Annotated in this window: 101 protein-coding genes, 1 pseudogene and 1 riboswitch (1 of these 103 cut by a window edge); of the genes and pseudogenes, 41 read left to right on the top strand and 61 right to left on the bottom strand. The window is 34.7% G+C overall.

Translation table 11 applies throughout. The features are described from left to right. The first annotated feature begins 35 nt into the window (after positions 1–35). The 5 genes from AL499_RS09220 (at position 36) to AL499_RS09200 (ending at position 5,333) form a co-directional block, all read left to right on the top strand. A complete protein-coding gene (locus AL499_RS09220; protein ID WP_002460367.1) occupies positions 36–989 on the top strand; it encodes a phosphate/phosphite/phosphonate ABC transporter substrate-binding protein in 954 nt (317 codons plus the stop codon). Positions 990–1,114: 125 nt separating this feature from the next. After that, positions 1,115–1,888, top strand: coding sequence for a phosphonate ABC transporter ATP-binding protein (gene phnC, locus AL499_RS09215; protein WP_002460368.1), 774 nt, complete (start codon positions 1,115–1,117; stop codon positions 1,886–1,888). 1 nt (position 1,889) lies between these two features. Next, complete coding sequence (gene phnE / locus AL499_RS09210) at positions 1,890–2,696, top strand: phosphonate ABC transporter, permease protein PhnE (RefSeq protein WP_002492572.1); 807 nt, start codon at positions 1,890–1,892, stop codon at positions 2,694–2,696. Then, on the top strand, positions 2,693–3,523 hold the full coding sequence (gene phnE, locus AL499_RS09205; RefSeq protein ID WP_002492559.1) for a phosphonate ABC transporter, permease protein PhnE: 831 nt from the start codon (positions 2,693–2,695) through the stop codon (positions 3,521–3,523). Before phnE (AL499_RS09210) ends, phnE (AL499_RS09205) begins: the two co-directional genes overlap by 4 nt. Positions 3,524–4,052: 529 nt before the next feature. After that, entirely contained in the window at positions 4,053–5,333 is a 1,281-nt protein-coding gene (locus tag AL499_RS09200; protein WP_037540450.1) for an O-acetylhomoserine aminocarboxypropyltransferase/cysteine synthase family protein, read from the top strand. A 314-nt stretch (positions 5,334–5,647) separates the two neighbouring features. Here the strand turns inward: AL499_RS09200 and AL499_RS09195 are convergent, their stop codons facing one another. Further along, positions 5,648–6,103, bottom strand: coding sequence for a DUF1307 domain-containing protein (locus tag AL499_RS09195; RefSeq protein ID WP_002478656.1), 456 nt, complete (start codon positions 6,101–6,103; stop codon positions 5,648–5,650). 165 nt (positions 6,104–6,268) lie between these two features. Between AL499_RS09195 and AL499_RS09190 the strand changes: the two genes are divergently transcribed. From AL499_RS09190 to AL499_RS09175, 4 genes are all read left to right on the top strand, one after another. Next, on the top strand, positions 6,269–7,345 hold the full coding sequence (locus AL499_RS09190; RefSeq protein ID WP_002478655.1) for a M42 family metallopeptidase: 1,077 nt from the start codon (positions 6,269–6,271) through the stop codon (positions 7,343–7,345). Positions 7,346–7,580: 235 nt separating this feature from the next. Beyond that, positions 7,581–9,128 (top strand): AbgT family transporter, encoded by a 1,548-nt coding sequence (locus tag AL499_RS09185; protein WP_002492453.1) that lies wholly within the window; start codon positions 7,581–7,583, stop codon positions 9,126–9,128. 309 nt (positions 9,129–9,437) lie between these two features. Then, the gene (gene ppx, locus AL499_RS09180) at positions 9,438–10,976 is read left to right on the top strand and encodes an exopolyphosphatase (protein ID WP_002492475.1); all 1,539 of its coding nucleotides are present in this window, start codon (positions 9,438–9,440) and stop codon (positions 10,974–10,976) included. Between the two features lie 92 nt (positions 10,977–11,068). Further along, on the top strand, positions 11,069–13,234 hold the full coding sequence (locus AL499_RS09175) for an RNA degradosome polyphosphate kinase (protein ID WP_002478653.1): 2,166 nt from the start codon (positions 11,069–11,071) through the stop codon (positions 13,232–13,234). Between the two features lie 440 nt (positions 13,235–13,674). Here AL499_RS09175 and AL499_RS09170 read toward each other — a convergent pair whose 3' ends face one another. Both AL499_RS09170 and AL499_RS09165 read right to left on the bottom strand, forming a co-directional pair. Further along, on the bottom strand, positions 13,675–14,919 hold the full coding sequence (locus AL499_RS09170; RefSeq protein WP_002492410.1) for an acetylornithine deacetylase: 1,245 nt from the start codon (positions 14,917–14,919) through the stop codon (positions 13,675–13,677). A gap of 190 nt (positions 14,920–15,109) precedes the next feature. After that, complete coding sequence (locus AL499_RS09165; RefSeq protein WP_002492382.1) at positions 15,110–15,805, bottom strand: SDR family oxidoreductase; 696 nt, start codon at positions 15,803–15,805, stop codon at positions 15,110–15,112. A gap of 154 nt (positions 15,806–15,959) precedes the next feature. On the opposite strand from AL499_RS09165, the gene AL499_RS09160 reads away from it, so the two are divergent. Then, on the top strand, positions 15,960–16,226 hold the full coding sequence (locus AL499_RS09160) for a DUF1413 domain-containing protein (RefSeq protein WP_002492443.1): 267 nt from the start codon (positions 15,960–15,962) through the stop codon (positions 16,224–16,226). 154 nt (positions 16,227–16,380) lie between these two features. On the opposite strand, the gene AL499_RS09155 is transcribed toward AL499_RS09160, so the two are convergent. From AL499_RS09155 to AL499_RS09145, 3 genes are all read right to left on the bottom strand, one after another. Further along, the gene (locus AL499_RS09155) at positions 16,381–16,572 is read right to left on the bottom strand and encodes a hypothetical protein (RefSeq protein ID WP_002460385.1); all 192 of its coding nucleotides are present in this window, start codon (positions 16,570–16,572) and stop codon (positions 16,381–16,383) included. Between the two features lie 183 nt (positions 16,573–16,755). Further along, the gene (gene lpdA, locus AL499_RS09150; RefSeq protein ID WP_002492495.1) at positions 16,756–18,108 is read right to left on the bottom strand and encodes a dihydrolipoyl dehydrogenase; all 1,353 of its coding nucleotides are present in this window, start codon (positions 18,106–18,108) and stop codon (positions 16,756–16,758) included. A 350-nt stretch (positions 18,109–18,458) separates the two neighbouring features. Further along, positions 18,459–19,952, bottom strand: coding sequence for a glycosyltransferase (locus AL499_RS09145; RefSeq protein WP_002460388.1), 1,494 nt, complete (start codon positions 19,950–19,952; stop codon positions 18,459–18,461). Positions 19,953–20,192: 240 nt separating this feature from the next. Between AL499_RS09145 and AL499_RS09140 the strand changes: the two genes are divergently transcribed. Together AL499_RS09140 and AL499_RS12770 are read left to right on the top strand one after the other, a co-directional pair. Continuing rightward, entirely contained in the window at positions 20,193–21,833 is a 1,641-nt protein-coding gene (locus AL499_RS09140) for a phospho-sugar mutase (protein WP_002492569.1), read from the top strand. A 153-nt stretch (positions 21,834–21,986) separates the two neighbouring features. Beyond that, positions 21,987–22,202, top strand: a complete 216-nt coding sequence (locus AL499_RS12770; RefSeq protein ID WP_371089512.1) for a DUF6007 family protein — start codon at positions 21,987–21,989, stop codon at positions 22,200–22,202. 64 nt (positions 22,203–22,266) lie between these two features. On the opposite strand, the gene AL499_RS12765 is transcribed toward AL499_RS12770, so the two are convergent. The 12 genes from AL499_RS12765 to AL499_RS09080 form a co-directional block, all read right to left on the bottom strand. Continuing rightward, on the bottom strand, positions 22,267–22,545 hold the full coding sequence (locus AL499_RS12765) for a DUF1433 domain-containing protein (protein ID WP_230578662.1): 279 nt from the start codon (positions 22,543–22,545) through the stop codon (positions 22,267–22,269). A 448-nt stretch (positions 22,546–22,993) separates the two neighbouring features. Next, positions 22,994–23,860 (bottom strand): UTP--glucose-1-phosphate uridylyltransferase GalU, encoded by an 867-nt coding sequence (gene galU, locus AL499_RS09130; protein WP_002460395.1) that lies wholly within the window; start codon positions 23,858–23,860, stop codon positions 22,994–22,996. A gap of 117 nt (positions 23,861–23,977) precedes the next feature. Further along, on the bottom strand, positions 23,978–25,336 hold the full coding sequence (locus AL499_RS09125; RefSeq protein ID WP_002478644.1) for a gluconate:H+ symporter: 1,359 nt from the start codon (positions 25,334–25,336) through the stop codon (positions 23,978–23,980). Between the two features lie 26 nt (positions 25,337–25,362). Next, the gene (gene gntK / locus AL499_RS09120) at positions 25,363–26,901 is read right to left on the bottom strand and encodes a gluconokinase (RefSeq protein ID WP_002492573.1); all 1,539 of its coding nucleotides are present in this window, start codon (positions 26,899–26,901) and stop codon (positions 25,363–25,365) included. 24 nt (positions 26,902–26,925) lie between these two features. Continuing rightward, positions 26,926–27,606 carry a GntR family transcriptional regulator gene (locus AL499_RS09115; protein WP_002460400.1) on the bottom strand — a complete coding sequence of 227 codons (681 nt, stop codon included), beginning with the start codon at positions 27,604–27,606 and terminating at the stop codon, positions 26,926–26,928. A gap of 462 nt (positions 27,607–28,068) precedes the next feature. Beyond that, positions 28,069–28,527 (bottom strand): MerR family transcriptional regulator, encoded by a 459-nt coding sequence (locus AL499_RS12760; protein ID WP_002492442.1) that lies wholly within the window; start codon positions 28,525–28,527, stop codon positions 28,069–28,071. Positions 28,528–28,632: 105 nt separating this feature from the next. After that, the gene (locus AL499_RS09105; RefSeq protein WP_002492562.1) at positions 28,633–29,505 is read right to left on the bottom strand and encodes an alpha/beta fold hydrolase; all 873 of its coding nucleotides are present in this window, start codon (positions 29,503–29,505) and stop codon (positions 28,633–28,635) included. A gap of 113 nt (positions 29,506–29,618) precedes the next feature. Then, complete coding sequence (locus tag AL499_RS09100; protein WP_002460404.1) at positions 29,619–30,314, bottom strand: GTP pyrophosphokinase; 696 nt, start codon at positions 30,312–30,314, stop codon at positions 29,619–29,621. A gap of 258 nt (positions 30,315–30,572) precedes the next feature. Continuing rightward, positions 30,573–30,989, bottom strand: a complete 417-nt coding sequence (locus AL499_RS09095) for a DUF2188 domain-containing protein (protein ID WP_002492468.1) — start codon at positions 30,987–30,989, stop codon at positions 30,573–30,575. Between the two features lie 66 nt (positions 30,990–31,055). Then, positions 31,056–32,996 carry an FUSC family protein gene (locus AL499_RS09090; RefSeq protein ID WP_002492533.1) on the bottom strand — a complete coding sequence of 647 codons (1,941 nt, stop codon included), beginning with the start codon at positions 32,994–32,996 and terminating at the stop codon, positions 31,056–31,058. Between the two features lie 267 nt (positions 32,997–33,263). After that, positions 33,264–33,548, bottom strand: coding sequence for a putative quinol monooxygenase (locus AL499_RS09085; protein ID WP_002460409.1), 285 nt, complete (start codon positions 33,546–33,548; stop codon positions 33,264–33,266). 123 nt (positions 33,549–33,671) lie between these two features. After that, positions 33,672–34,946 carry a pyruvate MFS transporter gene (locus tag AL499_RS09080; RefSeq protein ID WP_002460411.1) on the bottom strand — a complete coding sequence of 425 codons (1,275 nt, stop codon included), beginning with the start codon at positions 34,944–34,946 and terminating at the stop codon, positions 33,672–33,674. A gap of 534 nt (positions 34,947–35,480) precedes the next feature. Further along, positions 35,481–35,592: riboswitch (TPP riboswitch) on the top strand. Between the two features lie 62 nt (positions 35,593–35,654). On the opposite strand from AL499_RS09080, the gene AL499_RS09075 reads away from it, so the two are divergent. The 7 genes from AL499_RS09075 (at position 35,655) to AL499_RS09045 (ending at position 42,190) form a co-directional block, all read left to right on the top strand. Next, positions 35,655–36,245, top strand: coding sequence for a thiamine phosphate synthase (locus AL499_RS09075; protein WP_002492555.1), 591 nt, complete (start codon positions 35,655–35,657; stop codon positions 36,243–36,245). After that, complete coding sequence (thiO, locus tag AL499_RS09070) at positions 36,238–37,353, top strand: glycine oxidase ThiO (RefSeq protein ID WP_002492427.1); 1,116 nt, start codon at positions 36,238–36,240, stop codon at positions 37,351–37,353. The genes AL499_RS09075 and thiO overlap by 8 nt, the downstream gene beginning before the upstream one ends. After that, positions 37,337–37,537: a sulfur carrier protein ThiS gene (gene thiS, locus AL499_RS09065; protein WP_002460415.1), complete on the top strand. Its 201-nt coding sequence runs from the start codon at positions 37,337–37,339 to the stop codon at positions 37,535–37,537. Before thiO ends, thiS begins: the two co-directional genes overlap by 17 nt. Before the next feature lies 1 nt (position 37,538). Next, positions 37,539–38,306 (top strand): thiazole synthase, encoded by a 768-nt coding sequence (locus tag AL499_RS09060; protein ID WP_037540454.1) that lies wholly within the window; start codon positions 37,539–37,541, stop codon positions 38,304–38,306. Next, positions 38,306–39,304, top strand: coding sequence for a ThiF family adenylyltransferase (locus tag AL499_RS09055; protein ID WP_002492529.1), 999 nt, complete (start codon positions 38,306–38,308; stop codon positions 39,302–39,304). The genes AL499_RS09060 and AL499_RS09055 overlap by 1 nt, the downstream gene beginning before the upstream one ends. A gap of 141 nt (positions 39,305–39,445) precedes the next feature. Continuing rightward, the gene (gene uptA, locus AL499_RS09050) at positions 39,446–40,060 is read left to right on the top strand and encodes an undecaprenyl phosphate transporter UptA (RefSeq protein WP_002492486.1); all 615 of its coding nucleotides are present in this window, start codon (positions 39,446–39,448) and stop codon (positions 40,058–40,060) included. A 165-nt stretch (positions 40,061–40,225) separates the two neighbouring features. Next, complete coding sequence (locus AL499_RS09045) at positions 40,226–42,190, top strand: fructose-bisphosphatase class III (RefSeq protein ID WP_002492522.1); 1,965 nt, start codon at positions 40,226–40,228, stop codon at positions 42,188–42,190. A 58-nt stretch (positions 42,191–42,248) separates the two neighbouring features. Here AL499_RS09045 and AL499_RS09040 read toward each other — a convergent pair whose 3' ends face one another. Beyond that, a complete protein-coding gene (locus tag AL499_RS09040; protein WP_002478635.1) occupies positions 42,249–44,036 on the bottom strand; it encodes a cation:proton antiporter in 1,788 nt (595 codons plus the stop codon). A gap of 300 nt (positions 44,037–44,336) precedes the next feature. Between AL499_RS09040 and AL499_RS09035 the strand changes: the two genes are divergently transcribed. After that, positions 44,337–45,401: a YkvI family membrane protein gene (locus tag AL499_RS09035; protein WP_002492418.1), complete on the top strand. Its 1,065-nt coding sequence runs from the start codon at positions 44,337–44,339 to the stop codon at positions 45,399–45,401. Positions 45,402–45,454: 53 nt separating this feature from the next. Here AL499_RS09035 and mhqD read toward each other — a convergent pair whose 3' ends face one another. The 6 genes from mhqD to AL499_RS09005 all read right to left on the bottom strand — a co-directional run bounded on the left by mhqD (position 45,455) and on the right by AL499_RS09005 (position 50,603). After that, a complete protein-coding gene (gene mhqD, locus AL499_RS09030) occupies positions 45,455–46,048 on the bottom strand; it encodes a methylhydroquinone degradation carboxylesterase MhqD (RefSeq protein WP_002492578.1) in 594 nt (197 codons plus the stop codon). 19 nt (positions 46,049–46,067) lie between these two features. Further along, complete coding sequence (locus tag AL499_RS09025; protein WP_002492540.1) at positions 46,068–46,973, bottom strand: ring-cleaving dioxygenase; 906 nt, start codon at positions 46,971–46,973, stop codon at positions 46,068–46,070. 11 nt (positions 46,974–46,984) lie between these two features. Next, on the bottom strand, positions 46,985–47,953 hold the full coding sequence (mhqE, locus tag AL499_RS09020) for a ring-cleaving dioxygenase MhqE (protein ID WP_037540455.1): 969 nt from the start codon (positions 47,951–47,953) through the stop codon (positions 46,985–46,987). A 67-nt stretch (positions 47,954–48,020) separates the two neighbouring features. Further along, positions 48,021–48,455, bottom strand: a complete 435-nt coding sequence (mhqR, locus tag AL499_RS09015; protein ID WP_002478630.1) for a MarR family transcriptional regulator MhqR — start codon at positions 48,453–48,455, stop codon at positions 48,021–48,023. 211 nt (positions 48,456–48,666) lie between these two features. Further along, positions 48,667–49,623, bottom strand: a complete 957-nt coding sequence (locus AL499_RS09010) for a hypothetical protein (protein ID WP_002492494.1) — start codon at positions 49,621–49,623, stop codon at positions 48,667–48,669. Between the two features lie 248 nt (positions 49,624–49,871). Continuing rightward, positions 49,872–50,603 carry a M48 family metalloprotease gene (locus tag AL499_RS09005; RefSeq protein WP_002460433.1) on the bottom strand — a complete coding sequence of 244 codons (732 nt, stop codon included), beginning with the start codon at positions 50,601–50,603 and terminating at the stop codon, positions 49,872–49,874. Positions 50,604–50,882: 279 nt separating this feature from the next. Here AL499_RS09005 and AL499_RS09000 point away from each other — a divergent pair, with 279 nt between their 5' ends. After that, on the top strand, positions 50,883–51,164 hold the full coding sequence (locus tag AL499_RS09000) for a GNAT family N-acetyltransferase (RefSeq protein WP_002460436.1): 282 nt from the start codon (positions 50,883–50,885) through the stop codon (positions 51,162–51,164). 329 nt (positions 51,165–51,493) lie between these two features. Continuing rightward, positions 51,494–52,300: a VOC family protein gene (locus tag AL499_RS08995; RefSeq protein WP_037540465.1), complete on the top strand. Its 807-nt coding sequence runs from the start codon at positions 51,494–51,496 to the stop codon at positions 52,298–52,300. Between the two features lie 68 nt (positions 52,301–52,368). On the opposite strand, the gene AL499_RS08990 is transcribed toward AL499_RS08995, so the two are convergent. After that, positions 52,369–53,862, bottom strand: a complete 1,494-nt coding sequence (locus AL499_RS08990; RefSeq protein ID WP_002492505.1) for an aldehyde dehydrogenase family protein — start codon at positions 53,860–53,862, stop codon at positions 52,369–52,371. 399 nt (positions 53,863–54,261) lie between these two features. On the opposite strand from AL499_RS08990, the gene AL499_RS08985 reads away from it, so the two are divergent. Then, positions 54,262–55,095 (top strand): YSIRK-type signal peptide-containing protein, encoded by an 834-nt coding sequence (locus AL499_RS08985; protein WP_002492466.1) that lies wholly within the window; start codon positions 54,262–54,264, stop codon positions 55,093–55,095. Positions 55,096–55,290: 195 nt separating this feature from the next. Here the strand turns inward: AL499_RS08985 and AL499_RS08980 are convergent, their stop codons facing one another. Beyond that, positions 55,291–55,950 carry an NAD(P)H-dependent oxidoreductase gene (locus tag AL499_RS08980; RefSeq protein ID WP_002478623.1) on the bottom strand — a complete coding sequence of 220 codons (660 nt, stop codon included), beginning with the start codon at positions 55,948–55,950 and terminating at the stop codon, positions 55,291–55,293. A 353-nt stretch (positions 55,951–56,303) separates the two neighbouring features. Between AL499_RS08980 and AL499_RS08975 the strand changes: the two genes are divergently transcribed. Continuing rightward, positions 56,304–57,296 (top strand): D-lactate dehydrogenase, encoded by a 993-nt coding sequence (locus AL499_RS08975; RefSeq protein WP_037540460.1) that lies wholly within the window; start codon positions 56,304–56,306, stop codon positions 57,294–57,296. A 66-nt stretch (positions 57,297–57,362) separates the two neighbouring features. Here the strand turns inward: AL499_RS08975 and AL499_RS08970 are convergent, their stop codons facing one another. From AL499_RS08970 to srtA, 3 genes are all read right to left on the bottom strand, one after another. Next, complete coding sequence (locus AL499_RS08970) at positions 57,363–58,160, bottom strand: Cof-type HAD-IIB family hydrolase (protein ID WP_002492550.1); 798 nt, start codon at positions 58,158–58,160, stop codon at positions 57,363–57,365. A gap of 191 nt (positions 58,161–58,351) precedes the next feature. Beyond that, on the bottom strand, positions 58,352–67,318 hold the full coding sequence (locus AL499_RS08965; RefSeq protein ID WP_002492506.1) for a YSIRK-type signal peptide-containing protein: 8,967 nt from the start codon (positions 67,316–67,318) through the stop codon (positions 58,352–58,354). Positions 67,319–67,516: 198 nt separating this feature from the next. After that, complete coding sequence (srtA, locus tag AL499_RS08960; RefSeq protein WP_002492532.1) at positions 67,517–68,122, bottom strand: class A sortase SrtA; 606 nt, start codon at positions 68,120–68,122, stop codon at positions 67,517–67,519. A 150-nt stretch (positions 68,123–68,272) separates the two neighbouring features. Here srtA and AL499_RS08955 point away from each other — a divergent pair, with 150 nt between their 5' ends. Next, positions 68,273–68,767, top strand: a complete 495-nt coding sequence (locus tag AL499_RS08955) for a GNAT family N-acetyltransferase (RefSeq protein WP_002460446.1) — start codon at positions 68,273–68,275, stop codon at positions 68,765–68,767. 130 nt (positions 68,768–68,897) lie between these two features. Here AL499_RS08955 and AL499_RS12755 read toward each other — a convergent pair whose 3' ends face one another. The 10 genes from AL499_RS12755 to pgsB form a co-directional block, all read right to left on the bottom strand. After that, entirely contained in the window at positions 68,898–69,074 is a 177-nt protein-coding gene (locus AL499_RS12755; protein ID WP_014533217.1) for a hypothetical protein, read from the bottom strand. A 196-nt stretch (positions 69,075–69,270) separates the two neighbouring features. After that, positions 69,271–70,167: an L-serine ammonia-lyase, iron-sulfur-dependent, subunit alpha gene (gene sdaAA / locus AL499_RS08950; RefSeq protein WP_002460448.1), complete on the bottom strand. Its 897-nt coding sequence runs from the start codon at positions 70,165–70,167 to the stop codon at positions 69,271–69,273. 13 nt (positions 70,168–70,180) lie between these two features. Further along, on the bottom strand, positions 70,181–70,861 hold the full coding sequence (gene sdaAB / locus AL499_RS08945; protein ID WP_002460450.1) for an L-serine ammonia-lyase, iron-sulfur-dependent subunit beta: 681 nt from the start codon (positions 70,859–70,861) through the stop codon (positions 70,181–70,183). Positions 70,862–70,863: 2 nt separating this feature from the next. Continuing rightward, positions 70,864–71,907, bottom strand: a complete 1,044-nt coding sequence (locus AL499_RS08940) for a PTS sugar transporter subunit IIC (protein WP_002460451.1) — start codon at positions 71,905–71,907, stop codon at positions 70,864–70,866. Between the two features lie 485 nt (positions 71,908–72,392). Next, complete coding sequence (gene xylB / locus AL499_RS08935) at positions 72,393–73,880, bottom strand: xylulokinase (RefSeq protein ID WP_002492579.1); 1,488 nt, start codon at positions 73,878–73,880, stop codon at positions 72,393–72,395. Positions 73,881–74,156: 276 nt separating this feature from the next. Continuing rightward, entirely contained in the window at positions 74,157–75,755 is a 1,599-nt protein-coding gene (locus AL499_RS08930; protein ID WP_002460453.1) for a gamma-glutamyltransferase, read from the bottom strand. A gap of 2 nt (positions 75,756–75,757) precedes the next feature. Beyond that, entirely contained in the window at positions 75,758–75,919 is a 162-nt protein-coding gene (locus AL499_RS12680) for a hypothetical protein (RefSeq protein ID WP_002478612.1), read from the bottom strand. Beyond that, positions 75,912–76,976: a CapA family protein gene (locus AL499_RS08925; protein WP_002460455.1), complete on the bottom strand. Its 1,065-nt coding sequence runs from the start codon at positions 76,974–76,976 to the stop codon at positions 75,912–75,914. Before AL499_RS08925 ends, AL499_RS12680 begins: the two co-directional genes overlap by 8 nt. 23 nt (positions 76,977–76,999) lie before the next feature. Further along, positions 77,000–77,452, bottom strand: a complete 453-nt coding sequence (pgsC, locus tag AL499_RS08920) for a poly-gamma-glutamate biosynthesis protein PgsC (protein ID WP_002460457.1) — start codon at positions 77,450–77,452, stop codon at positions 77,000–77,002. Position 77,453: 1 nt separating this feature from the next. Further along, positions 77,454–78,611, bottom strand: a complete 1,158-nt coding sequence (gene pgsB / locus AL499_RS08915) for a poly-gamma-glutamate synthase PgsB (RefSeq protein ID WP_002478610.1) — start codon at positions 78,609–78,611, stop codon at positions 77,454–77,456. A gap of 506 nt (positions 78,612–79,117) precedes the next feature. Here pgsB and AL499_RS08910 point away from each other — a divergent pair. Then, on the top strand, positions 79,118–79,444 hold the full coding sequence (locus tag AL499_RS08910; RefSeq protein ID WP_002478608.1) for a hypothetical protein: 327 nt from the start codon (positions 79,118–79,120) through the stop codon (positions 79,442–79,444). Positions 79,445–79,473: 29 nt separating this feature from the next. Here AL499_RS08910 and AL499_RS08905 read toward each other — a convergent pair whose 3' ends face one another. Further along, positions 79,474–80,445: an alpha/beta hydrolase fold domain-containing protein gene (locus AL499_RS08905; RefSeq protein ID WP_002492449.1), complete on the bottom strand. Its 972-nt coding sequence runs from the start codon at positions 80,443–80,445 to the stop codon at positions 79,474–79,476. A 298-nt stretch (positions 80,446–80,743) separates the two neighbouring features. On the opposite strand from AL499_RS08905, the gene AL499_RS08900 reads away from it, so the two are divergent. Then, positions 80,744–81,709, top strand: a complete 966-nt coding sequence (locus AL499_RS08900; protein WP_002492388.1) for an L-lactate dehydrogenase — start codon at positions 80,744–80,746, stop codon at positions 81,707–81,709. 354 nt (positions 81,710–82,063) lie between these two features. On the opposite strand, the gene AL499_RS08895 is transcribed toward AL499_RS08900, so the two are convergent. Together AL499_RS08895 and AL499_RS08890 are read right to left on the bottom strand one after the other, a co-directional pair. Next, complete coding sequence (locus AL499_RS08895) at positions 82,064–82,396, bottom strand: thioredoxin family protein (protein ID WP_002492415.1); 333 nt, start codon at positions 82,394–82,396, stop codon at positions 82,064–82,066. A 35-nt stretch (positions 82,397–82,431) separates the two neighbouring features. Further along, positions 82,432–82,836 carry an acyl-CoA thioesterase gene (locus AL499_RS08890; RefSeq protein ID WP_002460464.1) on the bottom strand — a complete coding sequence of 135 codons (405 nt, stop codon included), beginning with the start codon at positions 82,834–82,836 and terminating at the stop codon, positions 82,432–82,434. A 212-nt stretch (positions 82,837–83,048) separates the two neighbouring features. Between AL499_RS08890 and AL499_RS08885 the strand changes: the two genes are divergently transcribed. Then, complete coding sequence (locus AL499_RS08885) at positions 83,049–84,104, top strand: zinc-dependent alcohol dehydrogenase family protein (protein WP_002492542.1); 1,056 nt, start codon at positions 83,049–83,051, stop codon at positions 84,102–84,104. Between the two features lie 176 nt (positions 84,105–84,280). Here AL499_RS08885 and AL499_RS08880 read toward each other — a convergent pair whose 3' ends face one another. The 4 genes from AL499_RS08880 to cidR all read right to left on the bottom strand — a co-directional run bounded on the left by AL499_RS08880 (position 84,281) and on the right by cidR (position 88,246). Then, on the bottom strand, positions 84,281–86,020 hold the full coding sequence (locus tag AL499_RS08880; protein ID WP_002460466.1) for a pyruvate oxidase: 1,740 nt from the start codon (positions 86,018–86,020) through the stop codon (positions 84,281–84,283). Positions 86,021–86,071: 51 nt separating this feature from the next. Further along, positions 86,072–86,764, bottom strand: a complete 693-nt coding sequence (locus AL499_RS08875) for an LrgB family protein (protein ID WP_002460467.1) — start codon at positions 86,762–86,764, stop codon at positions 86,072–86,074. Next, positions 86,761–87,150, bottom strand: coding sequence for a CidA/LrgA family protein (locus tag AL499_RS08870; protein ID WP_002478601.1), 390 nt, complete (start codon positions 87,148–87,150; stop codon positions 86,761–86,763). Before AL499_RS08870 ends, AL499_RS08875 begins: the two co-directional genes overlap by 4 nt. A 217-nt stretch (positions 87,151–87,367) precedes the next feature. Next, complete coding sequence (cidR, locus tag AL499_RS08865) at positions 87,368–88,246, bottom strand: cidABC operon transcriptional activator CidR (RefSeq protein WP_002478600.1); 879 nt, start codon at positions 88,244–88,246, stop codon at positions 87,368–87,370. Positions 88,247–88,417: 171 nt separating this feature from the next. Here cidR and AL499_RS08860 point away from each other — a divergent pair, with 171 nt between their 5' ends. Together AL499_RS08860 and AL499_RS08855 are read left to right on the top strand one after the other, a co-directional pair. Beyond that, positions 88,418–88,633 (top strand): sterile alpha motif-like domain-containing protein, encoded by a 216-nt coding sequence (locus AL499_RS08860; protein ID WP_002478599.1) that lies wholly within the window; start codon positions 88,418–88,420, stop codon positions 88,631–88,633. Between the two features lie 311 nt (positions 88,634–88,944). Beyond that, positions 88,945–89,379: a CHAP domain-containing protein gene (locus AL499_RS08855; RefSeq protein WP_002492390.1), complete on the top strand. Its 435-nt coding sequence runs from the start codon at positions 88,945–88,947 to the stop codon at positions 89,377–89,379. A 131-nt stretch (positions 89,380–89,510) separates the two neighbouring features. Here AL499_RS08855 and AL499_RS08850 read toward each other — a convergent pair whose 3' ends face one another. Together AL499_RS08850 and AL499_RS08845 are read right to left on the bottom strand one after the other, a co-directional pair. Continuing rightward, complete coding sequence (locus tag AL499_RS08850) at positions 89,511–90,800, bottom strand: hydroxymethylglutaryl-CoA reductase, degradative (protein WP_002478598.1); 1,290 nt, start codon at positions 90,798–90,800, stop codon at positions 89,511–89,513. Positions 90,801–90,802: 2 nt separating this feature from the next. Further along, complete coding sequence (locus AL499_RS08845; RefSeq protein ID WP_002492502.1) at positions 90,803–91,957, bottom strand: thiolase family protein; 1,155 nt, start codon at positions 91,955–91,957, stop codon at positions 90,803–90,805. 120 nt (positions 91,958–92,077) lie between these two features. On the opposite strand from AL499_RS08845, the gene AL499_RS08840 reads away from it, so the two are divergent. Beyond that, positions 92,078–93,247 carry a hydroxymethylglutaryl-CoA synthase gene (locus AL499_RS08840; protein WP_002492467.1) on the top strand — a complete coding sequence of 390 codons (1,170 nt, stop codon included), beginning with the start codon at positions 92,078–92,080 and terminating at the stop codon, positions 93,245–93,247. A 206-nt stretch (positions 93,248–93,453) separates the two neighbouring features. Here the strand turns inward: AL499_RS08840 and AL499_RS08835 are convergent. Continuing rightward, a pseudogene (locus tag AL499_RS08835) lies at positions 93,454–94,017 on the bottom strand (TetR/AcrR family transcriptional regulator). Positions 94,018–94,157: 140 nt separating this feature from the next. Between AL499_RS08835 and AL499_RS08830 the strand changes: the two are divergent. From AL499_RS08830 to AL499_RS08810, 5 genes are all read left to right on the top strand, one after another. Further along, a complete protein-coding gene (locus AL499_RS08830) occupies positions 94,158–94,889 on the top strand; it encodes an ABC transporter ATP-binding protein (protein ID WP_002492565.1) in 732 nt (243 codons plus the stop codon). Continuing rightward, complete coding sequence (locus tag AL499_RS08825) at positions 94,886–95,971, top strand: ABC transporter permease (RefSeq protein ID WP_002492381.1); 1,086 nt, start codon at positions 94,886–94,888, stop codon at positions 95,969–95,971. Before AL499_RS08830 ends, AL499_RS08825 begins: the two co-directional genes overlap by 4 nt. A 470-nt stretch (positions 95,972–96,441) precedes the next feature. Beyond that, on the top strand, positions 96,442–96,573 hold the full coding sequence (locus tag AL499_RS08820) for a beta-class phenol-soluble modulin (protein WP_002460483.1): 132 nt from the start codon (positions 96,442–96,444) through the stop codon (positions 96,571–96,573). A 49-nt stretch (positions 96,574–96,622) separates the two neighbouring features. Beyond that, the gene (locus AL499_RS08815) at positions 96,623–96,754 is read left to right on the top strand and encodes a beta-class phenol-soluble modulin (protein ID WP_002478595.1); all 132 of its coding nucleotides are present in this window, start codon (positions 96,623–96,625) and stop codon (positions 96,752–96,754) included. Positions 96,755–96,815: 61 nt separating this feature from the next. Next, the gene (locus tag AL499_RS08810; protein ID WP_002460486.1) at positions 96,816–96,947 is read left to right on the top strand and encodes a beta-class phenol-soluble modulin; all 132 of its coding nucleotides are present in this window, start codon (positions 96,816–96,818) and stop codon (positions 96,945–96,947) included. Between the two features lie 79 nt (positions 96,948–97,026). On the opposite strand, the gene AL499_RS08805 is transcribed toward AL499_RS08810, so the two are convergent. The 4 genes from AL499_RS08805 to AL499_RS08790 all read right to left on the bottom strand — a co-directional run bounded on the left by AL499_RS08805 (position 97,027) and on the right by AL499_RS08790 (position 101,676). After that, complete coding sequence (locus tag AL499_RS08805) at positions 97,027–97,548, bottom strand: methylated-DNA--[protein]-cysteine S-methyltransferase (RefSeq protein WP_002478594.1); 522 nt, start codon at positions 97,546–97,548, stop codon at positions 97,027–97,029. Between the two features lie 32 nt (positions 97,549–97,580). After that, positions 97,581–98,534 carry a CorA metal ion transporter family protein gene (locus AL499_RS08800; protein WP_002492372.1) on the bottom strand — a complete coding sequence of 318 codons (954 nt, stop codon included), beginning with the start codon at positions 98,532–98,534 and terminating at the stop codon, positions 97,581–97,583. Between the two features lie 29 nt (positions 98,535–98,563). Continuing rightward, positions 98,564–99,043, bottom strand: a complete 480-nt coding sequence (locus AL499_RS08795) for a hypothetical protein (RefSeq protein ID WP_002478592.1) — start codon at positions 99,041–99,043, stop codon at positions 98,564–98,566. A 125-nt stretch (positions 99,044–99,168) separates the two neighbouring features. Beyond that, positions 99,169–101,676: an MMPL family transporter gene (locus AL499_RS08790; protein WP_002492396.1), complete on the bottom strand. Its 2,508-nt coding sequence runs from the start codon at positions 101,674–101,676 to the stop codon at positions 99,169–99,171. 150 nt (positions 101,677–101,826) lie between these two features. On the opposite strand from AL499_RS08790, the gene AL499_RS08785 reads away from it, so the two are divergent. Then, positions 101,827–102,378 carry a TetR/AcrR family transcriptional regulator gene (locus AL499_RS08785; protein ID WP_002492496.1) on the top strand — a complete coding sequence of 184 codons (552 nt, stop codon included), beginning with the start codon at positions 101,827–101,829 and terminating at the stop codon, positions 102,376–102,378. Positions 102,379–102,621: 243 nt separating this feature from the next. Here the strand turns inward: AL499_RS08785 and pruA are convergent, their stop codons facing one another. Continuing rightward, positions 102,622–104,166: an L-glutamate gamma-semialdehyde dehydrogenase gene (gene pruA, locus AL499_RS08780; RefSeq protein WP_002492450.1), complete on the bottom strand. Its 1,545-nt coding sequence runs from the start codon at positions 104,164–104,166 to the stop codon at positions 102,622–102,624. A gap of 285 nt (positions 104,167–104,451) precedes the next feature. On the opposite strand from pruA, the gene AL499_RS08775 reads away from it, so the two are divergent. Next, entirely contained in the window at positions 104,452–105,390 is a 939-nt protein-coding gene (locus tag AL499_RS08775) for an NAD-dependent epimerase/dehydratase family protein (protein WP_002492548.1), read from the top strand. A 46-nt stretch (positions 105,391–105,436) separates the two neighbouring features. On the opposite strand, the gene AL499_RS08770 is transcribed toward AL499_RS08775, so the two are convergent. Further along, positions 105,437–107,944, bottom strand: coding sequence for a glycosyltransferase (locus AL499_RS08770; protein WP_037540886.1), 2,508 nt, complete (start codon positions 107,942–107,944; stop codon positions 105,437–105,439). A gap of 269 nt (positions 107,945–108,213) precedes the next feature. Further along, the gene (locus AL499_RS08765; RefSeq protein WP_037540888.1) at positions 108,214–108,792 is read right to left on the bottom strand and encodes a sugar O-acetyltransferase; all 579 of its coding nucleotides are present in this window, start codon (positions 108,790–108,792) and stop codon (positions 108,214–108,216) included. Positions 108,793–109,011: 219 nt separating this feature from the next. On the opposite strand from AL499_RS08765, the gene AL499_RS08760 reads away from it, so the two are divergent. The 3 genes from AL499_RS08760 to copZ all read left to right on the top strand — a co-directional run bounded on the left by AL499_RS08760 (position 109,012) and on the right by copZ (position 112,087). Beyond that, positions 109,012–109,197, top strand: a complete 186-nt coding sequence (locus tag AL499_RS08760; protein ID WP_002460500.1) for a hypothetical protein — start codon at positions 109,012–109,014, stop codon at positions 109,195–109,197. A gap of 221 nt (positions 109,198–109,418) precedes the next feature. Then, positions 109,419–111,806: a heavy metal translocating P-type ATPase gene (locus AL499_RS08755; RefSeq protein WP_002492558.1), complete on the top strand. Its 2,388-nt coding sequence runs from the start codon at positions 109,419–109,421 to the stop codon at positions 111,804–111,806. Between the two features lie 74 nt (positions 111,807–111,880). Next, the gene (gene copZ, locus AL499_RS08750; RefSeq protein ID WP_002478585.1) at positions 111,881–112,087 is read left to right on the top strand and encodes a copper chaperone CopZ; all 207 of its coding nucleotides are present in this window, start codon (positions 111,881–111,883) and stop codon (positions 112,085–112,087) included. A 90-nt stretch (positions 112,088–112,177) separates the two neighbouring features. On the opposite strand, the gene AL499_RS12800 is transcribed toward copZ, so the two are convergent. From AL499_RS12800 to AL499_RS08735, 4 genes are all read right to left on the bottom strand, one after another. Next, entirely contained in the window at positions 112,178–112,303 is a 126-nt protein-coding gene (locus AL499_RS12800) for a hypothetical protein (RefSeq protein ID WP_002492535.1), read from the bottom strand. Between the two features lie 155 nt (positions 112,304–112,458). Then, a complete protein-coding gene (locus AL499_RS08745) occupies positions 112,459–113,457 on the bottom strand; it encodes a D-lactate dehydrogenase (RefSeq protein ID WP_002492369.1) in 999 nt (332 codons plus the stop codon). A gap of 16 nt (positions 113,458–113,473) precedes the next feature. Continuing rightward, positions 113,474–114,637: an aminotransferase class I/II-fold pyridoxal phosphate-dependent enzyme gene (locus AL499_RS08740; RefSeq protein WP_172412350.1), complete on the bottom strand. Its 1,164-nt coding sequence runs from the start codon at positions 114,635–114,637 to the stop codon at positions 113,474–113,476. A 642-nt stretch (positions 114,638–115,279) separates the two neighbouring features. After that, on the bottom strand, positions 115,280–115,343 hold the 3' portion of the coding sequence (locus AL499_RS08735; protein ID WP_037540890.1) for an acyltransferase family protein. It continues 1,745 nt past the right edge of the window; the window shows 64 of its 1,809 coding nt (coding positions 1,746–1,809); its start codon lies beyond the right edge, outside the window — the gene reads right to left on this strand; its stop codon occupies positions 115,280–115,282.

Here is a 115,343-nt window from a genome sequence, read left to right as displayed (position 1 = left end):
TATTGCAAAATAGTGAATGGGGGCAATGTTATTATATGAAACACGTTAAATATCTTCTACTACTCGTGTTATCGGTGGTTATCTTTGCAGCTGCTTGTGGAGGTAACAGTTCTTTAGATAACAATTCCAAAAGTTCCAACTCAGAATCAGGCAAAGGTAACTACAAACCAAAAGAATTAACGGTCCAATTTGTACCATCTCAAAATGCGGATAAATTAGAAGCAAAAGCAAAACCACTTGAAAAGCTACTATCCAAAGAATTAGACATTCCAGTAAAAGTATCCGTATCTACAAACTACAACACGATTGTTGAAGCGATGAAATCGAAAAAAGTCGATGTTGGTTTCTTACCACCAACCGCATACACATTAGCACATGATCAGAAAGCTGCTGACTTGTTATTACAAGCACAACGCTTTGGTGTGAACAAAGATGGATCACCTACGAAAAAGCTTGTTAAGGACTACAAATCAGAAATCTTAGTTAAAAAAGATTCAGGCATTAAAAGCTTAAAAGACTTAAAAGGGAAAAAAATTGCATTACAAGACGTCACATCTACAGCTGGTTATACTTTCCCAATTGCTACATTGAAAGAAAAAGCTGGTATTGACGCAACAAAAGATATGAAAATCGTCAATATGAAAGGTCATGACCAATCGATTATTTCATTATTAAATGGCGATGTGGATGCTGCAGCAGTATTCCAAGATGCACGTAATGTCGTTAAAAAAGACCAACCAAATGTATTCAAAGATACAAAGATTTTAGAATTAACAAAACCAATTCCAAACGATACAATTTCAGTTAGACCAGATATGGATAAAGATTTCCAAAAAAAATTGAAAAAAGCATTTAAAGATATCTCAAAAACTAAAGAAGGTCATAAAATCATCAGTGAAGTATATTCACATGAAGGATATACAGATGCGAAAGATTCTGACTTCGATATTGTTAGAGAATACGAGAAAAAAGTAAAAGATATGCAATAATTGGTTGTTATTTTCTACTGAATCATAGATAAAGAACGTCAATTGAAAAGCTAAGCCAAATTTTGGCATAGCTTTTCTTTATAACTTTATACAAAGTGAACCTTATTAGAGAAAGGTGTTATAACATGAGTCAAATAGAGTTTAAAGATGTGAGCAAAGTCTATCCGAATGGACATGTCGGCTTGAAAGATATTAATTTAAATATCGAAAAAGGAGATTTTGCAGTCATCGTTGGATTATCAGGCGCAGGTAAATCTACACTACTACGTTCTGTCAATCGCCTACATGATGTCACATCAGGGGATATTACAATTGAAGGAAAATCAATTACACAAGCAAAAGGAAAATCACTACTGTTGATGCGTCGTAATATCGGCATGATATTTCAACATTTTAACTTAGTAAAGCGCTCTACCGTATTGCGTAACGTCTTAAGTGGCCGAGTTGGTTATCATCCTACCTGGAAAATGATTTTAGGCCTATTTCCTAAAGAAGATAAAATAAAAGCAATGGATGCATTAGAACGCGTCAATATTTTGGATAAATTTGATCAACGCTCGGATGAACTATCAGGTGGTCAACAACAACGTATTTCGATTGCGCGCGCGCTCGCCCAAGAACCTTCTATCATTCTAGCGGATGAACCAGTTGCTTCACTTGACCCACTAACAACAAAGCAAGTAATGGATGATTTAAAGAAAATCAATGAAGAATTAGGTATTACAATTTTAATTAATCTTCACTTTGTCGATTTAGCGCTAGAATATGGTACGAGAATTATAGGGTTGCGCGATGGTGAACTCGTATATGATGGTCCCGCTGAAGAAGCCACTGAAGAAGTATTTAATGAAATCTATGGTCGTCAATTAAAAGCCGACGAAAAGCTAGGAGTGAATTAAAATGACATCTCCAGCTACATCTACAAATAAATATGATAAATATTTAAATAAAAAACTATCATTAAAGACAAGCTTTTCTATACTAATCGTTGCCATCTTAGTCATTTGGAGTTTCGTGTATACGGGCTTTAGCTTCTCGGATTTAATGGTGGGTGTGCCTCAAATCGGAGACTTTTTCAAACAAATGTTTCCTCCTGAATGGAGTTATTTAAAAGCAATTTGGCAACCAATGTTAGATACGATTCGCATGGCAATCGTTGGGACATTTTTAGGTGCTATCGTTTCTGTTCCTATCGCATTAATTTGTGCCAGTAATATTATCCGTACAAAATGGATTACCATTCCTGCACGATTTATTTTGAACATTGTTCGAACAATACCTGATTTATTATTAGCTGCTATCTTTGTTGCTGTATTTGGTATTGGTCAAATTCCAGGGGTACTTGCCCTATTCATCTTAACAATTTGTGTTATAGCCAAGTTATTATACGAAGCAATTGAAACCATTGAACCTGGCCCAATGGAAGCCATGACTGCAGTTGGCGCAAATAAAACTAAATGGATTGTTTTTGGCGTCGTGCCACAAATTATTTCTACATATTTTTCATATGTATTATTTGCATTTGAAATTAATATTCGTGCTTCTGCTGTATTAGGACTGGTTGGCGCAGGTGGTATTGGCTTGTTCTATGACTCAACACTCGGCTTATTCCAGTACCCTCGTACAGCTATGATTATTTTATTCACTTTAGTCATTGTTGTTATTATTGACTATGTGAGTTCGAAAGTGAGGGAACAACTCGCATGACACACGAGCCACAAACTTTTCAATCACCTAAATATAATTTAAGCACTAAGAGACAAAAGCAACGTGTGATTAAACGCTGGGTTATCGCCATCGTGGTTGCCCTCATTGTGATATGGGGATTTGCTGGTATGCCAGCCCTTGAATTGAAAAGCAAATCTGTAGAAATCTTAAAAGCAATTTTTTCAGGATTATTCCATCCAGATTTAGGATATATTTATATACCTGAAGGAGAAGATTTATTACGCGGTCTGCTAGAAACCTTTGCCATTGCTGTCATTGGTACTTTTATTGCAGCAATTATTTGTATTCCATTCGCATTTTTAGGAGCCAATAACTTAGTCAAACTACGACCAGTGACAGGCACAATGAAATTTATTTTAAGTGTTATTCGTGTCTTCCCTGAAATTGTCATGGCACTCATCTTTATTAAAGCTGTAGGGCCTGGCTCCTTCTCTGGGGTTCTTGCTTTAGGTATTCACTCAGTTGGAATGCTAGGAAAACTCTTTGTAGAAGACATTGAAAGCTTAGATTTCACTTCTGTGGAGTCATTAAAGGCAAGCGGTGCTAATAAGACAAAGACATTAGTATTTGCTGTTATACCACAAATATTACCGTCATTTTTATCATTAATTCTGTATCGTTTTGAGCTTAATTTGCGTTCAGCATCAATTTTAGGATTAATTGGTGCAGGCGGTATTGGTACACCATTAATCTTTGCTTTACAAACACGATCTTGGGATCGTGTTGGAATCATTTTAATTGGCTTAGTGATAATGGTTGCGATTGTTGATTTAATCTCCGGCGCAATCCGTAAACGAATTGTATAACTTAAAACATTGATCATATCAAGCTGGAACATAATTTCCAAGGTAATAGCACAAAGATGGTTTAAAATTAAAAATCATCTTTGTGCTTTCTTTATATTTAATACTCCTTATTTTTAGGCTCTACGTCAAAATTGTTGGCTCACCTTCTTAGGGGACAGCTTCAGCTTGTCCTGTTCCCACAGGAGTCTCGCCAAAATACGTCATATTTATATGTAATTTTATATCAACATACTTTTAAAAAATAAGGCATTTTCGTATAATTTAATAAATACCACTAAGCGAAATGAACGAAGACCCTTATGAATGATTCTAATAGGACGCAACATATACTATTAATAAAAACTCAATTTGAATACATTCAAATGATATATGTATTTTGATGTTTCTTTTTTGTCCGAAACATTTTTCTTTCTAATCTATACTTAAGTTTTAAATTCTTACAAAATAAGTTGGAATTAGTATAAGTGTGCGTTATAATAATGATGTTCTTAATTATCTGAATATTCTAATAATAAATGGAGGTCCTTCTATGACAAACCAAAATTGGCATTTTGAAACTCAAACGATACATGCCGGACAAGAGATTGACGATTTTTCAAAATCACGTGCAGTACCTATTTATCAAACATCTAGTTATGTCTTTGATAATACACAACATGCCCAAGATTTATTCGCATTAGCACAACCTGGCAATATTTACACACGTATTATGAACCCAACCCAAAATGTATTCGAAGAACGCGTTGCAGCGCTTGAGGGTGGTATTGGCGCACTGGCTACATCGTCAGGCCAAGCTGCAATTACATTGGCATTATTAAATATTGTCAATGCTGGTGATGAAATCGTTGCTTCATCTAACCTTTACGGTGGTTCATACAACTTATTAAATGTCACTTTTAAAAAGCTTGGCATTACGGTCCATTTTGTTGACCCTGACCACCCTGAAAACTTTGCAGCACAAATTAATGACAACACAAAAGCAATATATGCTGAAACGATGGGTAATCCTAAAATTGATGTATTAGATATTACAGCAGTCGCTGATGTCGCACACCAACATGGCATCCCACTAATTATTGATAATACATTCGCCTCACCATATTTATGCCGACCTTTTGAATTTGGTGCGGACATCGTGATACATTCAGCTACAAAATTTATTGGCGGTCATGGTACGTCTATTGGTGGTATTATTGTAGATAGTGGCAAATTTAATTGGGACAATGGTAAATTCCCTGGTTTAGTTGAACCAGATGAAAGTTATCACGGTGTTTCTTATACAAAAGATGTAGGTGAAGCTGCTTATATTACAAAAGCACGTGTCCAACTTTTACGTGATTTAGGCTCAGCCGTATCACCTTACAATGTGCATGAATTCTTAATTGGTTTAGAGACTTTGCATTTACGCATGGAACGTCACTCCGCAAATGCACTCAAAGTCGCACAATTTTTAGATCAACATCCTAAAGTAACTTGGGTAAATTATCCTGGTTTAGTTAATAACAAATATCATGCTTTGGCAGAAAAATATTTACCTAAAGGTCAAGGCGCCATCTTAACATTTGGTGTTGATGATAGCGTTGAAGATATTTCACGTTTTGTCGATGCATTAGATCTTTTCTCACTTTTAGCAAATGTGGGAGACTCTAAATCACTAGTTATTCATCCTGCAAGCACAACACATTTACAATTATCTGAGGAAGAACAACGCAAGTCAGGCGTATTACCTGAAATGGTTCGTTTATCAATTGGCACTGAAAATGCTGATGATATTATTAATGATTTAGCACAAGCATTAGAAACCGTTTAAGCATTAAAATATACTAAGGTTATCTATTATAAACGTTTTTGCCATAGATAATCTTAGTTTTTCTATTTATAATCTCTAAAAATATAATGTATAAGTTATATAAAAGACTCTCCAACACGTAAATTGCAAGAAATACACATGTTGGAGAGTCACTTTAAATTTGTTTTAATTTTATTTTAAATTGCCAAACGTCATTTAAGTACTTATCAAAAATAATATCTTTTTGAAATACTTGGTACATTTCTCTTTGTTGGGGCCCCACCCCAACTTGCTTTGCCTGGTGAATTTCTTCTCGAAATTCTCTTTGTTGGCCCCTATTTGGTCATTTTGCTTTTTTCTTCGAAGCCTAGTTTTTTGAGGTATTTGACGCTGTTTTCCATGTTGACTTTGTGGTTGTTTTTGTCGTATGAAAATAAGTCGAAGTTGCGTTTTATTTTTTGGATATCTGCTTTGTTATAATCGATATCTACTTTTTCGTCTATTTTATCCCGCTCACTCGTTAAACGGTAGTCGACGCCTTTAGCATTTTCTAAAGCTTTGTGTTTCTTAAATAATGCTTTTCCTTCTTTTTCTGATAAGCCCATGTCATCATATTTTAAAGTGCTTATTGTTGATTGTGATATCACTTTATTATTTTTATAGGTTAATGAAGTAATGACATGCTTACCATCAATGTCCCCTTCATATGTCTTTGTGCGCTCTTTATCACATGCTGATAAAGTCACTATTGTAATAACAACAATGGCTATCATTGCTATAAACTTCTTCATACCTTCACCTGCTCATTTTTAGTTTATTTTATTATACCACTATATAAAAAATTTAGAACTTGTATGTAATGATTATTATGCATTTTTTGAAAATTCTATATACTTTTATTTTCTAAAACAAAACATGTTACAATGTAGTTATTCCAAGCTTAGGGGGTTATACATATGAAAGCGTCGATAGAATTATTAAAGACATTAACCGATGTTAATGGTATCGCTGGTCAAGAAATGCAAGTTAAAGAAACAATGAGAGATTATCTAAACCCAATTAGTGATAGTATCATTGAAGATCATTTGGGTGGCATTTTTGGTAAAAGAGAAGCTACGTATGGAACTAAGTCGATTATGTTAGCAGGTCATTTAGATGAAATTGGCTTTATTGTTACGAAAATTGATAATGAAGGCTTTATTAAGTTTCAACCCATTGGTGGCTGGTGGAGCCAAGTCATGCTATCGCAAAAAGTGACAATTACAACGGATCAAGGACAAGAAATACGAGGCATTATTGGTTCTAAACCGCCCCATGTCCTTGAAGCTGAAGAGCGTAAAAAGGCTGTTGATATTAAAGACATGTTTATTGATATTGGTGCACGCAGCCGTGAAGATGTTGAGCAGCATGGTATCGAAGTAGGAAATATGATTACGCCATATAGTGAATTTGAAACATTAGCCAACAGTAAATATTTGACGGCTAAAGCATTTGATAATCGTTATGGCTGTGCTGTAGCAGTTGAAGTATTAAAAAACCTTAAAGATGAAAACCTTGGCATTAATCTGTACGCAGGTGCTACAGTCCAAGAAGAAGTAGGTTTACGTGGTGCTAAAGTGGCAGCTCAAACCATTAAACCCGATTTAGCTATCGCAGTTGATGTATGTGTACCTTATGATATTCCTGGTATGTCGGGTCAAACAAGTGAAACCGCACTAGGTAATGGTCCTGTAGTAATTATGATGGATGCCTCAAGCATAGCACATCAAGGCTTACGTCAACATATTAAAGAAGTTGCGAAAAAGCATTATATCAGTGTTCAATGGGATACTACACCAGGTGGTGGTACCGATGCCGGTAGTATTCACGTCGCAAATGAAGGCATTCCAACTATCACAATTGGTGTAGCCTTGCGTTACATGCATTCTAATGTCTCTGTTTTACATACAGATGATTATGAAAACTCAGTTCGACTTATTACTGAAATTGTTCGTTCTTTAAATGACGAGACCTATCAACAAATTGTGTGGTAAGTTACTTGGGTCAACACGTTTGACATCCTCATACGCTGTCAGACGTGTTTTTTCTAAAGTCATCTTCTTTTATATTGTTCCAAAGACCAATCATCTTTTAAAAGATTAAAATTAAATCATATTATTATGTGCTATTACACACTATAAGTAAAACAAATTATAAAATATCGGAATATTCGCTTATTTAGTTATTGAATTTGATATACTGGGTGTTATCTTAAAGGAGGATGATGACATGCCCTCAAGTGTGAAACGTAAAGAGAAAGCATCGTTTATCACAAGATTTTTAAATGGCGTGGAATGGGTTGGAAATAAACTTCCTGACCCTGCAGTGTTATTCTTTATGATGTGTGTACTATTAGCCGTAATGACTTGGGTCATTTCTTGGTTCAATGTATCAGTCAAACATCCTGGTAATGGCCATACGATTCATATAAAAAGCATCATCAGTACTGACGGTATTGCTATGATTATGAATGATGCCATTAAGAACTTTTCAGAATTTCCTGCGCTTGGACTCGTATTAGCTGTAATGATTGGTATTGGCGCAGCAGAAAAATCTGGCTACTTTGACAAGCTTTTAATATCAGTCGTTAATCATGCGTCTAAAAAGCTCATCCTGCCAACAATTATATTTATCGGTATTATGGGCAGTATTGCTGGTGATGCGACGACCGTCATTTTACCACCCTTAGCTGCAATGTTATTCATTAAAATTGGCTATCACCCTATTGCTGGTCTAGCCATGGCATATGCTTCTTCATTAGGTGGCTTTGGCGCAAACTTAATTATTGGCATGCAAGATGCATTAGTGTATGCATTTACAAATCCAGCCACTAAAATTGTGACAGATAAAGTGAACACCAATGTTGCTATGAATTGGTACTTTATTGCCGCAAGCGTCTTTATGCTCATACCTACGTTGTATTTTACAACAACAAAATTAGTAATACCGCACTTAGGTAAATACGATGATAGTCAGGCTGAGTTAGATGATACAGACCAACCTTCATCAACGGTTACACCGATTGAACAACGTGCATTACGCTGGGCAAATATCTCATTTATCGTTCTAGTTGTCGCATTAATTATTTGCGCTATTCCTGAAGGCAGCTGGTTGCGTAATCCAAAGACAGGTAGTCTCATCGATAATTCGCCATTGATTAATGGCGTAGGATTAGTGATACTCGTCATTTTCCTGATTCCTGGTGTAATATATGGCGTCCTTAGTAAACAAATCAAATCTACTAAAGATTTAGGAAAGATGATTTCTGATTCTTTAGCTACAATGAGTTCTTTTATTCTGATCGTGTTCTTTGCTGCACAATTGCTTGCTTTCTTAAAATGGAGTAATTTAGGTGTTATCGTGGCAGTTAAAGGCGCAAATTTATTACAAGGTCAACATGGTATCGTATTAATTATCGGTATTTTAATATTAAGCGGCTTGGTCAATATGGTGATTGGCAGTGCCTCTGCAAAATGGGGTATTCTGGCACCTATCTTTGTTCCGATGATGCTGTTAATTGGTTTTCATCCTGCGTTTACCCAGATGATTTATCGCGTTGGCGACTCTATTACCAATCCAATAACGCCAATGATGCCGTATATGCCTTTACTGCTAACATATGCGCAAAAATATGATAAAAATATGAAACTCGGCTCCTTATTATCTAGCCTAATGCCATACACAATCGTCCTTTCCATTGTATGGACGCTCTTTCTCATTATTTGGTATTTACTAGGCATTCCAGTAGGTCCTGGAGGTCCAATAAAAGCAAATTAGCAGTATAATCAGTTTGGGCATAAATATAGAAAAAATTCGACAAGCAAGTTGTCTCCTAAGCGAGCCCATAACACAAAGTATGGATTATCAAAAAAGCACAAAGACGATTTTTTATTTCAAATCATCTTTGTGCTTTTATTTGTTGCCCCACCTCATTTTCAATTTGAAAATAATTATTCCGAGAAAGATACAATGAAATTCAAGTAAAATTCCCACTAATGTATTATAAAAACAAGGATTTTAATGTAGAATAATAGTAAAGAGGGTAATCATAATTAATAGACTATCCAAAGGCAATAGGAGGATACAATGGAAGAACGCATCGGCTTAATTGACATAGGATCTAACACAATTAGATTAGTCATTTTTAAATTTAGCAAAACAGCTGGCTTGAATGAAATACTAAACATTAAAACACCGGCAAGACTAAGTCAGTACTTAACAACTAAAAAAGAAATGAGCAAAGATGGTATTAAAGTGCTCATTGAAGCGCTTAAAAGCTTTAAAAAAGTTGCACAAGAATTTAACGTTACCGAGTTACATCCGATTGCAACAGCAGCTATCCGTCAATCTAAAAATAAAAACGCCATCATCAAACAGGTCAAAAAAGAATTAAATATTGATATGAAAATCATTCCAGAACTAGATGAAGCCTATTATGGCTTTTATGCCATTACACATACAACAGAAATTGCTAACGGTGTATCCGTTGATATTGGTGGTGGTTCAACCGAAGTAACATTATTTAAAAATAAGGAATTAGTTGAATCACATAGTTTTCCTTTTGGTGTCGTTACACTTACACGTATGTTTTTTGAAAATAAAGCGCACAACAACAAATCAGCTATTAAAGATATGGAAAAATTCATCTCTTCACAATTTGATGAATTATCTTGGCTACAAGATAAAGAAGTAGCCCTTGTCGGTGTGGGTGGTTCTGCACGAAACGTGGCTCGTATTCATCAATCGGAACACTCATATCCAATTGGTGGCGTACATAATTACACAATGTCTAATAATGATATTGAGGAAGTGCTAGATATCATACGCAAAAGTGACCGCGATGACTTAACTAATCTAGATGGACTGAGTCGTGACAGAGTTGATATTATTTTACCAGCTGTCTGCGTATTTAAAGCATTGTATAAAAAAGTAAACGCGACTCAATTTACATTTTCAAGAAATGGGTTACGTGAAGGCTACATCATTAAACAAATTCGTGACCGTTATACAGATGTTTTTGATAAATATAACGTTCGTAAAGAAGCTATCCATTTTCTTGCGAATGAATATCAAATTGAAGAAAGTAGTTCTGCGAGTCGACTTAAATTAGCTAAATCCCTATTGTCACAGATCATGCAATATTCAGAGTTCAATTTAAGCGATAAAGAGCAACGATTGTTTGAAGAAGGCGCGTATATCTATTACTTAGGTAGCTTTATCGATTCAGATTCAAGCTCACCGCATAGCTATTATATTATTGCGAACTCAATGATTAATGGTTATACACATAAAGACCGTGTGAAACTAGCCCTACTTGCCAGCTTTAAAAATAAATCATTGCTAAAATTCTATTGTACTGAGACAAACTGGTTTGGAAATAAAGAAATCGATACCATTCAAATTCTTGGAGGCATTATTAAGTTTGTCAATGCACTCAATATTTCACACACAAGCTTTGTAGAAGATGTCTCATTGAAACCATTGAAAAAAGCTGAAGAAGATTTTGAACTCATCGTTTACCATAAAGGTGAACCTATTGCTGAAAAGTATCAGGCAATGCGCCAAAAAAAACATATAGAAAAAGTCTTAAAGGGTAAAGTTGCCATCACCTTTACAAAATATTAAAACTCTTATGCTATCTTTATGTTAGGTAAAACTGCCATAGCACGTACGTATATAACAAAAATTATGACTAAACGACAAGGTGTGTATAGACAATGCAAAATCAATTGGGAGAAAATAACATCAATTTACCGCAGTATTACAACAATCGAGAACTTAGCTGGTTAGATTTTAACTATCGTGTATTACAAGAAGCTTATGACGATAATAATCCTTTATTAGAAAAGTTAAATTTCATCTCTATCTTTAGCTCTAATTTAGATGAATTTTTTATGGTCCGGGTCGCTGGCTTAAAAGACCAAGTTAAAATGGGATATGATAAGCCTGAAAACAAAGCACAAATGACACCGCAAGAACAAGTTGATGCTATCCAAGAAAAGAATACCACATATGTTGATAAACAATATGAGCGCTATAATGAACTTATCGAAGAACTTCGACAATATGATATCGAAATGTCTCAACCTGAACAATTATCCAACCAACTATTAACTCGTCTTGAACAAGAGTTTAAGACAACCATATTGCCTACGCTTACACCTTTAGGTATTGATGCATATCATCCATTTCCAAAATTAAATAATAAAAGCTTAAATATCTTCGTTGATATTGATACGGAAGATGCGATAAATTCTGCTATTGTTCAAATTCCGTCATTAATACCTAGGTTCATTACACTCAATGAAGGTACAAAACAATATGTATTAATGGTTGAAGATGTGATTACTTATTTCATCAATTATCTATTCACGGGATACGAAGTTTTAAATACGTTTACATTCCGTATTACACGTAACGCCGATTTAACCATTCATGAGGATGGTGCTGAAGATTTACTTATCGAAATTGAACGTTTCTTGAAAGAACGTAAAAGTGGTTCAGCTGTGCGTTTAGAGGTTGACGGTCGCACCGCTAATTCAGACGATATTCCATGGCTCATTGATACGTTAGAAGTTGAGAACAATGACGTGTATTTTGTTAATGGACCACTCGATTTAACATTTTTATTTGGTTTGGTAGACCATTTATCACACAAATTAAAATTCTTAACTTATGAGCAATATACACCACAAGTACCGCGTTCTTTAGGTACTAATAATATTTATGAATTAGCTTTAAAACGCGATATTTTCTTCCATCATCCTTATGAATCATTTCAACCGATTGTCGACTTTATTCGCGAAGCTGCAGATGATCCTGATACAATTGCGATTAAACAAACTTTGTACCGCGTAAGTAAAGATTCACCAATTATTAAAAGTTTAAAAGAAGCTGCCGAAAAAGGTAAACAAGTGACTGTACTTGTAGAATTAAAAGCGCGGTTTGATGAAGAAAATAATGTGCATTGGGCACGTATGTTAGAAGATGCTGGTTGTCATGTCATTTATGGTATGACACACTTAAAAACACATAGTAAAATTGCACTTGTAGTAAAACGTACTCATGGAACATTAACTTCATTCGTACATTTAGGTACAGGTAACTATAACGATAAAACAGCTAAACTCTATACAGATATGGGTATTATTACCACAAATAAAGAAATTGCGGAAGACGCGATTAATTTCTTTAATTATTTAAGTGGCTATTCCGTTAAGCCCGTATATAACAAATTAATCGTGGCACCATTTGATATTCGTGATGTCTTTATCGACCGTATCGACAAAGAAATTAAAAGTCACCACGAACATGGCAATGGCCATATTATCATGAAGATGAATTCATTAACTGATAAAGCGATCATCAAGAAATTGTTCGAAGCTTCTCAAGCAGGCGTTAAAATTCAGTTGATTATTCGTGGCATATGTTGTTTAAAACCTGGAATTCCTGGTATAAGTGAGAATATTGAAGTCGTTAGTATTGTAGGACGATTATTAGAACATTCTCGTATTTATTATTTCTATAATAATGGTGACCAACGTATTTATCTTTCTTCCGCTGACGTCATGACTCGGAATATGATTAAACGTGTTGAAATTTTATTCCCAGTTGAAGATAACGACATTGCCAAACGATTACTAGACTATATGAACTTACAATTATCAGACAATCAAAAGGGACGTTATCAAGATCAATATGGTCAATATCACTATATTAAAAACGATATGTCACCTTTAAATTCACAAGCCTATTTAATGCAAAAAGCAATTAAATATGGTAAACAATTAAAAAAGCTCGCGTCCCAGCCTTCAGGAGTTCCCGTCGTTTCTAAGCGAGGCGCTGGTTGGGTTAAGAAACTCCGTGATACCTTTAAACGATAATACAAACAGCATGGCATATAAATCCCAAAATAATAGCACAAAGATGGTTTAACATAAATCATCTTTGTGCTTCTTTATTTACAACAATATTTCGTATTGTTGGCTCGCATTCTTAGAGGACAACTTCGACACCCCAGCTTGCGTTGTACGTAGAAATGCTTTTCGCATTCCTCTTTGCTGGGGCCCCCACCCCAGCTTGCGTTGTACGTAGAAATGCTTTTCGCATTCCTCTTTGCTGGGGCCCCCACCCCAGCTTGCGTTGTACGTAGAAGTGCTTATCGTATTCCTCTTTGCTTGGCCCTCATCCCAGCTTGCTTTGTTAGTAAAAACTGATTTTGCCAGTTTTTATGTCTGCAAATAAGATTGTAGAAATCATAATGGAAGAAAAGAATCAGGCGCTGGAACTCTAATCACTTACATGTATATCCCAACATGTTTTTCTAATTTTTTACTGGGTTCTGGTACCATTGTTTTAAATATTGATAGAGTACTTCACTATATGTTTGCAATTCTGTCGCAGTAATTTTTTCATCTACACTATGCGCTTCGGTCAAACTTCCGGGACCATATAAAATTGTTGGTATACCAAAGTGTGCTGTCCAACCACCGTCTGTAACTGTCGTACTCATACCATGTTCTAAAGGTTTATAATGTACAAGTTCATGTGCCTGTTGCAAAGCTTTAAATCCTGGATGGGTCGTTGGGATTTCAAAACTTGGAAAAATCTCTCCTTTATCTTCAATCATTGATGCACCACCCCATTCAAAGGACAATGGATGATCTTTCAACCAAATATCAGCTGCAGCTACTTGGTTTAAATATGTTTCAATTTCTGCAATAACATCTTCATAGCATTCATTAGGTAAATAGTGTACCGTAATCCATAAACGACATTCATCAGCAATAAAAGCAGGATGTCGGCCTCCTTCAATAACAGCAGGATTGATTGTATTTGCGCCAGGTGGCATTCCTGGACTCGATTTCATCACTGCCCAATGCCGTTCTAATTCATTTAATGCTTGAATGACTTTCATCATTTTTTCAATAGCGCTGGCACCAAATAAGCCACCACCTGCATGTATAGTTTGATGACGTGCGCCATCGTGTATTGTGTGCTTACTTTTAACTGTAATCCAGCCTGTAATCACGCCACCTTGACCTAACGCCATATTATCACTCGTATCTAAGACTAATGCTAAGTCGGCTTTAGGTCCGATTTCACAAGCACGCTTTGTCCCTGCTTCACCAACCTCTTCCCCAACTACAGAATGAACAATAATATCACCTTGAGGGAGACGTCCTTCTTGATGTAATCGCTCTAAGACATAAAATAAAGCAGCCATGCCACCTTTCATGTCACTAACACCACGACCATAGAGCCAGTCGTTAACATGCGTTAATTCAAATGGCGGATAGTTCCACTCACGATCATCATCGACAGAAGCCACATCCACATGTCCATTTAAAATTAACTTTGGTGCTGTTGGATCCTCACCTTTTAACGTGGCTACAATAATACTGTCATTAGGATAAAGTACCTCACGTTGAATTGTAAAACCTAAATCCTCAAGCAAGCGTTGAATATCATCTTGCAAAGAATCTGTATTACGTCCAGGAGGGCTTTCTGTATTATATTTCACCAATAATTCTAACAAGTCGAATAATCTTTGTTCCAATGTTGTCATCACCCTTCATTACTTAGAAATTAGCTTATTCTATAATATCAGTGTAACATTCCCCAAGACATGGTTAGCAACTGAATAAATTAAACTTAATTTGATGTCAAAGCTTTAATCATTACCATAAACTGCATCGATTATTTTTAAAATTCCGATAGTTCATTAAAACCTTGGCTTATATTTTACGAAAATATTTCTATACTGGTCGTATAGTAATTTGATTTACATTGACATGTGGCGGTTGCATTATGGCATAACGTATACTTTCAGCTATGTCATAGGTCTCTAGCTTTTTGCGGCCTCCAAAATCACTCTGTTCAGTCATTGGCGTATCAACCATACCTGGTAAAATACTAGTCACTTTAATGCCTGTACGTGCTAAATCTTTTTCTAACCCTCGACTAATCATCTGGACAGCAGCTTTTGTTGCACTATACACAGTACTATCTTTAGTTACCTCTTCAGCACTAATAGATGCTAAATTAATAATATGTCCCTCTTTGTATTGCTGAAAATGTGGTAAAACTGCATTAATAGCATACAAAGTACCCTTTAGATTCGTGTCAATCATTGCATCCCAATCCTCAACTTGATGACTTGTGATTTGTGAACTTAAACTTAAACCTGCACTGTTAACAAGAATATCCACTCGACCAAAGTACTCAATCGCTTTAGCAATTAGTGCTTCTACCTCCTGACGTTGAGTCATATCTATTTCTACTATTAAGCGTTCATATTTACGCATATGCATAGCCACTTGATTTAATCTTTTTCTATTGCGTCCTGCTAATACAACTCTGAATCCCATGCTATGCATAGCTTTAGCAATTTCTTTACCAATACCACTACTTGCCCCAGTTATTACAGCAACACGTCCTACGATATTATCCATTTATAACTACATCCTTTTCTTTTTGGCTTAGTATCTTTATAACCACTGTTGTTAAAACTAAAACAACTTACAAATTCCATTTGTAAAATATAATATTAAGGTATAAAGTGGAAGTATGTCTAATTAAAATGGGTTTATAGAAAGGGAGATAATGATGACTTATCATGATCGTGTCATGAAATTAAGAGCAGAAAAGAAACGCATGGGATTCAGTTTTCGTTTTGAAGACTTATTTAGTGAAGAAGAATTACTGAATATGACGGTAGCACAACGTAAAACAGCCGAAAAAAAGTTTATTCGTGAAATTGATAACATGCAGGATGTTCGCATGCCCTTTAGCAGTCAAGATGGCTTCAAAAATAAACTTTATAATTTAGAGTATCAATATAATGAGGTTAAAAAGAATTTTAAAGTTGTTTAATACTAAAAGCCCACAACCAGTACGCATTGGTTTGTGGGCTTTCCAGAGATTATTCAATGTTATTGGGGTATATATGATGCCCTTGATGTTCGCCAGGAAGGGCATACGATACTTGGGTCAAAAAAGTCGAGTTCTTTTTTAGGGGCTGTCTTGATTAACTAGGTACAACTTCCTTGTGTTCAAGACCATATTGATATAATCGTTCTGCATCGATATATGGCATAGAGTCGATAGTGATGTAACCATCTCTAATATCACCAATTAATCCTTGGTTTACGCCTGTATGCACATGAATTTTATAACTGCTTTCATTTGAAAAAATAACTTGTTCAATTACTTTTCGCATCAGTTATCACTCCAATTACTTATTCCTTACATCTACTATAATACGCTCTTTTTTTATTTTTTAAAGTAATATGTGATGTATTTCACAAATTAGTCATTTATCTTAAAATTCACTTTATTTGTATATTTCAACTAATTTGAAGCTGCTTAAATTTGAGGTAAACCGACTGCAATTGTGAACAATTTATTGATGTATAGCCTTATTAAAATACGCATTGGCAGTTTCACCAATTGTTTCTGATAGCGCTGGATGAGGTTGAATCATAGCAGCTAAGTCTTCAAGTTGACCATGTGCAGCTCGCATAGCTGACATTTGCCCGACCACATCCGTAGCATTAGGACCCGCAGCAAAAATACCTAAAATATGGTGCGTGGCTTTATCAATAACCATTTTTATTACACCATTTGTTTCCCCCTTTATTAAAGCTTTCGGCGCTTCTTTAAAGTTTGATTGTGTCACTTTTACGTCATAACCTTGAGCAATTGCTTGTGCTTCAGATAAACCTATTGACGCTGATTCAACTCGCGTATAAATACATCTTGGTATATCCTCTTGTTTCACAGGGTCGGGATTCAGTCCTGCAATTTTCTCAGCCACAACGGCACCATGTGCACTTGCTGTATGCGCCAGTTGATAACCGGCTACAAGATCTCCAATTGCATAGACATGTGGCACCGATGTTTCGTTAAACTCATTCACTTTAATTGTTTTATCTTCCATAGTTAAATTAAGAGATTCAAATGCTTGTAAATTAGGACGTCGCCCAGTTGCAAATAGTAGTGTACCATAGGGTAACTGTGAACCATTTTCTAAATAAACAGCATCAGTATCTACTTTATTGACACGCGCATGTGTAACAATCTTTACACCCTGATGATCTAATAACTTCCGTATCGACGCTTGAACATCTTTATCCTCAGAGCGCAATATATTGTCACCAGACTCTAAAATCGTTACATGAACACTTAAATCAGCCATGGCAGATGCGAGTTCTGTCGCAATGACACCACCACCGACAATCGTTATTTGTTCTGGTAAAGTGGAATGCTTAAAGAACGAATCCGTCGTTTCATAATCAATCTTATCAACACCCTCAATAGGTGGCACGAATGGTGAACTTCCAGTCGCTAATACAATATCATTGGCATGAAGTACGCGGCCATTGACTTCAACAGATAAATCACTATGAACTACCGCTTCTCCTTGTATGTAATTTACATGATTTTCATCAAAAAGATGGTGAACATTGCCAATAATCTCATCCACCACCTCATCCTTACGATGATTCATTTTGTTAATATCCAGCTCAATATGATTTGCAAAAATGCCCCAATCTTTCGCTTGATTCATTTCATAAACACGCTTGCCATGTTCAATCAACAGCTTAGATTGAATACATCCTACATTGAAACATGTGCCCCCCACACGGTCCTTTTCAATGACGGCAACCTTCATCCCTAATTGAGCAGCGCGAATACTCGCAACATAACCCCCGGGTCCAGCACCGACCACAATCAAATCAAACTGTTCAACCATCATCTAAACCCCTTTCACAATGTGTGTATTGTAAATTTATTGTAAACGCTTACTTCAATACTCATCATTATCATATCGTTAAGGATTGAGACGTGCAAATGAAAACAAGAATTAAATGATTAGTATAAATAAATGATGAAACTTACTTCACTTTTAGCCATTCACTAAGAATTTCTAAATTATAAAGAGAGCGGTTAGAATTCATTGTGAATTCGTATTCCCGCCCCTGCATGGTTGACTTGAATTGAAAAAGCTTGGGATAAGCATATTTTTAATCCCGTCAACTACTTCCAATATAGAGTTCAGAGCCTAAAAAATTATGCCCTATCCCCCATTCTTATGATTCAACTTTAATATTTTAATGTTTGGAATAGCTGTTTATAGTTAGCGATGGCTTGAGTTTCCCTTAGTTGGTTTTTGGTCTGAACTTGTGAAAGAGGTTCTTTAACAATATCTGCCATTCTTTGGGCGAAGGCATCAATGTTGTTTGGTTCTACAAGATAACCGTTTGCGCCATCGTCGATAATTTCTGCTGGACCATATCGGACATCATATGAAATCACTGGGCAGCCTACTTCAATACTCTCCATAACGGTAAGTCCAAATCCCTCATATGCACTTGTGAGTAATGACGCTTTTGATTTTCTAAATTCGTCTAATGGATTTGATGTAAAATCATGAATTGTCACTTTATCTTGTATACCAAAATCATTAATTAAATCAAGCATCAGTTGCTTTTGTTTGTCTTCATCTGCACCAAACACGTCAAGTCTCGTGCCATAACCATAACTTAAGAAACGGTGATAAGCCTTAATCAGATGGTCAACTTGCTTTTGTAAACTTAATCTACCTATAAAGATAAAACGATCTTGTTGCTGGATACTATCATGTTGAGGATAAGGTTGAATAAAATGCGGTAAAACTGTAATTTGTTGTTCACTAATGTCAAACGTACTTTGGATATCGCGCTTTTGCATCTCTGTTAACAAGACATACTGCGCAACATTTTCTGAATGCTCTAATGCAAACCGATATGACCGATTTATTTGCTGTCCTTCTAAATGACTATTATGAAATACTAAAACATTTTTCGTCTTATGTGTTTGTTTGAGTAATGGCATATCTAACAATCTTGCATCATTAAAGACAATATCACCGTCTTGGAAGCGCTGTTGAAAGTAATATTGGAATAGTTCTTTTTCTGACTTAAAAGCACGATAAAATAAATTATTTTTATAAATTTGAATAAAATCAATGCGTTTTGCAACTGTAGAATCAAAAAATTTACGGCAATACACGTTACCTGTTTGATCGATATATTCTTCCATTATTTTACGAAATGTTTGTCGTGAATAAAATGTTTTCCGATGCATCTGTCCATATTGATTAAACTCTCTGCGTTCAATTTTCTTTTTAGAAATTGGAGACATGACATCTTCAAATTGCACAATATCTGTGTTTTCATAATATTTTCGATATAAAACATACGTTTTTTCATTGTAATAACGCACCACATTGCCATCGTCAGATACTTTATAAGTTAGCCCTTCAATATCACGATTTGTTTCATGATATATGATCTTTTTCCTAAATTTTGTTGTAGGTATATTTAATAATTTAAAGCCAGATAACCAATCATACATATTTTCAAAAGTTGTAGACGGCGTTACTGTACCTTCTTCTCTAAATTGATGATATACCTCTAAATAATTAGCATTATAATTGGTTGTATAAATTTTATTTTGAATTCCTAGGTGTTGATCTAATAGGCGTATTCGACTCAATAATGCCTTAGTTCTTCCACCGTGTACGGGTGGTAATATACTTGTTACCGTGTTAATCATATATACATCTTCACCTTTAACATCCCTTTATATTTAGTCAATATTAATCCATTATATACTTTTTGTTCTTCTAAATATACAGCAAACAACAAAATTGCCCTCATAAATAATGACTTAGAATATTTCAAAATTCTATTTTTCTGTTTATAATTAATGTGATTGAGTTTACATTTCAAATGAGGATGTATGTTTTTTAAATAGAAGAATGAACGTATAAATATAGAAAAGGATGTCGTCGAAATGAACAAAGACCAATGGATTGCTAAAGCCAAAGAAAGTTTAACGCATACTTTCTACGAACAGCAATCAGCTGAAGAACAAGATGAAGGATTTGATACTACGCTTGCCTTTGGTACTGCTGGTATTAGAGGGAAATTCGGTCTAGGGGAAGGCCGTTTGAATAAATTTACAGTAAATAAAGTGGCTATCGGACTATCACGTTTTCTGCTAAAACAGCACAAAACACCGTCTGCGGTCATACATTATGATACAAGACATTTATCACCAGAATTTGCTCAAATCATAGCAAATGTTCTCGCAAGTCATGATATCACTGTTTACTTATCAGACACCTATCGCACTACACCAGATTTATCATATGCTGTCAGATATTTAGAAGCAGATGCTGGCGTCATGATTACAGCAAGCCATAACCCTAAAGACTATAACGGTATTAAAGTTTATGGTGCTGATGGTGGGCAGTTATCTACCGAACCTTCTAATAAACTTAGTAACATCATAGCGCAACTGGGTGATCCACTCTCACTCAATACTTATGAAGACATTGGAAATAAAACAGAGAATATTTATGCTGTACCAACTGAGGTGCGTAACCATTACTTTAATGATGTTCAACGACTCGTAGGTAATATTCCATCATCAGATTTAAAGGTCGTCTTTACAAGTTTACACGGTACGAGTGTCCCTGTTGTCCCAAATATTTTGGATGAACTTCACTTTACGAATTACAAGTTAGTAGAAGCACAATGCCAACCAGATGCGGAGTTCAGCTCAGTGACAAGTGCAAACCCAGAGGATCATAAGGCCTTTGACCAAGCAGTGTCATTAGCTCAAGAAACGAACGCAGATTTACTGATTTGTACAGATCCAGATGCTGATCGCTTAGGAATTGCTGAACGTGACGAAGCTGGTCATATACATTATTATAATGGCAATCAAATTGGTGCTTTACTGTTAAATTATCGTATCAAGCAAACAGCAAAGATGACAAATCGTCTAATGATACAATCGATTGTCAGCAGCGAACTCAATGTGCGCCTAGCGCAGCATAACCATATCAACACTCGTCAAGTACTCACAGGCTTTAAATATATTGCCCAGGAAATCAGGCAGCTACCAGCTGATGAACACTTTATATTTGGATATGAAGAAAGTTATGGTTACCTAGCTGGTGACTTTGTACGCGATAAAGATGCAGTACAAATCGTCCCTTTGATTATTAAATATGCATCCCAATTGAAAAACGAAGGTAAAATGTTAAAAGATGTATTAAACCAAATTTATGAAACGGTTGGATATCACCATGATAAGTTGTTTTCTCATACCTTTGAAGGCACTGCTGGCAAACAAAAAATTCATGCACTTATGACAACCTTTAGACAACATACACCTCATCATATATCAGGTCTAAAAGTTACAGCCATTGAAGATTTTGAAAAAGGAGAAAAAATCAATCTCGTATCACAAACCATATCGCCTATAACATTACCGACAGCTAACGTCATTAAAATTTATTTTAACGAAGGCTTTATCGCATTACGCCCATCCGGCACAGAACCTAAAATCAAACTCTATGTATCTTTAAGTGTCGACCACTTTGAACAAACTGCACAAGCAATCAATCAAGCCGTTTTTAAATAATTTACTACAATCTCGCCTATGTAAAAGGTTGAATAACAACACCTACGTCTATATATTGGAACCAAGACGTAGGTGCTGTTATAATTCTTGTTTAAATTGGCATTCTATAACTTTAAATGACTAGAACAATGTGTTTACTAACTTTTTAATTATATGAGGTGCATTAGAATGAACAATTTTAGAGAGACATTAAAAGCAATAGGTTGGTGGGATTTAATCTTCCTTATACCAATGTTTCTCCTATTGAGCTACTTACCAATTTATAATGTTTTTAGCATAATATTAAACGTTATTATTGTATTCTTCTTTGCCATGGGACTGATTTTAACTACACATATCTTATGGGACTACTTTAAATCCAGACGTTAGTTCAAAACGTTTTAAATATATGACAAATGTAACCTATGGTCATCTCATTAAATATTATTTTAAGTCACTTTATATCCCCCAAAATAAATGGTGGTTGTGCTTCATATTTTTCCTTGTCTAAATGTTCTTTTTTAATGATTTCATCTGCTCCTATTTTGTTTTTAGCCTCTTCCTCTTTAAATAATTTTCCAAGTGTTTTGGGGTTATACCCTACTTCTTTAATGAATTGAAATTCATTAACTGAAGAAATCAGTATTTTAAAGTAATATTTTTGGTTATTATTAACATATCCATTTACAAAGTAACTACCCATTGGACTTTTTGTAAAACTCGTGACTTTCATTGAATGATATTCTTTAAGATTGTGTTTAAAGTACAAATCAATCCGCTTCTACTGTACTTCTATGTAATGATCTTTTTGACGTTTATGTAGTAAAAAGATTGAAAAGCTGATAACTAGCAGTATAAAAAGCAAAAACAAAGCCATTCTTTTTCTTGAATTCATTATGCCCCACCTTTCCAGTATTTCCGCTTATTTTAAATAGTATTTTATTAGTAGAATTTATCAATGATTTAAATTATTTATTTAATTTCATTTTAATATTTCATTCACTTTAAATTCCATTATATTACTGTATATATAATGCTAATATAATTAAAACTATGACCCAGGTGAACAACTATGACAATCAATTTAATACATAATAATAAAGAACACTTTACTTTTTTGTTAAGTTAAACAATAAGTGAAGTGTTCGTTTAGTGTTATCAATATTTTTGAATTATCGAGTTTATAAATTTAAATCTTTAATAAACTGTGTTAATTCTTCTTTCATTTCTTGATCTTTGAGAGCATATTCTATCGTTGTTTTAACAAACCCAAGTTTTTCTCCAACATCGTAGCGATCACCTTCAAAATCGTATGCATATACTTGATCATCTTTGTTTAGGCGTTCGATAGCATCTGTCAATTGTATTTCATTTCCAGCGCCTCTTTTTTGTGTTTTTAGATAATCAAATATATTGGCAGTTAAGACGTATCGTCCCATAATAGCTAAATTTGACGGTGCAGTACCTTGTGCTGGTTTTTCAACGAATTGTTTAACTTCATAACGACGACCATGTTTCTCTAAAGGATCTATGATGCCATAACGGTGTGTGTCTGATTCTGCTACTTCTTGCACACCAATAACGGACTTACCAGTCTCATCATACGCATCCATTAGTTGTTTGATTGCTGGTGTATCTGATTCTACTATGTCATCACCTAATAATACCGCAAATGGCTCATCACCTATAAATTGTCGCGCTGAATAAATCGCATGTCCTAAACCTTTTTGTTCTTTTTGTCTCACATAAAAAATATTAGCTAAATCCGTAGAATATTGGACTTTTTTTAGTAATTCTGTTTTCCCTTTTTCTTCTAATACCATTTCCAATTCTTTTTGATTGTCAAAATGGTCTTCGATGGCACGTTTATGTTTCCCAGTCACGATAATAATATCTTCAATTCCCGCACGTGACGCTTCTTCAACGATATATTGAATCGTTGGTTTATCTAAAATGGGTAACATCTCTTTAGGCATCGCTTTAGTTGCTGGCAAGAAACGTGTCCCTAATCCAGCAGCAGGTATGATGGCTTTTTTTATTTGTTTCATATCGTTTAGTAACCCCTTTCAATTTCAGTTTAAATTTTATCATTATTTGTAGTCTATTGATAGGGATTTTAACTGATATTTCATACTACACTATATTATTGCTATGATGATATATGTTTAGACAAACAGACTTATGAACAAGATGAAAATAATTCCTGACACAGAGATTATCGTTTCTAACATTGACCATGTTAAGAAGGTTTCTTTAACAGTTAAACCAAAGTATTCTTTAAACATCCAAAAGCCAGCGTCATTTACATGTGATAAGATGACACTTCCTGCACCAATCGCTAGCACAACAAGTGCTACATTTGCGTCTGAATGTTGCAGTAAGGGTAGCACAATACCCGTTGTGGATATTGCTGCAACCGTTGCTGAACCCAATGATATTCTTAATACTGCAGCTACAATCCATGCAAGTAAAATAGGTGACATCGTTGAACCTTCAAACATTTTAGAGATGGTATCACCGACACCGCCATCAATCAGTACTTGTTTAAATGTACCTCCACCGCCAATGATTAAAATCATCATGCCAATAGGATAAATTGCATTCGTTACAGATTCCATTATGTCATTTATTTTTCTGCCACGATGTAAGCCCATTGAGAAAATAGCAAAGATAACTGCAATCAACATTGCTGTTCCTGCTGTACCTATAAAGTAAACAACAGATTCAAAACCATTAGTCGCTTTACTGTGACCTGTAATCAATTGTACGATTGTAGAAAACAACATTAACAATACAGGTAATATTGCCGTAAATATACTCAAACCAAAACTTGGCATTTCTGCTTCTGTAAATGTTTTTTGTGTACCTAATGATGAAATATCGCCAACCTTAGTATATGCAGACGGCACCATTTTTTGTGCAAGCTTATTAAAGACAGGTCCTGCAATAATCGTTACTGGAATCGCAATAATAATACCAAATAATAAGACTTGACCAATATCTGCTTTCAATTCTTTAGCGATAACCACAGGCCCTGGATGCGGTGGTAAAAATCCGTGTGTCACTGATAAAGCAGTGACCATTGGCAATCCTAATTTAAGCGCAGATACGTTTGCGCGTTTAGCAATCGTGAATACTAGCGGGATTAATAAGACTAATCCTACTTCAAAGAACAGTGCAATACCGACAATAAATGCAGCTATTAACATTGCCCATTGTACGTACTTTTGACCGAATTTGTTAATCAAAGTATCGGCAATACGGTTTGCACCGCCACCATCTGCAAGTAATTTTCCAAGCATAGCTCCGAGCCCAAATATTAACGCAATATGTCCAAGCGTACTACCCATTCCGGCTTCGATTGTCGTCATAATTTTGCTTAATGGCATCCCTAATAACATCGCAGTTATTACTGATGTAATAATTAATGCAATAAATGTATTGAGTTTCAAACCTATAATTAATCCTAGTAGAATGATAATGCCTAGGACAACACTGATTAATGGCCAAATTTCTCCAAACATGGCAATCCCCTCTTCTTTAATCATTTTTAATTTATATTCTTACGTTGAAATGCAGCTATTTCTGTATAGTGATCTTCAAGTGAACGGCTTAAGTTGATAAAGATAGATACTAATTGTTGATAAATCTGTACCGTATCCGGATTTGGCTCATGATGATGTGTTGTTCCTACCATATCTTCGATTACAGAAAAATCTTCAATCTCACCTAATGCTAATAAGCCTAAGACACATGCACCTAGACACGAACTTTCATAACTTTCTGGCACAATTAACTTAGTATCAAAAATATCCGCCATCATTTGACGCCATACTTCACTTTTCGCAAAACCACCTGTCGCTTTAATCTTATTTGGCGTTTCATTCATGACTTCTATCAAAGCTAAATACACCGTATATAAGTTGAATAATACACCTTCTAATGCTGCACGTATCATATGTTCCTTTTGATGTGATAGCGTTAAACCAAAGAAGGAGCCACGTGCATCAGCATTCCACAGCGGTGCACGCTCTCCCGCTAAATACGGATGAAAAATCAATCCCTCCGCTCCTGGTGTTACTCTGCTAGCAATTTTCGTTAACACATCATAAGGATCGACGCCTAAACGCTTTGCAGTCTCTACTTCACTGGCTAAAAGTTCATCACGTAACCAGCGCAAGATGACACCACCATTATTTACTGGACCACCAATCACATAATGATTTTCTGTCAACACATAACAGAAAATACGTCCTTTGTAATCCGTGCGTGGTTTATCAATAACCGTCCGTATTGCACCTGAAGTCCCTATTGTTACTGCAACTTCACCTTTCCGATAGCTATTCACACCTAAATTAGAAAGTACACCATCACTTGCGCCAACAATCACAGGGGTATTTTCATCTATGCCCATCAATGTTGCATAACGCTTTTTCATGCCTTTTAAAATATGCGTTGTCGATACAAGCTGAGGTAATTGATCTCTTGAAATACCTAGTAAATCAAGCACCTCATCATCCCAATCTAGCTTTTCTAAATTAAATAAGCCTGTAGCTGATGCCATCGAATGGTCGATGACAAACGTATCAAAAAGTTGGTGTAATATGTAAGATTTGATATCTAAAAAGTACGCTGTATGCTGAAATATTTCTGGTTGTTCATGTTTCATCCAAAATATTTTTGCTAGCGGCGACATCGGATGAATAGGTGTACCCGTACGTTGATAAATATTCAAACCGTGATGTTGTTTATTTAATCGTTCTGCGTAGTGACTGGCTCTATTATCCGCCCAAGTGATACTTTCAGTTAAGCGTTGGTGCGCTGCATTGACGGCTACGAGACTATGCATCTGTGCGCTAAAGGATATTAATTTAATATCTTCTTTAGCAATATCTGTCTCACGCACGACATATTTAACTGTCATTAGTACTGCATCGAATAATTCATCAGGATTTTCTTCTGAAATATCAACGTTTGGTGTATGCAGTGGATAACCAATATGATGTTTCATAATAAATTGTCCATGTTCATCGTAAAGTACTGATTTTGTGCTTGTCGTTCCAATATCGACACCAATCATATATTTCATAACGAACCCCTCTTTCTTTGTTATTTAACGTAACCAAAAGCTATCAATGTCTTTACCAACATCATCAAAGTTTAAATGAAATGCTTCACGTAACTTTGCTGTATCATAAGACGCAATAGCATCTATAAAAACGCTATGATTATGATGAATGCGTTCAAAATCCTCTATATCTTGCTGCATACGTTGTCGCATAGAAAGTAGAATTAGTGCTTCCATTACCGGTTTTAAATGATGCCAAAACGTTTTTAAATATTGATGATTAGTAGCAAAAATAACTGTTTCATGAAATTTAAAATCATGTTCTGTAAATGCTTCGGCATCCTCAAATTGCACTGCAACTTTCATCATTTCAAGATGTTTGCGCATATTTTTCGCAATACTTTGAAGGTCTTTATCTTTAATTTTGGCAAAAGCAAATGATTCAAGCATAAGCCGCAAGTCATACATTTCCTTTTTCTCTAGTTCACCAAATGCTAATACTTTCGCGCCCATACGTTCTAATTGAATCAGTTGATCGGTTTGTAATAACTTAAAGGCATCACGCACTGGGGAACGACTTACGTTATACTGCTTTGCCACTTGATTTTCGGTTAACAATGTATCTGTTTGTATTGTACCTTTAACAATTTGTAAACGAATTTCGGCTGCCAGTGCTTCACCTTTCGTCATGCCTTCTTGCCAAGCAACTGGATAATGGTCAGTCATCTCATCACCTCACTTATTTTTATTACAATCTAACTTGTATACAAGTATATTAATATATCACCCTTACTTTTGCAAGCGCTTTCTTTTTGATTGCACAGCTGTATTGAACTAATCAATGATACATTTTAAGGTCATATTTTTACTTTTTAAGCATAAAAAAATCCCCCAACACTTTTTAATAAAAGTTTGGAGGATTGTATAACTGATGGACTATTTAACTTCAGCACAATAATGTGTTTCGTGACAATGTGGGCAAGAGAGCTTACGTGTATGCATCGTATGTCGCGCTTTAATAAATGACCACATTCCTGGTTTAAAGCGTGTGTGACAATTTGGGCATAAATAATAAATATAGTGTCGATAAAAATATACAATACCTATCCCATAAATCACCAACAATGGTAGAACTTTGACAAATGGTAGCGCGCTGCGGTGTATAATACTAATAACAATACTTGTGTATTAAATAACCCCTATCACACCCGCACTTAACCATAGACGTCGATAAAAAGATTTTAGTTGTTTTGATTTTGTCATCATTAGATGAATGTCTGTAAATTCTTCTATTGGAGAAGTAGAATGTTGTGCAATCATCCTTTGTAATTGATTAATTGTATCGACAGTGCGTTTTGCATCATGCATGTCTTGTTCTAAGTTCTCTTTCTTCAATTGTAATATCAGTTTCAAAGATTTTAGTTGTTGATCGTCATTTAATAATTTCTTAATGTCATCAAGCGACAGTTCTAACTCTTTCAACAATAAGATTAATTTCAAACGTTTTAAACTTTGTTCATTGTACATACGTCGTTGTCCATCCGTTGTACTTGCAGGTAGCAATAAACCTTTTTTGTGATAATACTGTAATGTACGCACTGTAATATTAAATTGCTGCGCTACTTCTCCGATACTATATTGAGACATTCAAGTCACCTCCTACCGTTAACGTACGCTATGACCTTACGTCACGTGCAAGCTTTTTTTAAAAATTTTTAAAAATTTTAGACATACGGCAGTCTTAAAACCCACTTATGAAGCTACCCATGCTTTTATTTGATCGACAATACCTTTCGTATCATCTTCTTGAGATTCTAGGACCGTAGGAAAATCTAAATGACCGATACCAGGGTAAACAACTTCAACTGCAGTACCACCAAACTCTTGATATTTTAGTAGCGTTTCATGCGAATCAGTATAAGGAATAATTTCGTCATCTTCTCCAGATATAAATAGCAGTTTAGGAAATTGCTCAATCTCTTCAATGTCTGGTAAATAGTCCGCTTTAATTGAATATTCAATATCCGTTAATATCGTTTTTACTGGTGCTAAAAAGGAAAATATATCTTTAGCACTTTCAGTTTTGGCATAAACTGTTTTATCTAATATATACTGTGGCAAGTTTTTTATTGCTGCCATTTCATCCTTTAAATGTTCACGCTTACTATCACTTGAAAATAATCGCGACAGCATACTGGTATTCGGGGTTATCCGAGCTGCACTATTTAAATAGACAAGATGTGTAATTGGTAATGTATTAAATTTAAGTAGTCGTGTCGCTATCATGCCACCCATTGAATAGCCTAGCAACATCATCTTTTTAATTCCATGCTGCTCAACCACTTGACTCAATACATCATATATCCTCTCAGAATAATCATCTAAAGTGTCTTTCGTTGTTGTTAATTCGGAACTTTCTCCTCTGCCTGGACAATTGACAAAAATCATTTGATATTCTCTGAAGTACGGCTCGAACATTGCCATAATACGGTAAGTCATCATCGCACCATGAATAAAGACAATGATGTCTGATGATGATCTATCTCCAGCAAATACGACTTCGCTTTGCTCATGATCATAATGTTTCAATGTATATTGTTCTGTCGAAAAATTCTGTTTGTTCATTCTTATAACACCTTAATTATTTTTATATTAATAGTCACTATTATAGTGAACTTCTATATAGTTAAGCATACACCAGAACATGAAATGCTTGGCGTCTTCTTTTCCATGGTCGTTTATCGTTTTGATATTTCGGAATGCATTTGTTGCATTTTTGCTTCGACGTTTGTAATTTCATTGGCACATTCTGTTAGGCGGTCTTTGTAGTCTTCCGTATTTGCGTTATTTTTATAGCGTATTTTATGTTCTAAGCTTGCCCACATATCCATGCCAATGGTTCTAATTTGAATCTCAACTGGTGTGATTTGGACACTATCTGATAAAAATACTGGAATTGTTACAACAAGATGTAAACTACGGTAACCATTTTCTTTAGGATGTTCAACATAATCTTTACGTTTTAATAATTCAACATCTTCTTGTTGTACAAGCATACGCTCAATCTCATAAATATCTTCTAAATAATTACAGACCACACGAATGCCGGCGATATCCATGATATGTTCTTTCGCATTTTGTGCATTGACAGGCAATCCTTTGCGCTTAAGCTTTTTCACTAAACTACTCATTTCCTTTATACGACGTTCCATATGGTGAATTGGATTATGCTTATAAACATAATTAAAGTTATCATCTAAAATATCTAGCTTAGTACAAATTTCTTTTAGTGCAGATGAATAAATATGATCTAATTCAACAAAGCCAATTAATGTATTAAAGGCTTCATCGCTATTTTTAAAATTGTTAATATTGCTATTAAATTCATGTCTTAAGTCTTCTATGTAAAGTGATGGCTTTCTTTCTACGTACATATTACTTCCTCCCGTCTTCGTTACATGTCTATTATAACGAATTTTGACTTAAACATAAGGAATTAACACTGTCATCACTCACATCATTATATAATTAAGGGAGCGGGACAGCATTCATTATGAATTCTTAGTCCCGCCCCGGCAAGGTTGACTAGGATTGAAAAAAGCTTGGTATTAGCGTATTTTCAATCCAGTCAACTAATGCCAATATAGAACTCAGAGCCTGAAATATAATTATATCCCAGACTCTTAGTAATATTATTGACTATTTTTCTTATGCGTGATTACGTGGGTATTTCGATTTTCTGCAATCTTTTGTGCACGTTCTACTGCTTGCTTTTTAGTATTATAAGTTGCTGTTGCCTGCTTTGCTCCTGATGTTTTAACTTTCCATTTTTCATCCTCAAAATATACATGAACGTTGTGATCATTTAGTTGTGGTTGCGCACTATTATCTTTCTCGTGTTGTGTAATATGTTTATACTTTAGTTGCTCTAATTCTGATTCGGTTGCATCTTGATACCATTTTTCTGCTTGCTGTGTAGCAATTGGAATCACATCATGCTCATCATAACCATCCTTGAGCATTGCATTTCCAATGTCTATCGCTTTTTTACGTTCAAGCTGCGCTAAATTCTTCCAAGAAGGCGGATAATCGCTCATTGTCCAAGGCATGATAACACTCCTTCAATAACACGTATTTAATTAATAACATACCCTATACGCCATGATATAAACCCATCAGCCTTGTTGCGTAGCACTGCCATCTTCGGCATCCGAAATGTCTTTACGCTCAGCCAAACAATTGTTTTGTAGTTTCATCAAAGCCGATTTAATGTAGTTATATTGTGGTAAATCTGAAAGTGTATTTAAGGTTAACTGACTTTGAATATCGAAATGTTTCGCGATATTTTCAAATGTTACTAAATATTCTCCTAACTGTGTATCTGAAATGGTATAGCGCTGGTGATCAGCCATTGCGCGCATTAGCATAAAGTTGATTTCTTCTAACGCATAAATACTAGGATAGTAATAATTAATTACTTCTCTATTGCTAAAAATTTCACCACTTGCTGATTGATATACTTGAATCATATTCGACATTTTAACCGATAAATCCACACTTTCTGTACGTGTATACGCATCGTTGTCATAATAGTTTGCTGAAAATAAATAATGAAATACGCTAGCTTCTTTACGTACAACTTCTGCAATTGCATGAGGCAACATAGATGATGCCGTTTTACGATTTAATATTAAAATTCCTACTATAGCAATAGTAATTCCGATAATAACATCCAATATGCGTGTATAGGCAATCTCCATCGATAAATTTCCTGAAGCTAAACCATTGAGTAAAATGACCTGCGTGGTAATAAAAATAACGGCAAAAGCATAATTTGCACCTACAAAAGCTTCGGTCATAGCTGCAGCTGCCCCCATTAAAATAACGGCAATCATCGTATGAGGATGGAAATAAAGAATACCGGATAATAACAAAGCCCCAAGAATTGTTCCAATGCCACGAGCGAATGCACGGTCAAACATTCGAACAGTTGTCATACCAAGCATGACTGTATGAGCTGAAATTACAATCCAATATGACTTTTGAATATTAAATGCTAATGCCACGAAGATAGCAACTGCCATAACAAGCGCATAAATACAAGTGTTTTTAAAAACAAATGAATCAAGTGTTAAATTCTGAATAATACGTTTACTGTATAGTGGTTGACGGACCTTGGCCTCATGTTCAAGTTGCGTGTCTTGAGCATGAACTAACGCATCTATTTTTAAAATATGCTGTTCTAAATTATCGAATGTATTATCAATATCGACAGTTTTTGACCATAATTGCTGCTTTTCTCCTTTGCTAGTAGCATTATGTACAATCATTTCAACCATTTGAATTAAGTCTTGTGGCAAAGGGCGCACTTGGTTCTCATGTAATTCAAGTAATTCTGAATAAATACCTTGTGCTGTAGTATGTAAGAGTAATAACTTTTGAAAACGCGCGCTATATTTATCATGACGATTAGCTGCTGATGTGATTAAAAGTTTATCTGAATTATTAAAAGTTGCTACCGCAGATTGTGTTGCTTGTTTAAACGCATCGGGATTATCATAGTGATGCATTAGGTGTTGAATCATTTGGAAGTCCGCTTTAATTGCTTGGTCTTCAGGCTTTTCTTTGGTAAGACATATCGTAATTAAGACAACAATTGTTGCTAGTAATCCCCCAACTAACATTGCTAAACCTCTCACCCAAAAACTAGCCGGATCGACAGGCAAGTTACTAGATAAGGCAAATGTTACGATAAAGAATGTTGATGATGGCCCAGCAATTTTTAAAGCATTAAACATATAATACGATATGACAGTAACAATAAGTAGTAAAAGCCCATACAATACAGGTTGTATAACAGTTAATGTGCCTAGCATCATACAGGTGGTAAAGGATAAAGAACAAACAATAACCGTTCTAATCATAGACTTTGCTGCACCTTTAAAAACATAAATATGAGATAATGTGCCTGTTGCCACCAGAATTCCAAGACTAAAGTAACCCATAAAGTAACCTATGAATGCTGGAATAATCATTAACAATCCTTGTCGTAAGCCTTTAAGATAATCTATTTTGTCTTTATTGATTTGGCTTAGCGATGTGAATAATGAAGTCACCTTTATCTCTCCTTTCTATCAATCATTTGAAACAATCCTCTATGTCACAATATTTTCTATTCTACCATTAACTATAGTGCTATGAGCAAGAGCTTTACACATCAAAAACCCCTCTTCCATGATTGGAAAAGAGGTTATTAAACGTGTAAACTTTACTGATGCTACTTATTGCACATGTGTTGTTAAAGCAATTTATTAAAACACACCACATTCATTTCAAATATACACTAGAATAATCCAAACATCATACTTACTAGCATATTATTCTCATTTGACTTCTGCAACATCAATCACAGGTTGCTCGCTCACGTACTTGCCAATATTATCACTAAATACTTTAAAATGTGCAGATTTATTATGTGCATCTACGGCTTGTTGATTGCGATAATTTTCAACAACTACAAATGAGTTAGGTTCTGTAACATCCTCATAGTGATGATAAAATAAATTACCAGGCTCTTGTTGTGTGGCATCTACCAAATCTTTCATTAGAGATAAATATGCCTCTCGATGTTCAGCTGCTACTTTTAATTTAGCGTTAATAATAATCATCACATTCACTCCTTTAAAGTTATACTTTTATTATAATCCTTCATGAATGAAATAAACAGCTGAAGACTTTTTATCTTCAACTGTTTATTTCAAATATAGTAGAGATTTCCTCTAGTAATAAGTTTATTTTAAAGTTTTACTTTCGTCTTTAAGCAATGGTTTGTCTGGTGCTACAAAGAACCAAAGTATTACTGCAATTACTGCTGGAATAATAAGCAATTGGAAAGTCATTGTCCATCCCAAAGAACTTACTAACGCACCTGCTAAGAATGGACTTACTAATGCACCGATATTGCCCCATAGGTTCATCCAACCTGATACAGTACCGGCAAAATTACGTCCAATATCATTAGCTGCTGCCCAACTCATTCCCATTGAAATACCCATACCACCAAGTCCTAATGATAACCAGAAAATAGTGACATATAGATTTTCCGTATGCACGGCAAAGAAAATGGCTACAGCAAAAACAATAAATCCTACAATCGCAATCACACCTCTAGATACAAAACGTGATTGACCTGTACTTAAAATTTTATCTGAGATTGCACCCGCTGATAAAATGAGGAAGAACATAATTAACCAAGGCAATGAACTAATTGCCATATCTTTAAAAGCAACATGATATTGTTCAGTTAAATATGTAGGCAACCAAATTAAGAATAATGTAATGATAAATTGCACTACAAAGTATTGTCCTGCAATGGCATAGAAACTAAAACGACGGAAGAATTGTCCCCAAGGTGCTACTGATTTTGATGTTTGCACAATATCACGATTTTCCATAATAAAACGTTTTTCTGCTTCATTTACCATTTTATGCTGTTCTGGTAAATCTTTAGCGATAATTCCCCAAAGAATCGCAATTAATATACCTGCAGCACCAAAAATATAGAACACTGCCTCCCAGTTAAATGCATTAACAATGGCTATCGTTACAATGGGTGCGAGCACAGGGCCAAAATAAGAACCTGCAAGCAATGCACTTGAAGCACGACCTTTTTCTGTTTTAGAGAACCATGTCGAGTTAAAAACTGCATTTGATGGATACATTGGTGCTTCCCCAACACCAAATAAAAATCTTACAAAGTAAAGCAAGCCATGGTGCTTAATCATACCTGTAAAAATAGTAAAAGCACTCCACCATAATAATGCTATCGTAATCATTTTTCTTGGCCCAAATTTTTCGGCTAACATTCCTGAAGGTACCTGCATTAATGCATAACCTAATGAGAAGAATGAAGCTAATAACCCAAATTGCTTTTTGTCCATTCCTAAATCTGCCATCATTTGTGGCGCGATATAAGAAATATTTGAACGGTCCATGTACGCAATGACACCAATAATAAAGAACGCGATTGCAAAGTACCAACGAACATTACTTCTTTTTTGAATCATAACTTTTGTTACTCCTTAAATTTTGTCGTTTCTTAAATTGCTGTTGAAGAAGTTTCAAAAAAGTCTGTCTAACGATGTTATATGACTCCCTTTTTAACACTGTCATCATAGGCTTTTTAAGTTATTTTTTTATCATATTAGCAGATTGCGGAAGCGGTTTCAATATTAAATTCACATTTTTGTCAATTTTTTTATATTTTTTGCATATTCTTAGCCGTCACATCGGAATAATTTGACTATTTTTATGTTAAATGCCCATAAAATCAGTACCTCAATGAATTTTAACTAATTATTTGAATTTAATTTCTATAAACTTTAATGCATAAAACCAACAAATATACATCGAATTATTTGCAATAATTTGAATTACCTATTAAAACAATTAATATTTGTTATTTTGCCTTTATTCATGCACATTTAAGCATATATCTTTTATCAAAAACGTATCTCTATAAATTAAAAACAGTATTAAAATTTGAATTCAGCCATATTCTTTTGTAGAATGTAGTTAAATTAAACGCTAATAATCATATAATCATCCACTGGAAGTGCCTTTTATCTTAAGGCTGAGAGTAAAGAAGAGACTTTATAATTCCTGGAACCTGATCCAGACAGTACTGGCGTAGGGAAGTGGCGAAGGATATAAAGTAACGATACTATACGCTATTCCCTACTTGGGTTTAGCGTTTTTTTAATTTAAATGAGGTGATGTTCATTTTCATTGCGATAACAGAATATAAATTTTTAGACAACAACGATTTGCAGCACTTTCTTACTATCGAGCAGGACATAGATTTTTTACTTTTTAGAACTTCTATGTCTCAGAAGGAATTACAGCACTTTATTCAACAGTTAATTTATCAGGGATTTCCAAAATCTAAGATGATGATACACAGTGATGTCAAGCTGTTAAATACATTGGGATTACAGAATATTCACTTCCGAGAAAATGATGCACAAGCATTTCAACTTAAGTCTAAATATCCTGACATACACGTATCTATGTCTACACATCATTTATCTTCGGTAATCCGGGCTTATGAAGCGGGACTTGACGCGGTCTTTTTTGGGCATATTTTTCCTACACCTTCAAAACCCAATTTACCGCCACGTTCTCAAGTTGAAATCGATTCGGTATTAGAAGTTCCCATCCCTGTATATGCAATTGGTGGTATAACAACGGATACTATCCGCAAACTATCCCCCAAATTTGCTGGAATATGTGCAATTTCTTTCTTTATGAAATCATCCGCTTCAGTTATTCATCAATTTCGAAAGGAGTGGCATCATCATGCATGATGTACTAATTATTGGTTCAGGTGTCATCGGCATGTCCATTGCACGTTCTTTAAGTGAAAGCCATTTGGATATTGCGATTGTTGATAGAGATGTTCCTGGCAAACATGCTTCTTATAAGGCAGGTGGAATGTTAGGCGCTCAAAATGAATTTACTTATGACAGCGCTCTATTTCGTCTCGCGCTTGAATCGCGAGCTATGTTTCCTGATTTAGCCGCAGACTTATTTCAAGAAACAGGTATCGACATTCAGTTTCAAAATTCTGGGTTAATTAAAGTAGCTAGCAGCAAAGATGATGTTAATCACTTAATGGCTCAGTATGAATTTTTAAATGCACATGATTCAAGTGTCACTAAATTAAGCGATAACGCTTTAAAGCAACTTTCACATGGCACAATCAATCCTAGTCCATTATCAATTTATATCCCAAAAGACGGACAAATTAATGCACATCATTACACACAAGCCTTATTAAAATCGATTTTAAAGCGTGATATTCATCGATACTATGAAACAGAAGTTACCAATATACGTAAAGATAATGGCTTTTATCAAGTTATGACAACAACCGGTACATTATATGCGCAAAAAGTGATTGTCGCAGGAGGTGCATGGTCATCAGAATTACTTGAACATTATCATTTGCCACGTAAAGTTATCGGGGTAAAAGGTGAAGTTATTTTAGTCGAACATAATGACTTGAAACTTACCGAAACCGTTTTTATGACAAATGGTTGCTATATTGTACCTAAGAAACCTAACCGTTTCTTAATTGGTGCAACCAGCGACTTTGATAATTATTCTGTCGGCAATACCGATGATGGAATACATTGGTTACTTGAAAAGTCAAGCGAACGCATTCCAGCATTAGCGCACAGTAAAATCATTAAACAATGGTCTGGTGTGCGACCATACACTGAACAAGAACTACCGATTATGGATCGCATTGATGATGGTCTATTTGCCATTACTGGTCACTACCGTAACGGTATTTTATTGTCACCTATTATTGGCAGAGATATTGCAAATTGGTTGTTATCTGGTACCAAACCAGATATTTATAACACATTTTCAGCGACTAGGAGGGAAACATATGAAGTGCATGATTAATGGTGACCCTTTCACATTTGACAAGGAACAATCCATTCAAGATGTGTTACTTGCATTAGAATTAGATCCGAAACGTGTCATCGTTGAATATAATGACACTTTAATTAAACAAGATGACTATCACAGTCACACGGTAAGACAAGACGATAAATTAGAATTACTAGAATTTGTTGGAGGCGGATAATATGTTTAAAATTGGCTCATTAGAATTAAAATCACGTTTATTATTAGGCACAGGTAAATTTGACAATGAAGACATTCAAACCAAAGCGATTGAAGCGTCAGAAACAAATGTCTTAACTTTTGCGGTAAGACGCATGAACTTATATGACAAAAATTTACCAAACCCACTTGCAAATATTAATCTCAAAAATTTTATTACATTCCCAAATACAGCTGGAGCAAAAACAGCGAAAGAAGCGATTCGTATTGCTGAAATTGCTAATCATGCCGGTGTATGTGACATGATTAAAGTTGAAGTGATTGGTGATGATGAAACACTCTTACCCGATCCATTTGAAACGTATGAAGCTTGTAAAGTATTGTTAGAAAAAGGCTATATCGTTTGCCCTTATATTTCTAATGATGTCGTCCTAGCAAAACGATTGGAAGAACTAGGCGTTCATGCGGTAATGCCGCTTGCTTCACCTATTGGTACAGGCCGAGGTATTAATAATCAGCTTAACTTAAGTTATATCATTAAAAATTCCAATGTTCCTGTAATTGTTGATGCCGGCATTGGATCACCAAAAGATGCATGTCATGCTATGGAATTAGGGGCTGATGGTATCTTACTCAATACAGCTGTGTCAGGGGCAAAAGACCCTGTAAAAATGGCAGAAGCAATGAAATTAGGTATCCAAGCAGGTCGCTTATCTTATGAGGCAGGACGTATTCCAGTTAAATATACTGCACAAGCATCTAGCCCAACTGAAGGACTCGGTTTCTTATAATGTCTCGTTATGAGCGACAAATACGTTTTGCCCCTTTTGGCGAACATGGACAAACTGCACTATCGCACGCGCAAATTTTAATTATGGGTGCTGGTGCGCTAGGCAGTCATGTTGCTGCACAACTAGCTCGTATGGGGGCGCGAAATTTATATATTGTTGACATGGATATCATTGAAACATCTAATTTGCATCGTCAATCACTCTATACTGAAGAAGACGCAGATAATATGCTACCTAAAGTAGAGGCTATCAAACAACATATTCAACACATTAATAGTGAGGTTAATGTAACGACCTTCTATCAAGAAGTCGAGTCCTCAACGATAGAAGCATTATTGACAAGCGTGCAACCAGACATTGTGATTGACGGTATGGATCATTTTAAAATTCGTTATTTAATAAATGAAGTATGCCATAAATATCAAATTCCTTGGGTTTATGGTGCTGCGGTTGGCAGTAAAGGAACGGTGTATGGCATAGATTTTAAAGGTCCTTGTTTAAAATGCTTGCTACAATATATTCCTGAGACGGGTGAAAGTTGTGCAATAAATGGTGTTCTTCCACCTATCATTTCACAAGTCGCAAGTTATGAAGTGATGGAAGCCGTTCGATACCTCATTGGTGTAGGCTTTTCAAAACAATTAATTACACTCGATGTATTCAACGTCTCATATAAGGCTATGAACGTCGATGTATTACAAGATGACAACTGTCAAGTATGTGTGCAAGGCTATTATGAGATATTGGAAACCAAACAACAAACACATATCGAAAATTTATGTGGAAAAACATATTTATTTCGTTTCCAAACACACGCCTTTGACTATGCACATCATTTCCCAGGACATATCATTAAAGAAACACCTTTCGCTAAGCTGATACACTATCAAAATTACCGCATGACACTGTTTGAAGATGGTCGTATGAACGTCTATGGCGTCACAAACAATGAAGAAGCGCAACAGTTATACCATCAGTTCTTAAAAGCATTAAAATGAGTTAATAACTTCAAAACTATAGCTAAATAAATGATAAAGCAAGCAATTCATAGTAAATTTGATTATAATGAATTTACTATGAATTTTTTGTTTGATATAACTAAAGTGGATTGTTAAATCTTAAAGGAGTTTACTGTCTTTATGGAACAAATCATTACTGATTTTATAAATCAATGGGGCTATACTGCCATTTTTATTTTAATTTTGTTAGAAAATGTCTTACCCGTCGTACCATCTGAAATTATTTTAACCTTTGCCGGTTTAATGTCTGTGAAATCCGGCCTATCTATTGCAATATTATTTACGATTTCAACAATCGCTTCTTTTATTGGTTTATTAATTTTATTCTATCTCTGCCGTCTTATTTCAGAAAACAGTCTATATCGATTTGTTGATAAATATGGCAAATGGGTTAAATTAAAAAGCAAAGATTTAAAACGTGCAAACGATTGGTTCAAGAAATATGGGGCTTGGGCGGTATTATTATGTCGCTTTATTCCTGTATTGCGTGTCTTGATTACCATTCCAGCAGGTATTAACCGCATGAATGTTGTTAAGTTCGTAACACTGTCGTTATTAGGTACTACGATTTGGAACTTTGCGCTCATTTTATTAGGTCGTGTACTTAGCGATAGCTTCGACGTACTGATGAATGCACTTCATACTTATTCTTATGTAATGTATATCATTCTAATTATTGCAATCCTTTATCTTGCTTATCGACTCTTTTTCAAAAAAGGTAAAAATATCAAATAATAAATAGAGAACTTAGAAGTGACGCAACATAACTTCTAAGTTTTTTTATTCTTAAGCGCTTATGTTGAAATGTTCTGTATTTTTGTTAATAATTTATGTAAGCGATTTAATCATTGATATAGAAGTATTATTTCGATTTAAACTATATACAGGAGTGACGCAATTATGACACCGAATACACTAAGTGAACTTAAGCAAAAGTATTTAGATTTACTTTCCCATCATTACGATAGCCCAGAAAAATTAGCAACTGAGATTATTAATTTAGAGTCTATTTTAGAATTACCAAAAGGCACGGAACACTTTGTCAGTGATTTACACGGTGAATATGATTCGTTCCAACATGTATTGCGCAATGGTTCAGGCAACGTACGCGCGAAAATAAATGATATCTTTAAAGATAAATTAACCACTAAAGAAATTAATGATTTAGCTGCCCTTGTTTATTATCCCGAAGAAAAGTTAAAGCTAATTAAAAATGAATTTAATTCTAGAGGACAACTCAATCTGTGGTATATCACTACGATTGAACGCCTAATTGAACTTATTACATACTGTTCTTCTAAATATACACGTTCAAAATTGCGGAAAGCTTTACCGACGCAATATGTCTATATTGTTGAAGAACTATTGTACAAAAGTAATGAATTTAATAACAAAAAATCTTATTATGAAACACTCGTGAACCAAATTATTGAACTTGAACAATCAGATGATTTAATTATCGGTTTATCTTATACAATTCAACGATTAGTCGTGAACCATCTCCATGTTGTTGGTGACATTTATGACCGTGGACCTCAACCAGATAAGATTATGGATACACTTATCGATTATCATTCTGTCGATATCCAATGGGGTAATCATGACGTATTATGGATTGGTGCCTATGCCGGTTCAAAGGTGTGTTTAGCCAACTTACTTCGCATTTGCGCGCGTTATGATAACTTAGATATTATCGAAGATGCATATGGCATTAATTTACGACCGTTACTCACTCTTGCGGAAACCTATTATGACGGGAACAATCCTGCTTTCAAGCCTAAAAAACGGCCGGATAAAAAAGCTGCTTTAACGAAACTAGAAGAAGATCAAATAACAAAAATACATCAAGCGATTGCCATAATCCAATTCAAATTAGAAATACCTATTATTAAACGACGTCCAAACTTTGAAATGGAAGAGCGTCTCGTGCTTGAAAAAACAGATTATGACAACAACAAGATTACTGTGTATGGTAAGACCTACCCATTAACAAATACGTGCTTTACTACTGTGGATCCACAAAATCCTGGTAAATTGTTACCTGAAGAAGAAGATGTTATTAATAAGCTGTTATTGTCATTCCAACAATCAGAAAAATTAAAACGTCATATGTCATTTTTAATGCAAAAAGGTACATTATATCTTCCTTATAACGGTAATTTACTCATCCATGGCTGTATTCCTGTTGATGAAAATGGAGAAATGGAAGCTTTTGAAATTGAAGGTGTGAAACATCAAGGACGTGATTTACTAGATGTATTTGAAACGCATGTACGTGAAGCATTTGACCATAAGGATATTACAGACGACTTATCTACTGACCTAGTGTGGTATTTATGGACTGGTAAATATAGTTCATTATTTGGTAAACGTGCCATGACAACATTTGAACGTTATTTTATTGAAGATAAGGTCTCACATAAAGAAGAAAAGAACCCTTATTATCACCTACGTGAAGATGTGGACATGATTCGTAAAATGTTAAAAGACTTTGGTCTGAATCCTGATGAAGGACGTATTATCAATGGGCATACACCTGTTAAAGAAATTGATGGAGAAGATCCGATTAAAGCTGATGGTAAAATGCTTGTAATTGATGGTGGTTTCTCAAAAGCCTATCAAAAAACTACAGGTATTGCTGGCTATACATTATTATACAATTCATTCGGTATGCAGCTTGTTGCTCACCAAGAATTTAATACGAAAGATAAAGTACTATCTGATGGGGCTGATGAACTATCTGTACGTCGAGTCGTAGATGAAGAGCTACAACGCAAAAAAATACGTGATACCAATGATGGTTACCATATTCAAGAACAAATCGATATTCTCAAGACATTAATGCATGATCGCTATCTTAATTAGCTGACACATTTTTTCAATAAAAACGCGCATCTTTTTCTATTGATGCGCGTTTGTTATTTTAAACATTATATACATTTTTAAGCACGCCATAAATACCGTCTTCATAATGTGGCATCTTTTTAGTACTATGATTAAACCTAACAACCTGATTGTCATCAATATGATAAATAATCATATCAGATGAATGATCATAATCAAATTGTGCAGCTGGAACATCGATAATATTTTGATTAACAATGCAGTTGTCAAACCATTTCGGACTATGATTTTCATCAAATAAAATATGATGTCGTAAAGGGCCATTTAAGTTATTTCGAGCTTGTTCATCAGTAAAGGATACAGGCATCATATCCACATTAGTTAAGCCAAATTCAGGTACCAATTCATTAAAAGCCAGACTATTAAAAATAAATGACTTAGTCATCAGTAAACATTTATTATAGCGAATTAAATCGGCATAGATGCGGTCATTGCTTGACAACAAGTTGCCTTCAAACACTTCAAAGCCTAATTGTTGAGCTTCTTCTGTCGTATTGGTAAATAAGTTGAAGACCATAACGGGAATATGATGTTCACGCAATTTTGATCCTAAATGAAACGAAAAAGCACTTTCCCCAACGATGATGACACCAGGTGGTTCTGTACTAGCTAATCCAAGTCCTTTACTAAGCGGTGTAAAGCTAAAGCCATAAATCACGACAGTTATAAAGACTAAACCAAACGTTACGGGCGTGATGTAAGATGCCATTTTTACACCATTATCCATAAATAAAGCCCCAAAAAATTGTGCCACGGTTAATACCACGATTCCTCTAGGTGCCATCATTGCGACTAAGGCACGCTCTTTTTTCGTTATCTCAGTGCCTATAGTTGAAAGCAGAACGGATATAGGACGAACAAGAACAATCATTACTAATGCAAACAGAACTAATTGCCAAGACAATATATTGACTAAAATATCTGATGTTAAAGATGATGTGATAAGTATAAATACAGTTGACACCAGAATAGATGATAAATTTTCAATAAAATGATCTGATTCTTTAAAAATTAAATCATGTCGTTTTTGACGCGCCATCATCAAACCAAAAATAGTAACAGCCAGCAAACCTGATTCAGGTAGTATTTGGTCACATATACTAAAAACTAATAAAATAAAGACTAGTTGAATTGATGGCATAAGGCCTTGTGAAATAAAGTCTAATTTAATTAGCCAATTGAACAAGAATGATGCACCAAATCCAATCGCAATCGTACCAATAATCTGACAGCCGAATATAAGTATCACATGCAAACCAAAACCTTCATCAATAATTTGATAAATATAAAAGGCACTTAACGCTAATATGGGGCCAATGGGATCAAGAATAATACTTTCCCAACGTAAAATAGAATCGACATTTTTTCGTACTTTCGCTTGCTTGAGCAGTGGTTGAATAACAGTTGGTCCCGTGATTAAAAACAATCCAGCAACAACGATAGCAACGGCTATAGGGAAATGTAAAATCATATGTAATGCTATAGCACCTAATACCCAAGCAATCGCAGCACCTACAGTGATGATACGTAATATAGCTTTAGAAATACCTTTCAATTCACGAAAGTCTAGGTTACTGCTCCCTTCAAACAAAATAATCGCAACCGCTAATGAAACAATAGGACTAAAAATGTCAGAACCAAGCGTTTCTTTAGGATTTGCTAAACCCAATATCGGACCAACTAATAAACCTACAATCGACATGACGACGATTGACGGCCATTTAATACGATTGGCAAGCCATTGACTAAATATTCCTAGTGTTAAAAACAACACGATGACTAACATAATTGGCAGATTAAACGACATAGTGCCCCCCCTTTTACGATATACTTTCTTATGAATCATGCTATATATTAGCAAATTTTAATGCTAAATGCATTAAGACTGTCTAACCCATTCTTGATTAAACTTAAGATGTATTTATACCATACACGTTATAGGGGAAATATCGCTATTTGTATATTCCAAAAATACAACTTTACTCTTGAGACAAACTTCCCATTTCTTTTTTTCTCAAAATAGTCTAATATATATAGATATTGCTTTATATAATAAATTTAATTTTAAATGTATATATATACTATTTGGTTAGAAAGGATGACATACATGAGTTCATTTAGAGAATCAATGATGGTCGCCTTTGCTTTTGTAGGTGTCGTTGTTGGTGCAGGGTTTGCCACTGGTCAAGAAATTTTTCAATTCTTTACGATTCATGGGAGTGGCAGTATTCCAGGTCTGATTATTACAGGAGCAATGATTACTGTTGGTGGTATCTTCGTTCTTAATACAGGATATCGTCTCAGAGCGTACAATCATTCACAAGCAATTCGTTACTATTTACACCCAACAATCGCCCAATTTTTTGATATTGTTTTAACATTATTTTTACTTTCTTTAGCTATTATTATGACGGCTGGCGGTGCCTCTACAATACATGAAAGCTTTAAATTACCATATTGGCTTAGCTCGCTCTTATTAGTGCTATTAATCTTAGCTACACTATTTTTAAAATTCGAACGTCTTATTACTGTTTTAGGCATGGTCACTCCTTTCCTAATCATTGTAGTAACAATTATTGCTGTTTATTACTTTATAACTGGACATCTCGATTTTTCAATTGTGGATTCAGACAATAACAAACTTCAAACACATTCGCCTGGTTGGTGGTTTGATGGCTTAAACTATGCAAGTTTACAAATTGCAGCTGCTTTTAGCTTTTTATCTGTGATGGGTGGTCGTCTCCAATATAAATCTTCGACACTTTGGGGCGGATTATGCGGAGGGCTAATTGTAACTTTTTTAATACTAATGATTAATCTTGGATTATTAACGAAATACACGGAAATCAAAGGTGTTGCCTTACCTTCACTTTTACTTGCTCAACATATATCTCCTATTTTGGGGACGATTATGTCTGTGATTATGGTGTTAGTGATTTATAACACTGTTGTCGGCTTAATGTATGCCTTTGCTGCACGTTTTAGTGAACCATTTACTACTAAATACTATGTCATGATTATCATCATGGCGATAGCAACGTACATTTGCACATTTATTGGCTTTATTTCTTTAATCGGAAAAGTCTTCCCTATTATGGGATTATTCGGCTTCATTCTACTTATTCCAATTATATTTAAAGGTTTTAAACGCTTAAAAACACTTAAAAGTTAAATTAAAAAGTTCCTAAAGCGTTTTGACTCCCTTTAGGAACTTTAATTTTTAAGTTATTTAGCTAAAAGTTCTTGCCCTTTTTCTAATCCTTCTTGAGTTATTTCATGACTATTTACCCAAACTTCTGTAATCGTAGCACCATTCTGTTTAAATAGATTAATCACTTTTTGACTTTGTTCTAATGGTACTATCGGATCATTTTGTCCCATAGATAATAGGACTTGAACGTTACTCATATCTCTAGTTAACGTCACATCAACTGGATATAGTGGTGCGTATAGCAATGCTTTTTTAAATGGCACTTCTGGACGTAACATTATATTAATAGCTATATTAGAACCATTTGAGAACCCTACTAATACCGCTTTATCTAAATCAAAATGATATTGCTTTGCCGCTTCATGAATAAAATCTAATAAACGCTGTCCACGATAATTAAGATCGGCTTCATCATAAACACCTTCAGCCAGACGTTTAAAATAACGATTCATTCCATTTTCATTCACTTCACCACGAATACCTAGCAAATTATAATCAGAATTCAAAGCCGTTCCGAATGGAATTAAATCGGCTTCATCACCACCTGTGCCATGTAATAATATTAACGTTGGTGCATCTTCTTGACCTTTTCTAAAAATATGTTCCATTTCTATCCCCACTTTCTCACTATGAATTTAATTTTAATGGTGTTAAGGCTGCTTCAATTTCATGACGACGCGCTTCATAGAACGGTGGCAATTGAAGTGCTGTACCTAATTCATCGATATCTTCATCAACCGTAAACCCTGGTCCTACAGTAGCAAATTCAAAGATTATATGCCCAGGTTCTTTAGAGTAAATTGCATGAAAGTAAAAACGTTCTTTCACATCTGTAACGTTCAACCCTTTATTCACCAGATATTTACGCCACTCTAGTTGCGATTCATTATTAGGCACGGCCCAAGCAATATGATGAAAGATACCTGTACCCCAGCGCACACGTTGTGGATTGACAAAATTTTTGACAATAACTTGATGATGAATGTCTCCTACAGTTTGAAATTGAACATTGTCGCTCGTAGTTTGAACATGTTCCAAACCTAAGTCATTGTGTAATAATTGTCGAGTGGCTTCTGGATTAGCAGAAAGCATAGTGACACCATGAAACCCAATAATGTCATTTGTTTTCATTTCTTCATCACTTTCAACCATTGCTAACGTTAAACCATGTATATCTTCAAATTCTAACGTAGGTTGATTAAATGATTGCGTTTGACGTGTTTTGACTCCGTGTGCATTTAAATGCATTTCCCAACTTGTCATACTATCTTTAGGAATTCTAAATGCTAAACGACCAATCTGTCCTGAACCAATACGTCCCCTATATTGATTTGGCCAGTTAAAGAAAGTTAACACCATGTCTGAATTTACTTTCTCGTTTGAAAAATATAAGTGATACGTATCGATATCTTCAAAATTAACTGTTTGCTTAATTAATTTTAAGTTTAAAATATTTGTGTAAAAATCATAAGTCTCTTGTGCATTTCCAACAATTGCAGAAATATGATGAATGCGTTGAATCGATTCCATCATGTTCGCCCTCCTTATTTATAGCTTTTACCCGTTGTGTCAAATGGTCTTACTTGTGTTTCAATATAATCTCTTTGTTCTTCTAAAAAAGGTGGTAATGATAATTTCTCGCCTAACGTTTCATATGGCTCATCACCCATAAATCCAGGTCCATCTGTTGAAATTTCAAGTAATATGTGGCCGAGACGTGCATAAAGTGCTTCGAAATAGAAGCGATCGACTAATCCAGAGTTTGGAATACGTGCTTCTGAGTATTTTTTAATCCATTGTTCAATCGCTTCATGATCTTTAACTCTAAATGATACGTGGTGAACTTCACCATATCCTTGAAAGGCATTCGGACTTTTAGAATCTCTTCTTAAAATGACTTGTCCCCCATTACCACCTTCACCAACTTCTAATAGTACTACATCATCTTCGCTAACAACGACTTTCATGCCATATATATCTTCTAATAACTTTTTAAAATCATCGAAGTAACTTACTGTAATTTCAATTGGGCCTAAGCCATAGATTGCTTTGTCTTCTGGCACTGGTCCATTTTTCCATGGTTTACCAGGTGCTACGCCAGTATTACCTTCATCAGATACTAATTGATAATCTTGACCATCTTCTTCTTGAAATGGTAATACCTTTTTACCAAATAATGTTTGGATTCCTTCATGTTCAACACCATATTCGTCAAAACGTTTTAAATAATACTCTAATGCATCATCATTAGGTACGCGAAATGATGGTTTTGTTATTGAATTTGTGCCTTTACGGCCTTTTGAAATACCAGGAAAATCAAAAAATGTCATATCCGTTCCTGCAGAACCAACATCGTCAGCAAAGAAAGTGTGATATGTTTGAATATCATCTTGGTTAACTGTCTTTTTAACGAGTCTCATACCTAGAATTTCAGTAAAAAATTTATAATTGCGTGCTGCATCATCTGTAATTGCAGTAACATGGTGAATACCTAATAATTGATTGTTTGTCATAAATAATGCCTCCTCTATTTTATTTCGATTTCGAGATAATTTTAAATTGAAAGAAAAGTGCACATTTTTACACGTCGGCATTTTGTGCACTTAGCTTTTTGAATGTTTGTTGTAATGTCACTAATTCTTCATCTGATAACACTGAAAATGCGTGTTCTAATGTTATCGCATGTTGCGGGAATATGTCCGCCATAAATTGTTGACCTTTTTCAGTTAACGTTGCATTGTATATGCGCTTATCTCTTAAATCCTTCTCTCGTAATAGCCACCCTTTCTCCTCAAGCTGACTCACTACATACGAAATACTGCTGCTAGCAATCAGTACTCTATCCCTAATACGTTGAATGGGTTGAGGACCTTTGTTATAAAGTAACTCTAGTACAGCAAATTCTGTAATATTAAGTCCATAATTTTTCACATCTCGTTGGACAATTTTTTCCAAAGTATCTAAAGTTCGATTTAGACCAACAAAAGCTTTTAATGATTGTTGCGTGCGATCCACATCCTCACCACCCTTCAATTTATTTCGATTTCGAGATAAATTATACACGCTAATATTTTTATAGTCAATACTTTTGTTTTATGCGATATAACTTCGATGCTAAATTTGGTTGCTTCTCTAATTTTCTAAGTCATGCATTGCTTATTAATTTGTAGCAACTGAAAGATTTTAAAAATTAAGCTATTCATCCGTATTCTCAATCATATCTTTGTTAATTCTTTTCTTTTTTATATTTATCCCAGTTGCCCCCATCCATAGATATATCACTCGTTTGTCTCTCCAGTTTTCCATCATCGCCTATTTCACTTGAAGACACACCATCTTTATAGAAGTACATCATCTTGGTTCCTGGTATTTTTTTCATTGTGTCATTCGTTGGTATTTGTAAATTCCATGAGTATCTATTAACATTATCCGCAGTTTTTTTATTATAGTACGCAATAAAATCATATTCCATTCCTTTTTTAATGTAGGGATATTTACCGATTAAATTCTGCATTTGCTGATTAAATTCTGCTCCTTTTAACTTCATAACTGGTTTGAATTCTTTTTTGAATTTATTTAAATCATCAATACTATCTGTATTAACATTTAAGTACTGTTTAGTAACACCATTAAATTCTTGTTTTTTTTCAAGTTTCTCGTTCATGGCATAGTAACCATTTTTTTCAACCTCACTCTTGAATTTTAACCGTGCTTGTTCAATGTCATATTCATAGCGTTTATACATTATTGCTACAACTGCGGCAGATGTTTCGTTTTCATGTCCGGGAGTAAACGTCGTAATAACTATCTTTCCATTGGATTCAGCAAAAATTAATCTTAGTTGAAATGGCACATCATATTTAACTGTACCAACTACTACTAAACCATCAGATTGATTTTTCTCTCCAAATCCATATGAATTTGTGTAAGCTTTAACTAAATTGATTTTACAGTCAAGACCAAATAATACTTCTTTCACATATTCTTTGTATTTTTTCTCGGCTTCTGCTTTATATTTTTTTAAAAAGATCTTATTACGTTCTTTATGTCCACCAATATATTTGCCATCATAATCTTTGACGCTTACTGTTTTCGGTATGTCTTTCATTTGTTCTTTGTTCATAGAAGCACAACCTCCTAAAATAAGCGAGGCACATAATACTATACTTGTTGTTCTTTTCATGTATTAGACATCTCCTATATTATGTAAGTATTGTTTGAATCGACGTATAAAACTAACGTAAGTTGAAATTTATATTTTATAAATATTTTATATAAAAAAATTAAAACTGGCAATTGGAATTTTATGCATGAAATAAAAATTGGACAGCATATAAAGTCAAAACTAACTTTATATACTGCCCTTAATGATTCAATAATGATAGTACTAAATTACCATGTACGTGATATTATGATAATTTGGCGCATATTTTATATATTCAAGTGATTTAAGCGTTGTTGAAGTGATGGATGTGTTGACATCAACTTTACCTTTGTATCCTCCATAATACCGAGCGCAATAAACTTTTCGAAAGCTTGGCGTTGTGCTGTCTTTGATGTAAATTGTGCAGCAAAGCGATCACATTTTAGCTCTTTAAGACGCGCATAATGGAAAAATAAGAAAAATCCAGAAATATAGAGTGATAACACAATAACTACAAATATTAACAACAATAAAACATTGTTAAAATGAATTGTACGACTAACTAATAATGCAATAATTGGTATAAGTGCGACAACAACTGAGCGCATTAATCTTAACTTTAAAATATCATGATCTTTAATATGACTATATTCATGTAGGATAAAAAACTTTAGTTCCTCTATTGACAATGCTTGTTCAATACGTCTATCTATTGCGATAACTTTACGATGTCCGCTTCCTGAAGCAAATAAATTAGGTTTAAATGGTAATTCTCCAATATATGTGGTTACTTGTTGTGTTTCCATCTCTGGTATATGTTGTTGCAACCACGTACGATCAACCTCTGTGCGGTTGCTTAAAAATAAATACATATACGGACTGATAAATGCATATCCAACTAATCCGAATGCAAAAATAAACAAATAGCGTATTTCCGTTTGTCCAAGAAGTGAAACTTGTATTACGTCAAATTTTATTAATATAACTAAGCTTAAAAATATAATTGCAATGAGCCTCATTTTAATCCTCTTTCTTAGGGAAGATAATATTTAATACAACCTTTTAAATTTACATATGTGATTTATTATATAGCGACAAAAGAATTTAAATGCTTATGTATGCATCCTGATGATAATGATACACACATACTACTTATTCATAATACAATCATATCGATTACACTTGTCATTTTAAATGTTTTCTTAGCGCAATTCAATGTCCTAAAATGGTTGAGCCATGTTTAATTTATACCAAAAGTGATACATATATAATATAAAAAATATTAAGGAGTGATTACAATGGACAATACGATTAAACAAGGTCATAATCAGTTCTATATTGGAGAATCTGAAGACAACGCTCAAGCTGTTATTACGTTTAAACAAGTAGATAATAATGAAATTGATATTGACCATACCGGTGTACCTGACGAATTAGGAGGTCAAGGTATTGGAAAAGAACTAGTAGCAGCAGTTGTGAACTATGCTAGAGACAATCAATTGAAAATTATCGCATCTTGCCCATTTGCCAAACATGTATTAGAAACTAATGATGATTACCAAGATGTCTATCTTGGCTAATACAAATCATTGCCTCAATAAAATATATTTCAAAATAGTGCATTAAGTTTCGTCTCAACTTAATGCACTATTTCGCTTTCATTGTAAATATTATAAAAATAATATGTCTTTATCGCTTGAAGCCCCATATTTTTCCTTTTTCTAACTACGTATTTCTTTATTGAAACAATACTAAGTTTCATTTACTTAAAAACCTGTATTATCAACCACTTGACTAAAAATGTATAAACTTTGAAACTTCTATCTTGTACTTTTTAAATCACAAGAGTATATTTAATATACCAGATATAAATTATAAATAAAATTATCACTATAGGAGGCAATACATGATGACTTCATTCCATACCATTGAAGCAACGCACGTAACAAATATCACATTAAATGTCGCTGATTTAGCTAAAATGACAACTTTTTACAGCACTATTCTTGGTTTTTCAATAAAAGCACGCAGCGAAGAACGTACTATCTTAAATGTAGGCGCAAACGGTCATACTTTAACTTTAAATTATTTAGCTGAAGGACGACATCCTAGTTTCCGAGAAGCTGGTTTATTCCATATTGCTTTTTTATTACCTAGCCGCGCTGATTTAGCCAATTTCTTGTATCATGTTAGCCGGTTAAATATCGCTGTTGGTGGTGGAGATCATCTCGTAAGTGAAGCACTCTACTTTAATGACCCTGAAGGTAATGGCATCGAAGTATACCAAGACCGACCAAGTGACCAATGGCAATGGAATGATGATTTCGTAAAAATGGATACGTTAGAAGTGAATGCTGATGATTTAATTGCACAACGTACTAATTTAGGTTGGCAAGGCTGGCCTGCAAATGGGAAAATCGGGCACTTACATTTAAAAACACATGATATAAAAGAGGCATATGATTTCTATGTTTCACAACTTGAATTAGCACATATTTCTAAATTCCCACAAGCATTGTTTATGTCAACACAATATTATCATCATCATATCGCTGTGAATATGTGGCAATCAAACCAGAAAAGAATAAGTAATACGGAAAGTTATGGCTTAGTCCATTTTGATATTTATAAACCCAATGCTGAAGAAACGCACGTAACATCACCTGAAGGCTTCGATATTACAATTCATAGTGATACAAGCACGGTTGCAGGATAGTATAAAAAAACAGAACGCATAAAGCGCTCTGTTTTTATGATGTCGTATTACAATCATAATAAATTATATTAATATAAACCTTTCGTTTGATTGCTTGTATCGATAAAGATGTTTTTAACTTGTTGATAGTTTTTAATCGCATCTTTATAAACTTCACGACCAATACCGGATTTTTTATATCCACCAAATGGCGCACCGGCTGGAATTTGGTTATACGTATTAATCCAAATACGTCCTGTTCTCATTGCTTTAGCGACATTTAAAGCACGGTTGAGGTTTGTCGTAAAGATACCACCAGCTAAACCGTATTCCGAGTCATTAGCGATTTGAATCGCTTCATTTTCATCTTCAAATTTTTCTACAACTAATACTGGTCCAAAAATTTCTTCTTGTGCCAATTTATGACTATTATCTTTTAACTCAATGATTGTAGGTTCAAAGAAATATCCTTTATCGCGACCATTATCAGTTAGACGATGGCCACCTGTTAAGATAGTTGCACTGCTATCTTCTTCTGCAATTTTAATATAGCTTTCAATTTTTTCTATTTGATCTGGCCCAGTTTGAGCACCCATTTTAATATCTTTATCGAAAGGATCGCCAACTTTGATATTTTCAAAAGCTTCTTTCAATTTAGGAATGACTTTATCATAAATTGAAGTCTGTACTAGTAAACGTGAGCCTGCACTACATACTTCACCTTGGTTAAATAAAATTCCAAGTTGTACACCTTCAACTACTTGATCTAAATTTGCGTCATCAAAGATAATATTTGCACTTTTACCACCAAGTTCTAAAGTAGTCGGAACAATACGTTCAGCGCCTGCTTTTGCTACGCCATAACCAACATCTGTTGAACCTGTAAATGATAATTTATCCACGCTTTCATGTTTAAAGATGGCATCGCCAGATTCAGAACCTTTACCAGTTACAACGTTAACTACACCTTTCGGTAATACGTCTTGGAACACTTTCGCAAGTTCTATGAGTGATAACGGTGTAGATGATGATGGTTGAATGACAACGGTATTACCTGCAGCTAATGCTGGCGCGAGTTTCCATGAAGATAATAGGAATGGGAAGTTCCATGCGACAACTGCTCCAACTACGCCGACGGGTTCATTTACAACTAAACTCATTGTATTGTCATCAATTTGATTAACACTACCTTCATCAGTTGTTAACACACTTGCAAAATATTTATACTGATTTGCTGTTTGAGGAATATCAATCGTAGACGTTTCACGGTACGGTTTACCGTTTTGTAACGACTCAACAGTCGCAAAATGTTCTTTTTTTTCAAGTATGCGACGACTAATTTCTAATAAATAGTCCGCTCGTTCTTCTTTAGAAATTTTACTCCAGCTGTCAAAAGCATCCTGAGCTGCTTTAACCGCTTTATCAACATCTGCTTGATTGGCTTTAGCTACTTGTGCTAATGTTTCTCCGTTAGCTGGATTAGTTACGTCTAATGTTTCTCCACTATCACTTGCTTGAAATTCTCCATTGATAAATAAATCATATTTTTCATCTATAAAATCTCTTATATTTACATTTGACATTGGTCATCATCCTTTACTTAGAATTTATAAAAGGCCATGTGCAATACGTTCGATGCGGTAAAGCCTGTAGAAAATAATGAAAGCGTTTTCTACGTATTTAGTATTTTACCTTTTCTGCGTAAAAAATAAAAACAACTTGCTTATAACGTATTACCAATTTAGCCGTACTTAAAACATGATGATATGCTAACTTTACATTAATATCTTATATTTTAATTATGCTTATAAATTTAAAAAGCTATTAAACTGCTAACTATACTATATTTTATTTCACTGTCTTATGGTAAAATGGTTATAATTATATAAAATATTTATATAGTGGCGTCCTTACATTCATTCCAACTAGAAAGTAGTAGCAAACATGTAAGGCATTATTAAATCATATTAAGGAGTGATCATGTGAAATTTTATCAACAACAGCGTTTTGGAATTCGTAAATTTGCAATAGGAATAGGATCAGTTGCCCTAGCAACAGTAGTATTTTTAGGAGCGAATCAAGATGCGTATGCTTCAGAAACTAGTCGTACAGCTACAGAACAAAATCAAAGTCACGCTCAGCATCAGGCAAATACTCAAAATCAACACACATCTGGTAAACATACATCAGAAGTCGATATTACAAGTCCATATGGTAAAACAACAGACATTATAGAAAAAAATAATTCAAATCAAAATAGTAGTTCACACAGCAAAACTGAAATTATTTTAGGCTCTACAGATGGTGAATGGCTCATCAATGACATAACGATTATCAATAGTGAAACGCATCACACAAGTCAAAATAATCACTCTAGTCACAATATTAAAACCGAAAAACAATCTACATCTAAAAAAATTCAACATACGGGCAGTAGTGTTAAAACTGTAAGTCAACAAAGAACAAGCCAATCTCGTTTAACTAAACAAGCTGTTCAACATCAAAGTCAAAAACAAAACGTCGAGAAACATAGTAAAATAGTTAATCCATCGACAGCAGCAGTGAATGTGGAACAACCTTTTAATCCTTCACAACATAATGAATTAAATCACACTCATCAAACATTAATCAATCAAACTAAAAAGCCAACAGTTACTCACGCTACTTCATCAAATATGACTGTCACAGCACCGATTAATCATAAAGCATTACCAAATACAGGTAAAGAAGAAACGCCCGAACATAGTATGGCATTAGCTTCAATACTCGCAGTACTTGGCTCAGCACTCTTTATGCGTCGTCGAAAACACATATAATACAAAACAGTCTGGGGCATCATTTTGTTTTAGGCTATGATATATATGTATTGGCAGTAGTTGACTAGATAGAAAATACGCTTATACTAAGCTTTTTTCAATCCTAGTCAACCTTGCTGGGGCGGGACTACGAATTCATTATGAATGCTGTCCCGCTCCCTTACTTAATCATTTAACATGCTATTACATCATTACTTATTTAACCCATTCAATGACATCTGTTGCTGGCTGACGTACTTTTCCTTTTGGCTCATCTTTTCTATAACCAAAGGCCACCATAACTGAAGGTGCAAAATGCACTGTATCAATAACGCCCTCATCTTGTAATATTTCCGTCACTTTATCCAAATCGAAACCTTCCATTGGACATGAATCAATTCCGAGTAATGCTGCTGAAGTCATCATGTTTGCTAAGGCTATATATGTTTGTTTGCTAGCCCAATCCAACAAAGTACGTTCGCTATCATTTATATGAAAATTTGTTTGGAAATCATTGAACTTTTGTTCAACTGCTGGGATGGTATGTGTATCATATTTCTTAATGTCTCTGAGGATATGTTGAACATAGTCCGACTGTGCCGTAACATTTTTACGAGCCAAAATAACAACGAAACGACTAGCTGTATCAAGTTGTTTTTGTGCACCCCAACTATAAGGTTTAAGTTTATCCTTTAGTTCTTGACTCTCAATGACAACAAATCGCCATGGTTCTAATCCAAGAGAACTCGGTGACAGCCGTCCTGACTCTAAAATCGTTTGCATATCTTTATCGCTAACTTGTTTTGATGAATCAAATATTTTCGTCGCATGGCGAAAATTTAATGCATTAATAATTGTTTCATTCATTTGTGACATGATAAAGCCTCCTGAAATAGTAGTGTGACTTAAATTATAAAATATATAATCAGTACAAAAAAGTATTGTGATTATCCAATTATTTAAAACCCACATACCACTATGGCAAAATACAAAGCAAGAATTATAAAATATGTGTAAATATTTTCATATTGTTGCTTTGGTACAATTTTATAACAAAAAATGTGATGCAAACTATTGATTTGTGAAATAATTCACAATATAATAATATTGTAGGTAAGAGACTTGTAGACACTATAACACAAGCCAATATTATTACAGCTTACTTATATATCGTATAACGTCTTATATTTATATAACTATATCATCTAGGAACAGGAGAGATTATTTCAATGACAAAAATTATGTTTTTCGGTACGCGTGATTATGAGAAAAAAGATGCTTTAAATTGGGGTAAAGCACACAATGTTGAAGTCGTTACTTCAGAAGAAATCTTAAGTGCTGATACTGTAGATCAATTAGAAGGATTTGACGGTGTTACAACAATGCAATTTGGGAAACTAGAAGATTCTGTTTATCCTAAATTAGAAGGATATGGAATTAAACAAATTGCACAACGTACTGCTGGTTTTGATATGTATGACTTAGATTTAGCTAAAAAACACGGCATTGTTATTTCAAATGTACCAAGTTATTCACCTGAAACAATCGCTGAATATTCTGTATCTATAGCTTTACAATTAGTACGTAAATTCCCATTAATTGAAAAACGCGTTCAAGCACACAACTTCAAATGGGCAGCACCTATTATGTCAACACCGGTTAAAAATATGACAGTTGCAATTATTGGTACAGGACGTATCGGTGCAGCAACAGGTAAAATTTATGCTGGCTTCGGTGCTAAAGTAGTAGGCTTTGATGCATATCCAAATCACTCTTTAGATTTCTTAGAATATAAAGACTCTGTGGAAGAAGCAATTAAAGATGCAGATATCATTTCATTACATGTACCTGCAAACAAAGAAAGCTTCCATTTATTCAATAAATCAATGTTTAGCAAAGTGAAAAAAGGCGCTATTTTAGTAAATGCCGCTCGTGGTGCTGTTATCGACACACCAGCTTTACTTGATGCAGTCAATGATGGTACTTTATCAGGTGCAGCAATTGACACTTATGAAAATGAAGCAGATTACTTCACTTATGACTGGACAGGTAAAGATGTTGACGATCCAACATTATTAGAATTAATTCGTCACGAAAATATTTTAGTAACACCACACATTGCTTTCTTCTCTGATGAGGCAGTAAGAAACCTTGTTGAAGGTGGATTAAATGCTGCGTTATCAGTCATTGAAACTGGTAAATGTGACACTCAATTAAACTAATATAGATTAAATTTAATATATACAAAGCGCTAAACAAGCGATATGACTTGTTTAGCGCTTTTTTCCTTAAGATAAGACCACATCATCTATAACCTGTAATACGCCTTGTTCATCATTGCTTGGCGCAACTGCATGCGCTATATCAAATAATTCAGAATCATTACTATTAGCCATCACATAACTATAATGGGCCAATGCCAGCATATCTTTATCATTATTAGCATCTCCAAAAGCCATGAGTTCACTAGGTTTGATATGCCACTTTGTTAACAAACCTTTAAGCGCTTCCCCTTTTGTCATATTAGGCATAATTACGTCAATACTATCATGCCCACTCGATACTAAACTTGCAATATACTTAAAGCGTATAGCCATATCTTCATCAAGCGTAGGATGCGTTGTCCGATTGATATTAAAAGCAATTTTTACATAATCATCGTCTGGTAATACGTTAAACGAATCAATTTCCTCCAATTGGTGATAATAAAAGTGCGCATTCTCTTTAAAAGGTTGTGACGTATCCTTTAAAATATAAGCACTTTTTAAGCCACATATAATAAACTCTCGAAGTCCTTGTTCTAACATTAAATATTGCACCAAAGATTGGTAGTCTTGTATATCAAAACTCTTATAATCATATAAGCTGTTGCCTTGATAAATCACAGCACCATTTTCTGCAATAAAATACATCTCTTTATCACCAAAAATAGATCTAAGCTTTGCATATTGATTTCCACTTGCTGCTATAAACTTAATATTTTTATCTTGAAGTTTCTGAAATTGTTGATTAAATCTTATTTCATCATAATGTTTTTGACTGTCTAAAAATGTCCCATCCATATCCACAGCAATCGCTTTAATCATAAATGATGCCTCCTATACCTTTCACAATTTTTCACTACCAATTATATAGCGTCTATACGTCATCATGAAGTAACGACTATCATTATGAAACTATGTTCAGATTATGAAATCACTTTCATAAGTGAAAAAAATAAAAGCTCCCCCTCTATAAAGAGAGGAAGAGCTTTTTTAAATGGTTATATGATACTTACTTATTTAACGTTTTTGCGACGAAAAGCACTAAGAAGTAAGATACTACCAACAAGAGTCATTAAATATGCTAATGATAATGATGTTGTTTCACCAGTTTCAGGTAGAGCATAGCGTTTTGTAACAACATCTCTATATTGAGCCATTGCTTCAGTCATTGTATAGCCATAACCATGATATGATACATGACGGTTATATGCTTGATGTTGTACTGCTTGATGAGCGTAGTTAGCATGTGCTTGTCCGTGATCATATTGACTATGAGTATAGTTTTCATAATGACTGTAATGTTGATGTCCAGCGTTACCTTGATGTCCTACAAAGTTATTAACACCATGATGTGAATGTTGTCCATTAAAGTCATGTTGTCCTTTGTAATGGTTGTGGTAGTTATTATAACCTCCATTAAAGTCTTGATGTTGATGGTTATATGATTGATGGTTTGTGTGTTGATGTGTTTTTGTGATTTCAATTGGTTTTCTTGGAATTACAATACTTGGGTGATTATTGAAATCAATATGCACATTACCTGCTTGATCAATATAATAATATTTGATTGTTGCACGTGTGCCTTGGATACATGGAACACAAACTTCTCGACCATCAGCTAAGATAATCACAGTATTTTTATCTTGGTCAATATAATAATGTTTAACTGCAGAAGGTGTTGGTTTAACATCTTGTTTTTGAATTTGTTTTGATGCTTCAATAACTACTTTTCTACCATCACTAAAGATAATAATTGTATTGCCTGATTGATCTTTTTGAATATCTTTTACTGTAACTGAATGTCCGTTTTGACCTCCAGGAATAGTAATTGTGTGTCCATCACTAAATTCAATGATAGTGTTTCCATCTTTAGTTAATTTTTGACTTACAATATGAATAGACTGACCATCTTTACCGTTATAGCCATTTTGGCCGTTATAACCATTTTGACCATTGTAGCCATTATTACCATTGTAACCATTTTGACCATTATTTCCGTCACGTCCGTCGCGGCCATCTCGACCATCTCGTCCATCACGGCCTTTTTCTATTGTAATTGTATTACCATCACTAAAGACTACAACCGTATTGCCTGATTGATCTTGATGGCTTTCTTTTACTGTAACTGAATGTCCATCTTTACCTCTAGGTATAGTGATTGAGTTTCCATCACTAAATTCGACAATTGTATTACCTTCTTTAGTTACTCTTTGACTCACAATTGTAATTGATTTGCCATCTTGACCGTCACGTCCATCGCGACCTTTTTCTATTGTAATTGTATTACCATCACTAAAGACTACAACCGTATTGCCTGATTGGTCTTTATGACTTTCTTTTACAGTGACTGAATGTCCATCTTGGCCTCTTGGCACAGTAATTGTATGTCCATCACTAAATTCAACAATTGTATTGCCTTCTTTAGTTACTCTTTGACTCACAATTGTAATTGATTGACCATCCTGACCTTTTTCACCACGATCACCTTTATCACCTTTTGGTATTGTGATTGAATGTCCATCTGTGAATTTAACAATTGTTCCACCTTGAGCATCTTTTGTTATTTCTTGAATGCTAACTGAGTGTCCATCTTGACCTTTAGGAACTGTAACTGTTTTGCCATCACTGAAGTGGATAACTGTGTTACCAGCGCCATCTGTCGTTGTGTTCGTTACGGTAATTGATACGCCATCATGACCATCTCGTCCATTTTGTCCGTCGCGACCTTTTGGTACGGTTACTGTTTTACCGTCGCTGAAGTGGATAACTGTATTGCCAGCACTATCTGTTGTTGTGTTCGTTACGGTAATTGATGTGCCGTCTTGGCCTTTATCACCTTTCGCGCCTTTCGGTACTGTTACTGTTTTTCCGTCACTAAAGTGGATAACTGTATTACCGTCTCCATCTGTTGTTGTGTTCGTTACTGTCACTGATGTACCATCATGTCCATTTTGGCCATCGTGACCTTTTGGCACAGTCACTGTTTTACCGTCACTGAAGTGGATAACTGTGTTGCCAGCTCCATCTGTTGTTGTGTCGGTTACTGTTACTGATGTACCATCTTGGCCTTTATCACCTTTCGCACCTTTTGGCACAGTCACTGTTTTACCGTCACTGAAGTGGATAACTGTGTTGCCAGCTCCATCTGTTGTTGTGTCGGTTACTGTTACTGATGTACCATCTTGACCTTTGTCGCCTTTCGCGCCTTTCGGTACTGTTACTGTTTTACCGTCACTGAAGTGGATAACTGTATTACCGTCTCCATCTGTTGTTGTGTTCGTTAATGTTACTGATGTGCCGTCTTGGCCTTTATCACCTTTCGCACCTTTTGGCACAGTTACTGTTTTACCGTCACTGAAGTGGATAACTGTATTACCGTCTCCATCTGTTGTTGTATTAGTTACTGTTACTGACGTTCCATCATGTCCATTTTCACCATGATCACCTTTATCACCTTTTGGCACAATAATTGAAGTGTTATCTGAGAAGATAACTTTACGGTCACCATTTGGTTCAATTGTATTACTAATAATAGTTATAGATTTGCCATCTTGGCCTTTGTCACCTTTTGGTATTGTAATTGATTTTCCATCTGTAAATGTTACAACTGTTTCTCCAGTAGGTTGTTTTGTAATGTTTTGAATACCAACTGATGTGCCGTCTTGACCTTTAGGAATTGTAACGGTTTTACCATCACTAAAGTGAATTACTGTATTACCCGCACTATCTGTTGTTGTACTTGTGATACTAATTGATGTACCATTTTGACCATCGTGACCATTTTCGCCTCGGTCACCTTTTTCGCCTTTTGGTATTGTTACTGTTTTACCATTTGTAAATGTGATTACTGTATCACCTTGTGGGTTTTTAGTAACACTTTGAATATCGATGGCATGTCCGTCTTGACCTTTAGGAATTGTAACATTTTTACCATCGCTGAAGTGAATCACTGTGTTACCTGCACTATCTGTTGTCGTACTTGTAATACTAATTGATGTGCCATTTTGGCCATCGTGACCATTTTCACCTCGATCACCTTTAGCGCCTTTCGGTATTGTTACTGTTTTGCCATCACTAAAGTGAACAACTGCGTTTCCGTCTTTATCTAATTCAGTATTAGTTACTGTAATTGATGTACCATTTTGACCGTCTTGACCTTTTGGTACAGTAACATTACGACCATCACTAAAGTGGATAACTGTGTTACCAGCGCCATCTGTTGTTGTACTTGTAATCGTAATAGATTGACCGTCTTGACCTTTTTGACCATTTTCGCCTCGATCACCTTTTGGTATTGTAATTGATTTTCCGTCTGTAAAGGTTACAACTTTATCACCAGTAGTTGACGTTGTAATTGTTTTAATACCAATTGATGTGCCGTCTTGGCCTTTTGGTACAGTTAATGTTTTGCCATCACTAAAGTGAACGACTTTATTTCCATCATTATCTGTATCAATTGTAGTAATACTAATTGATGTGCCATTTTCACCTTTGTCGCCTTTTGTACCTTTTGGTATCACAACTGTTGTGTTATCTGAGAATACAAGTTTGCGATCGCCATTTGGTTCTTCTGTATTACTTGTGATAGTAATTGAATGACCATCGGCACCTTTAACACCTGCGTCACCTTTTTCTCCTTTAGGTATCGTAATAGATTTTCCGTCTGAGAATGTTACAACAGTTTCACCATTTGGTTGTTTAGTGACATTTTGTATTGTTACTGATGTACCGTTTTGACCTTTTGGTACAGTTACATTTTTACCATCACTAAAGTGGATGACTGTATTGCCCGCACCATCTGTTGTAGTACTTGTAATTGTAATTGATACACCATCGCGTCCGTTTTGACCATCATGTCCATTTTCGCCTCGGTCGCCTTTTTCACCTTTTGGTATTGTTAATATTTGACCATCCGTGAAGGTTACAACTTTTTCACCAGTAGTTGATGTAGTAATTGATTTAATACCAATTGATGTGCCGTCTTGGCCTTTTGGCACGGTTACATTTTTACCATCACTGAAGTGGATGATTGTGTTACCAGCTGCATCTGTTTCTGTGCGGGTAATTGTGATTGATGCACCATTTTGGCCATTGTCACCTTTATCACCTTTCGCACCTTTTGGTATCACAACTGTTGTGTTATCTGAGAATACTAGTTTACGGTCGCCGTTAGGTTCTTCTGTATTACTTGTGATTGTAATTGAATGACCATCGGCACCTTTAATACCTGCGTCACCTTTTTCGCCTTTTGGTATTGTAATAGTTTTGCCATCTGAGAAGGTTACAACAGTGTCGCCATTTGGTTGTTTAGTGACATTTTGTATTGTCACTGATGTTCCGTTTTGACCTTTTGGTACAGTTACATTTTTACCATCACTAAAGTGGATGACTGTGTTGCCATTTCCATCTGTTTCTGTGCGAGTAATTGTAATTGATGTACCATCATGTCCGTTATCTCCACGGTCACCTTTTTCGCCTTTTGGTATTGTCAATGTTTTACCATCTGTAAAGGTTACAACTTTATCACCAGTACTTGACGTTGTAATTGTTGCAATACCTACTGATGTGCCATTTTGACCTTTTGGTATTGTGATTACTTTGCCATCTGTAAAATGAACAACTGTGTTACCTGATCCATCTACTTCTGTTCTTGAAATGCCAATAGATGTACCATTTTCACCTTTCGCACCTTTCGCACCTTTTGGTATCACAACTGTTGTGTTATCTGAGAACACAAGTTTACGATCTCCGTTTGGTTCTTCTGTATTACTTGTGATTGTAATTGAATGACCATCGGCACCTTTAACACCTGCGTCACCTTTTTCGCCTTTTGGTATCGTAATCGATTTGCCATCTGAGAAGGTTACTAATGTATCACCATTTGGTTGTTTAGCGATATTTTGTATTGTCACTGATGTTCCGTTTTGGCCTTTTGGTACGGTTACATTTTTACCATCACTGAAATGGATAACTGTGTTACCTGCAGCATCTGTTTCTGTGCGAGTAATTGTGATTGACGCACCATCACGTCCGTTTTGGCCATCATGACCATTGTCGCCTCGGTCACCTTTTTCACCTTTTGGTATTGTAAGCACTTGGTTATCTGTAAAGGTTACAACTTTATCACCATTAGCTGATGTTGTAATTGATTTAATACCAATTGATGTGCCGTCTTGACCTTTTGGTACAGTTAATGTTTTACCATCACTAAAATGAACGACTTTATTGCCAGTACTATCTGTATCGATTGTAGTGATACTAACTGATGTTCCATTTTGGCCATTGTCACCTTTATCGCCTTTGTCTCCTTTTGGTATCACAACTGTTGTGTTATCTGAGAATGTTAATTTGCGATCGCCATTTGCTTCTTGTGTATTACCTGTAATTGTAATTGAATGACCATCGGCACCTTTAACACCTGCATCACCTTTGTCGCCTTTTGGTATCGTAATCGATTTGCCATCTGAGAAGGTTACAACTGTGTCACCATTTGGTTGTTTAGCTATATTTTGAATTGTCACTGATGTGCCATTTTGACCTTTTGGTACGGTTACATTTTTACCATCACTGAAGTGGATGATTGTGTTACCAGCTGCATCCGTTTCTGTACGAGTAATTGTAATTGAATGACCATCTTGACCATTGTCACCTTTGTCACCTTTATCGCCTTTTGGTATTGTAAGCACTTGGTTATCTGTAAAGGTTACAACTTTATCACCATTAGCTGATGTTGTAATTGATTTAATACCAATTGATGTGCCGTCTTGACCTTTTGGTACAGTTAATGTTTTACCATCACTAAAATGAACAACTTTGTTTCCTGTTGTATCAGTGTCAATAGACGTAATGCTAATTGATGTGCCATTTTCGCCTTTATCACCTTTAACACCTTTTGGTATCACGACTGTTGTATTATCTGAGAATACAAGTTTACGATCTCCGTTTGGTTCTTCTGTATTACTTGTGATTGTGATTGAACGACCATCAGCACCTTTTGCACCTACGTCACCTTTATCACCTTTAGCGCCTTTTGGTATCGTCATTGTTTTACCATCTGTAAATGTTACGATTGTGTCACCATTTGCTTGTGGTGTAATTGTACGGATACCAATTGACGTACCATTTTGACCTTTTGGTATTGTAACTGATTTGCCGTCACTAAAATGAACTACTGTATTTCCAGCTGTATCTGTTCCTGTAGATGTGATACTGATAGATGTTCCGTTTTGACCATTTTCTCCACGATCACCTTTGTCTCCTTTTGGTATCACAACTGTTGTGTTATCTGAGAAGACAAGTTTACGATTTCCATTTGGTTCTACTGTATTACTAGTGATTGTGATTGAATGACCATCGGCACCTTTTGCACCTACATCACCTTTATCACCTTTCGCACCTTTTGGTATTGTCATTGTTTTACCATCTGTAAACGTTACAACTGTATCTCCATTTGCTTGCGGCGTAATTGTACGTATTCCTACTGAAGTACCATTACGTCCAGGCGTACCTGCTGGAATGATAATAGATGAATTATCACTAAATTGAACTGTTGTATTTCCTTGTGAATCTTTAGATATGTGTTTGACAGTAATAGATTTACCTGCTGGACCTTGGTCACCTTTATCACCTTTTGGTCCTTTAGGAATTTTAAGAGTTGTGTTATCACTAAATCTTACAATTGTATTACCATCTGCATCCACAGTTGTACTAGTAATTGTTATTGATCTACCTGCTGGACCTTGAGCACCTGTATCACCTTTGTCTCCTTTTGGTCCTTTAGGAAGACGAATTGTTCGTCCGTCACTAAATTGAACGACTCTTTCTCCAGTACTTGGATCTAAATATTCATTTGTAATAGTAATAGAACGACCATCATTACCAGGTAAACCATCTGGTACAAAGAATCGACTTACTTGTTGACCAGTTGTCGCATTCGTAATTGTTACCCAACTACCTGGTTTATTTTGATCTTGTCCACGTTGAACTGATGTAGTAAGGTTAGGTGTTCTACCATCTCGAGGAATAATAATTTTTCCAGGTTTACTTGTTTTACCTTCAACAGTTGCTACGGCTGAAATGTGGTCTCCTTCTTGCAATGTATAATTTGGCAATTGGAAATTAAATCGACCTGAATTATCAGATGTCGTTTGATAGTTTCTTCCTCCTACTGTTATTGTTACGGCAGCATTAGGGCTTGTTTCACCGCTAACAATATTTGTACCAGAAAGTTGTGGTTCAAGAATTGGAGGTAGTGGTCCACTGATATTAGAATCATTTACAGCCCCAATACCAATTTTAATAATTTTATTAACTGGTGGTATATTGTATGTTTCTTTAACAAATCGACCAATTGTTTGGTTATTAAATTTAACAATTGAATAAAGTGTACCGCGTTTACCTACTTGACCTTCTCTTTGAACTTCTTGTTGACCTACAGGTAAGTCTTTAGAAACCACGTATTCTATTTGGAAAGGAATATTTTCAACTTCTGACGTATCATCAGTAGTGATAATATGACGATCTGGATTATTATCTCCCTGGATGTTCATTTCGTCATAGAAGTAGTTATCATTTGAATTTGGGTTCATTACACCTTGACCAACAAGAGTAACGTTGTTGTCGAACATTAGAACCTTACCATTAAAGCTTAAATCACCATTCCAATCACGTACTGGAACACTAAAATGATATTCTACACGTCCACCACGTTGAACAAAATATCTCGTAATTGTTGGTCGGCTACTCAAACCATAACCAGCTGGATAACTAGGGTGTGGACTTTTAATCATATCTAAATTATTTGAGATTGTATTACCACCATATATATTAAAACGACCGTTAATACGTTCTGGCACATTATATCCTGAGCCAAAGTTAAAGCCACCTAAATCAGCGTCATGCCCAGATGCAGAAGCTGATGGATTAACTTTCCAAGTTACAGTAAAGTCCATTTTATTTGTTCTTTTATTAGGTTGAACATGTACTGTATAGTTTGCAGGAGATTGGCCTTGAGAAGTATATCCTTGACCGTTAACTGTTAAGCCTTTATTTGGATCTATATAAATACTACGCTTTAACTCTGCTACCGATCCAATTTCTGTGTTATTAACATTTACACCATCACCAGGTATAGTAGCATATGTTGTGTATAATGATGTTTGTTCTTTAGCATATTGAATACCAGCATACATTATCGCTTGAAATGCTTTTTTAGCATCTGTCTTATTAAAGTCTATATTTAAGCGATTAACAATTGCTCTAACGTCTGTTTCACTGTATGATTCAGCTAATAAATCATGCACTAATTGACTTCTATTTGTTGATTTATTGTATTTATCAATAAATTCTGCTGGTGGCTCTGCATTTTCAGCAGCACTAGCATCTGAGTCGAGACTACTAGCAAGTGGTACTGAAGTTGCAGCACGCGCACGTGTCGTATCATACACTGGGGTAGTGATATTAGAGTTTGTATCTACACTATCATCAGTTTTATTTTCATCTGTTTCTTTTGAAGTCGCTTTATCATCTGAATCTTCTGATGCTTTTTTGCTATCAGAAGCTGCTTTTTCTTCTGTTTTTGCTTGTGTTTGTGCAGTTTCTTTTTTAGATTCTGTTTGCGTAGCTGTTTGATTTTGCTCTTTCTGTGGTGCTACGTGCTTAGAATCTGTTTGATTATTGTTAGAGTTAACCTCTGTAGTAGGTGTTGCTTTATCTTGCTCAGGTGCAGTTTGAACGTTTTGAGCATTAGAAGCTGCAGTTTGTTGACTGCTATCTGCCTCTTGAGAAGTCGATGCTGACTGTTCAGTTGCTACCTTATCTGATACCTTTGCTGAACTATTGCTTTGGGCGTGTGCTTCATTACTCAAACCAAAAATCAATGTTGTCCCAACAAGAATAGAAGCAGTACCAATTGTAAATTTTCTAATCGAATAATTGTTATGTCGATTAAGAAATTGAGCTGGTTTTTTGTTTGATTTCACTTTTTGTCACGTCCTCGTTGTATAATCTTGATGTATTTATCTACACTAAGAATATCAGATAATTTAGCGTATAACAATACTATTATTTTTTTATATCATTTTTTGTGCTTTGAATTTTGCTTAAAATCATATTGTGAGAGAAAATAAAAAACACTTCAATCTATTAGTTAATAACTAACGGATCAAAGTGTTCTACAATTATTTAATCTGTTCTGCTATAAATATTTTACGCTTTTCCCAAACACCCGTCTTTTCATTATAATCATCACAAGTAATTAAAGTTAGGCGGTTTTTATCCCCTCTATGCTCATCTAGCACATCGATTTCGTCTGGATTCACATCTCGTATAGTTGTCATTTTATACTCTCTTGTTTCATTTCCCACTTTAAAATAAACCTTGCTACCTTTTTTAGCTGCTTTTAAATTTGTAAATTGATAATGTGGGCGGCCAATATATGTATGACCTGCAATTGCAATATTTTGATCATCTAAAGATTCCTGTTCTTCGGCAAAGCTAACTCCACGGTTTAATTGTTCAGGTGTCGCTGGTCCAGGGTAAACAGGTTCATTAATATCAGCATCTGGAATACGGAGATAACCAGCCATTTCTGCCTTGTCTTTAGGGATGGTTGGCTTATCATTTTTATTTGCTTTACTGACTATTTTATCATAGTTTTCTATTTTATCGCTATTATCTTTGTCATGTAAATAACTATCAATATGAGGTTTGGCAAATAGGTAAATGGCAACTAATATAAGTATAACTCCAATAATGGTCATCAATTGGTTTGTCCATTTTTTCATGCAGTATTTCTCCTTTAAACCGTAAAATTGTTTGATAATAGTATAGCATTGATTGCTTTTTTTACCTACGACAAGTTTGTCATATTTTATTACATAAATTTGAAATCAATAGTTGAACACTATACAATAAAAAATAAAAAGGTGAGACATATGATTAGACACGCAGAACGTCAAGATTTACCGGCCATTCTATCTATTTATAATGATGCTATTATCAATACGACAGCTGTTTATAGCTATGAGTCACAAACAATAGAGGAACGTGAAGAGTGGTTTGAGAGAAAAGTTATAGCCGGAGAGCCTATTCTCGTATTTGAACAACATCAACAAGTCGTTGGGTTTGCTACTTATGGTTCATTCCGAGATTGGCCTGCTTATCTCTATTCAATAGAACATTCAATTTATGTAGATTCAGCCTATCGCGGCCATGGTATTGCTTCACAATTACTTAGTCAACTAATGCAAATTGCTAAAGATGAAGGCTATCGTACAATGGTTGCAGGTATTGATGCTTCAAATGAAGTAAGCATTCATCTACACGAAAAAATTGGTTTTATTCATGCAGGTACAATTAATAATGTTGGTTACAAATTCAATCGTTGGTTGGATTTAGCATTTTATCAAATTGATTTATTAACTAAATAATTCAAATATTAACATTTAAGTCTAATAAATTTTGTCATCACTTTGATATTAATTTATAACCGTACATAGACTCGTTACTATAGCAATAAAAGCGCTCAAGTTTCATTTCCCGAGCGCTTTTATTATTCAACTATGTCATTTTTTTAGCTTTCTTAATAAATTGGAAATAGTAAAAGAAAAATACGATTATCATACTAAGCGACATGCATTGCAATAGAAGATTCTCCCATGTACCCTCCGTTGTCAAATAGTAGGTCATCGTTGTGTTAATCGTAAAGGCTAAAAAAATCCCAAATAACCTTCGCATAACATCAACCCCTTTTGGATATTTTATAATCAAAGTTGTAAATTTGCAATATAAGATTTTAAATTTTCGGAAAATTGACTCCACTTCTATGTAATCAATTGTGGTAAATATCCATGAAAAAGGGGAGCAGGACAGAATTCATTATGAATTCGTAGTCCCACTCCCTAAAATGTTATTATCTAGGTTTTCGTAGAATTTAATTATTGACTTTTTTTTCAGCGTCTCCGAAGATTTTACGTTTAATCGCTTCTCCTGTTGGTGTTCCAGCTAAGCCACCAAGTCCAGTTTCTCTTAGAGATGCTGGTAAGTTTCTACCAACTTTATCCATAGCTTCAATAACTTCATCAACAGGAATTCTACTTTCAACACCTGCTAATGCTAAATCTGCTGAAATTAATGCGTTACCAGATCCTATGGCATTTCTCATTACACATGGAATTTCAACTAAGCCTGCAACTGGGTCACAAACTAATCCTAATAAGTTACTAATTGCTAATGCCATAGCATGTCCAGATGCTTCTGGTTTACCTCCAAAAATGGCTACAGCTGCCGCAGCTGCCATTGCTGATGCTGATCCTACTTCGGCTTGGCAACCACCCGTAGCACCTGCAACACTGGCGTTATTTGCAACAACACGGCCAAACAGTGCTGAAGTAAACAAGAAATCAATCATTTGATCTTCAGTTAAATCGTGTGTTTTTTCTAATTTAAAAAGTACGCCCGGAATCGTTCCGGAGGAGCCAGCTGTTGGAGTTGCACAGATGATACCCATTGCTGCGTTCACTTCATTTGTCGCAACAGCTCCTTTAACCGCTTCAATCATCTCATGCCCAGATAAAGCGTGTTGTGATTCATTGTATTTATTTAATTTGATTGCATCTTGACCTGTGTAACCTGTAACACTTTTTACGCCTTCACCAGTTGTGCCCTTTTCAACTGCTGCGCGCATTACTTCAAGATTTTGTTTCATAATTGCTCGAACGTCTTCACGTGATTTGCCTTGAAGTTCCATTTCTTCATTGATCATGATGTCAGCAAATGACATATCATTTTCTACTGCATAATCAATTGTCTCTCTAATTGAATCAAACATTATAAATCCCCCTCTAATTTATATAGGATACGTTTAAGTCACTATATTTCTCTCTTATTTGTTCTAACGCTGATTCTGACAATGCTTTAGATAAAGGTAATACTACTAAACATTGGTTGTCTTTCATTTCAGTCATTTCTTTGTCAATTGCAGCACCGGCTTCACTGGCAAAGTTAATGAAATGATTGACTGTGGATTTATCAGTATAACCATCCATCACTAAAATAGGTAATCCATGATTGAAGTTAACTTCTAGCCCTTCAACGTTAATACGTTTTAGTTTAATTGTTCCGCCACCAATTGAGTTACCAATTACTTCAATATGGCGACCATTTGCTTCAGCTTTAATATACGCACAGTTTGGATGTTCTCCCAAGCTTTCGCCTCTGTCTTCAATGATATCTACTTTGATACCTTGACTTTCAGCAATATTTAAAGCATCTTTAATACGGCTATCAAACGTGCTATAGCCCATCGCACCACCTATAACTGCGACATCTGTGCCATGACCTTGATGAGTTTCAGCAAATGATTCGTAATAACGAATTTCAATTTTCTGAGGTGTAACACCAAGTACACTTCCTGCTGAGTTACCGATTTTAACGGCACCAGCAGTATGAGAACTTGATGGTCCCATCATAACTGGCCCAATAATGTCAAATGCGCTTTGATAATCATAGGATTTTTTAGCCATTATTAAACACTCTCCTTAACTTGGTTGTTTTGTCCAGGAATCGTGATGTCTGTTTTTGTAATATTTAATTTGCTAATCAATTTACCAAAGATATACGCTAAAATAATACTTACAACTGCAACCACAATAATTGTAATAACTGATGGTAAAGGTTTATTAAAGCCAAACAATACAATGGCACCAGCGATTGGTGTTGCCATACCAGTTACATTTATCACTAGCCCTGCAAATGTAACGATACATGCGTTGACCATACCGATAATCGCATTCGTACCATAAAGTTGTAATGGATACTGTGCGATTAAGTCAATTTGGGTAAGTGGTTCAATACATACCGCAAATGCTTTTGATGGTCCACCAATTTTCAATGTTCTAAATAAGACAAAGTTAACAAATGAGCTGCCCATACAAGTTAATGCACCGATTGCCATTGGCACACCAGTGAGTCCTAATAAACTAGTTAAAACCATAGAGCTTAAAGGTGTCATTCCTGTAACTGGAATAACAAGTCCTAATATAATTGCTAATGCGTATGGGTTGTTATCTCCAACTGAAGTAACAGCGCCACCAATTTGTCTTAATACTGCCATAACCCCTGGTGAAATAATATGTGCTAAACCAAACGTAATAGCAGGTGCAACTAGAATGACAACAATTAAATCTAAACCTTCTGGAACTTTTTTCTCAATAAGCTTAATTCCAAAAGCCATAATGTACGCAGCAATAAATGCAGGTAATAATTTGTAATCATGTAAGACTAGCCCTACAATCACCGCAAAAACAGGTGATATATTTAATTTCAAACACGTTAAAATACCTACAGCTACGCCGCTAAGACCGCCGACTAAATCACCGATCTCTTTTAAAAATTCAATGTGAAATACGCCGCCAATAGCGTAACTCAGGAATGCTTGTGGTAAAAATGTAGCACAAGCAGCTCCGGATAAAGCTTGTAGTCCTTGTTTACCGTACGGTGCATACTTTAAAAACAGTGTCATCACTGCTAACACCAATACGAGTGTACCTACGCCTAGAATAATGTTCATTTCCCAAAACCTCTTTTCAATTTTTTCTAGCCATAGTCATCGTACACCCCTAAGAAAACGATTTCAATATAAAACAAAATTTTATTTAGTCTAAAATGTGAATATATTCACAATGTGCAAATTTTCGCGTTTCTAAAATTGTGTTATTTAAATTATTGTAACGATTAAATTTATTTTTTAACATTTTACACCATGAAGAACTTGATTGCAACAAGTAAAATTTTATACATAATTCTTCATATATTTACACTAACTTTACACATCTTTATCGTAACGTATACTTAAATATTTTTGTTTTAAAATGCTCACGATTTAATCACAAAAAAGGAACGGGAGAGAATTCATTATGAATTCGTCGTCCCGCCCCGGCAAGGTCGACTAGAATTGAAAAAACTTAGTATAAGCGTATTTTCAATCCAGTCAACTGCTACCAATATAGAGTTTAGAACATAAATCATAATGATGCCCTAGACTCTTACTTAATTTTATATTTCTAAAGTCAATAGTTGTTGTGTAATCGTTCTTGTTTGTGCATATACCTGTTGATATATTTGATAAAATTGCTCGTATTGACGATGCCGTTCTGGATTAGGACGAAATTCTGCAACGATATCTATAAATGCATTAACACAGTCTTCAATACTCTCAAACCAATTTAGACCTACTGCTGCTATCATAGCAGCTCCCATGCTAGGACCTTCTTCGTGTTTTAACTTTCTTACAGTCGTATTAAAGACATCTGCTTGAAGTTGTAACCAGAACTCACTTTTAGCACCTCCGCCAATAGAAGTGACATGCGTTATTTCTTTACCCGCCGCTCTCATTAACTGTATTGAATCATATAAAGAATACGTCACACCTTCAATAACTGCTCGAGAAAAATCCGCCTTTGTATGGCTGCCACTTAAACCAATAAAACTTCCTCTAATAAAGGCATCTCCATGTGGTGTGCGTTCACCTGCTAAATAGGGAGTATAAAGTAGACGGTTCGCACCGATAGATGATGAGGCTGCTAACTTAATCACATCATCATAACTATCCGCTGCAAAAAACGTATGTTTCAACCAAGAAAGACTGTAACCTGCTGCTAATGTTACTCCCATTGCATAATAAGTATTTGGCACACTATGATTAAAGAAGTGAATGTTGTTTTGATATTGTGTATGTTCATCCTTTTCAACATTGACAATCACGCCAGACGTCCCAATGCTACATAAAGTGTCATTATCATTAACTACACCAGCACCAATTGCACCACACGCATTGTCTCCGCCTCCAGCAAATACTTTGACATTTGATGTTAATCCTAGTTCTATGGCTAATCCTGACTTAACATTACCGACGTAACCATGCGATGGTATTAATGGTGGATAAATCTCACCTAAACCAAAGGCATCTCCAATTTCTCTTGTCCACTCATGCGTTGTTGGATTAAGTAATAATGTACTTGCTGCATCAGAGTATTCCATATGTATCTGACCGGTTAAACCGTAACGAATATAGTCTTTAGGTAATACAAACGTATCCACATGTTTCCATAGCTCTGGCTCATGTTGTTGCATCCATAACATTTTAGGTAAAGTAAAGCCTTCAAGAATTGGATTACCATTTAAACGTTGCCCATAGCGCGCGATGATTTGTTCACATTGTGCTGAATTACGCGTGTCATTCCATAAGATTGCATGCCTCACAGGACAACCATTTTTATCCAAAGGAACCAAGCCATGCATTTGTCCAGAAAATGATATCCCTTGAATTGTATGATGCTTAAGACTGTCATGCTGTGTAACGCGCTTAATCCCTTGCTTTACGGCATCTAGCCATTCATCTGGATCTTGTTCATTATATCCCGGCTGTTGCTGAATCAATGTTAAAGGCTCGCTAACGGTTACTAATACCTGTCCTTCTTTATCTACTGCGATGATTTTCACTGCACTCGTACCTAAATCAATACCTAATACGACTTCTTGCATAAATGGCCACCTTCTCTCACAAAATTAATTGTCTATCATTCCGTGTCCTCACATAGTCATGACTGTTATCATTATATAACGACATAATAAAAATGATAATATATTTTTCGCGTAAAAGATAAAATAATAATACAACTATTTTTCATCCTGACATGTGCTCATTTCTGTTATTACTTTGTATACTAATAGAAATGTAACACATGACAAATAATACAGAAAAGCTGCCGTCATTGTTTACAACAATAAACGACAGCGAATAACGATGTTATCAACATTTTAACGGTTTCCTACATCAGATCCCACTTCTACTTTTTTACTATTTTTATTGTAAATAGCTCCTTGAACACTACCAAAGTTTGGATCATTTCGTTTTTCTTCCACATTAAAGCCTAATGATTTAAACGCCTGAATGTCATCGTCACTTGTTGCATTTTCATAATAGATTGTTGAACCATCATTATAGAATCTTGGTTTATTGATTGATTCTTGCAATGTACCATTACCTTTTAAATAATCTACGATGACCTCATTAAGCATCGTTGGAATTTTATTACCACCTGGCGTACCGATTCCCATATAAAAGTCTGGTCCTACGATGATTGAAGGTGAAGTATAAGAGCGTGGCGCCTTATGCTTTTCACCGTAGTTCGGACTATTGGGATCACTTGAGAAGTTTGTTAAAGAGTTATTCATATAGAAGCCTTCTTTAACGTATTTTCCTGATCCAAAGAAACTAGACAACGTATTTGTGGTACTGACAACCTTGCCATTTTTATCTATAACAACAAAATGTGTGGTGCTCGTATTGTCCACTTGATTCTTATTAAAATTACTTGAATCAATATTAATACCATTTAATTTTTCTAGTAAATAATCTTTAGATAAGTATTGTTCATTACTGGCTTCTTGACCATTAACAATATCTCTATTGCGATACATTAAGTCTCTAGATTTAAGAATACTGCTAATATAGTCTATACGATTGTCTTCATTTTGCTGACCAGGGTTGTTGCTCTCTTCAAGTACTAAGCCTTGTAACATCAGTGTTCCACCTAATGGGTTAGAGGCTGAATAAACTTTGTTATTCAAATAATTCGTACTTACAGGTTCTTTTTCTTCTGTTTTAAACGTTGAAAAGTCTTTTTCAGTCAATTTATCATCCACTTGCTTTGAAATGCTTTTACCAAGATCTTCATAAAAATAATCAGGTCCTTTGTCTTGGATACCTTTCAATGTTTTTGTCAAAGCTTCCTGTTTTACGACATCTCCTTCTCTCACCGTTTTGCTTCCTTTAAAGAATGGTGAGTCACGGTCGATATCGGAACCATAAATTTTCAAACTACGCTCTAACTCTGAATCTACTTCAAAGCCATCTTGGGCTAACGGAATGACATAATCTAATATTTTCTTTTCATCCATTTTCCCTTCTCTTTCATGCATATCATGCATGCCTCTTACAAATCCTGGTGTCCCTATCTGATCTCCTTTTTTATAATCATAAGAGGAAAGTGTTTTATATTCATACATTTTTGGAACTTCTCCATCTTTACCATTATATGTAAGCGACGCACCGCCACCGCCAAGTCCAGACGAATGTGGTTCGGTGATTGCCAAAGCATAAGATACGCCAATAGCCGCATCAACTGCATTTCCACCATCTTGCAAAATCTTTTCTCCAACCCGCTTCGCGATATAGTTGTTTGAAGCAACCCCATAGTCTTTTTTATCTTTAGGTGTTTTATGATCAGCTATTTTATTTTCATAGAGCGCATCTTTATTGGGGTTATCCTCTTTTTGAAAAAGATAAAATGTAAAGGATACTGCAATTGTTGCAATCAAAATGACAATCAAGGTCATTTTATTGTATATATTCATAGTTAGCTTGCTCCTTTTGAAAGATATTGCTCTGTACCATTCTCTAACTCTTGCTTTTCAAATTTATCTAAACCTTCATTCGCTCTTGAAAATGTAACCATGATTAAAATAAAAAGTACAATAAGGACAACTGTTATAGCAACATAATGTTCTTTTTTATTCAAATGAATAACCCCCATCTTTTTCGGCTTTTAAATTGACATGCTCGCCTTTAATGTTGTTATAAAATTTGCGTTGTTCCATTTTACTCATTAAATCTCTAGTTATCTTACCATCGGAAGATTTAATAGGCGTCAAATGGAAACGACTTGCTTTACCGGTCCAATCTTGCTGCACAATCATACCTTTATGATTTTTTGATAGAAATTCATCTGATGTTGTATTGCCTAAACTATAGAATATGGGTTTGTTTTTGTACTTATCTATTTCTTGGATGACCGAATTATGTCCGATAATAATGTCAGCTCCTGAATTTATTAAAGCTTTCGCATATTCACGTTGTCGTTCTGTAACGTTGCGTTCGTTTGGAATCCCCCAATCTACATTAACAACGACGTAGTCATTATTTTGTTTTAATTTTTTTAACAATGGCATAAAAATATTAGGATCCAAACTAATGGATGTTGTATTTTTCAATGGCCCTGTGTAATTTGACTCGACATCTGTAAACGATACATTGGCAATTTTTTTATTTTTAATTGTTTGTTGAACCGTTTTACTATTAATAGGATTAGAGCCATTACCAGTTAAAAAGTTATATTCTGTTTGGGCCTCCACTTTTTTACTTAAATCTTGAGCTTGTACATTATCAACTTCGTTATTTATAAGATTGACACTTTTAATATTCTGATCTTTTAGAAATAAAATATTTTCTAAATTCTTTTTCAAATTCTCATCACTTTTATCTGAAAAGTGATTTACATGCAGTGATGCCGTTGAAAAATCACTTTGCTTTAATGGTTGTTTTAAACTAGCGAACACATCATTGAGATTGATATTACGTATATGTGAGTTAAGGTTAATGTTGCCTAGATAAGTCATGCGAATATTATTTCCAGATTTAGGGATACTATCTACTGACTCAACCTTTTGGGAGCTAATTGCCACAACTAATAACACAAGCGTAATTACCAGCACAATTAATGTATATAAAAAGTTACGTCGTTTATGTCGTTTTGCTTGTTTTAACAACCACTCACTTGCTGTTAACTTCTTTTTCATGATTTTGCGCTCCTTGCTCGTAATTAATTAATAAAGCTATATAAGAACAAGATGACATAAGTGATACAAGTTAATAACATTGTCGTTGATAAGGTAATTACGACACCTTGTTTTTGAATTGTATTCGCAATTATTCCTGGTATAACAACACCTATGCCTGATACTTCTACGACTTCAAACGGGGTTATTGGATAAATTAAATCAAAGATAAATTTTAATACCATTCCCGTTAAAATCATCGCTGCAAATTTTCGTCTACCATATAAAATGACCCATTTGCTTATGCCAAATGTCACAATAAAATAAGTTAAGCAGCTAATGACGAGCACTGATAATAACATGATGGGCTCATCAAAGATAAGTGCTAGGTAGCCTGGTACAACAAGCCCTGCTGGATTAATTCCAAATTTTTCAGCAAAAATCAAACTAAGCACAATTCCTACAAATAAGGAAAAATATAATTCTGAACCTATCATTTTATTCTATCCCTTCTATAAATTCTGCTATTCTTCCACCTGGTCCATGAATGTTGCCGACACAAAATACAAGGGCATGTTGTGATTCTTTAAGAATCGTTCTTTCTATGTCTGCAAACGGGGCACCTTCTAAATTCAAATAGCGTTTATTAGGTTGTGATTGCATCTTATCTGTCACCATTTGCGTACTCTTTCCAGTGCAAATGAGTGTGTCATAATCTACTTCAGCAATAAAGTTTTCAACGAATTGTCTCGTTCTATCCACTCTGTCTGAGCGACAGTTTAAAATTACAATCTTCTTGCTGTATGGATAATCGTAACTTTCCACTTTATTTAAAATCGCTTTCGTAGATTGTGGTTCGTTAGCGGCAAATGCATTAACAAAGACGTTTGTTGTGCTATTTGCTTGGAAATATTTAATTTCTACCGCACCAGGATCAGGTGGTGCGTTAAGCATACCTTGCAGTGCTGTTTGTTGATCAATACCTAAAGCCTGGGCTACACCTAAAGTAATCGCCACATTATCTGGAAAGACAAGATAGTCAAATTTTCTCAAATAAGACTCTGGTACTTTTTCTTTATCAACAACAATTAACTCTGTTTTGCGCTTGCGTGCTTCTTTAGCAAAAAATTTAGTATACTTATCTTGCATTACGACTAATTTGCCGTTATATGGAATTGTTGCAGTGAAAGCTTGCGCCACATCTTGCAACGTTGGTCCTAAGACATCCATATGGTCTTCCATAACATTAACAATGACACCAATATTGGCCATAACTAAATCATTTTGAAACGTGATTTGATAATCTGGATTAACTGCCATACATTCATTAACAAGTGCCGTTGCACGTTGTTTTACCACTTTACGGATAATGTCTCTTTGTTCCCCAATATTAGCTCCTTGTGGCTTTCGAATGACTGGATATTCTTTATCTGTAAACCAATACAGCATTCTGGCATCCGTACCAGTTGTCTTACCTACAACTCTAATGTGATCTTCACGTAGAACACTGTAAACCATCCGTGTGATTGTTGATTTACCTCTTATACCGTTAATATTAATTCGCACTGGAATTTTATTAAGTCGGTTGGTATGACGCCGTTTTTCTTTAATTCCTAACCATAATATAAGCGAGACGCAAATTATAATGAGAATCAATATTATGTACCTCTTTCCTTGATTTTCTACTAGCTGTAATAAATAGGTAGATAAGTGAAAAGGCGGTCATAACTTCGACGATGTTTTTCACTTCGTACATTCCCGTTATGCCACCTATGCTGTTTTTAGTGTGTTGAACAAGTCACAACACTCTATCTCAATATGTATAGATCAACTTAATTTTCTTTTAAGATGAAAACATCTTGCATTAAGAACCCTCCCAATACGCCTAATATTATCAAACGGTTGTTGAGCGCGTTTTAAAAACTTTAATTTTTTGTTAAGTATAAATTAATATTTGTAAATTTTCAAATAAAATCGTTTCTATTTAAAGTGTTTTTAAGTAAAAACTACAAAGATAACTTTTTTAATATAGTAATTAATCAAATAAAAAATATTTACTTAACCTTTACATTATCTTAAAGATGATATGTTACGTTAAACATGAGTTAAATGGGATTAGAATGATGACTTAAATTTAAGGATGAAATCTTAGGAGGAACAAAATGGCTAAGTCTAGAAAAATAGTGATTAGCATTTATCTAGGGACCGTTTTTATCGCATGTACAACTTATCTTGCATTAATTCTCATTGGTAGTTTACAAGGAAATGATATGAGCAATTCTGTACTTGATACCGATCATCGCTATATTAATCATTACAAAGAGGCAGCAAAATCTGATACATCTAATGGCACTTCTAATCACTCTCTAAATCACAGTAATCAAAACAATTGGCTTTCTCACACTATGATATCCCAAATCAATGATGATAATACCTTCAAATTAATTACCCAACCTAAAAAAGCAACTTCTTCTTATCTTGATAACTGATAGGTTGAAGTTGCTTTATAATTACATGTCTATTTGATAATTGTTATCACTTGTGCAAAGAATTTTTCTCGTTCAGGAATTGGAAAAATCGGATAGATATGAAATAAATTGTAACCTGGATAGAAGTCGTGAAGAATGCCTTGTTGATTTAACAATTTAGATAAACGTAGTGCATCAGGATATAAAGTTTCTTTAGTACCGATAAAGATTGAAATTTTGCCAAGCCCTTGTAACGTGCCATTAATTGGAGATATTTTATAATCTTTAATAGCTGTTTTTCCTTCCCACAATTTAATAAAATATTTTGTTCCATCAATGGCAACCATTGGATCTACTTTTTCATATTTTTGAGTATCTGGATTGCTAAATGTGCCATCCAATACTGGTGATATCAAAATAATATGTCCTGGTTGCGCATACGTCGTCTCTTCTTTTAAATATTGTGCAAATGATAAGGCAATTTGTCCTCCTGCCGAATCTCCCATAAGAATGAGTTGTTCTGGATTCTTAACCGTAGTCAATAACTTACCATAAAGTCGATACAATAAACTAAATGTCGTACGATAATCACGGTGTGGCACTTTCGGATAAACGGGCATCACAACTTTAGCATTTAAACGGCCTGCTAAGGTATCGATAAAGTCAAAATGTTGTTCAAGTGGATCTTGAAACCATGCACCACCGTGAATATAAAGAATCGTTTGTTGTGTAATATCTTGATGATCATTAATGATATATACAATTGAGCCACTGTCATCTTTAATAGTAACTGAATGTTTAAATTCATACGTCGTTCCACTATATTTTCCTGCCGTTATATCTTTCATTTCTTCTATAGCTTCTTTGGCGTTTTCCACTGATTCAAAAGGTTTTCTCACTCTAGTTAAGCGCAAATATTGTTCAAATAAAAAGCTTCGATAACTTCTTTTTTCTCTAAATTTAGCAAAAACAAGTGTTCCAAGCACTGTGGAACATAATATGCTAATCAATTGTTTTTTCATTAAGAAGCTCCTTCCTATATGTTACATTTCTAGTTTAATACATTTTTGACGATTATTTTAATGAATTTCATTAGTACATGGTTTTAAGATGATAATGTGAAGTAAATAGTAGCATATTTGCGACCTTTAAAGAGATGATTCATTAATTTCAGATGTCTACCACCGTAACATGTAGTTATTGCACGATATAATAAACCAAAGTTAGTAGTGTCATATTTTATTTTTATAAAATTAATGATAAAATCGAACTAATTAACTTTATGTTATAACCATTTCAATAATGAGGAGGCTTAATTTGATGAAAAGAAATAAAATTGTCTTAATTGGTAGCGGACATGTAGGTTCTTCCTTCGCTTACGCCCTAGTATCACATGGATCAGCCGATGAACTTGCTATTATCGACATTGACACTGAAAAGGCTGAGGCTGACGTTTGGGATTTAAATCATACTACCCCTTTCAGTCACAAACCCGTCAACGTTTATATTGGTGATTATAGTGACTGTCAAGATGCAGATATTATCGTTATCTGTGCGAGCGCATCTTTACCAAAAGGGGAAACACGTCTCAAATTATTAGAGGATAATGTAGAAATCTTTGTGCCAATGGTACAAAAAATTGTAGATCAAGGGTTTGATGGCCATATTATATTACCGTCAAATCCTGTTGATATTATGAGCTATGTCGTGAAAAAAGTATCTGGATTTCCCAAATCAAAAGTTATTGGAACTGGAACATTGCTTGATTCGTCACGATTCCAATATTATATTGGTCAAGCACTAAATGTTGCACCTCAAAGTGTTTATGCGCCTGTTGTAGGTGAACATGGTGATTCTCAAATTGCTGTATGGTCTCATGCACGCGTTGCTGGAGAACCAGTTTTACCGATGTTACAACAATGCTACGGTAATAACGTTGATGCTGAAGTACAACGAATTACTGAAATCACTAAAAACGTTGGCTATGATATCTATGTACGTAAAGGCACAACTTGCTTTGGCGTAGCACTCGGCATTTTACGTGTTGTTGAAGCAATTTTAAATAATCAAAATATCATTTTAAACGTCTCTAGCTATGTTGAAGGAGAATATGGTCTCACTGATTTATATATAGGTACACCAACACGCATCAATGGTGCAGGTGCACAACAAGTTATTGAACTCAAACTCACAGAAGAAGAACAACATCAACTACAACAATCGGCAGCTGTTATTCATGACTATCAACAACGTGCAGATGCATTAATAGAAAAATTTAAGAAATAAGGAAAGCTAAATATACTGGAATATATCCCCAAATAATAGGGCGCGTGACAGCATTCATTATGAATTCGTAATACCGCCCCGGCAAGAATGGCTAGAATTGAAAAAAGCTTGCTATCATCCTATTTTCAATCCAGTCAACGACTGCCAATATAGTGTTTATATCCTAAAACATAATGATGTTACAGACTATATAACTATAAAAAATAGCTATGAATAAATCTATCGTCTCAGATTTATTCATAGCTCATCTTAGTATGTTTATAATCAATACGCCGTATGATATGGCGAAAGCCATACCTGATAAAAAGATTTTAGCGCTGCAATTTAGTCCATTACATTTATGTAACAAACTGTTTATTTATACTCTATATTATCATTTAATTCTACCAGTTGACGCTCAAATCTTTGCATGTCTATGAAACGTGCTTGTCTATGCACTTCCTTACCTTGGAAGAATATTAGATCTACCGGCACTGTGAATATAGATAACTGCCTAGTGATATCTTCAACTTTGTTCTGATTAATCACCCCTAATTTAACACGGGGGAATTGTTGTATTAAGTCATCTAATTGTGGCAGTACAGCATAACAGACGCTGCAACCTGACTTCATTACATGTAAGACACATAGTTGATTAGCATCAACAAATTTTCGGTATTCATAAATATTTGTTAAGTTTTCATACACGATGTTCACCCCATGTTTATGATGCACACAGTTAATTATTTTAATATTTTTTGAAAAACTGTGGGCATTTTAGTGATTCTCTGTTTATCTAAATCATAAAAACATCCAGTTTGGTATCCTACACAATGAACACAATCCGCAGACGCAATTTCAAATTTGAAAATCCATTTTGTGCGACCACTTTTCATAAACCAACATCGTCCTACTGGTTTATCATGAATAGTAATAGGCACTTTATATTCCACTTCTGTCTTCATTAATATTGGTGAAATACCCTGTTTCATCATTTCTGAATAATTCATGTATTGATTAATAAATATCGTACGTAAATCTTCAAACCATCTTATATAAACAATGTTACTTACGATACCCATCGCATCAATATCGTAACCATTAACTTCAATATCATTTTCAACTACTAATAAACCTTCTTCAGTCATTACACACACTCCTTAAATAATAATATATCTCTATTTTAAGTCGTCGGCACTTAAATTTCATCTACTTGAGTTTTAGTTCCAAAAAGCAGCTCACAACATATCGCAAAAGTATATATAATTTATTATATTTCAATACAAATAAATACATTTATAATGGAAAAGATGGTATAATAATTGTGAGAATTTTCACATTTTGATTGGAGGTTTTATTTATGAAAGCTTATAATTATGAAAAACCTGGTGTAGCTAAACTTATTGACAAAGAAAAGCCTGTAGTTACAGAAAGTACAGATGCGATTATTAGAATGGTCAAAACGACGATTTGTGGCACAGATTTGCATATCATAAAAGGCGATACACCTGAAGTTCCTAAAAATACAACATTAGGTCACGAAGGTATCGGTATTGTTGAATCTGTTGGCTCAAATGTTAACAACTTTAAAGTCGGCGACAAAGTTATTGTGTCTTGTATATCATCATGTGGTAAATGTTATTACTGTAAAAAAGGAATCTATGCCCATTGTGAAAATGACGGTGGTTGGATTTTAGGCCATTTAATTAATGGTACACAAGCAGAATATGTCAGAGTACCTTTCGCAGACAATTCGCTATATCATGCACCTGAGTCGTTACCAGATGAAGCATTGGTGATGCTTTCAGATATTTTACCAACTGGTTACGAAATTGGTGTATTAAAAGGTAAAGTTAAACCAGGCAACACCGTTGCTATTGTTGGAGCCGGACCTGTTGGTTTAGCAGCTTTACTAACCGCTCAGTTCTTCTCTCCTTCAAAAATCATCATGCTCGACTTAGATGACAACCGTTTAGCTACAGCTAAATCACTTGGTGCGACGCATACAATTAATTCAACGCATACTGAAGAAGCGATTAAAAAAGTGAAAGAATTAAATCATCGTGGTGTAGATGTTGCTATTGAAGCTGTAGGTATCCCTCAAACATTTGATTTATGTCAAAAATTGATTGGTGTGGATGGCACAATCGCCAACGTTGGTGTCCATGGCTTGCCAGTTCAATTTGATATCGATAAATTATGGATTAAAAATATAAACGTTACAACTGGTTTAGTATCAGCTAATACAACTGAAGAGTTATTAGAAGCATTAACAACTAAAGTCATCGAACCAGAAAAGCTTGTCACTCACTATAGTAAATTAAGTGAAATAGAAAATACTTATGATTTATTTAGAAATGCAACGGATCACAAAGCAATTAAATTACTGATTGAAAATGATATCACTCAACCATAAATAAAAAGGGCGTGTGACTGGGATTGAAAAAGCTTGCTATCAGCCTATTTTCAATCCAGTCAACTACTGCCTATATAATAAGAGCCTAGAACAAAATGATAACTTGCTGCCTTCAATATCTACTTTGAAAGCAACATATCAGTTCATAATGTCCTAGGCTTCTTTATCTTTACTTATTACAAGAATCGTTTCACAGCTACTGAAATAGGCGGAATTTGATCTAAATCAAGATGTTTATCTTCTGTAACTGAACGATATGCCCATTTACCATAACCAAGTGCTTCATCATTAACGATTTTACCTGGTAGTGGTGCAGCGTTAGGATCTACATGCACATCAACAATTGTTGGTTGATTTTCTGCTAACGCAGCTTGGACCACATCATCAATTTGGTTTGGATCTTTTAAGACATAACCTTTACCACCAGCAGCCTCAGCAAACTTAGCATGATTCATATCTGAGAAATCAATCGCATATTCTAATTCTCCTGCAGCTTGTTGTTCATATTTAATAAATGATAATTGTTTGTTGTTCATTACAAAAATAGTCATCGGCAAATCATATTGAACAGCTGTAGCAAAGTCTTGCATTACCATTTGGAATGCACCATCACCCACGATAGCTATCGCTTGACGTTTTGGATATGCAATTTTTGCAGCAATTGCACCTGGTAAACCACAACCCATTGTGCCGAGCCAACTTGAAATAATAAATTTATTATTTACAGAAAGATTTAAATAACGTGTTGACCATACTGTTGAAGTACCAACATCAATAGAAAAAATGGCATCGTCATTTTTATATTCACTAATCGAACGCATTAAACGTTCAGGACGGATAGGGCTGCTCTCATTACGCATATCTTGATCCATCCATTTATCCCATACGGCTTTACGTTCTAATGTTTTATCTAAAAATGCACGTTTTGGCACATGTTTAATTGTTTCAGTTAGTTGATGTAGCGCAACTTTACTGTCCCCAACAATACCTACATTGATGTCAAAACGATGTCCAATAATTTCAGGATTAGTATCAATTTGAATCGCTTTGATATTTTTCTTCGGTAAATAATCTACATATGGATAGTTTGTCCCTACCATAATCAATAGATCCGCATCTTGCATCGTTTGATATGATGTTTTCGTACCAATTTTACCTAAATTACCAATACTATATGGATGATCATCAGGAATAACTGTTTTCGCAGGTAGTGTGTGGATAACTGGTATTTTTGCTGCTTCCACAAACTCACGTAATTCTTCACGCGCATTTTGTGCACCTACACCAACAAGCATGACTGGTTTCTTACTTTTATTAATTAGTTTAGCTGCTTTTTTAACTGCGCGAGGTTTTGGAGATGGTGCTTTTGGACGCATTGTATCAACAGCTTTATGTGTCGTATCTTTGATTTTGTCATTTAATAAATCATTAGGACAAATAACAACCGCTACGCCTTTTTTCTCATATGCCGTACGAATTGCTTCATTAACAACTTCAAAGACATTGTCTCCTTTTTGGATTTGATGACTGTAAACAGATACATCTGATACCATGTCAGTAATATTTGTTTCTTGGAATGCTTTCGTGCCTAACAAACTACTGTTTGTTTGACCTGCTAAAATTAATTGCGGTACTCCATCTAATTTCGCATCATACATTCCGTTTAGTAAGTGAACAACACCTGGACCACCAATACTTAAGGCAACCCCAATTTTACCTGTCATTTTAGTGTAAGAAGCCGCCGCTAAACTTGCAACCTCTTCGTGACGGACATGATAGAATTTAAAAGCATCTCTCACTGTACGTAAATTATCTACAACAGCATCGATTGAATCACCTGGAATCCCATATAAATGGTCAATATCCCAAGCTTGTAATGCTCTCACTAATGCTTCATTTGCTTTAATTTTCGCCATTTTTCAAAATAGCCCCTTTCTTAACTAGTATGAATAAATGTTATATTCCCTTTAATAAAACAAAATAATCATTACTGGTATTAAAATCGAACTGATAACAGCCGTTAATATCATTCCAATGGAGCTAAAAGCGCCAGATTCATGGTCTAGCTCAAGGGCTTTGGCGGTACCAAAAGCATGTGATGCATTCCCATATGTTAAGCCTTTGGCAATAGAGGTTTGAAATCCGCCAAACTTAAGCAGCATAGAACCTAAAATACTACCAATTAACCCAGTAGTTATAATAAACATAACTGTAACTGTATCAACACCGCCTAATTCTTGTGAAACTTCGATGCCTACTGCTGCAGTGATAGATCTTGGTAGTAATGTCACTATAGCTTCTTTAGAAAAGCCCAGTAATTTCAACGAAACAAAGACTAACACAAAATTTAATATGACGCCAGCCATCACGCTTGAAAATATAATTGATAAATACTGTTTAATTTTATGTCTATTTTCATATAGGGGATATGCGAGACAAACAACTGTAGCATTTAATAGATGATTAATCCATTGACCACCGATCATGTAAGACTTATAATTCATTCCTAAAATTAATAAGATAGCAATAACTCCAATTGAGCCAATAAGTGCTGGATTTAAAAACGGATTATTATTAAACCGATGTTGTACCCATTTAGCTCCTAAGTACATAATAATTGTAATTAAAATCATTGCAGTTGCTTGAAAAAATGTTGTCATTTACTATTTCCTTTCCCGGTCATGGGCTTTTTGACCATGGTCTCTGCAATATAGCCTGAGATTAACGCAACCAAACTTGTTCCTATTATAATAACGAAGAAAAAGATGACATAATTAAAGTTAATATTAGACACGATATCCATAATACCGACTACAGAGGGTATAAAGAAAAAGACCATTGATTTAAGAAAGAAGTCTGACCCGTCTTTCACCCATTGTAATTTAATAATTTTGAACTGAAGTAAAAAATAAAATAAAATGAGGCCTACAATACTGCCTGCTAAAGGAATATGAAATAGTTGTTGAAGAACATTACCTAAATAACTGACTCCCATTATAATAGCTATTTGAAGCAATAACTTGGCCGTAAAATATGCATAATTCACTTTCATCATTCCTTTCTATAAATTTGTCTAAATTGTTACAGCAATTTTTGCTCATATAATTAATTTTAATTCAATTTTACCTATTATAAAAATATTGTTTTTATATGTTATGTATTACTTTTTTCTATGGAAGCGCTCTCTATATACTCTTTATTTAGTCACAATAAAAAACGCACAGAGCCCACTTTAGCTCCAATGCGTTTCGTAAGTTTTCATATTATTTTAAATGTGCTTGCATAAAATCTACCCAGCGTTTAGTTGCATGACTAAGTGTCTTATCTTTCATCCAAATTACACCCAATTCCCAAATCATGGTAGGATTTTTAATATTAACGCTGCTAATGCGATCACTCAACATATTTACAATACTTTTCGGTAAAATACTTACTCCCAGATGTGCAATTAATAAATCTTCAATAAACTTCCATTGCGAAATGTTAGATATTGCATGTGGAATAAAACCATTATTTTTAGCCGCTTCAATAATTTTATCATTCAAATAAAAATCCTCATTAAATAAGATAAAATCTTCATCCTTTAAATCACTCATCAAAACAGACTCCTGTTGTGCAAAGGGATGATCTTTACTAACAACTAAAACGAGTTCTTCTTTATACAGTGCCAATGAATTGAATCTATGTGCATCTACAGGGAGGGTGGTAATGCCGATATCCAAAGTACCTTTATCTAAATTTTCTTCAATGTATTTGCCACCATGTTCATTTAAATTGTATGTTACGTTCGGATAGAGTTGATGAAACTCTCCTAAAATACGAATAAAATGGTTAACGTTCATTACAGCAGACATGCCTATATTAATATGTCCAGAATCTAGTTGCGATAACCCTTTCATCTCCGCGGGAATTGTACTATATAAATTAAGAATTTCTTCACTTTTTTTATAGAAAATTTGCCCAGCATCAGTCAAAATAAGCTGCCTATTTTTACGATCAAACAATGGCATTTCTAATTCTGATTCAATATCTTTAATGGCCTTACTAATTGTTGGCTGTGCAATAAAAAGCGCTTTAGAGGCGTTAGTCATCCCACCTTGCTTCACTACTTCAACAAAATATTTCATATGCTTAATATCCACTATGCAACCTCCCACTATCATTTAAGCCTATTATACATGAAACAACATTCTAAAATAAATGCAACTTTATATAGTAGTCAGTCATAATTTTTCAATTTAAAATTGTTGTGTTTCAGTTTGATAAATCATGTTATACTCAAAAAGGCTCAATTTGAAAATCGAGGTGATGTATTGAGCTTTTACGAATTTATGCAAAATTTTGTTGGTGATGACACACCATTAGGTGAATTGGTTGCTTGGATGAATCAAGATACCGAATTTCCTAGAGACGTGAAGAGCCAATTAGTAATTATGTCATATTTTCGTGAAAATCCGTGTCCTGAAAACATACCTGTGACAAGTATAAAACGGGCATTATCTGTTTTTAACCAATTCACTAATGTATGATTTCTATATAAACATGGAAATATTCATCTCACCATGCAAAGCTGGGATCTCAATCCCAGAATAATAGCACAAAGATGATTTGACCTAAATCATCTTTGTGCTTATTTTATAAGCTAAGTACACACATTATTTGTAAATCTTAAATGAAGTATGAAGTTAATTTATTAATACGATTACAGGATGAAATATAATATTGCAGAGACATTACATTTAGTTATATAAATGGTTTCTTATATTGTCTTATACCTTTTAAAATAATATGATAATTACGGTTAATAAAAACTATTGTATATTAGGAGACGCAAATAAAAATGAATTTCAAAAAATTATTCACAAGTATTGTCTTATCTACAAGCATTTTATTTGTTGGTACTTTCACGTACCAAAGCGTTGAACAAACTCACGTTTCACATGCTGCATCATATAATTATTACAATAAACATCAATGTACATGGTGGGCTTTCAAACGTCGTGCGCAAGTTGGTAAACCGGTTTCTAATCGTTGGGGGAATGCGAAAACTTGGTACAAAAACGCAAAACGTTCTGGATATGCTACAGGTCATAAACCACGTCGATACGTAGTCATGCAATCAACTGCAGGCTATTATGGGCATGTTGCCATCGTAGAACGTGTTAATCGCAACGGAAGCATCGTTATTTCTGAATATAACTACAATCGTCCACTAGCATATGGCACTCGAACTATTAGTAAAGGGTCAGCACGTCATTATAACTACATCTATTAATACGTGAATACAAGCTTATTAAGGACACAACTACAGTTACAATAATAAGAACGGCAATTTCTATTGAAATCACTTAGAAATTGCCGTTCTTATTTTATCTATTATGATATTTTACAACATCATGTGCACATCTATTTCAATTCATCGTTACGACGTAATTGCTTTAATATTTGTGTTGCAACAGTTGTATTAGCACGATCTGTCTTTTTTAGTTCATTTGCAACTTGCTGAATTTCATCACCTTTAGCTCCTACAACAATAGCCAATGATTTATATTGCAAGCTCATGTGACCTTGTTGAATACCTTCTGATACTAATGCGCGACATGCCGAAAAGTTTTGCGCTAATCCTACTGCAGCAACCACATGTCCTAATTCTTGAGCCGAGCCAACATTCAATAATTCCAATGATGCCTTAGCAATAGGTAGTACTTTGGTGCCACCGCCTACCGTTGCCAATGTCATAGGTACTTCTATTGTTCCAATTAGCTTTTGACGTTGTCGATGATATTGCCAAGTCGCAACACCTCTATACTGTCCGGCACGACTTGCGTATGCGTGAACACTTGCCTCTGCGCCACGAGTATCATTACCAGTCGCTAATACAACAGCATGTATGCCATTCATGACGCCTTTATTATGTGTTGCAGCACGATGTATATCTACTTGTGCCAAGACTGAAGCACGTTCCATACGCTTAGCAACTTCTTCACCACGATAATCACCACGATTTAAATCTTCAACATCAATTTCACCCTGTACCTTTACAACAGATGCTGTCGCATGATTAGATAAAATGCTCATCAAGATATCATGTTCTGGAAATTCATGTTTTAAATAATTCGTGATACCTTCTAATATCGTATTCAACATATTAGCACCCATAGCATCCTTAGTATCGACAAATATTTTTAAAGACAAGAATCCATCTTGAGGGAAAGTATCAATATCAAGTCGGCGATAGCCACCCCCTCGAGCAATCATTGAAGGATAGGATTCATCTGCAATCGCTTTAATCTGAGATTCTAGCTGTTTAATCAAAGTGGCTAAAGAAGCGGTATCTTTAACGTTATCGAAGACAATTTGACCAATCATCAATCGTTCACTGATTATCGTTTTAAATCCTCCTGTTCGATTGATGAGTTTAGCGCCATAGCTTGCTGCTGCAACAACAGATGGTTCTTCTACCATCATAGGCACAACATATTCCTTATCATCCACAATAATCTTAGGCAAAAGACCTACAGGTAAAGTTCCCTGTCCTATCACATTTTCTATTAAACTATTTGCTATATCCTCATCGATAAGTGGATGATTAAGCAGAATATCATGTGTTTCTGATGTTATCCAACCATGTGTTTCTAACTGATTTAACTTCTGTGATCGCGTTAAATGTCGAAAATCTTTACTTAAGCTCGTCATGCTTATGATTCCCCTTTTTCAATCATTAGCGCAATACCTAGGCCGCCACCAATACAAGCAGTAGCTACACCCGTTTGCTTTTCTTCTTGCGCCAATGCGTTTACCAATGTTGTCACTAACCTTGCACCACTTGCGCCAATCGGATGACCAAGTGCAATTGCACCACCATATATATTTAATTTATCATCCGGAATATGCAAATTATCTTTAACTGGAATACTTTGTGCTGCAAACGCCTCTGTCATTTCTACAATATCTACTTGATCAATATGACGCTGAGTTTTTTCTAATAATTTTTCAACAGCATAGAATGGAGCATAGCCCATATATTGTGGATCGCAACCAACTTCAGCGTAGTCACCTATCAAGCCAAGTATCTCGAATCCATGTGCTTTAGCATAACTTTCTTCCATCAAGATAAGTGCAGACGATCCATCATTTATACTAGAAGCATTGCCACCTGTGACCGTACCTTGCTCTTTAAATATTGTTTTTAACGTAGCTAATTTCTCAACACTACTATTAGCACGAATACCTTCATCTGAAGTCATTTCATTACCTTCAGCATCGATTAGAGGCACTATTTCATTATTAAATTTTCCATTTATTGTAGCCTGATGCGCCTTTTGTTGTGATTGATTAGCGAACGCATCTTGCATTTCTCGACTAATATGATATTTTTCTGCAATGTTTTCAGCAGTCACACCCATTGGAACATAATGGAAAGCATCGGTTAAACCATCATGCATAAAACTTTCTACAGGGTCTTGTCCTTCTTTTAAAATCAACTGTGGTGCATTTGTCATACTTTCAACACCACCAACTGCCACAACTTTTGCTTCGCCTAATTGTATTAATTGCTTGCCTAAAATAATTGCTTTAAGGCCTGAACCACATACCTCGTTTATTGTCATTGCCGGTGTCGTGTTAGGTAAATCAGCTTTAATAGCAATTTGACGTGCTGGATTTTGACCAACCCCACTTTGAAGAACGTTACCAAAAATGACTTGTTGAATTGTACTTGGATCAATATCAATAGCTTCTACTGCTGCTTTTAAGGCTGCTGTTCCTAGTTCAACTGCTGAATAGTCTCGTAACTTACCTTTGTATCTTCCAATTGGTGTGCGTTTAGCACTAACGATTGCAATATTTCTCATGTTATTTTTCTCCTTATATGTAGATATATATCTTTGCCATTCAAATCGTCAATTTGGTATGATAATGATTAAATATGGCTACCATTTTAATTAAATTAATCGAAAGGATGTAATGCCCATATGAATATAGGTATCGATAAAATTAACTTTTATATTCCTAATTATTTTATAGACATGGTTAAGCTTGCACAAGCACGCCAAGTTGATCCTAATAAGTATTTAATTGGTATTGGACAAACACACATGGCGGTAAGTCCAGTTAACCAAGATATTGTATCAATGGGAGCTAATGCTGCTAAAGATATTATAACAGATGATGACAAAAATCATATTGGAATGGTCATTGTAGCAACAGAGTCCGCTATCGATTCAGCAAAAGCGGCTGCCGTTCAAATACACCATCTTCTTGGGATTCAACCCTATGCACGTTGCTTTGAAATGAAAGAAGCTTGTTATGCTGCCACACCAGCGATTCAACTTGCTAAAGATTACTTAGCAACACGTCCTAATGAAAAAGTATTGGTTATTGCTAGTGATACGGCACGATATGGTCTTAACACAGGCGGTGAGCCAACTCAAGGTGCTGGAGCTGTAGCAATGCTCATTTCACATAACCCACGTATTTTAACATTAAATGATGACGCTTTAGCATATACTGAAGACGTTTATGACTTCTGGAGACCAAGCGGTCATCATTACCCACTTGTCGATGGTGCTCTATCTAAAGATGCCTATATTCGTTCTTTCCAACAAGCATGGAAGACTTATGCATCTCGCCAACATAAATCATTAGCTGATTTTGCTACGTTATGTTTCCATGTTCCTTTTACTAAAATGGGTAAAAAAGCATTGGATTCTATTTTAACTGATACTGATGAAGCTACAGCTGAACGCTTAGAAACTGGTTATCAAGCAGCTACACATTATAATCGCTATGTAGGTAACATCTATACAGGTTCGTTATATTTAAGCTTAATTTCATTGCTAGAGCATCATGACTTACACGCTGGGCAAACAATTGGTTTATTCAGTTATGGTTCCGGTTCTGTTGGAGAATTTTTCAGTGCTACTTTAGTTGAAGGTTTTGAACAACATCTGAATCATAAAGCGCATCAAAATAGTCTTGATCAACGCATCGAACTTTCTGTAGAACAATATGAAGATTTCTTTAATCGCTTTGATCAATTACAGTTTGATCATTCAAAAGAAGCTGCGAGTCAACAAAATCAAATATTCTATCTTGAACGTATTTCTGATAATATTAGACATTATCACACGCCACAACAGTGACCTATAAAATGGGGAGCGGGACAGAACTCATAATGAATTCGTAGTCCCGCCCCGGCAAGGTTGACTAGGATTGAAAAAAGCTTGGTATCCAGCTTATTTTTCAATCCAGTCAACTACTGCCAATACATATAGTTTATAGCCCAAAACATACTTATGTCTCAAACTGTTTTTCCATATAAAATGTTAAAAATTTCTCCATGGCTAACTCAATCAAATACTGTAGTCAAAATATGATTCATAATCATAGCGACTTCTTTCGGCTTTTCTTTTCTTCCTCTCTGCACCCAATCTTGTAATACACCGAAAATAGCATTACTCATAAAAATAATTAAAAAATATTTTTCTTTATGTGTTAAGGTCTGTGTCTTTAAAAATGGAATTAAACGCACTTCAATATTCTGTTGCAAATTGCGTTTAATATCTTGATGAATCATATGCGCACCTTTATCCTCAATCAGTTTTTAAAAAATACTCCCCTCTTGTTCCCAAAAGTTTAAGACATTTTCAAAGAATTGTATTTTATTATCAAATTGAACCTTTAAAATACGCTTTTTAATGCTTTTGATAACCTCTTGCTGGTATGTCATAATAAAATCTTCTTTATCTTTATAATGCAAATAGAAAGTAGCACGACTTACACCACTTGCTTCACAAATATCTTTAACCGATATATCATTATAATGTTGTTCTTCTAGTAGCTGTAACATCGATTCACGTAAACGTTTTTGAGTACGCAATACGCGCTTATCCATCAACTGTTCTTGTTTCATATGGCACCGCCTCTTTAATTTTTTCTATACAAAACATAATAGTGTGTCTAGTAAATCAACAATTATTGTTCTACCTTATATCAATTGGTTTATATTTAATATATAGAAATTAGACACTGTGTCAATAAGGAGGAGAAATTATGACAAAAACACCTATTGCACAACTATCACGAGCTGAAAAATCATTCAATAAAGAGCCTGTACTTAATCAAATTAGTCTCACTATCAACCAAGGTGAACTATTAGGCTTAATCGGACCTAGTGGTTGTGGTAAAACTACAACAATTAAATGTTTACTTGGTATGGAAAAGCTTAACTCTGGTTCAGCAACTATCTTTAATCAAGCAATGCCTAATCGTAAAGTATTAAGTCGTATAGGTTATATGGGACAAACAGATGCACTATATGAAAGCTTAACAGCACGTGAAAATTTATTATTTTTTGGGCGTTTGGCTGGCTTAAAAGGCGAAAGCCTAACTGATAATATGTTGGAAGCCATGGACTTAGTAGATTTAATGCATGCCATTGATAAACCTGTTCATACTTTTTCTGGAGGAATGAAGCGACGATTATCATTGGCTATCACCCTACTTTCTAAACCTGAGTTGATTATTTTAGATGAACCTACAGTCGGTATTGACCCAAAATTGCGACAACATGTTTGGCAACAGCTTAAAGACTTAACTCGTAAAGGACAAAGTGTAGTAGTTACAACACATGTCATGGATGAAGCCGAACGTTGTGATAAGGTAGGACTAATTATTGACGGACAATTAGTTGCGCTCGATACGCCATCAGTATTAAAGCAACAATTTAACGCGCAATCTATTGAAGATGTTTTTATTAAAGCTGAAGAGGGGCAAGACATATGAAACTTATCGCAATCATCCAACGTGTAATTAAAGAGCTTTTACGTGATAAACGTACGCTCGCATTGATGTTTCTAGCACCACTGCTTATCCTAACACTTATGTATTTTATTTTTAATGGCAATGATGATGATACGTTAAAAATTGGCGTGGCAGATTCTGTGACGTCAAACATCACGAGCCAACTCGAAACCAAACATACTGACATTCAACGCTTTAGCACGAATAAAGATATAAAAAATAAGATTGAACACCATGATTTAGATGCTTTTGTTTATCAGACCCATCACAAACTTCAAGTTATCTATAAGAATGAAGATCCAAGTAAATCATCGGCAGTAAAGCAAATGATTGGCAAAGCTATTCAACATAATAAAATGTCAGAAGTAACTACAATGATGCATAAGCTGCCACAATCTCAATTGCAGAAAACGAGTAATACATTAACAGTTGATGCCCATTATTTATATGGTTCAGCAGATAGTACCTATTTTGATAAAATGTTTCCAATCCTCATGGGCTTCTTTGTTTTTTTATTTGTATTTTTGATTTCAGGCATTGCTTTGCTACGAGAACGTACAACAGGAACATTAGAACGCTTGTTGGCAACATCTATTCGACGCAGTGAAATCGTCTTTGGTTATCTTATTGGATATGGTGCATTTGCTATTATACAAACTTTAATTATTGTACTGTTCTCAATTTATTTATTACAAATAAATTTAGCTGGACATCTTGGGTATGTCTTGCTGATTAATATATTATTAGCTTTTACAGCTCTAGCTATGGGTATTTTCATTTCCACATTTGCAAATTCTGAATTTCAAATGATTCAATTTATTCCTATTGTCGCTGTACCACAAGTATTCTTTTCAGGTATTTTCCCACTAGAAAATATGCCTCAGTGGTTAAGTAGCCTTGGATACTTATTCCCACTGCGCTATGCTGGCAATGCATTAACCAATGTCATGATTAAAGGCTTGGGTTGGCAAGATATTTGGTTAGACTTGACTATTATAGTTATCTTTATGCTTGCCTTTATATTGCTAAATATAATTGGTTTAAAACGTTATCGCAAAGTTTAACAATGTGACATCTCGTTACACTAGGTTATAAATAAACATATGTAGCACAAAATTCATTATCTATATTTATTTTTAATTATAATTGCTTGCAACTCTTTTCGTCTTTGCACACACATTTCCAAAGTGTTGCATTTTTGTGCTTTTTCGTTATTTACACTAGATTTACAATCACGCTAAACCTTTGATATTGAGATAATTACAGCGATTTTCACTATATTCCTAACTGTTATAAGGTTGACACTTTTGTACTGATAAACATAACTTAGGCACAATTTCACTAAATCTACAAAATCTACTCTATAATTTTAGATAGTAAGAGGCACACAATAAAGGAGGTAACTACAATGATGATTGCAGATATTATTGGCGGTATCATTAAGTTGATCAAAACTTTAGTTGATACATTCCGCAAAAAATAGTTTTTAAATAAGGGAAATTAGGACTAATACTATATAAAGGAGTGGATTTACATGTCAGGTATCGTAGATGCAATTTCAAAAGCAGTTCAAGCTGGTTTAGATAAAGATTGGGCTACAATGGCTACAAGCATTGCTGATGCAATCGCTAAAGGTGTAGACTTTATCGCTGGTTTCTTTAACTAAAATATAAATTGAGACTTTAACAATAATCGTAAAAAGGAGCGTTTACAATATGTCAGGTATCATTGAAGCAATTACTAAAGCAGTACAAGCAGGTTTAGATAAAGATTGGGCTACAATGGGCACTAGCATTGCAGAAGCACTTGCTAAAGGCATTGACGCAATTTCAGGCTTATTTGGTTAATCTCAAATATAATAAATAATACTATTTAAAATAAAAATATTTTTAAAGGAGCGAACATATCATGGACGGAATTTTTGAAGCAATTTCTAAAGCAGTACAAGCAGGTTTAGACAAAGACTGGGCTACAATGGGTACTAGCATTGCAGAAGCACTTGCTAAAGGTGTAGACTTTATTATTGGATTATTCCACTAATATAATGTTCTAAATCTTTGAAAGACCATTCAACAAGCACTTTAACTTGTTGGATGGTCTTTTTATGCCTTTGAGATAGTTAAGGCTTTGTGCTGTACTTAGGTCGGTAAAGTGCCGACATGTTGACGCCTTCAAGTTGTAATAATTTTATTTTATTATCAATCGTGCCGCCAAAGCCAGTTAAGCTTCCATCTTTACCAACTACACGATGACATGGCACAATAATAGAAATGGGATTCCTTCCTACTGCACCACCGACTGCTTGTGCTGACATATGTGACTTCCCAAGCTGTTTCGCTATCTTTGTTGCCAGTTCTCCATAGGTTACAACGTGGCCATATGGAATTTCACTTAACAATTGCCAAACCTTTTGCTGAAATGGTGTCCCTTCTGGTTTTAATTTCAGTGAAGACTGTGGCTTTTCCCCTGAAAAATAACAATCTAACCATGCTTCAGCTTGTTGCAAGATAGGAACGTTGCCAGTCTGTATCATTTCATCAGAGCAAGCTTGATTAGCAAATAAAACTTGGGTTATTGATTCTCCGTCTGATAGAATTGTTAACGGCCCTACTGGTGCATCATATTTCATAGCGTATGTCATCAGCATACCTCCTTCTCACTAGCATCACTGCGTCATAGCCAATCTTTCTTTTTAAAAAATAAAATTAACGTTATAGTTACTATAAGCGAAATACCGATAAAAGCAAAGTAACTATAATGCCAGTTGAGTTCGGGCATATATTTAAAGTTCATCCCATACCAACCTGTTAAAAACGATAACGGGAAGAAAATCGAAGAAATGATAGTTAAGACGTTCATCACACGATTAATTCGATTAGAACGATAAGATTCATTATTATCTTTAATATCGTCCGTAATTTGTTCGCATGAAATTAACGTATCACGTTGATGTTGTAACCGACTGTGAATATGTTTAAATAACCAGCGCTGTTGTTGTGCAATCGTATACATATCCTCGTCAACAACTTGTGCTAATAGTTGTTCCATAGGAATTAGCACTCGTTTTAGCTTTATAATTTCAGAACGGATATCATAAACATCATCCATCAACTTCTTATTGTTAGTACGGTCAACATTTTGATTTTCAAATGAAAAAACGCGATCCTCTACTTCATCAATAAATCGAAAATAATTTTTAGTAATAATATCTATGAGCTGAAGCGCCAAATCATCTGTTGACTTAATATCCAACTGCTGTTGTTGCCATGCATTTTGTAACTGGTTAATCGCATCCAGCTCCGTACGATGAATGGTAATCATCCACTGTTTATTGACATGAATACTCATTGGATGCGCTGAAAAGTTATGATCATCAATCGCATGCAATAATACATATGTACTTTGCTGTTGCTCATTTAAAATAAATTTCGGCCTACTCATTAAATATACGGATTCTTCAATATGACGCTCAATTAATGCAAAACGCTCTGTGATTAGCTTTTTTTCTTCGGCTGTTGGATTTACTACATCCATCCATTTTAACAATGCTGCTGATGGGACATTTTCCCAATTCGTCGTGCTCACGCATTGCTGCTGATCATTTTTATAATGTATTGTTATAGTCATAATTTTGTTCCTCTGTATATTATTCTGTGCTAATCTAGATTAATATCATAATAATTGATTAAATGATAGCCTTTATTCTTGGCATACTCTATTGCTAAAAATTCTAAAATATTAATGAATGCGGGTTCATTTTTAACATTAATATATTGAAATTTAAGATTAAGCGCTTCGGCTGTAATTAGCGACGTGTCAGTAACATCTAATGTTTTAGTTGCAGCAAGCCCTTTTTTAAATTTAGCTGTACCAACACCAGATTTTAAGTTAAACTGTCCTAGTTTATAAGCTAAATCTCGTGTAATAGGTTGGTATCCTGTAGAATAGCCACCTGATTGTCCAACAAAGATTGGCGTTTTATTATCAAATATGACAAATACTCCATATTTATCCGCTACTTCCTCACGATCTTCCTTTGAAAATGTGAGTGCCTTCTTTTTATCATATTTGAATAACTTTGAAAGTTGTTTATCATTGTCTTGCAACATTTTGTCTATTTGTTTTGTGCCTTTCATCATGCGTCCCCCTATTATTTGACTACTTATATTCTGATACCCTTTATCATTACCATCAAACGCTCTGTGCTTCTCGCATAATAGAAACCCTTCAAATCTGCATATGATTTAAAGGGTTAAAATTGCTATTTTTTATTTTGTTTTAGTTGTTGTTCTATAAGTTCGTTTAATTGTTTTATATTATCACTTTGTGTCTGTAACAATTGTGTTATCTCTAATTCACTTTGATTATACCGACTGTCATCAAAATGATCTGTTTGCTGTTGTTGATAATTTTTTAGCGCACGATATAAGAAATGTGTATCATGTGTACGTTGCTGAATTGCGTGATACAACTCATACGTCGGCTGGTCTACTTGAATCGTACGCATGGATGATTGATTTAATTCTTGTGATGATGCATTTGGAGTAGACGCAATATTAAATGACTGTGTATAGTTTTCTGTATGGCGATGTCGTTGATAACTATCACCACTTGGTGTCTTCATACTTTCTAATGCATGACCTTCAATGTCTATGTGTGGAATAATGCGGCTTAACCAACCTGGTAAATACCATGATGCCTTACCAAATAATTGAGTTAGTGCTGGAATAATCATCATACGCACAACAAACGCATCAAAGAGCACACCAAATGATAGTGCCATACCCATTGATTTAATCATTACATCTTCTTGGAATACAAATGCAAAGAATACACTAAACATAATGAGTGCTGCTGCAATGATTACAGGTCCGCTTTCTTTTAATCCCACTTTAATGGAATAGGCATTATCACGTGTTTTACTATATTCTTCATGAATGCGAGACATTAAGAAGACCTCATAATCCATTGCTAGACCGAATAAAATACCTATTGTGATAACCGGTAAGAATGCTAACATTGGCCCCGTTGTTTCAACACCGAAAAGACCTTTCATAAAGCCGTCTTGCATAACGAGTGTCGTAAATCCTAAAGTGGCCATTAAGGATAGTACAAATCCAAGAACTGCTTTTAATGGGATAATGATAGATCTAAAGACAATCATTAACAGTACAAATGCTAGAATAACAATCACACCTGCAAAGAGTGGAATAGCTTCGTTTAATTTCTTAGACATGTCTATATTAATGACACTTTGTCCTGAAATTTCTGTTTTAAAACCATACTTATCTTTGGCGTCTTTATTATAATCGCGCAAATCTTGTACTAAATCATTCGTTGCTTCAGTATTTGGACCTTTTTTAGGAATCACTGCCATAAGTGCATAATCATTGTTTTTACTCATTTGAGGTTGTGATACAACATCAACGTTTTTCATGTCACTAACGTCTTTATACAATGATTTTAAGTCTTTCTGTAATTGCTGAGGATTATCTTTTTGATCTTTTACATTGATCAACATTGGTATTTGGCCATTGAAACCTTCACCAAATTTATCTGAAATAATATCATATGCTTTTTTCTGTGTCGTGTCACTTGGTTTCACACCATCATCAGGTATCGCTAACCGCATATGACTCACAGGTATCGCTGCTGCCACTAAAATAATTAAACCTAATAATACAGCAGCTAATGAATTGCCAACTACAAACTTAGACCATGGTGTGTCAACATGATTCTTAAATTCTGATTTGGTTGTTTTTGGCTTGATTTGATTATGAAAAATACTAATCAACGCTGGCAATAAAGTCAATGCGCTAAACACAGCAAACGCGACACTTATTGCAGACGCAAATCCCATGACAGATAAGAAATCAATGCCTACTAACGATAAGCCACAGACCGCAATTATAACTGTCACACCAGCAAAGATAACTGCACTACCCGCCGTGCCAACTGCTAAACCAACACCTTTGATATAATCTGTTTCCGTCTTCATCACTTGACGATATCGGAAAAGAATAAATAGCGCATAATCAATACCCACTGCTAATCCAATCATTACCGCCAGCGTCAACGTTACATTAGGTATATCAAATGCAAATGTTAATAAACTAATAATACCTACACCACTACCTAGACCAATTAATGCACTGACAATAGGTAGACCTGCTGCTATAAAAGAACCAAATGTGATTAATAAGACAACGAAAGCCACAATCACACCTACAAGTTCAGACGAACCGCCAACTTCATTTGTTTGCATGCCATTACCAGTGAGTTCTGTTTGTACATTATGGTCATCTCGTAAATCTTTTAAATGATCTTTCACGTTATCGCGTGATTTATCCGATAAAGATGTTGCTGATTTGTCATAAGTAATTTCGGCAATTGCCGTCGATTTATCTTTACTAATTTGTTTTGTTTGATATGGATCTGATATTTTATCCACATGTTTATCGTCATTCTTAATATCTTTCAGTGTTTTTTTTATATCTTTTGTCATACTTTTTGAGACGATACCATTATCACTTGAAGATTTTAAAACTACACGTATGGATGCCTTTTCACTATCTTGGTTAAAATGTTTTTCAATTTTATCATTAGTATCTAGTGATTTTAGACCACTCATTTTAATATCATTATCAAATTTAGGTGCGTTAAACGATAATGGAATCATAATTGCCGCCAAGATAACAACCCAAGCTATCAAACTTGACCACTTGTGCTTCGCTACAAATGTGCCTAATTTATATAAAAATTTTGCCAAAGTATTGCCCCCTTCTAAAATCAACGTTATAGTTTAACTATACATTGTAGATTATTTAACATGCCAATATGTTACATTCTTTTGCTCTGTATTTAAAGTCATAATTAATGATATATGTATAGATAAACTACGGTTTGGAGTGAATTGTATATGAACCATAATGATTTGAGAGTTATAAAAACGAAAAAAGCATTATCTCAGAGCTTATATGAATTATTAGAAAAGCATATGTTTGCAACGATTTCAGTCAACCAAATTTGTGATAACGCTATGGTACATCGCACAACGTTTTACAAGCATTTTTATGATAAATATGATTTACTAATCTACTTAATCAAATTATTAACTAAAGATTATCTTGCAACGGATATTAAAGAACGGCTCAACAATCCTTTTAAAACCATTTACACAACTTTTCAAAATAAAGCCGAATTGCAACGCATTCAACAAAAGCAACAAGATGATAAAGAATTTGAAAAAGTTGTGTCGAAATTTATCATTGATACTTTAAAAAATGATATTAAAGAAAATCAACATCGCATTATCGTCGATCGTGCTGTTCCAGAAAGTTTAATTTTTTATATTTATGGCTCGACGTTAGCAGGTTTTGTAGAATGGGCTAGATGTGAAAATCCCAATATGGATGCGGATAAGATGGACAAAATATTTCATAAAGTCGTCAATTTAAAAATCCGTGATTAAAATTGAAGCTTCTATTAATAACGTATGTTGCATCATGTTATCATTATTATACATAAGGCACCTCGTTCATTTAGTTTAGTGATATTTATTAAATGATACGAAACTGCCTTATTTTTTAAACATTTAAAGGTGAAATTACATGTTAATACGTAGTATTGAATAAAAAAGAAGCGCTCAGATGAGTTGAATTCAATTCATTTGAGCGCTATTTTTCTGGGATTTATATCCCAGCCTGTTTAAGTTTTAAAACATTTCTGAAACAACTTTTTGTTCTAAGAAGTTTAATAAGTAATCTGGACTACCAGTTTTAGCATCCGTACCTGACATTTTGAAACCACCAAATGGATGATAGCCTACTACCGCTGCAGTACAACCTCTGTTGAGATATAAATTACCTACGTCAAATTCATTAACTGCTTTCATCCAATGTTCACGGTTATTCGTAATCACAGCACCTGTTAAACCGTAATCTGTATCATTGGCAATGTCTATCGCTTCATCAAAGGTATCAAACTTTGTAAAGCCAACAACTGGACCAAAGATCTCTTCTTGCATAATTTGATCTGAAGATTTCAACCCTGAAATAATGGTAGGTTTAATGAAGTAACCTGTTGAATCATCTGTGTCGCCACCGATTTCAATTTTTCCTTCTTTACTACCTATTTCGATATAATTTTTAATTTTATCGAATTGCTTTTTATTAATCACAGGACCCATAAATGTGTTATCTACAGTATTACCGACTGTTAACTCTTTTGTTAATTCAATCGCTTTCTCTAATACTTCATCGTAAACAGAACTGTGTACGATGGCACGTGAGCATGCGGAACATTTTTGACCAGAAAAGCCGAATGCTGAAGTGACAATTGCTTCTGCAGCCAAGTCAGTATCAATATTCTCATCTACTACAATGGCGTCTTTACCGCCCATCTCTGCAATCACACGTTTCAAGAATGATTGGCCTTCATGAACGACTGCACTGCGTTCGTAAATTCGTGTACCTGTTGCACGTGAACCTGTAAATGTGATGAAATGCGTGTGAACAGAGTCTACTAAATCATCACCAATTTCTTTCGGATCACCAGGTACAAAGTTTACGACGCCTTTAGGTAAACCTGCTTCTTCTAAAATTTCGATTAATTTATAAGCCGTTAGGACAGTGTCTTCCGCTGGTTTTAACAGTACTGTGTTACCGGCAATCACTGGCGCTAATGTCGTACCTGCCATAATTGCAAATGGGAAATTCCAAGGTGGGATTGTAACGCCTGTACCGATTGGTTTATAGAAGTATCTATTATGTTCACCTTCACGGTCTAATACTGGTTTACCGTCAGCTAAATCCATCATTGAACGCGCATAATATTCGATAAAATCGATACCTTCAGCAGCATCACCTACCGCTTCGTCCCATGGTTTACCTGCTTCATAGACCATTACTGCTGAGATTTCTTCCTTACGTAGACGAATGATTGCAGCTACACGTAATAATAATTCAGCACGATCTCTATGTGACCACTTGCTCCATGATTTATAAGCTTTATTTGAAGATTCGAATGCTTTTTCTACATCATCTTTAGTTGCTTTGGATACTTTTGCAATTAATTCTGATGTATTAGCAGGATTGATTGAATCAAATGTATCATCTTTAGTGATATGCTTCCCATCAATAACGATTGGAAGTGTTTGACCAAGTTCACGCTTTACCTTTTCTAATGTTTTTTGAAATCTTTCAACATTTTCTTGCACTGAAAAGTCAATTCCAGGTTCATTTTTGAAAGGTACTACCATTCTTAATTACCCCCTAAGTTTATAAAAGCTTTAAATTAAATCGTATTTTGTCTTACATAAAATGATATTTCATATCATTAAGTTCATTTTACTATTACATCCCCCATTTTTGCAATCGCTTACACAATGTTATCTGAAAAGTCTCACCTTTCTTTAGGTAACCCACATTTAATCATTCTAAACAGCACGACACAAATGTTATATAGAGGATTAATTTTATAATAGAAATAAAGTATAATATAATTATCATATTTTTAACGACATCATGAGTAAGGACGTGGTACTATGAAAGCACTTATTACGGGTGGAGCTGGATTTATCGGTTCTCACGTAGCAGAAAAATTTTCAAAAGAAGGTATCGAAGTATTTGTAATAGATAATTTAAGTTCAGGATTTCTCGACAATATCCCTTTTATTGATAAAGAACATATTTTTATTAAAGATGTCACTGATTTTAACTTTGTAACTGAATTAATAAAAGTATATCAATTTGATTATGTTATTCATTTAGCAGCTATGGTTAGCGTAGTTGAAACCGTTGAAAAACCAATAGAATCTAACCAAGTGAACATAGATTCTACGATTAATTTATTAGAGGCTTGTCGAAAATGGAATTCCAATTTGAAGAAATTTATCTTTGCTTCATCGGCTGCCGTTTATGGTGATTTACCTGAATTACCAAAATCAGTTTCGCAGTCTTATATTTGTCCATTGTCTCCATATGCTATTCAAAAATTTTCTGGTGAACAATATGTCAAAATTTATAATAGCCTCTATAATGTGCCAACGTCTTGTTTAAGATTTTTTAATATATATGGCCCTAAACAAAATCCAACTTCAGATTATTCTGGTGTATTGTCTATTTTAAATAATAAATTTTCACATAATCAAACTTTTACATTCTATGGTGATGGTAAACAGACCCGCGATTTTGTCTATATTGATGATTTAGTGGCAGCGTTATGGATGGTATTAAATCATTCATGTACGAATGGTTTAATCTATAATGTAGGAACTGGCCATCAAACAACTTTAAAGGATGTATTTAAAGCTTTTGAGAATAGTTATGGCTATAGCATTCCTGTTCGATATGAACCACCGAGAGTTGGCGATATTAAACATTCATTAGCTGACATAAAGCCGCTTCAGCAACTTGGTTACACACCCCAATATACTATTTCAACAGGTATCGCAGCTTATTTAGATTATAATAAACAACATTAAATAGAGAGATCTGAGACATTTATTTTCATCTCAGATCTCTCTTCAACTATTTAAGTAGCTTATAAAATTCATTAATTGCTTGCTTATTATATGAAAGATAATCAAATGTTTCATATACGTCATTTTCTTTTTTGATAAAATGTTCAATCGCCTTAGCTATATCTTTAATATCGTGACTAACAAGTTTACCAAACTTGCCATCATTTAAGACATATCGATTTGCCTCAATATCAGACGCTAAAATGTTCATACCTAATGTTAAAGCTTCTAATAATACCATTGATTGACCTTCATAGTAAGAAGTCAAAGCTAATAAATCAGAATGTTTCATGATATAAAATGGATTGCTACGTTGTCCTAATAAAAATACATTGTCTTCTAATTTTAATTGCTTAATTTGCTTTTGTAATTGATTTCTAAGTGCGCCTTCTCCTATAATATAAAGCTTTACTTTAGGATAGTGTCCCACTAATTCAGATACTGCTTCAATCAATAAATCAAAGCCTTTTTCAGGTGACAATCTACCTACTGTAACTATTTTAAAATCTTCATCACTAAATCGAACAGAGTGAACTTTATTATCTCTCACATTAACTAATACAGATTCACCATGCTTTTCATATTTATCAGAATCATCATTTTTCAGCTGATTAATTTTAGTAATATTAATTGTATTTCTAGCAGTAGCAAATTTCTTATTTAAGTTCTTTTGATTAATCTTCTCTTTATTTAATCGTTTCGTCGCATCGGATACACTGATTAGTTTATCAAAATACTGATATGTCGAAATAGCACCTTTCACATTTAAATAATGCGGTCTTTTACCATTAATTGTGCGCTTCATATCTGCTTTCATATCACTATGTAAAAAGATGAATTTGCGTTTCGCATGACTTGCTAAAATAAGATTAGCCCAAAACATAGAATACCCGCTAAAATCGATAGCGTAGTCAAATTGGCTATTACCAAATACTTTACGGAAATCACGTTCGTAAACTTTTTTAGGGTAAAGCCATTTTTCAAACGTTTTATTCAAACCTCTTTGCCTAATAAAATTGACAATATACATTTCTTTTAATGATGCAAATAAAGGTCCTCTTCTCAAGATAATTCTGACATTTTCATTTACATTATTTAAATTATTTAAAACTTCTGCATTATTAGTACGATTAAGAAATATCGTTACATCAAAACGGCTATAATCAAGATTCTCTAATAAGTTGATGGCCGAAGAAGTAATCCCGTTATTCTTCATGCCACCCGGATAAATGAGGATTTTCTTTTTATTTACAACATTTGTTACTGGATCTATCACTTTTTTACCTTTAAATACATAATCAATGAGCGTTTGGGTAACGCTACCATTATCTAAATTGACATAGGTTTGTTTGAAATGTTGATAATTCTTTAGATATTTATCTGAAAAGTAGCTTTGTTGTTGAATAGCATCGATAACTTCTTCGATGTGGTGACAAACTGGTCCGGGTAAATCATCTATTCCTATATACATGCCTCTTGATGTTTCATATTCTTCATAATCTGGTGTATAAAATATGATGGGTTTATCTGTAACTAAAAAGTCAAAAAAGATACTTGAATAGTCCGTGATCATTAAATCTATCGCTGATAATAGCTCATTTGTATCAAAATAATCTGGTATTAAATACGGGAGTAATGCTTCATTTTCTAATGCTTCTTGATATGCATATGGATGAACTTTAACTAATACTTGATAGTTAATATGCTTTTCCAACTGTTTAATTTCATCTAGAATGTTGTTCAGACTTTCAGTTGGATTGTTAACATCCGATCCTCTCCATGTTGGACAATACAATGCTATTTCTCTGCCATCTAAATTAATATGTGTACTGATTTTACTTAATATGGATGGTTTACTTGTATTAAGTGTTAAATCGATTCGAGGATATCCTATTTCAAGTATTTGTCCTCCATATATCGTTTCAAGTGCAAAAGCCCTCTTGAATATTTCTGTAGTGTGCTGATTGGGACTAATTAAATAATCACTTTGTAAAAAGTTTTTAATAATGTTTTGGGAACCTCGAAGACTATCTTCAATATCTAAGCCCATACATTTGAGAGGTGTACCATGCCAGATATTCACGTAGATTTGATCAACTTTTTTAGTATAATAAGCTGGAAAAGTTGAGTTATTAAATAAATATTTGCATTCTGCTAAAGCTTTTAAATAATCATCAGATTCTTTAATAATAAATTCAATATTCTTAAATTTAGAGAATTTTTGTTTATAGAAATTGAGCGTAGCTTCATTGTCTACTACCCATTTATGAGTATACTTTCTATATTTTTTATTGTTTAATAAACTTTTAAAAATAGCATAGGGGCTATCTGTAATACTTTTTCCATCTCTCACTTGATATAAAATCAAGTTATTCTTTACTTTCAATCTATCGTAATATTTAGCATATGTCATAACTTTACTAGTATATGCCGATTTTTTCTTATTCTTAAGAGGAGTTGATATAAATTTGAACTTCCTTTGAATTTGATTAATTATAAATTTCTTTAATGCCATATTAATTTTTCCTTTCTAAGTTGTACTATTTAATATTATTTCTAGTTGCTTAAAAATTAATTCTATTACTACCACTATAGCTAAAAGGTTCAATTGGCAATAAAACAGAAAGTAATATAAGATCACTTCATTATATCATTTTTTTATTATATCGTGTATATTATGCGTGATAAAGTTACGTAGCTCATTGAAATGTTTCTCAACAAAAAACCTTTAATGACTTTTCTTATTTAAAGCCATTAAAGATTTGTTATTTCTGTTAACAGTATTTATATATTCGGTGAATCACTATCATCAATGACTCTTACTACCTTGGCAGGAATACCTGCCACTAAACTATTGGGTGGAACATCTTTCGTAACTACAGCTCCAGCTGCTATAACTGAACCGTCTCCAATTGTTACCCCTGGTGTTACTACTACATTACCACCTATCCATATATTATTTCCAATTGTAATTGGAAGTGCTAATTCTAATCCTATATTACGTTCTTGATGCGTCAATGGATGGTGCGCTGTATAAAATCCACACGATGGACCTATAAAGACATTATTACCTATAGTTATACCTCCACCATCCATAAAGTAACAATTACTATTCACAAAAATATTTTTCCCCAATTTAACGTTCCAACCATAATCCATATCGAGAGGACTATTAATAACTACATTTTCAGTTTCATAACCTAACAACTCACTTAGAATCTGAATACGTTTTTTTAAATCACTTGGTCGCGTTTGATTGTAGTCATAACATAAATCCTTTGCACGTAATAAATCTTGATGTAATTGTGTATCATAATTAGCATCATACCATTGATGAGCAAGCATTTTTTCTTTTTCTGTCATTACAATCTCCTCCACAACATCATTATTAGTTTCATTTTAATGACTAATATTCACTTTAACAACCGTTATTGTTGTCGGCTATATTCCACCCTTAATATCTCTATTATTTTTTCATTCATTACTACTTTAGAACCAGATAAAATCACTGCTCAAGTCTCATGAAATTGCTATTCATTTTTACTATACTTATACCATGACATAGCAAAGGAGATTACAATTATGAAAGGAATTTTAAAAGGTGTCTTTATTATATTAGTCATATTGGGCCTTGTTCGAACGTTTGAAAACTATGCAATTATAGATGACGTATCTAATTATTATCACGAAAACTTTGCTGAAAAGGTTAATCAATTTCAACATCATTCTAAGCAAACTGAATCGTTGTCCCCTTCTGATTTCTTCTAAACCTATGTTAACTTTTGACACTTCTTTTAACTGAACCTATAAAAGTTGCGAAAATGAACTACACATATGCTATATCGTACTTTATAAGTCCGTTAAAACATTAAAGGATTGAAATTTCTACCACTACGGTTGATTTCAGTCTTTTTTTATATGCAAACAGAATGATTGACCTATATACCTAGTAGGGGTATATTAGTAAGTAATATAAGGGAGGTTTGCATATGTCCCATACCAAATCTACTACATTAACTGTTACAGGTATGACTTGTGCTGCGTGTTCAAATCGCATTGAAAAAAAGCTTAATCGCTTAGATCATGTCACTGCCCAAGTCAATTTAACAACTGAACAAGCACATATTGAATACGATCCAAACCAATATTCGCTGCAAGCTTTCATCACTCAAATTCAACAATTGGGTTACGATGTTGCCACAGATAACTTGGAACTCGATATTACAGGAATGGCTTGTGCTGCGTGCTCAAATCGCATTGAAAAGGTTCTAAGTAAACAACCTGGTGTTAATCAAGCCAACGTTAATTTAACGACTGAACAAGCATCAGTTGATTATTATCCAGGACAAACCGACGCAGATACACTTATCCAACGAATTAAACAATTAGGGTATGGTGCCCAGCTAAAGCAAAATGATGAAACACAGCACAAGCGCAAAGCGCAAGCACTCGCACATAAAAGAAATAAACTCATCGTATCAGCTATACTGTCTGTTCCTTTAGTATTAACCATGTTGATTCATCTGTTTCATATGAACTTGCCTCATATTTTAATGAATCCATGGTTCCAATTTCTGCTCGCCACGCCTATCCAATTTATGATTGGTTGGCAATTTTATGTAGGTGCTTATAAAAATTTACGCCATGGCGGTGCCAATATGGATGTACTCGTTGCTCTAGGTACTAGTGCTGCATATTTTTATAGTCTTTACGAAATGATAAAGTGGTTGTCTAAGAATACGTATCAACCACATCTTTACTTCGAAACGAGCGCGGTTCTTATCACGTTAATTCTATTTGGAAAATATTTAGAGGCACGCGCCAAATCACAAACCACATCCGCTTTAAGTGAATTGTTAAATCTGCAAGCTAAGTCTGCACGTCTCGTTCAACAAGATGGCACTGAAACGATGATCCCTCTTGCTAAAGTACAAGTCGGTCAACATTTCGTTGTTAAACCCGGAGAAAAGATTCCTGTTGATGGCGTCATCACTTCAGGGCAAACCGCAATTGATGAATCCATGCTAACTGGTGAATCATTACCTATAGATAAAACAATTGATGATGAAGTCATCGGTTCAACAATGAATCAGCAAGGTGTTATTACAATGAAAGCAACAAAAGTTGGTGAAGATACTGCCTTAGCTAATATCATTAAAGTTGTAGAAGATGCACAAGGTTCTAAAGCCCCTATTCAACGACTTGCTGACATCATTTCAGGTTATTTTGTACCTACTGTCATTGCTATAGCAATTCTAACATTCAGTATTTGGTTACTATGGATCCATCCTGGCTCCTTTGAAGATGCTTTAGTTGCAGCCATTTCCGTCTTAGTTATTGCATGTCCATGTGCACTCGGATTAGCCACACCAACTTCTATCATGGTAGGTACAGGTAAAGCAGCAGAAAACGGCATTTTATTTAAAGGCGGTGCGTTTGTTGAAACTACCCATAATATTGATACGATTGTCTTTGATAAAACAGGAACTATCACACATGGCAAACCACAAGTTACAGACTATATCGGCGATTCACGCACCTTGCAATTAGCCATGAGTGCTGAGCATAGTTCAGAACATCCACTTGCTACTGCCATCGTGACATATGGTCAAGGGCAAAAACAGACATTAACAACTGTACAATCATTCACTAATCTGCCCGGCCATGGTATTCAAGCTACCGTAGATCATGAGCACGTGCTCATCGGTAATCGTAAATTGTTATCTGACCATAATATAGCTATAGATAAATTTGATGCGCAATGTCGTCAATTAGAGTCTGAAGGTAAAACCATTATGTTTATCGCAGTGAAAAATCAACTAACTGGCATGATCGCAGTTGCAGACACAGTGAAAGCTACTGCAAAGCAAGCGATTCACCAGCTGCATGATATGAATATTCAAACTGTTATGCTTACCGGTGACAATGAACACACTGCGAAAGCCATTGCTCAACAAGTTGGTATCGATAAAGTCATCGCACATGTTTTACCTGAAGACAAAGCGTCACATGTTGCAGATTTACAACGAGAACAGCATCAAGTTGCAATGGTGGGTGATGGTATCAATGACGCACCAGCACTAGTACAAGCAGATGTTGGCATTGCCATGGGCACAGGTACAGAAGTTGCCATTGAATCAAGTGACATCACTATTTTAGGTGGCGATCTTTCTTTATTACCAAAAGCGATTATCGCCAGCGAAAAAACAATTCATAATATTAAACAAAACCTATTCTGGGCTTTTGGTTATAATATTGCTGGTATTCCAATTGCCGCATGCGGTTTACTTGCGCCATGGGTGGCAGGTGCAGCAATGGCATTGAGTTCAGTTAGTGTTGTTACCAATGCGTTACGTTTAAAACGTATGAAACTATAAAAACTTCTCTTTATATGGTAAAAAATATTATAATACGGGTAAATACTAAATATAAAAAATGTGGAGGTTTAAATATGAAAATAGATACTTTAAATGTAGAAGGTATGAGTTGTGAACATTGTCGTAATGCAGTAGAATCTGCTCTTGCAAAACTAAATGGTGTTTCATCTGCTGAAGTTGACTTAGATAAAGGTCAAGTAAGAGTAGGTTATAGTGAAGATAAAGTTACAATAGCTCAAATGAAAGATGCTATTGAAGACCAAGGTTACGATGTAAAATAAATCGTTGTGTTAAGAATCTGAGATATAAATCCCAACATAATGCAGTTTGGGACATAATTCCTAGAAAAATAGGGAGCGGGACAGCATTCATTATGAATTCGTAGTCCCGCTCCCTTCTTTATTTACAATGCTACGTATTGTTGATTCACTTGCTAATAGAACCGTTTTAGCCACCCAACTTCCTGTGCTTGTTGAAATGCGTCTCGCATTTCTCACTGTTGGGGCCTCACCCCAACTCGCGTTGTCCGTTGGCTTTCTTTTTGAAATCGTCTTTGTTGAGGCCCCTTTCAGCTTGTTCTGTTTGCTCGAGAGTCTCTTTTTAAAATAAGGCATTTTTGTTTTATTTAATAAACGTTTTAATTGTATTATTATTAATTTACGCGTAAATGAGTAGTTCCGGTATTTAAGACATCTAATGTTGCATCTAACGCATCAACAATAAGGTTTTTAACTGCTGCATCAGTGTAAAATGCGATATGAGGCGTTAAAATAATATCTTCACGTTCAATTAGTTCATCCAGTAATGCATCATTGAGTTCTTGACCTTGATGGTTAATTGGGAAGACACCTCGTTCGTATTCATAAGTATCTAAAGCAGCACCTTTAATGTGCTGTGAATCAATATTTGATAATAAGGCTTTTGTATCAACGAGTGATCCACGAGCCGCATTAATAAATACTGCACCTTGTTTAAATTGTTTAAATAAATCGTCATTAAATAAATGATGATTATATTTTGTAGCTGGCACATGGATTGTTACAATATCTGCTTGACCAACAGCTTCTTCCAATGTTTCGGTATATGTAACATACTCAGCAACATGTTCATTTGGAAATGGATCATAAGCTACCACCTTGCTACCGTATCCCTTAGCAAATATTTCTGCCGCACGACCACCAATTCGCCCTGTACCAATAACCGCTACTGTTAAATCACGAATAGAACGTGATAAAATACTTGGTTGCCATCGAAAATCATATTGACGTATATTGTTTTGAATTTGGTTGGCATTTCTAATAAGATTAATCGCTTGTGTCACTGCAAATTCAGCAATTGACGTAGGTGAATATGATGGCACATTAGATACAATTAAATCGTACTTAGTAGCTAATTCTAAATCAAAGCCATCATATCCTGCACTTCGTTGTGCAATTTGTTTAATCCCAAATTCATGGAGCTTAGCATATATGTTTTCCGATAAAGGTAGCATTTGTGATAACGATAAACCATCAAAACCTTTTACGGTATCTACATTTTCTTCGGTGAGCTGTGCAGTATTTAAATCTACTTCAACATCATTATTTCGTGCCCAATCTTCAATAAAAGGGATATCTTCTTCACGTACTGTCATGATTTTAATTTTCGTCATTCGAATTCCTCACATTCTAATTATTATTGGTATATAAATGCGTCAACGTGGCTAAACGTTGTGCTGCCTCTTCAAGTAATTGATCATCTAATGCTAAAGATATACGTACATAGTGCTTACCATTTTGACCAAATGGAATACCAGGTGCCACCAAAATAGACAATTCTTGTAATAAAAATTGTTCAAATGTCTCACTATCATATCCTGGGGGCGTATGCAACCATTCATAAATACCACCTTTTGATGATACAAATGGCAAGTGTGCTTCAAGTAATTGTTGTTCAAAATAATTTCTACGACGCTTAAATGTTTCATTTTGTTGATCTAAAAAGTCATCATAGTTATTTAGTGCATAGGTAGCAGCATCTTGTAATGCGCCAAACATCCCTGCATTCGTATGCGTTTGATACTTTTTAAGCGCTTGAATCATCTCTTTATTTCCTACTGCAAAACCAACACGGAAACCAGACATATTATAGCCTTTAGATAGAGAGAATATTTCAATTGCAACATCCTTACCATGTTCAGATGCTAATATACTTGGGTTTTTAGCGTCAAAACCAAAGGCACTATATGCAAAGTCATGAACAATTTTCGTCTTAGTATCCTTAAATTGATTTATCGCTGCATCAAATACAGCTTTTGTTGCAGTTGAACCAGTGGGATTATTTGGATAAGTTAAATAGACAAGTGCTGTATTTTCTAAAATATGTGGTTCTACTTTATCCCATTCAGGTAGATAATGTGGTGGTTCTAAATTTAATGGAACGGGGTTTGCATCTGCAAGCATAACGCCCGCCAAGTAATCCGTATAACCAGGGTCAGGAAGCAAAACATGCTCTCCAGGATTTACAACACATGTAGGTAAGGCCACTAAGCCGTTTTTAGTGCCATACAAGATACACACTTCATCTTCTGGATCTAATAACACATCATAATGTCTATGATAAAAATCAACGATAGCTTGTCTAAATGAGGCTTTACCATGAAAAGCACCATATTTTTGATTTTCTGGGATACTTACGGCTTGCGCAAAACAATCCACAATCCCTTTAGGTGTTTCCCCGTCAGGGATACCTACTGCCATATTAATCAATGGTAACGGGCCATGTTCTACTTTACGTCCCATCGTTTTCCCAAAATAGCTATCTGGTATGCTATCAAGTCTTTGAGAAATAATCATAAGTAAACCTCCTTAAAAAACTCTATCTTACTTAATTTAGTCATATATCACATCTTTGTCTAATCTCTACATTTCAATGTTTCACTTAATATATACATTCTATTGCAATTGAGCGAATAATGTCAATATTCTAACAATTTATGGAGTTATGTGCTTTATTAGCAAAACATAACACATTATGGGACATAAATATAACGTAAATTAAAACGGCAAAGCCCTTTCTTTGAGTATAGTTAATACAATATTATTTGAAAGTATTAAAACTGGCATTTCTATTTGTAGCGTATATGAGTGCGTCACGTTATCTTTTTTTCATAAGGCAATTTGTTTAATGACGTTTATTCATTGATGCGAAAGTATCTTAATTTTTTCAAAACATAATGTACAATCATATTTAAATAGGCCATATCTGGGCGAAAATAAAACAATATGACGAGACCCCAACAAAGAGAAATGCGAAAAGCATTTCAACAAACAAAGCAAGCTGTCCTTAAGCAAATGAGCCAATAATACAAAGCATTGTAAATAAAGAAGCCAGCAAATGAATTTGCAAGAAACGCATTTACTGGCTAAATTTTTAGAATTTATGTTCAGTGGTTATATGACTTAGTTGATATTTATCTCTACCGAAATAAATTATTATTTATTTTTCTCTTTTTCTGTTTGTTCAATGGTTTTTATAATTTCATTTGATAAGGCTTTA

Origin of the sequence: Staphylococcus lugdunensis, from assembly GCF_001558775.1 — a bacterium.
GTDB classification, from domain to species: domain Bacteria; phylum Bacillota; class Bacilli; order Staphylococcales; family Staphylococcaceae; genus Staphylococcus; species Staphylococcus lugdunensis.
This window is presented reverse-complemented; position numbering and strand designations above follow the sequence as displayed.

Excerpts from the sequence above, each read along its gene's own strand:
- AL499_RS09220 (WP_002460367.1), top strand. The coding sequence starts at position 36 with ATGAAACACGTTAAATATCTTCTACTACTCGTGTTATCGGTGGTTATC.
- phnC (WP_002460368.1), top strand. The coding sequence starts at position 1,115 with ATGAGTCAAATAGAGTTTAAAGATGTGAGCAAAGTCTATCCGAATGGA.
- phnE (WP_002492572.1), top strand. The coding sequence starts at position 1,890 with ATGACATCTCCAGCTACATCTACAAATAAATATGATAAATATTTAAAT.
- phnE (WP_002492559.1), top strand. The coding sequence starts at position 2,693 with ATGACACACGAGCCACAAACTTTTCAATCACCTAAATATAATTTAAGC.
- AL499_RS09200 (WP_037540450.1), top strand. The coding sequence starts at position 4,053 with ATGACAAACCAAAATTGGCATTTTGAAACTCAAACGATACATGCCGGA.
- AL499_RS09195 (WP_002478656.1), bottom strand. The coding sequence starts at position 6,103 with ATGAAGAAGTTTATAGCAATGATAGCCATTGTTGTTATTACAATAGTG.
- AL499_RS09190 (WP_002478655.1), top strand. The coding sequence starts at position 6,269 with ATGAAAGCGTCGATAGAATTATTAAAGACATTAACCGATGTTAATGGT.
- AL499_RS09185 (WP_002492453.1), top strand. The coding sequence starts at position 7,581 with ATGCCCTCAAGTGTGAAACGTAAAGAGAAAGCATCGTTTATCACAAGA.
- ppx (WP_002492475.1), top strand. The coding sequence starts at position 9,438 with ATGGAAGAACGCATCGGCTTAATTGACATAGGATCTAACACAATTAGA.
- AL499_RS09175 (WP_002478653.1), top strand. The coding sequence starts at position 11,069 with ATGCAAAATCAATTGGGAGAAAATAACATCAATTTACCGCAGTATTAC.
- AL499_RS09170 (WP_002492410.1), bottom strand. The coding sequence starts at position 14,919 with ATGACAACATTGGAACAAAGATTATTCGACTTGTTAGAATTATTGGTG.
- AL499_RS09165 (WP_002492382.1), bottom strand. The coding sequence starts at position 15,805 with ATGGATAATATCGTAGGACGTGTTGCTGTAATAACTGGGGCAAGTAGT.
- AL499_RS09160 (WP_002492443.1), top strand. The coding sequence starts at position 15,960 with ATGACTTATCATGATCGTGTCATGAAATTAAGAGCAGAAAAGAAACGC.
- AL499_RS09155 (WP_002460385.1), bottom strand. The coding sequence starts at position 16,572 with ATGCGAAAAGTAATTGAACAAGTTATTTTTTCAAATGAAAGCAGTTAT.
- lpdA (WP_002492495.1), bottom strand. The coding sequence starts at position 18,108 with ATGGTTGAACAGTTTGATTTGATTGTGGTCGGTGCTGGACCCGGGGGT.
- AL499_RS09145 (WP_002460388.1), bottom strand. The coding sequence starts at position 19,952 with ATGATTAACACGGTAACAAGTATATTACCACCCGTACACGGTGGAAGA.
- AL499_RS09140 (WP_002492569.1), top strand. The coding sequence starts at position 20,193 with ATGAACAAAGACCAATGGATTGCTAAAGCCAAAGAAAGTTTAACGCAT.
- AL499_RS12770 (WP_371089512.1), top strand. The coding sequence starts at position 21,987 with ATGAGGTGCATTAGAATGAACAATTTTAGAGAGACATTAAAAGCAATA.
- AL499_RS12765 (WP_230578662.1), bottom strand. The coding sequence starts at position 22,545 with ATGAAAGTCACGAGTTTTACAAAAAGTCCAATGGGTAGTTACTTTGTA.
- galU (WP_002460395.1), bottom strand. The coding sequence starts at position 23,860 with ATGAAACAAATAAAAAAAGCCATCATACCTGCTGCTGGATTAGGGACA.
- AL499_RS09125 (WP_002478644.1), bottom strand. The coding sequence starts at position 25,336 with ATGTTTGGAGAAATTTGGCCATTAATCAGTGTTGTCCTAGGCATTATC.
- gntK (WP_002492573.1), bottom strand. The coding sequence starts at position 26,901 with ATGAAATATATGATTGGTGTCGATATTGGAACGACAAGCACAAAATCA.
- AL499_RS09115 (WP_002460400.1), bottom strand. The coding sequence starts at position 27,606 with ATGACTGACCATTATCCAGTTGCTTGGCAAGAAGGCATGACGAAAGGT.
- AL499_RS12760 (WP_002492442.1), bottom strand. The coding sequence starts at position 28,527 with ATGTCTCAATATAGTATCGGAGAAGTAGCGCAGCAATTTAATATTACA.
- AL499_RS09105 (WP_002492562.1), bottom strand. The coding sequence starts at position 29,505 with ATGAACAAACAGAATTTTTCGACAGAACAATATACATTGAAACATTAT.
- AL499_RS09100 (WP_002460404.1), bottom strand. The coding sequence starts at position 30,314 with ATGTACGTAGAAAGAAAGCCATCACTTTACATAGAAGACTTAAGACAT.
- AL499_RS09095 (WP_002492468.1), bottom strand. The coding sequence starts at position 30,989 with ATGCCTTGGACAATGAGCGATTATCCGCCTTCTTGGAAGAATTTAGCG.
- AL499_RS09085 (WP_002460409.1), bottom strand. The coding sequence starts at position 33,548 with ATGATTATTATTAACGCTAAATTAAAAGTAGCAGCTGAACATCGAGAG.
- AL499_RS09080 (WP_002460411.1), bottom strand. The coding sequence starts at position 34,946 with ATGATTCAAAAAAGAAGTAATGTTCGTTGGTACTTTGCAATCGCGTTC.
- AL499_RS09075 (WP_002492555.1), top strand. The coding sequence starts at position 35,655 with ATGTTCATTTTCATTGCGATAACAGAATATAAATTTTTAGACAACAAC.
- thiO (WP_002492427.1), top strand. The coding sequence starts at position 36,238 with ATGCATGATGTACTAATTATTGGTTCAGGTGTCATCGGCATGTCCATT.
- thiS (WP_002460415.1), top strand. The coding sequence starts at position 37,337 with ATGAAGTGCATGATTAATGGTGACCCTTTCACATTTGACAAGGAACAA.
- AL499_RS09060 (WP_037540454.1), top strand. The coding sequence starts at position 37,539 with ATGTTTAAAATTGGCTCATTAGAATTAAAATCACGTTTATTATTAGGC.
- AL499_RS09055 (WP_002492529.1), top strand. The coding sequence starts at position 38,306 with ATGTCTCGTTATGAGCGACAAATACGTTTTGCCCCTTTTGGCGAACAT.
- uptA (WP_002492486.1), top strand. The coding sequence starts at position 39,446 with ATGGAACAAATCATTACTGATTTTATAAATCAATGGGGCTATACTGCC.
- AL499_RS09045 (WP_002492522.1), top strand. The coding sequence starts at position 40,226 with ATGACACCGAATACACTAAGTGAACTTAAGCAAAAGTATTTAGATTTA.
- AL499_RS09040 (WP_002478635.1), bottom strand. The coding sequence starts at position 44,036 with ATGTCGTTTAATCTGCCAATTATGTTAGTCATCGTGTTGTTTTTAACA.
- AL499_RS09035 (WP_002492418.1), top strand. The coding sequence starts at position 44,337 with ATGAGTTCATTTAGAGAATCAATGATGGTCGCCTTTGCTTTTGTAGGT.
- mhqD (WP_002492578.1), bottom strand. The coding sequence starts at position 46,048 with ATGGAACATATTTTTAGAAAAGGTCAAGAAGATGCACCAACGTTAATA.
- AL499_RS09025 (WP_002492540.1), bottom strand. The coding sequence starts at position 46,973 with ATGATGGAATCGATTCAACGCATTCATCATATTTCTGCAATTGTTGGA.
- mhqE (WP_037540455.1), bottom strand. The coding sequence starts at position 47,953 with ATGACAAACAATCAATTATTAGGTATTCACCATGTTACTGCAATTACA.
- AL499_RS09010 (WP_002492494.1), bottom strand. The coding sequence starts at position 49,623 with ATGAAAAGAACAACAAGTATAGTATTATGTGCCTCGCTTATTTTAGGA.
- AL499_RS09005 (WP_002460433.1), bottom strand. The coding sequence starts at position 50,603 with ATGAGGCTCATTGCAATTATATTTTTAAGCTTAGTTATATTAATAAAA.
- AL499_RS09000 (WP_002460436.1), top strand. The coding sequence starts at position 50,883 with ATGGACAATACGATTAAACAAGGTCATAATCAGTTCTATATTGGAGAA.
- AL499_RS08995 (WP_037540465.1), top strand. The coding sequence starts at position 51,494 with ATGACTTCATTCCATACCATTGAAGCAACGCACGTAACAAATATCACA.
- AL499_RS08990 (WP_002492505.1), bottom strand. The coding sequence starts at position 53,862 with ATGTCAAATGTAAATATAAGAGATTTTATAGATGAAAAATATGATTTA.
- AL499_RS08980 (WP_002478623.1), bottom strand. The coding sequence starts at position 55,950 with ATGTCACAAATGAATGAAACAATTATTAATGCATTAAATTTTCGCCAT.
- AL499_RS08975 (WP_037540460.1), top strand. The coding sequence starts at position 56,304 with ATGACAAAAATTATGTTTTTCGGTACGCGTGATTATGAGAAAAAAGAT.
- AL499_RS08970 (WP_002492550.1), bottom strand. The coding sequence starts at position 58,160 with ATGATTAAAGCGATTGCTGTGGATATGGATGGGACATTTTTAGACAGT.
- srtA (WP_002492532.1), bottom strand. The coding sequence starts at position 68,122 with ATGAAAAAATGGACAAACCAATTGATGACCATTATTGGAGTTATACTT.
- AL499_RS08955 (WP_002460446.1), top strand. The coding sequence starts at position 68,273 with ATGATTAGACACGCAGAACGTCAAGATTTACCGGCCATTCTATCTATT.
- AL499_RS12755 (WP_014533217.1), bottom strand. The coding sequence starts at position 69,074 with ATGCGAAGGTTATTTGGGATTTTTTTAGCCTTTACGATTAACACAACG.
- sdaAA (WP_002460448.1), bottom strand. The coding sequence starts at position 70,167 with ATGTTTGATTCAATTAGAGAGACAATTGATTATGCAGTAGAAAATGAT.
- sdaAB (WP_002460450.1), bottom strand. The coding sequence starts at position 70,861 with ATGGCTAAAAAATCCTATGATTATCAAAGCGCATTTGACATTATTGGG.
- AL499_RS08940 (WP_002460451.1), bottom strand. The coding sequence starts at position 71,907 with ATGAACATTATTCTAGGCGTAGGTACACTCGTATTGGTGTTAGCAGTG.
- xylB (WP_002492579.1), bottom strand. The coding sequence starts at position 73,880 with ATGCAAGAAGTCGTATTAGGTATTGATTTAGGTACGAGTGCAGTGAAA.
- AL499_RS08930 (WP_002460453.1), bottom strand. The coding sequence starts at position 75,755 with ATGAATATATACAATAAAATGACCTTGATTGTCATTTTGATTGCAACA.
- AL499_RS08925 (WP_002460455.1), bottom strand. The coding sequence starts at position 76,976 with ATGAAAAAGAAGTTAACAGCAAGTGAGTGGTTGTTAAAACAAGCAAAA.
- pgsC (WP_002460457.1), bottom strand. The coding sequence starts at position 77,452 with ATGATAGGTTCAGAATTATATTTTTCCTTATTTGTAGGAATTGTGCTT.
- AL499_RS08910 (WP_002478608.1), top strand. The coding sequence starts at position 79,118 with ATGGCTAAGTCTAGAAAAATAGTGATTAGCATTTATCTAGGGACCGTT.
- AL499_RS08905 (WP_002492449.1), bottom strand. The coding sequence starts at position 80,445 with ATGAAAAAACAATTGATTAGCATATTATGTTCCACAGTGCTTGGAACA.
- AL499_RS08900 (WP_002492388.1), top strand. The coding sequence starts at position 80,744 with ATGAAAAGAAATAAAATTGTCTTAATTGGTAGCGGACATGTAGGTTCT.
- AL499_RS08890 (WP_002460464.1), bottom strand. The coding sequence starts at position 82,836 with ATGACTGAAGAAGGTTTATTAGTAGTTGAAAATGATATTGAAGTTAAT.
- AL499_RS08885 (WP_002492542.1), top strand. The coding sequence starts at position 83,049 with ATGAAAGCTTATAATTATGAAAAACCTGGTGTAGCTAAACTTATTGAC.
- AL499_RS08880 (WP_002460466.1), bottom strand. The coding sequence starts at position 86,020 with ATGGCGAAAATTAAAGCAAATGAAGCATTAGTGAGAGCATTACAAGCT.
- AL499_RS08875 (WP_002460467.1), bottom strand. The coding sequence starts at position 86,764 with ATGACAACATTTTTTCAAGCAACTGCAATGATTTTAATTACAATTATT.
- AL499_RS08855 (WP_002492390.1), top strand. The coding sequence starts at position 88,945 with ATGAATTTCAAAAAATTATTCACAAGTATTGTCTTATCTACAAGCATT.
- AL499_RS08850 (WP_002478598.1), bottom strand. The coding sequence starts at position 90,800 with ATGACGAGCTTAAGTAAAGATTTTCGACATTTAACGCGATCACAGAAG.
- AL499_RS08845 (WP_002492502.1), bottom strand. The coding sequence starts at position 91,957 with ATGAGAAATATTGCAATCGTTAGTGCTAAACGCACACCAATTGGAAGA.
- AL499_RS08840 (WP_002492467.1), top strand. The coding sequence starts at position 92,078 with ATGAATATAGGTATCGATAAAATTAACTTTTATATTCCTAATTATTTT.
- AL499_RS08830 (WP_002492565.1), top strand. The coding sequence starts at position 94,158 with ATGACAAAAACACCTATTGCACAACTATCACGAGCTGAAAAATCATTC.
- AL499_RS08825 (WP_002492381.1), top strand. The coding sequence starts at position 94,886 with ATGAAACTTATCGCAATCATCCAACGTGTAATTAAAGAGCTTTTACGT.
- AL499_RS08820 (WP_002460483.1), top strand. The coding sequence starts at position 96,442 with ATGTCAGGTATCGTAGATGCAATTTCAAAAGCAGTTCAAGCTGGTTTA.
- AL499_RS08815 (WP_002478595.1), top strand. The coding sequence starts at position 96,623 with ATGTCAGGTATCATTGAAGCAATTACTAAAGCAGTACAAGCAGGTTTA.
- AL499_RS08810 (WP_002460486.1), top strand. The coding sequence starts at position 96,816 with ATGGACGGAATTTTTGAAGCAATTTCTAAAGCAGTACAAGCAGGTTTA.
- AL499_RS08805 (WP_002478594.1), bottom strand. The coding sequence starts at position 97,548 with ATGACATACGCTATGAAATATGATGCACCAGTAGGGCCGTTAACAATT.
- AL499_RS08800 (WP_002492372.1), bottom strand. The coding sequence starts at position 98,534 with ATGACTATAACAATACATTATAAAAATGATCAGCAGCAATGCGTGAGC.
- AL499_RS08795 (WP_002478592.1), bottom strand. The coding sequence starts at position 99,043 with ATGAAAGGCACAAAACAAATAGACAAAATGTTGCAAGACAATGATAAA.
- AL499_RS08785 (WP_002492496.1), top strand. The coding sequence starts at position 101,827 with ATGAACCATAATGATTTGAGAGTTATAAAAACGAAAAAAGCATTATCT.
- pruA (WP_002492450.1), bottom strand. The coding sequence starts at position 104,166 with ATGGTAGTACCTTTCAAAAATGAACCTGGAATTGACTTTTCAGTGCAA.
- AL499_RS08775 (WP_002492548.1), top strand. The coding sequence starts at position 104,452 with ATGAAAGCACTTATTACGGGTGGAGCTGGATTTATCGGTTCTCACGTA.
- AL499_RS08770 (WP_037540886.1), bottom strand. The coding sequence starts at position 107,944 with ATGGCATTAAAGAAATTTATAATTAATCAAATTCAAAGGAAGTTCAAA.
- AL499_RS08765 (WP_037540888.1), bottom strand. The coding sequence starts at position 108,792 with ATGACAGAAAAAGAAAAAATGCTTGCTCATCAATGGTATGATGCTAAT.
- AL499_RS08760 (WP_002460500.1), top strand. The coding sequence starts at position 109,012 with ATGAAAGGAATTTTAAAAGGTGTCTTTATTATATTAGTCATATTGGGC.
- AL499_RS08755 (WP_002492558.1), top strand. The coding sequence starts at position 109,419 with ATGTCCCATACCAAATCTACTACATTAACTGTTACAGGTATGACTTGT.
- copZ (WP_002478585.1), top strand. The coding sequence starts at position 111,881 with ATGAAAATAGATACTTTAAATGTAGAAGGTATGAGTTGTGAACATTGT.
- AL499_RS08745 (WP_002492369.1), bottom strand. The coding sequence starts at position 113,457 with ATGACGAAAATTAAAATCATGACAGTACGTGAAGAAGATATCCCTTTT.